Annotated in this window: 82 protein-coding genes and 2 pseudogenes; 38 read left to right on the plus strand and 46 right to left on the minus strand. The window is 72.1% G+C overall.

The genetic code is table 11. The features are described from left to right. Positions 1–2,971 (plus strand): WD40 repeat domain-containing protein (locus tag KIK05_RS39480; protein WP_214416005.1); only part of this gene is annotated, 2,971 nt, incomplete at its 5' end. A gap of 10 nt (positions 2,972–2,981) precedes the next feature. Here KIK05_RS39480 and KIK05_RS39485 read toward each other — a convergent pair. The 3 genes from KIK05_RS39485 to KIK05_RS39495 are packed head-to-tail and all read right to left on the minus strand — an operon-like array spanning position 2,982 to position 8,810. Then, positions 2,982–4,028, minus strand: a complete 1,047-nt coding sequence (locus KIK05_RS39485; RefSeq protein WP_214416006.1) for a glucose 1-dehydrogenase — start codon at positions 4,026–4,028, stop codon at positions 2,982–2,984. Between the two features lie 25 nt (positions 4,029–4,053). After that, positions 4,054–7,038 carry an FAD-binding and (Fe-S)-binding domain-containing protein gene (locus tag KIK05_RS39490; RefSeq protein ID WP_214416007.1) on the minus strand — a complete coding sequence of 995 codons (2,985 nt, stop codon included), beginning with the start codon at positions 7,036–7,038 and terminating at the stop codon, positions 4,054–4,056. A gap of 5 nt (positions 7,039–7,043) precedes the next feature. After that, positions 7,044–8,810 carry a thiamine pyrophosphate-dependent enzyme gene (locus KIK05_RS39495; RefSeq protein ID WP_214416008.1) on the minus strand — a complete coding sequence of 589 codons (1,767 nt, stop codon included), beginning with the start codon at positions 8,808–8,810 and terminating at the stop codon, positions 7,044–7,046. A 134-nt stretch (positions 8,811–8,944) separates the two neighbouring features. Here KIK05_RS39495 and KIK05_RS39500 point away from each other — a divergent pair, with 134 nt between their 5' ends. Then, the gene (locus tag KIK05_RS39500) at positions 8,945–10,039 is read left to right on the plus strand and encodes an enolase C-terminal domain-like protein (protein ID WP_214416009.1); all 1,095 of its coding nucleotides are present in this window, start codon (positions 8,945–8,947) and stop codon (positions 10,037–10,039) included. 24 nt (positions 10,040–10,063) lie between these two features. Here the strand turns inward: KIK05_RS39500 and KIK05_RS39505 are convergent, their stop codons facing one another. From KIK05_RS39505 to KIK05_RS39520, 4 genes are all read right to left on the minus strand, one after another. Continuing rightward, on the minus strand, positions 10,064–11,893 hold the full coding sequence (locus KIK05_RS39505; protein WP_214416010.1) for a hydantoinase B/oxoprolinase family protein: 1,830 nt from the start codon (positions 11,891–11,893) through the stop codon (positions 10,064–10,066). Next, positions 11,890–14,043, minus strand: coding sequence for a hydantoinase/oxoprolinase family protein (locus KIK05_RS39510; protein WP_214416011.1), 2,154 nt, complete (start codon positions 14,041–14,043; stop codon positions 11,890–11,892). Before KIK05_RS39510 ends, KIK05_RS39505 begins: the two co-directional genes overlap by 4 nt. A gap of 229 nt (positions 14,044–14,272) precedes the next feature. Beyond that, positions 14,273–15,085, minus strand: coding sequence for an NAD(+) synthase (gene nadE / locus KIK05_RS39515; RefSeq protein ID WP_214416078.1), 813 nt, complete (start codon positions 15,083–15,085; stop codon positions 14,273–14,275). Positions 15,086–15,570: 485 nt separating this feature from the next. Continuing rightward, the gene (locus KIK05_RS39520) at positions 15,571–16,560 is read right to left on the minus strand and encodes a hypothetical protein (RefSeq protein ID WP_214416012.1); all 990 of its coding nucleotides are present in this window, start codon (positions 16,558–16,560) and stop codon (positions 15,571–15,573) included. Between the two features lie 176 nt (positions 16,561–16,736). On the opposite strand from KIK05_RS39520, the gene KIK05_RS39525 reads away from it, so the two are divergent. Next, positions 16,737–17,402, plus strand: coding sequence for a thymidine kinase (locus KIK05_RS39525; RefSeq protein ID WP_308250311.1), 666 nt, complete (start codon positions 16,737–16,739; stop codon positions 17,400–17,402). 193 nt (positions 17,403–17,595) lie between these two features. Here KIK05_RS39525 and KIK05_RS39530 read toward each other — a convergent pair whose 3' ends face one another. The 3 genes and pseudogenes from KIK05_RS39530 to KIK05_RS39540 all read right to left on the minus strand — a co-directional run. Next, positions 17,596–18,495, minus strand: a complete 900-nt coding sequence (locus tag KIK05_RS39530) for a hypothetical protein (RefSeq protein ID WP_214416013.1) — start codon at positions 18,493–18,495, stop codon at positions 17,596–17,598. Between the two features lie 261 nt (positions 18,496–18,756). Beyond that, complete coding sequence (locus KIK05_RS39535; protein ID WP_214416014.1) at positions 18,757–19,506, minus strand: SRPBCC family protein; 750 nt, start codon at positions 19,504–19,506, stop codon at positions 18,757–18,759. Between the two features lie 272 nt (positions 19,507–19,778). Continuing rightward, positions 19,779–20,084, minus strand: a pseudogene (locus KIK05_RS39540) (GntR family transcriptional regulator); the annotation flags it as partial. A gap of 25 nt (positions 20,085–20,109) precedes the next feature. Here KIK05_RS39540 and KIK05_RS39545 point away from each other — a divergent pair. Both KIK05_RS39545 and KIK05_RS39550 read left to right on the plus strand, forming a co-directional pair. After that, positions 20,110–20,253: a hypothetical protein gene (locus tag KIK05_RS39545; protein WP_214416015.1), complete on the plus strand. Its 144-nt coding sequence runs from the start codon at positions 20,110–20,112 to the stop codon at positions 20,251–20,253. Positions 20,254–20,561: 308 nt separating this feature from the next. Further along, entirely contained in the window at positions 20,562–21,725 is a 1,164-nt protein-coding gene (locus tag KIK05_RS39550; protein ID WP_250564215.1) for a phosphatidylinositol-specific phospholipase C1-like protein, read from the plus strand. 140 nt (positions 21,726–21,865) lie between these two features. Here the strand turns inward: KIK05_RS39550 and KIK05_RS39555 are convergent, their stop codons facing one another. The 11 genes from KIK05_RS39555 to KIK05_RS39605 form a co-directional block, all read right to left on the minus strand. Beyond that, positions 21,866–23,245, minus strand: coding sequence for an L-serine ammonia-lyase (locus KIK05_RS39555; protein ID WP_214416016.1), 1,380 nt, complete (start codon positions 23,243–23,245; stop codon positions 21,866–21,868). Further along, the gene (locus tag KIK05_RS39560) at positions 23,242–23,823 is read right to left on the minus strand and encodes a sarcosine oxidase subunit gamma (protein WP_214416017.1); all 582 of its coding nucleotides are present in this window, start codon (positions 23,821–23,823) and stop codon (positions 23,242–23,244) included. Before KIK05_RS39560 ends, KIK05_RS39555 begins: the two co-directional genes overlap by 4 nt. Further along, a complete protein-coding gene (locus KIK05_RS39565; protein ID WP_214416018.1) occupies positions 23,816–26,665 on the minus strand; it encodes an FAD-dependent oxidoreductase in 2,850 nt (949 codons plus the stop codon). Before KIK05_RS39565 ends, KIK05_RS39560 begins: the two co-directional genes overlap by 8 nt. Next, positions 26,662–26,946, minus strand: a complete 285-nt coding sequence (locus KIK05_RS39570; RefSeq protein ID WP_214416019.1) for a sarcosine oxidase subunit delta — start codon at positions 26,944–26,946, stop codon at positions 26,662–26,664. The genes KIK05_RS39565 and KIK05_RS39570 overlap by 4 nt, the downstream gene beginning before the upstream one ends. Before the next feature lie 13 nt (positions 26,947–26,959). Further along, positions 26,960–28,186, minus strand: a complete 1,227-nt coding sequence (locus tag KIK05_RS39575; RefSeq protein ID WP_214416020.1) for a sarcosine oxidase subunit beta family protein — start codon at positions 28,184–28,186, stop codon at positions 26,960–26,962. Then, positions 28,183–29,478, minus strand: coding sequence for a serine hydroxymethyltransferase (glyA, locus tag KIK05_RS39580; protein ID WP_214416021.1), 1,296 nt, complete (start codon positions 29,476–29,478; stop codon positions 28,183–28,185). Before glyA ends, KIK05_RS39575 begins: the two co-directional genes overlap by 4 nt. Positions 29,479–29,499: 21 nt before the next feature. Continuing rightward, positions 29,500–31,923: a GcvT family protein gene (locus KIK05_RS39585; protein ID WP_214416022.1), complete on the minus strand. Its 2,424-nt coding sequence runs from the start codon at positions 31,921–31,923 to the stop codon at positions 29,500–29,502. 422 nt (positions 31,924–32,345) lie between these two features. Further along, positions 32,346–33,335 (minus strand): ABC transporter substrate-binding protein, encoded by a 990-nt coding sequence (locus KIK05_RS39590; protein WP_308250312.1) that lies wholly within the window; start codon positions 33,333–33,335, stop codon positions 32,346–32,348. Between the two features lie 102 nt (positions 33,336–33,437). Next, positions 33,438–35,444 carry an ABC transporter permease subunit gene (locus KIK05_RS39595; protein WP_214416023.1) on the minus strand — a complete coding sequence of 669 codons (2,007 nt, stop codon included), beginning with the start codon at positions 35,442–35,444 and terminating at the stop codon, positions 33,438–33,440. Further along, on the minus strand, positions 35,441–36,502 hold the full coding sequence (locus tag KIK05_RS39600) for a quaternary amine ABC transporter ATP-binding protein (RefSeq protein ID WP_214416024.1): 1,062 nt from the start codon (positions 36,500–36,502) through the stop codon (positions 35,441–35,443). Before KIK05_RS39600 ends, KIK05_RS39595 begins: the two co-directional genes overlap by 4 nt. Before the next feature lie 72 nt (positions 36,503–36,574). Beyond that, the gene (locus KIK05_RS39605; protein ID WP_308250313.1) at positions 36,575–38,032 is read right to left on the minus strand and encodes an aldehyde dehydrogenase family protein; all 1,458 of its coding nucleotides are present in this window, start codon (positions 38,030–38,032) and stop codon (positions 36,575–36,577) included. 375 nt (positions 38,033–38,407) lie between these two features. On the opposite strand from KIK05_RS39605, the gene purU reads away from it, so the two are divergent. Continuing rightward, positions 38,408–39,265, plus strand: a complete 858-nt coding sequence (gene purU, locus KIK05_RS39610) for a formyltetrahydrofolate deformylase (protein ID WP_214416026.1) — start codon at positions 38,408–38,410, stop codon at positions 39,263–39,265. Between the two features lie 17 nt (positions 39,266–39,282). Here purU and KIK05_RS39615 read toward each other — a convergent pair whose 3' ends face one another. After that, positions 39,283–40,506, minus strand: coding sequence for a M20 family metallopeptidase (locus tag KIK05_RS39615; RefSeq protein WP_214416027.1), 1,224 nt, complete (start codon positions 40,504–40,506; stop codon positions 39,283–39,285). Positions 40,507–40,601: 95 nt separating this feature from the next. Here KIK05_RS39615 and KIK05_RS39620 point away from each other — a divergent pair, with 95 nt between their 5' ends. After that, entirely contained in the window at positions 40,602–41,180 is a 579-nt protein-coding gene (locus KIK05_RS39620; protein ID WP_214416028.1) for a TetR/AcrR family transcriptional regulator, read from the plus strand. A gap of 62 nt (positions 41,181–41,242) precedes the next feature. On the opposite strand, the gene betA is transcribed toward KIK05_RS39620, so the two are convergent. Further along, positions 41,243–42,883 carry a choline dehydrogenase gene (gene betA / locus KIK05_RS39625; RefSeq protein ID WP_214416029.1) on the minus strand — a complete coding sequence of 547 codons (1,641 nt, stop codon included), beginning with the start codon at positions 42,881–42,883 and terminating at the stop codon, positions 41,243–41,245. 129 nt (positions 42,884–43,012) lie between these two features. On the opposite strand from betA, the gene KIK05_RS39630 reads away from it, so the two are divergent. Further along, the gene (locus KIK05_RS39630; protein WP_214416030.1) at positions 43,013–43,804 is read left to right on the plus strand and encodes an IclR family transcriptional regulator; all 792 of its coding nucleotides are present in this window, start codon (positions 43,013–43,015) and stop codon (positions 43,802–43,804) included. Here the strand turns inward: KIK05_RS39630 and KIK05_RS39635 are convergent. The 5 genes from KIK05_RS39635 to KIK05_RS39655 form a co-directional block, all read right to left on the minus strand. Then, complete coding sequence (locus KIK05_RS39635) at positions 43,776–46,064, minus strand: FdhF/YdeP family oxidoreductase (RefSeq protein ID WP_214416031.1); 2,289 nt, start codon at positions 46,062–46,064, stop codon at positions 43,776–43,778. The genes KIK05_RS39630 and KIK05_RS39635 overlap by 29 nt on opposite strands. Before the next feature lie 52 nt (positions 46,065–46,116). Next, positions 46,117–47,247 carry an aromatic ring-hydroxylating oxygenase subunit alpha gene (locus KIK05_RS39640; RefSeq protein WP_308250314.1) on the minus strand — a complete coding sequence of 377 codons (1,131 nt, stop codon included), beginning with the start codon at positions 47,245–47,247 and terminating at the stop codon, positions 46,117–46,119. Positions 47,248–47,352: 105 nt separating this feature from the next. After that, positions 47,353–48,438, minus strand: coding sequence for an S-(hydroxymethyl)mycothiol dehydrogenase (locus KIK05_RS39645; RefSeq protein WP_214416033.1), 1,086 nt, complete (start codon positions 48,436–48,438; stop codon positions 47,353–47,355). 23 nt (positions 48,439–48,461) lie between these two features. Beyond that, on the minus strand, positions 48,462–49,631 hold the full coding sequence (locus KIK05_RS39650; RefSeq protein ID WP_214416034.1) for an NAD(P)/FAD-dependent oxidoreductase: 1,170 nt from the start codon (positions 49,629–49,631) through the stop codon (positions 48,462–48,464). Next, positions 49,628–49,975, minus strand: coding sequence for a bifunctional 3-phenylpropionate/cinnamic acid dioxygenase ferredoxin subunit (locus KIK05_RS39655; RefSeq protein ID WP_214416035.1), 348 nt, complete (start codon positions 49,973–49,975; stop codon positions 49,628–49,630). Before KIK05_RS39655 ends, KIK05_RS39650 begins: the two co-directional genes overlap by 4 nt. Before the next feature lie 367 nt (positions 49,976–50,342). Between KIK05_RS39655 and KIK05_RS39660 the strand changes: the two genes are divergently transcribed. The 4 genes and pseudogenes from KIK05_RS39660 to KIK05_RS49600 all read left to right on the plus strand — a co-directional run bounded on the left by KIK05_RS39660 (position 50,343) and on the right by KIK05_RS49600 (position 57,902). Further along, complete coding sequence (locus KIK05_RS39660; RefSeq protein ID WP_214416036.1) at positions 50,343–53,228, plus strand: AfsR/SARP family transcriptional regulator; 2,886 nt, start codon at positions 50,343–50,345, stop codon at positions 53,226–53,228. A gap of 114 nt (positions 53,229–53,342) precedes the next feature. Beyond that, positions 53,343–54,224 carry a polysaccharide deacetylase family protein gene (locus tag KIK05_RS39665; protein ID WP_250564217.1) on the plus strand — a complete coding sequence of 294 codons (882 nt, stop codon included), beginning with the start codon at positions 53,343–53,345 and terminating at the stop codon, positions 54,222–54,224. 64 nt (positions 54,225–54,288) lie between these two features. Continuing rightward, positions 54,289–55,536, plus strand: a pseudogene (locus KIK05_RS49595) (serine/threonine-protein kinase); the annotation flags it as partial. A gap of 2,054 nt (positions 55,537–57,590) precedes the next feature. Beyond that, on the plus strand, positions 57,591–57,902 hold the full coding sequence (locus KIK05_RS49600; RefSeq protein ID WP_372455651.1) for a WD40 repeat domain-containing protein: 312 nt from the start codon (positions 57,591–57,593) through the stop codon (positions 57,900–57,902). A 91-nt stretch (positions 57,903–57,993) separates the two neighbouring features. Here KIK05_RS49600 and KIK05_RS39675 read toward each other — a convergent pair whose 3' ends face one another. Further along, positions 57,994–58,524, minus strand: a complete 531-nt coding sequence (locus tag KIK05_RS39675) for a TetR/AcrR family transcriptional regulator (protein WP_214416038.1) — start codon at positions 58,522–58,524, stop codon at positions 57,994–57,996. A 96-nt stretch (positions 58,525–58,620) separates the two neighbouring features. On the opposite strand from KIK05_RS39675, the gene KIK05_RS39680 reads away from it, so the two are divergent. After that, the gene (locus KIK05_RS39680) at positions 58,621–59,013 is read left to right on the plus strand and encodes a nuclear transport factor 2 family protein (protein ID WP_214416039.1); all 393 of its coding nucleotides are present in this window, start codon (positions 58,621–58,623) and stop codon (positions 59,011–59,013) included. Positions 59,014–59,084: 71 nt separating this feature from the next. On the opposite strand, the gene KIK05_RS39685 is transcribed toward KIK05_RS39680, so the two are convergent. Next, positions 59,085–61,499 carry an ATP-binding SpoIIE family protein phosphatase gene (locus KIK05_RS39685; protein ID WP_308250315.1) on the minus strand — a complete coding sequence of 805 codons (2,415 nt, stop codon included), beginning with the start codon at positions 61,497–61,499 and terminating at the stop codon, positions 59,085–59,087. A gap of 427 nt (positions 61,500–61,926) precedes the next feature. Here KIK05_RS39685 and KIK05_RS39690 point away from each other — a divergent pair, with 427 nt between their 5' ends. Further along, a complete protein-coding gene (locus tag KIK05_RS39690) occupies positions 61,927–62,901 on the plus strand; it encodes a GlxA family transcriptional regulator (protein ID WP_214416041.1) in 975 nt (324 codons plus the stop codon). Positions 62,902–62,974: 73 nt separating this feature from the next. Further along, a complete protein-coding gene (locus tag KIK05_RS39695; RefSeq protein ID WP_214416042.1) occupies positions 62,975–63,577 on the plus strand; it encodes a cysteine hydrolase family protein in 603 nt (200 codons plus the stop codon). Positions 63,578–63,589: 12 nt separating this feature from the next. On the opposite strand, the gene KIK05_RS39700 is transcribed toward KIK05_RS39695, so the two are convergent. Continuing rightward, complete coding sequence (locus tag KIK05_RS39700; protein WP_214416043.1) at positions 63,590–64,855, minus strand: MFS transporter; 1,266 nt, start codon at positions 64,853–64,855, stop codon at positions 63,590–63,592. Between the two features lie 17 nt (positions 64,856–64,872). Then, positions 64,873–66,225 carry a M20/M25/M40 family metallo-hydrolase gene (locus KIK05_RS39705; protein WP_214416044.1) on the minus strand — a complete coding sequence of 451 codons (1,353 nt, stop codon included), beginning with the start codon at positions 66,223–66,225 and terminating at the stop codon, positions 64,873–64,875. 73 nt (positions 66,226–66,298) lie between these two features. Between KIK05_RS39705 and KIK05_RS39710 the strand changes: the two genes are divergently transcribed. From KIK05_RS39710 to cydB, 3 genes are all read left to right on the plus strand, one after another. After that, positions 66,299–66,850, plus strand: coding sequence for a winged helix-turn-helix domain-containing protein (locus KIK05_RS39710; RefSeq protein WP_214416045.1), 552 nt, complete (start codon positions 66,299–66,301; stop codon positions 66,848–66,850). A 461-nt stretch (positions 66,851–67,311) separates the two neighbouring features. After that, entirely contained in the window at positions 67,312–68,760 is a 1,449-nt protein-coding gene (locus tag KIK05_RS39715) for a cytochrome ubiquinol oxidase subunit I (protein ID WP_214416046.1), read from the plus strand. Between the two features lie 9 nt (positions 68,761–68,769). Next, positions 68,770–69,699: a cytochrome d ubiquinol oxidase subunit II gene (gene cydB, locus KIK05_RS39720; RefSeq protein WP_214416047.1), complete on the plus strand. Its 930-nt coding sequence runs from the start codon at positions 68,770–68,772 to the stop codon at positions 69,697–69,699. A gap of 183 nt (positions 69,700–69,882) precedes the next feature. Here cydB and KIK05_RS39725 read toward each other — a convergent pair whose 3' ends face one another. The 6 genes from KIK05_RS39725 to KIK05_RS39750 form a co-directional block, all read right to left on the minus strand. Further along, entirely contained in the window at positions 69,883–70,296 is a 414-nt protein-coding gene (locus tag KIK05_RS39725; protein ID WP_214416048.1) for a hypothetical protein, read from the minus strand. 244 nt (positions 70,297–70,540) lie between these two features. Continuing rightward, positions 70,541–72,931: an aerobic carbon-monoxide dehydrogenase large subunit gene (gene cutA, locus KIK05_RS39730; protein WP_214416049.1), complete on the minus strand. Its 2,391-nt coding sequence runs from the start codon at positions 72,929–72,931 to the stop codon at positions 70,541–70,543. Further along, positions 72,928–73,449: a (2Fe-2S)-binding protein gene (locus KIK05_RS39735; protein ID WP_214416050.1), complete on the minus strand. Its 522-nt coding sequence runs from the start codon at positions 73,447–73,449 to the stop codon at positions 72,928–72,930. The genes cutA and KIK05_RS39735 overlap by 4 nt, the downstream gene beginning before the upstream one ends. Then, positions 73,442–74,323 (minus strand): FAD binding domain-containing protein, encoded by an 882-nt coding sequence (locus KIK05_RS39740; RefSeq protein ID WP_214416051.1) that lies wholly within the window; start codon positions 74,321–74,323, stop codon positions 73,442–73,444. The genes KIK05_RS39735 and KIK05_RS39740 overlap by 8 nt, the downstream gene beginning before the upstream one ends. Next, on the minus strand, positions 74,320–75,699 hold the full coding sequence (locus tag KIK05_RS39745) for a uracil-xanthine permease family protein (RefSeq protein ID WP_214416052.1): 1,380 nt from the start codon (positions 75,697–75,699) through the stop codon (positions 74,320–74,322). Before KIK05_RS39745 ends, KIK05_RS39740 begins: the two co-directional genes overlap by 4 nt. Positions 75,700–75,968: 269 nt before the next feature. Continuing rightward, complete coding sequence (locus tag KIK05_RS39750) at positions 75,969–76,376, minus strand: hypothetical protein (RefSeq protein ID WP_214416053.1); 408 nt, start codon at positions 76,374–76,376, stop codon at positions 75,969–75,971. A gap of 194 nt (positions 76,377–76,570) precedes the next feature. Between KIK05_RS39750 and KIK05_RS39755 the strand changes: the two genes are divergently transcribed. From KIK05_RS39755 to KIK05_RS39785, 7 genes are read left to right on the plus strand one after another with little or no spacing between them, the layout of a single operon-like run. Further along, positions 76,571–77,047 (plus strand): MauE/DoxX family redox-associated membrane protein, encoded by a 477-nt coding sequence (locus KIK05_RS39755; protein WP_214416054.1) that lies wholly within the window; start codon positions 76,571–76,573, stop codon positions 77,045–77,047. Positions 77,048–77,075: 28 nt separating this feature from the next. Continuing rightward, on the plus strand, positions 77,076–77,582 hold the full coding sequence (locus KIK05_RS39760; RefSeq protein WP_214416055.1) for a hypothetical protein: 507 nt from the start codon (positions 77,076–77,078) through the stop codon (positions 77,580–77,582). Positions 77,583–77,593: 11 nt separating this feature from the next. Further along, the gene (locus KIK05_RS39765) at positions 77,594–77,740 is read left to right on the plus strand and encodes a hypothetical protein (RefSeq protein ID WP_214416056.1); all 147 of its coding nucleotides are present in this window, start codon (positions 77,594–77,596) and stop codon (positions 77,738–77,740) included. An 18-nt stretch (positions 77,741–77,758) separates the two neighbouring features. Then, positions 77,759–78,301: a hypothetical protein gene (locus KIK05_RS39770; protein WP_214416057.1), complete on the plus strand. Its 543-nt coding sequence runs from the start codon at positions 77,759–77,761 to the stop codon at positions 78,299–78,301. A 25-nt stretch (positions 78,302–78,326) separates the two neighbouring features. After that, the gene (locus KIK05_RS39775; protein WP_214416058.1) at positions 78,327–78,845 is read left to right on the plus strand and encodes a DUF5666 domain-containing protein; all 519 of its coding nucleotides are present in this window, start codon (positions 78,327–78,329) and stop codon (positions 78,843–78,845) included. Beyond that, positions 78,845–79,372 (plus strand): TlpA family protein disulfide reductase, encoded by a 528-nt coding sequence (locus KIK05_RS39780; protein ID WP_214416059.1) that lies wholly within the window; start codon positions 78,845–78,847, stop codon positions 79,370–79,372. Before KIK05_RS39775 ends, KIK05_RS39780 begins: the two co-directional genes overlap by 1 nt. Next, positions 79,369–79,701: a hypothetical protein gene (locus KIK05_RS39785; RefSeq protein WP_214416060.1), complete on the plus strand. Its 333-nt coding sequence runs from the start codon at positions 79,369–79,371 to the stop codon at positions 79,699–79,701. Before KIK05_RS39780 ends, KIK05_RS39785 begins: the two co-directional genes overlap by 4 nt. Positions 79,702–79,802: 101 nt before the next feature. Here KIK05_RS39785 and KIK05_RS39790 read toward each other — a convergent pair whose 3' ends face one another. Both KIK05_RS39790 and KIK05_RS39795 read right to left on the minus strand, forming a co-directional pair. Then, positions 79,803–81,062: a glucarate dehydratase family protein gene (locus KIK05_RS39790; protein WP_214416061.1), complete on the minus strand. Its 1,260-nt coding sequence runs from the start codon at positions 81,060–81,062 to the stop codon at positions 79,803–79,805. Further along, positions 81,056–81,961, minus strand: a complete 906-nt coding sequence (locus tag KIK05_RS39795) for a 5-dehydro-4-deoxyglucarate dehydratase (RefSeq protein ID WP_214416062.1) — start codon at positions 81,959–81,961, stop codon at positions 81,056–81,058. The genes KIK05_RS39790 and KIK05_RS39795 overlap by 7 nt, the downstream gene beginning before the upstream one ends. Before the next feature lie 142 nt (positions 81,962–82,103). Between KIK05_RS39795 and KIK05_RS39800 the strand changes: the two genes are divergently transcribed. The 3 genes from KIK05_RS39800 to asnB all read left to right on the plus strand — a co-directional run bounded on the left by KIK05_RS39800 (position 82,104) and on the right by asnB (position 86,931). Next, the gene (locus tag KIK05_RS39800; protein WP_214416063.1) at positions 82,104–82,907 is read left to right on the plus strand and encodes an NAD-dependent epimerase/dehydratase family protein; all 804 of its coding nucleotides are present in this window, start codon (positions 82,104–82,106) and stop codon (positions 82,905–82,907) included. A gap of 265 nt (positions 82,908–83,172) precedes the next feature. Next, positions 83,173–84,819, plus strand: coding sequence for a hypothetical protein (locus KIK05_RS39805; RefSeq protein ID WP_214416064.1), 1,647 nt, complete (start codon positions 83,173–83,175; stop codon positions 84,817–84,819). A gap of 258 nt (positions 84,820–85,077) precedes the next feature. Then, positions 85,078–86,931, plus strand: coding sequence for an asparagine synthase (glutamine-hydrolyzing) (asnB, locus tag KIK05_RS39810; RefSeq protein ID WP_214416065.1), 1,854 nt, complete (start codon positions 85,078–85,080; stop codon positions 86,929–86,931). 63 nt (positions 86,932–86,994) lie between these two features. Here asnB and KIK05_RS39815 read toward each other — a convergent pair whose 3' ends face one another. After that, positions 86,995–87,558 (minus strand): hemerythrin domain-containing protein, encoded by a 564-nt coding sequence (locus KIK05_RS39815; RefSeq protein ID WP_308250316.1) that lies wholly within the window; start codon positions 87,556–87,558, stop codon positions 86,995–86,997. 128 nt (positions 87,559–87,686) lie between these two features. Beyond that, positions 87,687–88,190, minus strand: coding sequence for an ATP-binding protein (locus KIK05_RS39820; protein ID WP_214416066.1), 504 nt, complete (start codon positions 88,188–88,190; stop codon positions 87,687–87,689). 236 nt (positions 88,191–88,426) lie between these two features. On the opposite strand from KIK05_RS39820, the gene KIK05_RS39825 reads away from it, so the two are divergent. Together KIK05_RS39825 and KIK05_RS39830 are read left to right on the plus strand one after the other, a co-directional pair. Beyond that, positions 88,427–89,998, plus strand: a complete 1,572-nt coding sequence (locus tag KIK05_RS39825) for an NsdA family TPR-like regulatory protein (protein WP_214416067.1) — start codon at positions 88,427–88,429, stop codon at positions 89,996–89,998. 298 nt (positions 89,999–90,296) lie between these two features. Then, complete coding sequence (locus KIK05_RS39830; RefSeq protein WP_214416068.1) at positions 90,297–90,872, plus strand: hypothetical protein; 576 nt, start codon at positions 90,297–90,299, stop codon at positions 90,870–90,872. A gap of 142 nt (positions 90,873–91,014) precedes the next feature. Here KIK05_RS39830 and KIK05_RS39835 read toward each other — a convergent pair whose 3' ends face one another. Further along, a complete protein-coding gene (locus tag KIK05_RS39835) occupies positions 91,015–92,556 on the minus strand; it encodes an FAD-dependent monooxygenase (protein WP_214416069.1) in 1,542 nt (513 codons plus the stop codon). An 82-nt stretch (positions 92,557–92,638) separates the two neighbouring features. Between KIK05_RS39835 and KIK05_RS39840 the strand changes: the two genes are divergently transcribed. The 3 genes from KIK05_RS39840 to KIK05_RS39850 all read left to right on the plus strand — a co-directional run bounded on the left by KIK05_RS39840 (position 92,639) and on the right by KIK05_RS39850 (position 94,135). Next, entirely contained in the window at positions 92,639–93,406 is a 768-nt protein-coding gene (locus KIK05_RS39840; protein WP_214416070.1) for a TetR/AcrR family transcriptional regulator, read from the plus strand. 79 nt (positions 93,407–93,485) lie between these two features. Next, positions 93,486–93,839 (plus strand): type II toxin-antitoxin system RelE/ParE family toxin, encoded by a 354-nt coding sequence (locus KIK05_RS39845; RefSeq protein ID WP_214416071.1) that lies wholly within the window; start codon positions 93,486–93,488, stop codon positions 93,837–93,839. Next, the gene (locus KIK05_RS39850; RefSeq protein WP_214416072.1) at positions 93,836–94,135 is read left to right on the plus strand and encodes a helix-turn-helix domain-containing protein; all 300 of its coding nucleotides are present in this window, start codon (positions 93,836–93,838) and stop codon (positions 94,133–94,135) included. Before KIK05_RS39845 ends, KIK05_RS39850 begins: the two co-directional genes overlap by 4 nt. A 119-nt stretch (positions 94,136–94,254) precedes the next feature. On the opposite strand, the gene KIK05_RS39855 is transcribed toward KIK05_RS39850, so the two are convergent. After that, entirely contained in the window at positions 94,255–95,820 is a 1,566-nt protein-coding gene (locus KIK05_RS39855) for a PucR family transcriptional regulator (protein ID WP_214416073.1), read from the minus strand. A 156-nt stretch (positions 95,821–95,976) separates the two neighbouring features. Between KIK05_RS39855 and KIK05_RS39860 the strand changes: the two genes are divergently transcribed. From KIK05_RS39860 to KIK05_RS39875, 4 genes are all read left to right on the plus strand, one after another. Next, the gene (locus tag KIK05_RS39860; RefSeq protein WP_214416074.1) at positions 95,977–96,873 is read left to right on the plus strand and encodes an oxamate carbamoyltransferase subunit AllH family protein; all 897 of its coding nucleotides are present in this window, start codon (positions 95,977–95,979) and stop codon (positions 96,871–96,873) included. Between the two features lie 70 nt (positions 96,874–96,943). Next, positions 96,944–98,326: an AllF/FdrA family protein gene (locus KIK05_RS39865; RefSeq protein WP_250564220.1), complete on the plus strand. Its 1,383-nt coding sequence runs from the start codon at positions 96,944–96,946 to the stop codon at positions 98,324–98,326. Next, entirely contained in the window at positions 98,323–99,705 is a 1,383-nt protein-coding gene (locus tag KIK05_RS39870; protein WP_214416075.1) for a YlbE family protein, read from the plus strand. The genes KIK05_RS39865 and KIK05_RS39870 overlap by 4 nt, the downstream gene beginning before the upstream one ends. Positions 99,706–99,844: 139 nt before the next feature. Further along, positions 99,845–102,373, plus strand: coding sequence for a serine/threonine-protein kinase (locus tag KIK05_RS39875; RefSeq protein ID WP_250564221.1), 2,529 nt, complete (start codon positions 99,845–99,847; stop codon positions 102,371–102,373). A 24-nt stretch (positions 102,374–102,397) separates the two neighbouring features. Here the strand turns inward: KIK05_RS39875 and KIK05_RS39880 are convergent, their stop codons facing one another. Continuing rightward, positions 102,398–103,984 (minus strand): metallophosphoesterase family protein, encoded by a 1,587-nt coding sequence (locus tag KIK05_RS39880; RefSeq protein WP_214416076.1) that lies wholly within the window; start codon positions 103,982–103,984, stop codon positions 102,398–102,400. 39 nt (positions 103,985–104,023) lie between these two features. Beyond that, the gene (locus KIK05_RS39885) at positions 104,024–105,604 is read right to left on the minus strand and encodes an FAD-binding oxidoreductase (protein WP_214416086.1); all 1,581 of its coding nucleotides are present in this window, start codon (positions 105,602–105,604) and stop codon (positions 104,024–104,026) included. 146 nt (positions 105,605–105,750) lie between these two features. On the opposite strand from KIK05_RS39885, the gene KIK05_RS39890 reads away from it, so the two are divergent. After that, positions 105,751–106,226: FAD-dependent oxidoreductase (locus KIK05_RS39890; protein WP_214416077.1), on the plus strand; the 476-nt coding region annotated here is incomplete at its 3' end.

Genomic DNA, 106,226 nt, shown 5'->3' on the forward strand with positions numbered 1-106,226 from the left:
CATCATGCTGTTCGCCGCCACGGGCGAGGATCCGTTCAAGGCCGAGAGCCTGGGCGGGGTGATGCACCGGGTGCTGTCGGTGGACCCCGATCTGAGTCCCCTGCCGGCCTCGCTGCGTCCGCTGGTGGACGCCGCTCTCCAGAAGAACCCGCTGGCCCGCCCGTCGTCCCGGGACCTGCTGCTGGCCCTCATCGCCGGGGGCGGGGCCGCCGACACCCCCGGCCTGCTGGCCGAGGGCAGCCGCGCCGCGGGGGACATCGCGTGGAGCGAGACCCACGACCCGTCGCTCGGGGTGCTGGCCGAGGACGCCTACGGGTTGCTGTCGCAGGCCGAGCGGGAGCTGGTGCCGGCCATCTTCCTGCGTCTGGCCGCCATCGGCCCCGACGGGGAGATCACCACCCGCCGGGTGCCGGAGGAGGAGCTGCCGCCGGAGGCCGACCGGGTCCTGCGGGTGTTCGGCTACGTGCTCTCCCGGCGGGACGGCGAGATCGTCCTGACCCGGCCGGGCCTGATGCGCGCCTGGCCCCGGCTGCGGTCGTGGCTGGCCGACGAGCGGGACGGCCTGGCCGTCCACGCCGCCGTCGGGGAGCAGGCCCGGCAGTGGGCCGGGCACGGGCGCCGCGACGGCGACCTGCTGCAGGGCAGCCGCCTCGACACGGCCATGGACTGGGCCGCCGGCCGCCGGCACCTCCGGCCCGGCCCGCTGGAGAAGGAATTCCTGGACGCCTCGTCCGCGCTGAGCCGGCGCCGCGCCCGCCGGCGGCGCCTGCTCGTCGTCACCCTGAGCGTCCTGCTGGTGATGTCGCTGGTGGGCGGCGGCCTGGCGGTCTACCAGGGCGGGCAGCTGACGCGGCAGCGCGACAGCCTGACATGGCAACGCGACCAGGCCAAGGGCCGGGAGGCGGCCTTCGTCGCGGGCATGCTGCGCACCACCGACCCGGCGGCCGCCATGCTGCTGAGCGTCGCCGCCTGGCGCCTGGACGCCGGCGCGGAGGCCCGCTCCAGCATGACGACCTCCCTCTACCAGCCCGAGACCGACGCCTTCCGTGAGCCACCGGTCAAGGAGCTGGCCGACCGGACGCTGAGCCGTGACGGACGGCTGCTGGCGAGCGTGTCGACCAGCGAGGTCCGGCTGTACGACGTGCCCCGGAAACGGCTGGTGAAGCGCATGCCGACGGGTCTGGACAGGGACGAGCCGATCGACGATCTGTCGTTCAGCCCGAGCGGGCGGCTGCTGGCCGTCAAGACGCCGGGCAAGGTCGTCGTGTGGAACCTCGCCTCCGGCACAGCCCGCAGGCTGGTGCTGAAGTCCCGCGTCGGCTCGTGGCTGCCCGGCTGGTCCGGCAGTCCGTTCGGGCTTCAGGCCATGCGGCTGGCGAGCGGGGTCAGGTTCGGGCAGGACGATTCGAAACTCGGCGTCGACATGCCGGAGGACGAGTCCTTCGTGTGGGACGTCACGACGGGCAGGACCTACGGCCGCGGCACCAGGGGCGGCATGCAGGGGGCGGGGCCGGTCGTCCTCCGCGGCGGGCGGCTGGCGGTCCTCGTCACCGAGAAGAACCGGGTCGACGTGCGGCGGCTCCCCGGCTGGGTCAGGGACCCGCGAGCCGGCGCGGCGTGCCCCAGGACCGTGGAGGTCGCCTTGAGTCCGGCGGACGACACCCTGGCCTGCGGTGGCTCGGAGATCAGGCTCGTCGACCTGAGGACGGGAAGGCGGATCCTGCCCGAGCGCGGCGCCACCTGGCGCTGGACCGACGCGGCGGCCGCCGGGAACACCGGCCTGCGGTTCAGCCCGGACGGCCGATACCTTCTGGGGCTCGCCGGCCGCGTCCTGACGGTGTGGCGGGTCGCCGACCAGCAGGAGATCTTCAGCTACAAGGCCGAAGGCGAGATGTCGGACGCCCGCTTCGACCCCGACGGCCACACTCTGCGCTACCTCCTGGACGACTCGGTCGTCACACTGGACTTCCGCCCCCTGCCGCCTGCCACACGTGCCCCTGGCCAGAGCCTCATCACCGGTCTCAGCCCGGACGGCCGGTGGCTGTCGGTCGCCGGGGAGTCGGCCCCGATCCGCGTCTGGGACGTCCGGCGCCACAGGTTCGCCGCGACGCTCACCGGCACGTCCGACGCCTCCGTCCCGCCGGCCTTCGACCTGACCGGCCGTACCGTCGCCACCGTCAGCGGCCTCGACGCGCGGGTGACGGTCTGGGACGCGGGGACCTGGACGCGACTGTGGCGGTTCGTCCTCCCCGTGGAGGTCAGTGTGGGTGGCATCGCCTTCAGTCCCGACGGCACGACCCTCGCGGCCAGTCTGGTGACGAACTCCGACAAACCCACAGCGGAGCTGCGGCTGTGGGACGCCCGGACGGGACGCGTGACCGGCAAGGCACCGCTGGAGGGCCTCACCGGATGGTTCGGCTTCTCCCCCGACGGCCGCCTGCTGGCCACCTCCACCGGGCAGTTCGTGGATCCGGCGTCCGGCAGGCAGGCGGGAACGGGATTCGGGTCCTTCTCCGGTTCCAACGTGTTCGCCTTCAGCCCGAAGGGGGACCTGCTCGCGGCGAGCGGCGGCGAAGGGCGGATCTCGCTGTGGGACGCGCGGACGCTCTCGCCGCTGCCCCCCGTCCTGCACGGCTCGGCCGGGGACATCGCGGCGATGGCCTTCTCCCCCGGCGGAGACGTGTTCGCCACCGGGGCCGGAACAGGGACGGTGCAGCTGTGGGACACGGCCGCCCGGCGGCGGCTGGGCGGGGCGGTTCAGCTGCCCGGCGAGGGCGTCACCGGCGTGGCCTTCTCCCCGGACGGAGGGACGCTGTACGTCTCCGAGCAGAGCGGGTCGATGTACGAGCTGCCGGTGAGCGCCGAGCGGGTGGCGCGGGCCGTGTGCGACCGGGCCGGGCGGACGTTGACCGGGGACGAGTGGCGGCGGTACCTGCCCGGCATCCCGTACCGCGACGTGTGCGCCTCCTGACCGGGCGGGGTCAGAAGGTGATGGCGACCTTGACGTCGTCCGGCCGGCCGGTGAAGGCGTCGGCGTACCGGTCGAGGGGCACCCGGCGGGAGACCAGGCGGCCGAGCCAGTCGAGGTCGGCCTCGGCCAGGGCCTTGGCGGCGGTGGCGTAGTGGGCGTGGTTGGCGTTGACCGACCCGACGACCACCTCGTTCTCCAGGACCATCTCCCGGTTCAGGGCGCCCGCGTCTATCGTGAGCCGCCGCCCGGCCGGGGAGACGCCCGTGAGGCAGACGATGCCGTAGGGGCGGACGGCGGCGATCACGTCGAACACCACCTGGGTGGCGCCGGTCGCCTCGACCACGACGTCCGGCCCGACCTGCTCGATGATCTGGCGGATGTCGCCGGTGTGGTAGGTGGCGCCGAGGCCGGCGACGAGTCCGGGCTTGGGGCCCTCGGTGACGCGGTCGAGGACGTGGACCTCCAGGCCGGCCTGCACGCCGAGCAGCGCGGCCAGCAGCCCGATCGGCCCGGCGCCGGTGACCAGGGCCGTGCGGGGCTCGAACCAGGCCCGCTCGCCCACCTTCATCACCTGTTCCCACGCCTTGGCCACCACCGACGTGGGCTCCATGAGCATGCCGACCTCGGCGAGCCGCGCGTCCACCTTGACCGCGTACCCGGTCTCGACGGTCCACCGCTCCGAGGCGTACCCGTCCAGTTCCTTGATGCCGCGCTCGGTGTAGCGGCCGTTGCGGCACATGTCGAACTGCCCGTGCGCGCACGCCCCGCACGGGACGGGGTCGGGGCGGCGGACCACGCCCGCGACGAGATCTCCGGGGGAGAACCCGCTGCCGTCCGGGGCCCGCCGCACGCGTCCCAGGGACTCGTGCCCGATCACGAGCCGGTCCCGCCCGGACGGCGCCCAGCCGTACTCACCGGCGGCGATCTCCCGGTCGGTGCCGCAGACGCCGACGGCGAGGGCGTCGACGAGGAGCTCGTCCTCGCCGGGCTCCGGATCGGGCACGTCGGTCACGGCGAGGGAGTCCTCGCGTCCCGGGACGACGGTGAGTGCGCGCATCCGTGGCGGTCCTTCCGTTCCGGGATCAGCGACGCGAGGCGGCGGGCAGCCGCCCGGAGCGCCGGGCACGGCCGCCGGGGTCCTCTTCGCGCTGGGCGGCGGCGAGCACCTCGGCCAGGTGGAGCGGGCGGCGGCCGACGTCCGACTGCTCGACCTGCGTACGGCAGCTGAAGCCGTCGGCGAGGATCAGCGCGTCCGGGCCGGCGGCGCGGACGGCGGGCAGCAGGGAGTGCTCGGCGCAGGCCATCGACACGTCGTGGTGGCCCGCGGTGAAGCCGAAGTCCCCCGCGAGGCCGCAGCACCCGTCGACGGCGTCGAGGCGGACGCCGGCCCGCTTCAGGAGTTCGCGGTCGGTGTCGTAGCCGAGCACGGCGTGGTGGTGGCAGTGCGGCTGGGCGACGGCCGGCCGGTCGATGCGGGGCGGCTCCCAGCCGTCGGTGCCGCTGAGCAGCTCGGCGAGGGTGCGGGTCTGCTCGCGCAGCCGCTCCACGTCCCGGTCGTGGGCGAGCAGGTTGGCGGCGTCGTCGCGGAACACCGCCGTACAGCTCGGTTCCAGGCCGACGACGGGGATGCCGCGGCGCAGCGCCGGGGCGAGGGTGCGTACGGTGCGGCGCAGCACGCGGGCGGCGACGCCGAGCTGGCCGGTGGAGATCCAGGTCAGGCCGCAGCACAGGGTGCCGGGCGGGATGACCACCCGGTAGCCGGCCCTCTCCAGGACCTCGACGGCCGCCTTGCCGATCTCGGGGTCCAGGTTGTTGGTGAAGCTGTCCGGCCACAGCACCACGGGCCCGCGCCCGCCGTCCCCGTGCGGGCCGCGCGCCCGGTACCAGTCGGTGAAGCGCCGTGGGGCGAACCTGGGCAGGCTTCGCGCCGGTTCGACGCCGCCCAGCCGTTTGACCAGCGTGGACAGGCCGGGGGCGTGCGTCAGCGCGTTGACCGTTCGCGGCGCGTACGCGGCCAGGCGCGCCCACAGCGGCAGCCAGCCCATGCTGTAGTGCGCGGCGGGGCGCGGCCGGTGGGCGTAGTGGTGGGAGAGGAACTCGGCCTTGTAGGTGGCCATGTCGACGTTCATCGGGCAGTCATGCTTGCAGCCCTTGCAGGCCAGGCACAGGTCGAGGGCGTCCTTGACGGCCTCCGAGCGCCATCCGTCGCGCACGGCCGAGTCCGCGTGGCCGTTCAGCATCTCGAACAACAGCCGCGCCCGGCCCCGCGTGGAGTGCTCCTCCTCGCCGGTGGCGCGGTAGGAGGGGCACATGACGCCGTGGGTGGGCCGGCGGCACTGGCCGACGCCGACGCAGCGCATCACGGCCCGCTGGAAGCTGCCCTCGTCCTCGGGGTAGCGGAAGTGGGCGGGCGGGTCGGCGGGGGTCCATTCGGGGCCGAGCCGCAGGTTCTCGTCCATCCCATAGGGCTTGACGATTTTGCCGGGGTTCATCCGGCCGTCGGGGTCGAAGACCACCTTGACCTGCTCGAACGCCTCCATCACCTCGGGGCCGAACATCTTCGGCAGCAGCGCCCCCCGCGCCTGCCCGTCGCCGTGCTCCCCCGACAGCGACCCGCCGTAGGAGACGATCATGTCCGCCGCGCGGTCCATGAACTTCAGGTACGTCCGGACGCCGTCGGCCGTGACCAGGTCGAACGGGATGCGGGTGTGGACGCAGCCCTGCCCGAAGTGCCCGTAGAGCGCGGCGGCGCCGTAGCCGAACCCGTCCAGCAGGCGGCGCAGGTCCCGCAGGTAGTCGCCCAGCCGTTCCGGCGGCACCGCCGAGTCCTCCCAGCCCTCCCAGGTCGGCGGCATGCCCGGGACGCGGGCGGTGGCCCCCAGGCCGGACTCGCGCAGCTCCCACAGCTCCTTCTCGACCTTCTGCCTGTCGAAGAAGGCGACGTGCGGCTCGTGCTCGCTGCCGTGCAGTTCGTCCATGAGGCTGTGGGCCCGCTCGTCGGCCTCGTCCTGGGAGTCGCCGCCGAAGGACACCATGAGCCAGCCGCCGCCCTCGGGCAGGTCGGCGACGGCCTCGGGATGCATGTTCTTGCGCCGCTCATAGTCGATCAGCTTGTCGTCCACCCCTTCGAGCTGGAGCGGGTGGTGGGCCGCGATGCGCGTCACGGCGTCGGCGGCGGTGGCGATGTCGTGGTAGCCGAGCAGCACCAGGCACTCGGCCTTGGGCACGGGGACCAGGTGCAGCTCGGCGCGCAGCACGGTGACCAGCGTGCCCTCCGAGCCGACGAGCGCCCTGGCCATGTCGAAGCCGCGTCCGGGCAGGAGCTGGTCGATGTTGTAGCCCGACACGCGCCGCGGGATGTCGGGGAAGCGGCGGCGGATCTCCTCGGCGTGGCCGTCGACGATCGCCCGCAGCTCCCGGTACACACGCGCCCGCTCGCCGCCCTCGGCGAGGATGCGGCCGTACTCCTCCTGGCCGGTGGGCCCGACCCACATGCGGTGGCCGCCGTAGGTGAGGATCTCCAGGCGCGAGACGTTGTCGGCCGTCTTGCCGTACGCCTGCGCGGTGGACCCGCAGGAGTTGTTGCCGATCATCCCGCCGAGCGTGCAGTGGGAGTGGGTGGACGGGCGCGGGCCGAACATCAGCCCGGTGCCGGCGAGCTTCCGGTTGAGCGTGTCCAGGACGATGCCCGGTTCCACCACGCAGGTGCGGGCCTCGGCGTCGACCGACAGCAGCCGGTCGCAGTACTTCGACCAGTCGATGACGACCGCGACGTTGCAGGTCTGCCCGGCCAGGCTGGTGCCGCCGCCCCGGGAGGTGATCGGGGCGCCGTGCTCCCGGCACACCGCCACCGCCTCGACGGCCGCCTCGACGCTGCGCGGGACCACCACGCCGAGCGGCACCTGCCGGTAGTTGGACCCGTCGGTGGAGTAGGCGCCGCGGGTGCCGGGGTCGAACCGGACCTCACCGTCCACCCGCGCGGCCAGATCGCGCTCCAGGTCGCGGACACGGACGTAGTGCCCGTCCGCCCGCAGCGCCGGAGCGGGGAGGAATGCGCGTCGCGCCATGTCCCTCACGACCCCAGCTGCGAGATCTTGTCCTTGAACAGGGTCGTGGCGATCGATGCCTTGTGCGGCTGGCCCTTGAGGAAGGCCTGCGCGAACTTGATGGCCTGCTCACGGGAGACCTTGCCCGGCATCGGCGGCTCGTCGGGGTTGACGTCCACGTCGAGCAGCGCGGGCCCGTCGTACGCGAGCGCCTCCTGTACGGCACCGGCGAGCTCCTTGGGGTCGCTGACCTTGCGGCCGTAGGCGCCGCAGGAGCGCGCCCAGCCGGAGAAGTCGGCGGGCGGGCGGCCGAACCTGACGCCGTGCTCGGGGAAGCCGAGCACCATCTGCTCCCAGAGGATCTGGCCGAGCGAGTTGTTGTTGTTGACCACGACCTTGATCGGCAGGTCGTGCTGGGCGGCGGTGAGGAACTCGGCCATCAGCATCGCGAAGCCGCCGTCGCCGACGAACGCGATGACCTGCCGTCCGGGGAAGGCGTGCTGGATCGCGATCGCGTACGGCAGGCCGGGGGCCATGGTGGCGAGGTTGCCCGACAGGTAGAACCGCCGGTCGCCGCGGATCGTCCAGTGCCGGGCCGCCCAGGTGGCGATGGTGCCGCTGTCGCAGGTCAGGATGGCGTCGTCCGCGGCGGCCCGGTCGATGCAGCCCATGAGGTACTGCGGGGCGATCGGCTCGCGGTCGGGCGACTCCAGGGCCGCCATGTCGGTGCGCCACCGCTCCATGGCCTTGCGGTACTTCTCCAGGTGCTCACGGTCGTCCTTGCGGTGCAGCAGGGGCAGCAGCGCGGCCAGGGCGGCCTTGGCGTCCCCGATCATGGGCACCTGGGTGGGCATGCGCACGCCGGCCCGCGCCGGGTCGGCCTCGATCTGCACCACGCGCGTCTTCCCGGGCTCGGGCAGATGCTTGGTGTAGGGGAAGTTGGTGCCGACCATCAGCAGCGTGTCGCAGTCCTCGACCAGCTCCTCGCCGGGTTTGGTGCCGAGCAGGCCGATACCGCCGACCGAGAACGGCGAGTCGTCCGGGATGACGGCCTTGCCGGGCAGCGTCTTGATCACCGGCGCCCCGAGGACGTCGGCGACGGCCAGCACCTCCTCCCGGGCGTGCAGGGCGCCCGCCCCGGCGAGGATCGCCACGCGGTTCCCGGAGTTGAGCACCTCGGCGGCGGCCTCCAGGTCCTGCTGCCACGGCACGCCCGGCGGGGGCAGGTAGATCGGCGCCGTCGCGGGAGGCCGGGCCGGGGCGACGTGCTGGTAGGGGTCCTGGTCGGCGGGGGCCACCTGCACGTCGTTCGGGAAGGACAGGTGGGCCACGCCGCGCCGGGCATAGGCGGTGCGGATCGCGATGTCCACCACGCCGGGCAGCTGCGTCGGGTTGTCGACCACGAGGTTGTACTCGGCGACGTCGGCGAACAGCTTGTCCAGGTGGACCTCCTGCTGGTAGCCCGTGCCGAGGACGCTGGTCTCCTGCATGCCGGTGATGGCCAGCACCGGGTGGTGGTCGAGCTTGGCGTCGTACAGGCCGTTCAGCAGGTGGATCCCGCCGGGGCCGGAGGTCGCCAGGCACACGCCGATGCGGCCGGTGGCCTTGGCGTGGGCGGTCGCCATGAATGCCGCCGCCTCCTCATGGTGGACCAGCACGAACCGGACCCGGTCCTTGTGCCGGCGTAGGCCCTCCATGATCCCGTTGATCCCGTCACCCGGAAGGCCGAAGACGGTGTCGACACCCCAGTCGGCCAGACGCTCGATCAGCAGTTCGGAGGCGATGTCACTCATACCTCCAGACGTGCCCCCTTGTACGACGTGAAACATCCAACCCGCGTCCATATCGCGTTGATGGCTTCTTGCCTGCGAAGTGGCCCCTGAGCGGGTAGGGGCCTGTCGTCGACGGCTGTATATGGAGGGGCGTCATGGCGGAGATCGAGGCGGTGCGCGCCGCCGCCTACCGGGTGCCGACCGACAGGCCCGAGGGCGACGGCACGTTCGCCTGGGACGCGACGGTCCTGGTAACCGCCGAGGTAGACGCCGGGGGCCCGACCGGCATCGGCTGGACCTACGCCCCCGCCGCCGCGGCCTCCTTCATCACCGAGACCCTCGCCGACGTCGTCACCGGGGCGGACGTCATGGACGTCCCGGCGGTGTGGACGGCGATGGTCCGCCAGGTGCGCAACGCCGGGCGGCCGGGGATCGCCGGGTACGCGATCTCGGCGGTGGACGTCGCCCTGTGGGACCTCAAGGCGCGGCTGCTGGAGACGCCGCTGGTACGCCTGTTCGGCGCCGCCCGCGCGGAGGTCCCCGTCTACGGGTCGGGCGGGTTCACCACCTACGACGACGACACCACCCGCGCCCAGCTGCGGCACTGGGCGCACGAGCAGGGCATCCCGCGCGTGAAGATCAAGATCGGTGAGTCGCGGGGCACGGCCGCCGAACGCGACCTGCACCGCGTCGCCCTGGCCCGCGAGGTGATCGGCGGGGACGCCGAGCTGTACGTCGACGCCAACGGCGCCTACACCGCCAAGCAGGCCGTGCGGCTGGCCAGGCGCATGGAGGAGCACGACGTGCGCTGGTTCGAGGAGCCGGTGTCCTCCGACGACCTGGCGGGGCTGCGGCTGGTCCGCGAGCACGCGGCGGCCGACGTCGCGGCCGGGGAGTACGGCTGCGACCTGACCTACTTCGCCCGGATGTGCCAGGCCGGCGCCGTCGACTGCCTGCAGGCCGACGCCACCCGCTGCGGCGGCTACACCGGCTGGCTGGCCGCGGCGACCGTCGCCGCCGCGTACCACCTGGACGTCTCGGCGCACTGCGCGCCCAACCTGCACCTGCCGGCCGCCGCGGCGGCCCCCAACCTGCGCCACGTCGAGTGGTTCCACGACCACGTCCGCATCGAGGCCGGCCTGTTCGAGGGCGCCGCCGACCCCACAGGCGGCACCGCCCGCCCGTCCACCGACGGCCCCGGCCACGGCATGACCCTGAAGACCACCGCGGACTCCCACCGCGTCGCCTGAACACCACGGCCCGCCACCGGCGGGTCAGAGTTCGTCCACCTCGGCGTGGGGACGGCCGCCGGAGAGCAGCGGGTAGCCGGGGCCGCGGTCGAAGAACGCGGCGGGCCGGGAGGCGCGCAGCCGGTCGCGCAGCTCCGCGGTCGCCTCGGCGTCGACCTCCGGCTCGCCGGCCGGGCCGCGCAGGACGACGCCGTAGTCGTCGCGCGCCCCCTCCGGCGACACCTTGCCGTCCCGCACGTCCGCCGCCACGAGGGCGGGGTCGCGGTCGTAGGGCGAGCCCCAGCCGCCGCCTCCGGTGGTCCGGATGCGAACCACCTCCCCCTCCTTCACGGGGAAGTCGTCGACCAGCCCCTCCATCTCCTGCCCGTCCACGGTGACGAGGAACGGACGCCCGGCCCGGCCGCCGTTCACCCCCCAGCACGACAGGATCGAGCGGTCGGCGATGGACATGAACGACGCGTCGCGCAGCATGCGGATGTGCTTGTCGTACCCGAGCCCGCCCCGGTACAGCCCCGGACCGCCCGAGTCGCGGGCCAGGCCGAGCCGCTCGACCCGGAACGGCCACCTGGACTCGGCGAACTCGACCGGGATGTTGCGCGAGTCGGGGACGACGTGGATGGTGTCCTCGCCGTCGGCGTACCACCGGCCGCCGGAGCCGCCGCCGAGCACCTCGCGCATGAGGTACGGCCGGCCCTCGTGGTCGTCCCCGTACACGCCGGTGTAGCGGATCGTCTCCTGGTCGGCGGGCATGCGGCCGCCGGTGGCCTTGGCGAGCACCCCGGCGAGCACGCCGAGCAGGCGCAGGATCACGAACGTGCGGGCGTTGGTGGGCGCCGGGAAGATCGGCGTCAGCAGCGTGCCCTTCTCGGGGAACCTCATCTCGATCAACGGGACGACGCCCTCGTTGACGTCCAGCTCCGCCATGCGCTCGGGGGTGTCGGCGAGGTTGCGCAGGATCGGCGCCAGCCACTTCTTCAGGAACACCCCGTCGGCGTAGTCGCCGGCGTGGTTGATCGGCCCCTTGGCCTGCGGCGAGGTGCCGGTGAAGTCGATGACCAGTGGCCTCTCCGCAGAGTGGTCGACGGTCAGCGTGATGCGCTGGGTGTGCAGCCGGGGCTCGTCGACGCCGTCGTGCTCGGCGTAGTCCTCCCAGACGTGCACGCCCTCGGGGATCTTGGCGAGCAGTTCGCGGCGGAACGTCTCGGTCGTCTTGCCGATGATCGCGTCGAAGCACGCCTCGACCGCCGCCCTGCCGTACCTGTCGAAAAGCTCCCCGAGGCGCCGGGCGCCCATGAGGCAGGCCGAGCACTCGGCGTCGAGGTCGCCGGCCAGGGAGTCGGGCATGCGTGAGTTGCGGGTCATGATGGTCAGCGCCGCCCGGTTCGGCACGCCCCGGTCCCACAGCTTGATCGGAGGCACCATGAGGCCCTCCTCGAAGGCGCTGCGTGCGTGCGAGGGCATGGAGCCGGGCACCGCTCCGCCGATGTCGTCGTGGTGGCCGAACGCCTGCACGAACGCCACCACCTCGCCCTGGTGGAACACCGGCACGGTGACGCACAGGTCGGGCAGGTGGCCGATGCCGCCCTCGGAGAGGTAGACGTCGTTGTGGAAGAAGACGTCCCCCGGGTTCATCTCGGCGACCGGGAAGTCGCGCACGATCGGCTGCACGAGCGCCGAGTAGGACCGGCCGGTCAGCTTGCGCAGCCGTACGTCATGGATGCCCGCCCGGAAGTCGTGCGCGTCGCGGATCATCGGAGAGCGGGCCGTGCGGGCGATCGCCGTCTCGACCTCCATCTCGACCGAGGCGAGGGTCCCCTCGACGATCTCGACCAGCACCGGGTCAACCGTTGTCACTCGCCCGCTCCGTCCTTCGCCGTCTGCTCCACCTGACCGCTCCCCTCACGGCCGGACGACGTACCCGCGCGCCCGCTCCCCCGGCCGTCGTCCCGCCGGACGACGAGATCGCCGTGGGCGTCCACCTCCGCGGCGAAGCCCGGGTGCAGCGGCAGCGTCGAGCCGTACTCCTCGATCACCGCCGGGCCGGTCACGACGTCGCCGCGCCGCAGGTCGCCGCGCCGGTACACCGGCGCCGTCCACCAGCCGTCCCGCTGGAGGGGCGAGGCCGCGTCCTCCTCGAAGTACACCCGCCGCTCCCCCGCGGCCCCCGCCGGGTCGCCGCCGGCCGGGGGCAGCTCGGGGACGGCCGGGCGGGTGATGGGGCCGATTCCGGAGACCCGGAGGTTCACCCATTCGACGGCGTGCCGCGGGTCGTCCCGGTAGCCGTAGCCGTAGAGCCTGTGGTGGGCCTGGTGGAACCGGTCGAGCACCTCGGCCCGCCACGCCTCGTCCACCGGCCCGGACGGCGCGGGCACCCGCACCTCGTACGCCTGCCCGTAGTAGCGCAGGTCGGCGCTGCGGGCGTAGACGTGCCGCTCGGCGGGGAACCCCTCGCGGCCGAGGGCGCGGGCGGCCTGGGCCTCCAGGTCGCCGAAGATCTCCTCGGCGGCGCCGGTGGACAGCTCGCGGGTGACGTGGGTGCGTACGTAGTCGTTCTTGACGTCCACCGTGAGCAGGCCGAACGCCGAGACGTTGCCCGGGTCCGGCGGCACGACGACCGCCGGGACCGACAGGATGTCGATCAGCCGGCACACCAGCAGCGGCCCGGACCCGCCGAAGGCCACCATCGGGAAGTCGCGCACGTCGAGGCCCCGCTTGACGGTGATCTGGCGGATGGCGTTCGCCTGGTTGAAGGCGCTGATCTCCAGGACGCCCGCGGCGGTGCGCTCCGGCGTCAGGCCGAGCTTGCCCGCCAGCGCCTCGACACCGGCCCGCGCGGCGGCCACGTCCAGGGGGATTTCGCCGCCGAGCAGGTGGGGCGGCACGCGGCCGAGGAACACGTGGGCGTCGGTGACGGTCACCTCGGTGCCACCCCGGCCGTAGCAGATCGGCCCGGGGTCGGCTCCGGCGGACCGCGGGCCGACCTTGAGCGTGCCCTCCGGCGAGATCCAGGCGATGGAGCCGCCGCCGGCGCCGACCGTCACGATGTCGATCATGGGGATCTTGCACGGGTACCGGCCGATGGACCCCTCGGTGGTCAGGGACGGCTCGCCGTCGACCACGACGGCGACGTCGGTGGAGGTGCCGCCGCCGTCGAGCGTGATCACCGACGGGTGGCCCGCCGTCCGCGCGATGAGCGCCGCGCCGAGCGCGCCCGCGGCCGGGCCGGAGAGCACCGTCGTGATCGGCTGGTGCACCACCTCCGCCGCCGACAGCACGCCGCCGTTGCTCTTCATCACCGAGAACGGCATGCCGAGGCGCGAGGAGAGGTTGGCGATGTACCGCCGCATGGTCGGCTTGACCGCCGCGTCGACCAGGGTGGTCACCGACCGCTCGTACTCGCGGTACTCGCGCAGCACGTCGCTCGACAGCGACACCACGGCGTCGGGATGCTCACGCTCCAGCACGGCCAGCATGCGCCGTTCGTGTTCCGGGTTGGCGTAGGAGTGGAGGAAGCAGACGCCGATCGCGGTGACGCCGCGGTCGCGGAACCACCGCGCCACGGCCACGGCCTCCGCCTCGTCGAACGGCCGCACCTCCCGGCCGAGGTGGTCGAGCCGCCCGCCGACCGTCTTCACGCGGTGCACGGGGACGATGCGCGGCGGCTTGACCCAGAAGTAGGAGTTGCCGTAGCCGTCCGGGACGCTCTGCCGGGCGATCTCCAGGATGAACTCGAACCCCTCGGTGGTGACGAACCCCAGGTCGACTGGGCGGTCCTCGAGGAGCTGGTTGGTGGCGACGGTGGTCCCGTGGACGATGCCGGCGACATCGTGCAGGCCGAGCCCCAGCCCGGAGAGGACCTTGCGCACACCGGCCATGAATCCGTCGGCGGGGTTGCCCGGAGTTGAAGGAGTCTTGGTCGTGATGATCTCGCCGGACTGCTCGTCCACCGCGACCACGTCGGTGAACGTGCCCCCGGTGTCGACGCCGATACGGACGCTGCGCATGCCTCTAGTGTTTACTTAACCCGTCCATCCTGCGGAATCAGCAAGAGTCCACAAGGAATCCGGGTTCCATCGGCAGCTAAACCGGACATCCCAGACAACCGTGGCTCTCGGCCGGCCAGGGACCCCGCTGCTGACCGGGACCGGCTCCGTATGGGCTGCCGACCCGGGACCGGCTCCGTGTCGGCTGACCCGGGACCGGCTCCGTGTCGGCTGCTGACCGGGGGCCGGCTCAGGGGGCGATCGGCGGCTGCCGCTTGTGCTCGGTGAGCCGGTAGCGGCGGACGATGGCCGCGAAGGCCGCCTCGTCGACCGGCTTGCCTTCCAGGAGGTCGTCGATGTCGTCGTAGGTGACGCCGAGTGCCTCCTCGTCGGGCCTGCCGGGGTTCAGCGTCTCCAGGTCCGCGGTCGGGATCTTCTCCACAAGCTCGGACGGCGCGCCCAGGGCCTGCGCCAACGCCCGTACACGGCGCTTGGTGAGGCCGGTGAGCGGAACCACGTCGGCCGCGCCGTCGCCGAACTTCGTGAAGAAGCCGGAGACCGCCTCGGCGGCGTGGTCGGTGCCCACGACCAGGCCTTCGTGCCCGCCCGCCACCGCGAACTGGACGATCATGCGCTGCCGGGCCTTGATGTTGCCGTGCACGAAGTCCTGCTGGTGGGCGTCCCGGAAGACCATGCCGCCGGCCAGCAGCGCCTCCAGCGCGGCGTCGCTGGCGGGCTTCACATCGACGGTCAGGACCTGGTCGGGCCGGATGAACTCAAGCGCCAGCCGCGCGTCCTTCTCGTCGGCCTGGGCGCCGTAGGGCAGCCGCATCGCGAAGAACGTCGCCTCCCGCCCGGCGGCACGGACCCGCTCGACGGCGAGCTGGCACAGCCGGCCGGCCGTCGTGGAGTCCACACCGCCGCTGATGCCCAGCACCAGTGAGCGCAGGCCCGTGGAGGTGAGCTGGCCCGCGAGGAACGCCACCCGGCGCTCGATCTCCTGCTGTGCGTCGAAGGACGCGCTCACCTGGAGATCCCGGGCGATCTCCTGCTGCAGGGACATGGACGCCAGGTCGGTCACGGTTGCTCCTCGCTCGGGCCCCTGGGCAGGGCGCCGGGCCGCGGCCACAGGCGCGTATAGGGGACCCCAGCACTCTAGAGGAAGCCTCCAAAACCCTGTCCAACGCCTCCGACCTGGAATCCGGTCGGGGAATACGGAGGCGCTGCGGACGGTCTGACGTTTTCGCCGAGGAGGTGTCCATCACAGGCAAAGACGGGATCTCCTCCTTCGATCCCGAAACCGGCGAGAGCGACCTCCTGGTACCCACCGTCGACGAGCGGGCTTCCCTGAGCACCATCAGGATGCGGCAGAGGTTCCCGTGACCGCTCGAAGCGGAGTAGGCCGCTAAAGCAACCGGCCCCTCTCAGATGAACGCGAACACCCGGACCCCTGCCCGCCGGGAACCCTAGGAAAGCCGATTGCACGAGCCGACGTTCAATGCCCCGCCTCTGTAGAGAACCTCTCCTTCTCTCCGCGGGTGGGTGAACTCAGTCGAAAAGGTCGTCCACCGAGTCCACGGTGACCGCTCGCCTGAGCCATGTCATGAGGAGATCCGGATCGGTGCAGCCGGCGATTCGGGCGCGGGCGGCGGCCGGGATGTGGAGACCTCTGGCGTCCAGGACGGTCAGGACGGCAGTCGCCTCCCCCTTCGCGAGACCCTCTTCCCGCCCTTCTTTCCGTCCCTCTTCCCGCCCCTCTTCCCGCCCCTCTTCTCGGCCCTCTTCCCGCCCCTCTTTCCGCCCCTCTTCTCGGCCCTTCCGGCGTCCCTCTTCTTTCCCCTCCGCGTGCCACCGGTTGACGTACTCGCGGGCGAACTGGCTGCGGTTCTCGTGGACTGCAGCACTCACGATGTCCTCCAGGAGCTTGTGGGCTACTTCTGGTAGCCGGTCGAACACGTAGTCCAAATATAGGCGGGCGCGGTCTTCGTCCAGCGCTTCCAGACCATGTATCAGCGCCTCCAGCACCGGGCCACCCGTCTCGGTGTCGCCGTGCGAGACCGCGGACAGCACGGCGAGTTCGGGGGACGCGCGAGCCTTGAGCGGGTCGGCGACCACGGGGATCTGCTCGGGATGCACCGCGAGCGGGGTTATGGAGCCGCTGGGGCCCAGCGTGATCGTTTGACCGCACCACTTGGCCACGCCCGGATCCGGACAGAGCACCATGAGGGCGGTGTCGCACTTGAGCCGGGCCCGCAGTGCCGCCACGTACACCGGCCAACTCCACTGCTTCTGACGGTCCCGCCGCTGCTGGATCTCCACGACGAGCGCCAGGACCGCCTCGGATGACTGGTTTCGCAGCACCACCACGGAATCGGCGCGGTACTCCACGGGCGCCACCTGGGTGAAGTCGACGGACTCCAGCCGGGCCGAGGCGAAGGGAGGCGGCTGGACGCCGGCCGCGTCGTGCAGTAACTGCACGGCGGTGACCGGGCAGTTACGGATCAGCTCGATAGGCAGTTCGTGATCAAGTTTCGGCACGCGGCATACATTACACTCCGTGGCAGCTTATTTACTCTCTGTTTCAGGAAACCGGCTGAGTGGTAGCGTCCCCGTCCGGCGCCGAGAGGTGGATCGGTGTCCTTGCGGTGGATAGGGGCCAGGCGCCTCAGGTCCCGGACTGCTCGGTTGGCCGGGAATCTGTATGCTGACCGGCCGTGAGTGAAACGTCTGCGCTGTCCGGTACGCCGGTGAGTCCCCGCCGTGACGGCGTGCTGAGGTTCTTCCACGGTCCGATGGACTGCGGGAAGTCGACGCTCGCGTTGCAGATGAACTACAACCACAGCCGCCAGGGCCGGCGGGGGCTGGTGCTCACCAAGCACGACCGCTCGGGCGGGCCGCAGGTCACCAGCCGGATCGGGCTCGGCCTGGAGGCCATCGAGGTCCTCGACGACCTCGACCTGGTCGAGCTGGTGCTGGCGCACGACCGCGTCGACTACCTGATCTGCGACGAGGCGTGCTTCTACACGGTGGACCAGATCGAGCAGCTCGCCGACCTGGTGGACGAGTACGGCGTCGACGTCTACGCCTTCGGCCTGGCCTCCGACTTCCGCTCGCGCATGTTCCCGGCCGCGCAGCGGCTGTTCGAGCTGGCCGACGAGGTGTCGCGGCTGCAGGTCGAGGTGCTGTGCTGGTGCGGGCGGGAGGGCCGGCTGAACGCCCGGGTGGTCGACGGGGTCATGGCGCGCACCGGCCAGCAGGTCGTGATCGCCGACACCGACGGCGCGCAGGTCCACTACCGGGTGCTGTGCCGGCGCCACTACCGCACCGGCGACCTCGGCCACGAGGAGACCGCTCCCCTGGTCACCGCCTCCCCCGCCTGAGCCGGGTACGGGGCGTCCGCCCGCGATGCCTCCCCTCCGGGAGCCGCAGGCATGCCCAAATAGGACGGCCGGCCCCGCGGCACCCGGCCGCCACCGTGCCCCTGCGGGGCTCGCTCCAGGAGGACGGCCGGCCACCCCCACCGCGCCCTTGCAGGAGAGCGACCGGCGCCCGGCCGGGGCCACGAAAAGGCGGTCAGGGGGCGGACGAGATGTCGCGCATGCGGGCGGCCAGGTCGAGGGGGTCGCCGCTGACGAGGGCGGAGGTGGCGCGCCACCAGGCGAACCACTCGCCGCTGCGCCACATCCAGTCGACGTGCTCGACGGCGGCCACCACGTCGGCACGATCGCGCCACCGCTCGCCGACCAATTCGACGCCGGCGCCGTGGCGCAGCGCCCACCGGCGCAGCACCTCGCCGGCGTCGTGGTCGACCGTCACGGTGTACGGGTCGGGGTGCTCGCCGGGCAGGGGGTGGGGGCCGAGTCCCGCGGCCACACCCCAGCTCCACTGCGCCTCGGCGGGCCTGGAGTAGCGGAGCGAGGTGAAGTCGAGGTCGGTGCCGACCCCGCCGGCCCGCTCCACGACCACGGCGTCGACCCGTCCGCCGGAGTCGAACGCCACCACCAGGCGGTCACCGGGAACGGCGTCGCCGGGCAGATCGATGCGGTCCTCGGCCCGCCAGGAGTTCAGGTCAACGGACCCGATCGGTGCGCCCCAGGCGGCGTCGGCCGCGTCGTCGGCGATCCACGCGGCCAGCATCTCGAGCACGGTGAGATCGGTCCAGGGTTCGACGGCGGTGCTGCACGCGAGCACTTCGTCAGGCGCCGGGATCTTGCCGCCACGGCCGGCGGACCACCAGTCCTCGCCGAGCACGGCGGTGCCGACGATCAGGCCGGCGACGGCGGCCAGCTCGCAGGACCGCCGGGTGAGCGGAGCCCCCTGCGCCAGCTCGGCACAGCGGGCCGTGCGGTCGTCACCGAGCACGGCTCTCGCCCCATCGAGCAGCGAGGCGGACGTCGGGTGCTCCTCACCCAGCAGGTCACGGATGAGCCGCCGGGCCTCCGATCGAGCGTCCTCCGCGCGGAACTCTCGCATGCCTTCCACGTTACGCCCGGAGATCCCTTGCCGCGAGGCTCCGCGAAGATCGGCGGGCCCGCACCGGCTCGCCTCCCTGCAGGTGAACGCCGGTCGCCTCTCGCCCTGCGGCTTGCCACGCCTTGACGCAACCTTTCCGGCAACCTTGCCCAAGCCTTTCCGACCGGCGAAGGCGAGGAGCCGACCGGCGGCGGCCGGCGTTTCCGGCGGGCACAGCCGAGGAGCCGACGGACGGCGGCCAGCGTTTGCGACCGGCGACGGTCAGCCTTTCCGGCCGGTGCGGCCGAGGAGCCAGCCGATGACCGCGCTGCCGAGGGCGACACCGGCCCCCATGCCGAAGGCCGTCAGCACCGGCCAGACCCGAGCCTCGGCGCTGCGCTCACCCCGTGGCCGTTCGTACACGGTCTCGCCGACGGGCCGCCCGACCGGCGCCGCGACCGAGGACGATCCGGCCGCCGGGCCCGAGGGCACGACCGCTGCGGCGGGGACGGTCCCGGCGGCCGGGAGGGTGCCGACGGCGGGGACGGTCTCCCCGGTGGGGGCTGTCTCGGCGGCGTGCACGAGCGCGGGCGCGCCGTGCAGGTGCCGGTCGACGGCGCTGAAGAACTCCCCGGCGGTCTTCTTCGCCACCGAACCGAGCATCCGCTGGCCCACCCCGCCGATCATGCCGCCCACGATCGCCTCGGCGTCGTAGTCGACCCGGGTGGAGCCGCCGTCGACCTCGCTCAGCGTGATGCGCACGGTGGCGTCGACGGTGCCGGGCGCTCCGGCGCCGCGCGCGCGGAGGGTGAACCGCTCGGGCTCCTCGGGGTCGGACAGCGCCACCTCGCCCTGGTAGACGCCCTTGATCGAGGCGACACCCGCGGCGACGGTCATGCGGTAGGTGTCGCCGCCGGTGGCCTCGAGCCGCTCGCACCCGGGGATGGTGCGCACGAGGACCGAGGGGTCCTGGAGGGCGGCCCAGACCCTGCCCCGCTCCGCCCCGACCACGGCACTGCCGACGACCTTCATGGACACCTCCGATGTCGAGAGACTAGAGACTCGCGCGCACCACGGATAAGGGCAACTTCTGCCCGTCGGCGGCCCCTCGGCTCGTCAGGTCTGACGGGCCACGGGACGGACCGGACGGCTCCCGGACGGACCGCGCGACTCCGAGACGGACCGCGCGGCTCCCGGACGGACCGGGGAGCCCCGAGACGGACCGGACGGTGCTCGATTGCCTCGCTCCGACCGCGAGGGGCGCCCCTTGGGGCGGCGGCCTTCCTCGTCATCCGGAGTCTTCCTCACCCTCGCTCCTCGTCAGGCCACCGCCACGCCCCTCGGGGATCAGTCTCGCAGGTTGCGCGGACCTGGGCCGGCAGCACCCGGGTGGTGACCTCGCATCCCTGCGCGCGCAGCTCGTCGGCGAAACTGCGCAGGGCCTGCAGGCGGTAGGCGGCCAGCGGCGGGCTGACGAAGGTGCCCCGGCCGGGCTGCTGGACGACCAGCCCCTGGTCGGACAGCGACCGGAGCGCCTGCCGCAGGGTCATCAGGGTCCCGCCGAGCGAGGCGGCGGGCTCGCGCTGCGGCGGGAGGGCCTGGCCGGGCCGGTAGACGCCGCGCCCCGAGCACGCCGTGGAGGCCGCGACCTACGCGGACGGGGTGGCCATCGGCGCCGCCCTCATGCGCCGCGTCCTGTCCGGCGCGGGCCCCGCCGAGGTGGCCGCGGACGTCGCGGCGTTCCGCACCGCACTGGACGCCCACCAGGGGCGGTCCTGACCTTTCCGCCTCCTCATTACGGCAGCCGTGCGCCTGATGGCGGACGGCGGGCCGGCACAGGGGGTACCCGCCGTACGGCGGCGCCGGCTTCGCCGCACCCCCTCCCACCGCCCCGGCGCCGATCGACCACAACACCGAAGCGAGGAGACAGGACGGTCCACCGTAGGCCGAGGCAGGACGGGCGGGGCCGGGGATGGGTGGTTTGTTGGGAATTCATCGGGAGTAGTGGGATTTATCATCTGCTTGATCACGGGATAGGCCACGCTTACGACTTGTCATACGGACATCTCGTGCCCATGGAGGCCCCGTTGCCGTCCCGTCCTGTTCGGATCGTCCTGGGTGTCGCCGCGGTGGTCGCGGCGGCGGCGCTGCTCGCGGTCCCCACGTCCGGCGCCGCCGCGGCAGGGGCCCGCGGGGAGGTCCGGTTGAACCAGATCCAGGTGATCGCGACGCACAACAGCTACCACCGGGAGCTGACCGACGCCGAGAAGGACGTCCAGCGCAGAACCGACGCGAACTGGTGGAACCTCGCCTACTCCCACGCCGCGCTGCCCGTCCAGTTCTCGCGCGAGCGGGTGCGGAGCATCGAGCTGGACATCTTCCCCGATCCCCAGGGCGGCCTCTACACCGCTCCCCTGGTGCGCCGGGACGCCGGCCTCGCCGTCGACCCGGACCCCGACCTCGCCAAGCCGGGCATGAAGGTGCTGCACTGGGCCGACCACGACTACGGCACGTCCTGCTCCACGCTGGTGAAGTGCCTGCGGCAGGTGCGTGAGTGGTCCACGGCCAACCCGGGGCACGTGCCGGTGCCGATCCTGCTGGAGTTCAAGCAGACCGACCCGGCCATGGAGGCCCTCGGCGGGGCGAAGAGCCCCAAGTGGGACACCACGCTGATGGACCGGCTCGACGCCGAGATCCGCTCGGTCTTCCCGAAGAACGCGCTGGTCACCCCGGACGACATCCGCAGGCCGGGCCTCACGCTGGAGCAGTCGGTGCTCAAGTACGGCTGGCCGGCCCTCGCCTCCTCGCGCGGCAAGGTGCTCTTCCTGATGGACAACCAGGCGGCCGACGTCCAGGGGCCCTACACGGACGGGCGTCCGAACCTCGAGGGCCGGGTGCTGTTCACCAACTCGCGCCCCGGCAGGCCGGACGCCGCGTTCGTCGAGCAGAACGAGCCGGGCGGGGCGAACACCGCGCAGATCCAGGACCTGGTGGCGAAGGGGTACTTCGTGCGCACCCGCGCGGACGTGCCGTTCACCGAGGCCAGGTCCGGTGACACCTCCCGGCTCGCGGCCGCGCTGGCGAGCGGCGCGCAGGTGGTCAGCACCGACTTCCCGGCCGTCGGCCTGGCCGCCCGTTACGGCAGCGACTACGTGGCCGAGCTCCCGGACGGGCTCACCGCCCGCTGCGATCCGGTGAACGCCCCGCGCCACTGCGACTCGGACCGCCTGGAGACCCTCCGCGGGCACTGAGCTCCCGGGGGTGCCGACGGGCCGCCGGCACCCCCGGGCGGGGCCGCCGAACCGTACGGGAAGCGGCCGGAGTCGGGCGCGGGACAACGTCACGACCCGCCTCAGCATCCGCTCGGGACGTGCTGGTGCCGCGCGCGCCGTCAGCACTCGATGACGTTGACGGCGAGGCCGCCGCGGGCCGTCTCCTTGTACTTGATCTTCATGTCGGCGCCCGTCTCGCGCATCGTCTTGATCACCTGGTCGAGGGAGACGTGGTGGGCACCGTCGCCGTGCAGGGCCATCCGCGCGGCCGTGATGGCCTTCACCGAGGCGACCGCGTTGCGTTCGATGCACGGGATCTGCACCAGTCCGCCCACCGGGTCGCAGGTCAGGCCCAGGTTGTGCTCCATGCCGATCTCGGCGGCGTTCTCGACCTGTTCGGGTGACCCGCCGAGCACCTCGGCGAGCCCTCCGGCGGCCATCGAGCAGGCGGACCCCACCTCCCCCTGGCAGCCGACCTCGGCCCCGGAGATCGAGGCGTTCTCCTTGAACAGCACCCCGATCGCCCCGGCCGTGAGCAGGAACCGCACCACGCCGTCGTCGTCGGCGCCGGGCACGAAGCGGGTGTAGTAGCTCAGCACGGCCGGGACGATGCCCGCCGCGCCGTTGGTCGGGGCCGTGACCACCCGGCCGCCGACGGCGTTCTCCTCGTTCACCGCCAGCGCGGACAGCGTGACCCACTCCATCGCGCGCAGCGGGTCGGCCGCGTCGGAGGCCGACCGCCGCTCCAGCGCGCGGCGCAGCTCGGCGGCGCGGCGGCGCACCCGGAGCCCGCCGGGCAGCGTGCCGTCCCTGCTGGAGCCGCGCTCCACGCACTCGCGCATCACCCGCCAGATGTCCAGCAGCCGGTCGCGGATCTCCCGCTCCGGACGCCAGGCCTTCTCGTTCTCCAGCATGATCGCGCTGACCGGCAGGCCGGTGGCCCTGGTGTGCGCCAGCAGCCCCGCGCCGGTGCTGAACGGGTACGGCACGGGGGTGGTGTCGGGCACCACCCGGCCGGGGCCGGTCGCCGACTCGTCGACGACGAAGCCCCCGCCCACCGAGTAGTACGTGCGCTCGCGGACGACGCCCCCGGCGGCGTCGCGCGCGGTGAAGACCATGCCGTTGGAGTGGTACGGCAGCCGCTGCCGGCGGTGCATGACCAGGTGCTCGTCCTCGGTGAACCGGATCTCGTGCTTGCCGAGCAGCCGCACGAGGCCGGTCTCGCGGATCTGGCGCAGCAGCGGCTCCACGGCGTCGACGTCGACCGTCTCGGGCGCCTCTCCGGACAGGCCGAGCAGCACGGCCTTGGGGCTGCCGTGCCCGTGCCCGGTGGCGCCGAGCGAGCCGTACAGCTCGGCCCGGACCGTCGTGACCTCCTGGAGGAGGCCGTCGCGCGCGAGGCCCTCGGCGAAGGTCCTGGCCGCGCGCATCGGGCCGACGGTGTGCGAGCTGGACGGGCCGATCCCGACCTTGAACAGGTCGAAGACGCTGACGGTCATGCGCTCCGTCCGGCCGGGTCGTCCTGGAGGTACTCGGTGGCGGCGTCGAGCAGCCAGTCGGCGAGGTAGCCGGCGAACGACGAGCGGACGAAGATCCGGAAGTCCTCGTCCTCCCTGGCGGCGAGCACGACCTGGGCGCGGGCCAGCATGGTCTGGACGCAGCGTCCCGGGCCGAAGACGCGCGGGTGCAGGTCGACGGCGCAGCCGTGGGCGAGCACGTCGCGAGCGCGCGGCCCGGCCAGGCGCACGGTGGTGCGGTGCGCGGAGACGTCGGTGACGGCGGCGTGCCGGGTCCCGGCGGCGGCCCGAAGACGCGCCTCCAGGTACTCGTCGCCGGGCGCCCCGACGACCAGCCACTCGTCCGGGCCCAGCCACAGCAGGTCGGCGCCCTCCCCGCTCGCGCACGTGCCGGGCTCGGTGGGCAGCGGGACGCCGAGCGCGAAGGCGATGTCGGCGGCGGCCGGGCTCTTGGGGTCGACGCGCAGGTTGACCTGCGTGAGGAAGGGGATCTCCTCGACGCGCAGGTTCCGGCTCGACACGGGCGTGAACCGGGCCGGCGGGCTCGATCGGTCAGCCATCGCGGCGCGCTCCCTTGGGGTCGTAGAGGACGTGGTGGGTGACGGTCACCGGGATCAGCTCCTCGCCGACCGGCGCGTACAGCCGCTCGCCGATCCGGTCGCGCCCACCGCTGACCAGCGCGAGCGCGAACGTACGGCCGAGCGCGGCGCTGCGGTAGCCGGAGGTGACGAAGCCGAGCATCGGCACCGGCGGCTCGGGGAGCCGGTCGCACGCCACGATCTGGGTGCCTTCGGGCAGGAGCACGCCGGGGTCCTCGGGGAGCAGCCCCACCAGGTGCCTGCGGTCGGGCCGGACGGTGTCGGCGCGGGCGAGCGACCGCTTGCCGACGAAGTCGGGCTTCTTCTTGGAGATGACCCAGTCCATGCCGAGGTCGGCGGGGGTGACGGTGCCGTCGGTGTCCTGACCGACGATCGGGTACCCCTTCTCGGCGCGCAGCACGTGCATGGTCTCGGTGCCGTACGGGGTGACGGCGCCGGTCCCCATGATCGCCTTCCAGAGGGCGAGGCCGTGCCAGGCGCTGACGTTGATCTCGTAGGCGAGCTCGCCGGAGAAGCTGATCCGGCAGACCCGCGCCGGGATGCCGGCCACCTCGGTGTCACGCCAGGTCATGAAGGGGAAGGCGGCGTTGTCGACGGCCAGGTCCGGGGCGAGCCCGGCGAGCACCTGCCGGGAGCCGGGCCCGGCGAGCGCGACGGTGGCCCACTGCTCGGTGACCGAGGTGCAGTACACCCGCAGGTCCGGCCACTCGGTCTGCAGCCACTCCTCCATCCAGTCGAGGACGGCCGCGGCGTTGCCGGTGGTCGTCGTGACGAGGAAGCGGTCGTCGGCGAGGCGGATCACCGTGCCGTCGTCGAACACCATGCCGTCGGCGCGGCACATCACGCCGTAGCGGATGGATCCGACCTTCAGGGTGCTCATCATGTTCGTGTAGAGCCGGTCGAGGAACTCGGCGGCGTCCGGGCCCTGAACGTCGATCTTGCCGAGGGTGGAGGCGTCCATGGCGCCCACCGCCTCGCGCACGGCCCGGCATTCGCGCAGGACGGCGGCTTCCATGTCCTCCCCGGGCCGCGGGTAGTACCACGGGCGCTTCCACTGGCCGACGTTCTCGAACGGCGCGCCCGCCGCGACGTGCCACTCGTGCAGCGGGGTGACGCGGACGGGGTCGTGCAGCGCCCCCCTGTCGCGCCCGGCGAGGGTGGCGAACGACACCGGCGTGTACGGGGCGCGGAAGGTGGTGGTGCCGAGCCCGCCGACGTCCACGCCGAGCGCGTGGGCGACGACTCCGCTGGTCAGGACGCCGGAGGTCTTGCCCTGGTCGTGGGCGGTCCCCGCGGTGGTGTACCGCTTGACGTGCTCCACCGATCGCAGCCCGGCCCCGGTGGCGCGCAGGACGTCGGCCACGGTGACGTCCCGCTGGAGGTCGACGAAATGGCCGCTGTAGTCACCGGCGGGCACCAGCCAGACGTGCTCGCCGTCCGCGGTGGCGTCGGCGGCCGGCGCGGCGGCGTCCGACGGGGCGGCCTCGGACGGCGCGGTGGTGTCGGCGGCGCGGAAGCCGGTGGCCTCGGGCGGCGCGGCGGCGCGGAAGCCGGTGGCCTCCGCCGCCCGCGCCCCGGCCAGGGCTCCCTCGGTCAGGCAGCCCTCGAGGCCGGAGAGCCCGCGCGCTGCCCCCGCCACCTCCACCGCCTGGCGGACGGCTCCGGGGACGAACGAGCCGAGCCGCTCGTCGTAGCGCAGCTCGCCCCCGGCCTGGCTGAACAGGTGGACGGCCGGGTTCCAGCCGCCCGAGACGAGCAGCAGGTCGGCCTCGATCTCGCGTCCCGATCCGGTCCCGGAGGCGGGCGCGACGGTGACCGAGCGCAGAACCCCTTCCTCGTCGGCGGCCGTGCCCGTGACGACGAACCCCTGGAGGCTCTCCCACTCCGCCGAGGCCCCGCCGCCGGGCCGGGTGTCGGCGACGGCGGCGATCTCGACGCCGGCCGCCGCGAGGTCGCGGGCGGCGGCGTAGGCGCTGTCGCCGGAGGTGAACACCACGGCGCGGCGGCCGGGAAGCACGCCGTACCGGTTGACGTACGCCCGCGCGGCCGAGGCCAGCATGACGCCGGGCCGGTCGTTGCCCGCGAAGGCGATGGGACGCTCGTGCGCCCCGGTGGCGAGGACGACGCGGCGGGCGCGGATCCGCCAGACGCGTTCCCGGCTCGCCGCCCGCTCGCCCCGCCGCTCGACGGCGATCAGGTAGTTGTCGTCGTAGTAGCCGATCACGCTGGTCCGCCGCAGCACCCGCGTCTCGGGCAGCCCCGCCAGCTCGGCGGCGACGGCGGCCACCCAGTCCCGGGCGGGCCGCCCGTCCACGACGCCGCCGGTGTCCGGCAGGCTTCCTCCCGGTTCGGGGCGGTCGTCGGCGAGGATCACGCGGGCGCCGGTCCGGGCGGCGGCCAGGGCGGCGGAGAGCCCGGCGGGCCCGGCGCCCACGACCAGCACGTCGCAGTGGGCGTGCGTGGCGTCGTAGCGGGCCGGGTCCGGGCGGTCGGCCAGCCGTCCCTTGCCCGGCAGCCCGGTGGCCACGAGCCCGTCGTACAACTCGACGGTGGTGGCCTGCAGCATCGGCTCGGGGAAGGGGTGCTCGATCTGGACCAGGGCGTTGGGCTCCTCGGTCCACGCGCCGAAGATCCCGCGCGGGCGGCCGAGCTTGACGCTGGTCGCCACGGTGCGCACGCCGTTGGCCAGCAGCGCGGCCGCGAGCGTGTCGCCCCGGTATCCCTCGTGGTCGAGGCCGTCGAACCGGAATCCGACGATCTCGCCCTCGTGGCCCGCCCTCCGGAAGGCCTGCCGTCCGCTCATGCGATCTCCTTCGAAGGCCTCGGCTCGCCGGGACGGTACGCGGTGCCGATCTCGCCGGTGGCGGTGTCGCGTTCCAGGTTGAACCAGCGGCGGCAGCCGGCCGTGTGGCTCCAGCGCTCGGCGAACCAGCCCTTGGGGTTGTCGCGGAAGAACAGGTAGCGGCCCCACTCCTCGTCGGTCAGGGCGGCGGGGTTCTCGGGGTAGGCGACGTGCGCCTGGCCGCCATAGTGGAACTCTGCCTCGTCGCGCGGCCCGCACCACGGGCATGGGATCAGCAGCATCGGTCGAGCTCCTTCAGTGGGCCACGGCGGCGGCGCCGTGCTCGTCCACGAGCGCGCCGGTGGTGAAACGTTCGAGGGAGAAGGGGGCGTTGAGCGGGTGCGGCTCGCCGGTGGCGATCGTGTGGGCGTAGCACCAGCCGACGCCGGGCGTGGCCTTGAAGCCGCCCGTCCCCCACCCGCAGTTGACGTACAGCCGCTCGACCGGGGTGAGGCCCATGATGGCCGAGGCGTCGGGGGTGACGTCGACGACGCCGCCCCAGGTGCGCAGCACGTGGGCCCGGGCGAACACCGGGAAGAGCTCCAGCGCGGCCGCCATCTGCCGCTCGATGATGTGGAAGGCGCCGCGCTGCCGGTAGGAGTTGGCGGCGTCGACGCCGGCGCCCATGACAAGCTCGCCCTTGTGGGCCTGGCTGACGTAGACGTGCACGGCGTTCGACATCACGACGGTCGGGTGGACGGGCTCCAGCAGCTCCGACACCAGGGCCTGCAGGGTGTGGCTCTGCAGCGGCAGTTCCACCCCCGCCGTCCCCGCCACCACCGAGGAGTGGCCGGCGGCGCACAGCGCGACCGTGCCCGCCGCGATGCGTCCCCTGGTGGTCCGCACGGCGACGGCCCTGCCGCCGGTGACCTCCACGCCCGTGACCTCGCAGTTCTCGATCAGGTGGACGCCCATCGCCGCCGCCGCGCGGGCGAACCCCCAGGCGACGTAGTCGTGCTTGGCGATGCCCGCGCGGGGCTGGTAGGTCGCGCCGAGCACCGGGTAGCGGACGTCCGGCGAGATGTCGACGATCGGGCAGACCTCCTTGACCTCCTCCGGGGTCAGCCACTCGGCGTCCACGCCGTTGAGCCGGTTGGCGTTGACGCGGCGGACACCGTCGCGCACGTCCTGCAGGCTGTGGGCGAGGTTGAGCACGCCGCGCTGGCTGAACAGCAGCGGGTACCCGAGGTCGTCCTCCAGGCCCTCCCAGAGCTTCAGCGCGTGTTCGTAGATGCCCGCGCTCTCGTCCCAGAGGTAGTTGGACCGGATGATCGTGGTGTTGCGGGCCATGTTGCCGCCCGCGAGCCAGCCCCGCTCCAGTACGGCGACGTCGGTGATGCCGTGGTTCTTGGCCAGGTAGTACGCGGTGGCGAGGCCGTGGCCGCCGCCGCCGACGATCACCACGTCGTAGGAGCTCCGGGGCTCGGGGCTGTCCCACAGGTGGTCGGCGTGCTCGGGAAGCTCCTCCCGCCGGCCGGTCATCGGGCCTCCCCGGCGAGGCCGGCGTAGAGCGGGTGCTTGGCGGCGAGGGCCTCGACGCGTCCGCGCAGGTGGGCGAGGTGGGCGTCCTCGCCGCCGCCGGCCAGCGCGCGGGCGATCACGTCGGCGACCTCCTCGAAGTCCGGGGCCTCGAAGCCGCGCGTGGCGAGGGCGGGCGTGCCGATCCGCAGGCCCGAGGTCACCATGGGCGGCCGGGGGTCGAAGGGGACGGCGTTGCGGTTGACGGTGATGCCGACGGCGTGCAGCCGGTCCTCCGCCTCCTGGCCGTTCAGTTCCGACTCGCGCAGGTCGACCAGGACGAGGTGGACGTCGGTGCCGCCGGAGATGACCTTGACGCCCGCCTCGGCGGCGTCCGCGGCGAGCAGGCGGCCGGCGAGGAGACGCGCCCCCTCGAGGGTGCGCCGTTGCCGGTCGCGGAACCACTCCCCCGCCGCGATCTTGAACGCCACGGCCTTGGCGGCGATCACGTGCTCCAGCGGGCCGCCCTGCTGGCCCGGGAACACCGAGGAGTTGATCTTCTTGGCGAGGTCCGCCGTGGAGAGGATCACCCCGCCGCGCGGGCCGCCGAGGGTCTTGTGGGTCGTGGTGGTCACCACGTGCGCGTGGGGCACCGGCGAGGGGTGCAGCCCGGCGGCGACCAGGCCGGCGAAGTGCGCCATGTCGACCAGCAGGTAGGCCCCGACCTCGTCGGCGACGGCCCGGAAGGCGGCGAAGTCGAGGTGGCGGGGGTAGGCCGACCAGCCGGCGATGATCAGCTTGGGCCGGTGCTCGCGGGCGAGCCGCGCCACCTCGTCCATGTCGACCAGGTTGTCGCTCTCGCGCACGTGGTAGGCCACCACGCGGTAGAGCCGGCCGGAGAAGTTGATGCGCATGCCGTGGGTGAGGTGGCCGCCGTGGGCGAGGTCGAGGCCGAGGATGGTGTCGCCCGGCTCCAGCAGCGCCGCCATGGCGGCGGCGTTGGCCTGAGCGCCCGAGTGGGGCTGGACGTTGGCCGCCTCCGCGCCGAACAGGGCCTTCACCCGCTCGATGGCGAGGCTCTCGACGACGTCGACGTGCTCGCAGCCGCCGTAGTACCGCCTGCCGGGGTACCCCTCGGCGTACTTGTTGGTCAGGACCGATCCCTGCGCCCGCATGACCGCCTGTGGCGCGAAGTTCTCCGAGGCGATCATCTCCAGCGTGGAACGCTGCCGGCGCAGCTCGGCGTCGATCGCCGCCGCGACCTCCGGGTCGACCTCGCCCAGGGGCAGGTCCGCCTGTGATTCGGGTGCGCTCATGATGTCTGTCTCCATTCGTCCCTAGCCGCGCAGGCGTTCCATCGCCGGGTCGTAGAGAGGCTCCTCCGCGACGGTCGCGGGGACGCGGCGGTCGAAGTAACCGATGTGGACGACCTGGCCGGGGGTGGACAGCTCGGCCGGCAGCCAGGCGTAGGCGATGCCCTTGCCGATGGTGTAACCATAGGCGGCGCTGGTGACGTAGCCGACACAGCGCCCGCCGTCGTACACCGGCTCCTTGCCCATCACCACGGCCTGCGGGCCGTCGATCGTCAGGCAGGTCAGCCTGCGGCGGACGGCCGCCTTGCGCTCGGCCAGGGCGGCGCGGCCGACGAAGTCGCCCTTGTCCTCCTTGACCGCGAAGGCGAGGCCCGCCTCGTAGGGGTCGTGCTCGAAGGTCATGTCGGTGCCGAAGGAGCGGTAGCCCTTCTCCAGGCGCAGGCTGTTGAACGCGCCGCGCCCGCCCGCCAGGACGCCGTACGGCCGTCCGGCCTCCCACAGGGTGTCCCACAGTTTCAGGCCCATGTCCGCGGTCGTGTAGAGCTCCCAGCCGAGCTCGCCAATGTACGACAGGCGCAGCGCGGTGACCGGCACCGAGCCGATGTGGGCCCGCTTGGCCCGGAAATAGCGGAAGCCCTCGCGGGAGAAGTCGGCGGCGGTCAGCGGGCTGATCACGTCGCGGGCGCGGGGGCCCCACAGGCCGATGCAGCAGGTGCCGGCGGTGATGTCGCGGACGGCGACGGAGCCGTCGGACGGCAGGTGCCGGTGGAACCAGTCGAGATCGAGGTTGCCGTTCGCGCCGACCTGGAAGAGGTCCCCGCCGAGGCGGGCGACGGTGATGTCGCTGCGGATGCCGCCGTCGGTGTCCAGCAGCAGGCAGTAGGTGACCGAGCCGACGGACTTGCCGACGTCGCCGGTGGTCAGGCGCTGCAGGAAGGCCGCCGCTCCCGGGCCGGCGACCTCCAGCCGTTTGAGGGCGGTCATGTCGTACATGGCGACCCCCTCGCGGGAGGCCTGCGCCTCGGCGCCGACGATGGGCGACCAGTAGCGGGCGGCCCAGTCGCCGGGGTACGGGATGTCGCGGCCCTCGGCCAGGGCGGCGTTCGCGCCGTACCACTGCGGGCGCTCCCAGCCGTTCGCCTCCAGGAAGACCGCCTCCAGCTCGCGCTGCCGGGTGTAGAAGGGGCTGGTGCGCAGCGGGCGCAGGTTCTCCGGCGGCTGCAGCGGGTGGATGATGTCGTAGACCTCGACGAAGCTCTGACAGTCGCGGGCCAGCACGTACTCCGGGGCGAGCTGGTGGGGCTCGAACCTGTTGACGTCGCACTCGTGCAGGTCGAACGTCGAGCAGTGGCCGTCGACCAGCCACTCGGCCATCGCCCGCCCCACGCCCGCCGAGTGGGTCACCCAGACCGCCTCGGCCACCCAGAAGCCCTTGACCTGCGGCGACTCGCCCATCAGCGGCATGCCGTCGGCGGTGAAGGAGAACAGGCCGTTGATGCCCTCCTCGAGCGCCGACTCCTTGGTGGAGGGCAGCAGCGACTGGGTCTCGGTCCAGGCGGGCGCGAAGTCGTCCTCGGTGAACCTCAGCACCGACGGCATGACCTCGGCCTCGTCGGGTCTGGCGATGTCCTCGGCGCGGACCGGCATCGGCCGGTGGCCGTAGTAGCCGATGCCGAGCCGGTCGAACTTCTCCCGGTAGTACAGGTCGGCGTCCTGGTGGCGCAGGATCGGGCGGGAGGCCTCCTCGGCGTGCCCGGCGAGGGCGGGGACCGGGGCCGTCCAGGCGAGCTGGTGGGCGAGCGGGGTCAGCGGGAGCGCCATGCCGACCATGCCCGCGACCTTGGGGCCCCAGATGCCGGCGCAGCAGACGACGAGGTCGGCGGGGATCTCGCCCTGGTCGGTGACGACGGCGGCCACCGCGCCGTCGGCGACCCGGACGTCGAGGACCTCGTGCCGTTCGAGGACGCGCACGCCGCGCCCGGCCGCCAGGCGGAGCTGCGCCTCGACGGCGGGCACGGCCTTGGCCAGGCCGTCGGTGGGCACGTACAGGCCGCCGAGGACGCGGTCGGGGTCGAGCAGGGAGTGCTTCTCGACGCACTCGGCGGGGGTGAGCAGCCGGGCCTCGACTCCCCAGGCGGTGATCCAGCCGTGCCGCCGGTGGAGCTCGGTGAGCCTTTCGGGGGTGGTGGCGACCTCCAGGCCGCCGACCTGGAGGAAGCTGTCCAGGGCCACGAACTTCTCGACGGTGTAGCGGGCCATCTCGGTCATGGTCTTGGACGAGTTGGCCTGGAAGACCAGCCCGGGGGCGTGCGAGGACGATCCGCCGGTGGCGGGGACGGAACCCTGGTCGACGACGGTGATGTCGTCCCAGCCCCTGGCCGAGAGCTCGTCGGCGAGGGCGGCCCCGACTACTCCCGCTCCGATGATGACGACGCGTGGGCCTGCCATACACTCCTCCGCCGTTGCGTAATTTGAAACGTAGTGCGCTTCTCGCAACAGATTGTCTCCTGGGAATCCCGCTGTCAAGAAGCCCCAACTGCGAATTTGCCTCCCATACACACACGTATCGGGCGCGGCAGGAACGCCCTACGACGTCCCACCGCGCCCGATGCCCCGACGGGGCCCCAGCCCCTCCGCCCCGGTCCACCACCCCACCGCACAACGGCGCCGCCTTCGCCGTAGATCGTCCCCACCGCCCCGGCGCCGAGAGGAGCCCAGGAGGCCCCGCCCCGGGTCGAACCCGGACCGGCCCCGCCCTCCTCACTCGCCCGGTGCCTTCGAACGGCGCCGGAACGGTGGGGGCGGGCTACGGCGGAGCCGGCGCCGGGGTGCGGCGGTAGCCTCGGCGGCCCGGCCGAGGCCGCCGATGATCACTTGCTCGCGAGCCAGGCCTTGACCTTGTCGGGGTTGGCCTCCACCCACTTCTTGGCGGCCTCGTCGGGGGTCATCTTGTCCTCGGCGATGTACTTGGCCACGAGGTTCTGGTCGTCGTTGGTCCAGGTGAAGTTCTTGACCAGCCGGTAGGCCGGGCTGCCGGAGTCGGCGAACCTCTTGCTCACGATCTTGTTCAGCGCGTACGGCGGGTAGTCGCAGGCCACCTTGGCGGCGTCGGCGTCGCAGCCCTCGGTCCAGGCCGGCAGGTTCACCTTGACGAGCTTCACCTCCGACAGGAACCACTGCGGCTCGTAGAAGTAGCCGATCATGGGCTTCTTCTGCGCCTCGGCCTGGCGGAACCCGGTGATCAGCGCCGCCTCGCTGCCGGCGTAGACGACCTTGTAGTCCAGCTTCAGGTTCTTCACCAGGGCGGCGTCGTTGGTCACGAACGAGGGATCGCCGTCGAGCAACTGGCCCTTGCCGCCGGACTCGGAGGTCTTGAACAGGCCGGCGTACTTGTTGAGGTTCTTCCAGTCGGTGATGTCGGGGTACTTCTGGGCCATCCACGGCGGCACGTACCAGCCGATGACGCCCTTGTTGCCCGTGGGGCCGGCGTCCTCGGCGACCTTCTGGTCGTCGATGTACTTCTTCTTCAGGTCCGGGTGGCCCCAGTTCTCCACGACCGCGTCGACCTCGCCGGTCGCGAAGCCCTGCCAGGCCACCTCCTCCTTGAGGTCCTTCTTCTTCACCGTGCAGCCGAGCTGCTTCTGGGCGACGTAGGCGATCACGGCCGCGTTGGCCTCGTATCCCACCCAGGGGTTGATGGCGAGGTTGAACGTGCCGCACGACTTGCCGCCCGCGGCGCCGCCCTGACCGGACGTCGACGGGCTCTCCCCCACCTTCGCGCCACCGCACGCGGAGACGAGGAGGCCGGCGGTGGAGGCGAGCGCGACCACCCGCATCCCCGCGAATCTCGTAAATCTCACCAGGGTCCTCCTGAGTCCAAGCCGCCGAGGGGGCGGCCGTTCACCCGCCGCCGCTCGGACCGGCGGCGGGAACCATGTGTCTCCCCCGTGCCGTACGCCCGGTCAGTGCCTTCCGTGCGCCGAGACCTCGGCCCGGCGGGCCGCGGTCATGGTGACGCGGTTGAGCATGATGCCGAGAACGACGATCGCCAGGCCCGCCGCGAGCCCCTTGCCGCGCAGGTCGAGCTGCGAGAACCCGGCCACCACGTCGTATCCGAGCGCGCCCGCGCCGACCAGGCCGCCCACGACGACCATGGCGAGCACGTAGCACACGCCCTGGCTCGCGGCCAGCGCCACCGAGCTGCGCGCCATCGGCAGCTGCACCTTCGAGATCAGCTGCCAGGTGCTCGAACCGGCCGCCGTGGCCGCCTCCACCGCGCCCGCCGCGACGCCCCGCATGCCGTCGGCGACGAGCTTGACGGTGACCGGCGCGGCGTACACGACGGCGGCGACGATCGCCGTGAACCGGCTCGCCCCGAACAGGCCGAGGATCGGGACCAGGTACACGAAGGCGGGCATGGTCTGCCCGGCGTCGAGCACCGGTCGTATCACCCGGTCGGCCCGGTCACTGCGTCCCATCCAGACTCCCACGGCCACGCCGAGGATCATCACCAGGATGGTCGCGACCAGCGTCGAGGCCAGCGTGACCATGCTGTCCTGCCACACGCCGAGCCCGACGAGCACGCCGACGCACACGGCGCACACCAGCGCCACCCGGACGTTCGACAGGATCGCGGCGAACGCCACGACCACGAGGCCGACCAGCCACCAGGGGGACCCGGCGAGCAGCGTCTCGAACGGGTTGAGCAGGGCGTGGGTGGTGAAGTTCTTGAAGGCGTTGGTGTAGGTGTACAGGCTGTCCTGCGTCCACTGGCTCGCGGCGTCGGCGGCCCGGCGCACGTACGCGCCGAGGTCGGCGTCGCCGGAGAACTCCGCGGCCCACACGTAGACGTAGGAGAGGTAGGTGAGCACCGCGGCGACCGCGAGCGTGCCGGCGACCTGGACCCGCCGCCACATCGGGCCGCGGGCGGCGCGGCCGGGACGGCGACCGTCCTCCACGCGGCGTCCGGCCGCCGTGGTGACCCGGTCGAGCACGATCGCCATGATCACGATGGCGAGGCCCGCGTTGAAGGCCGTGCCGACGTCGAGGGTCTCCAGCGCCTTCAGGACGGTCTTGCCCAGCCCGGGCGCGTCGATGAGGGCGGCGATGGTGGCCATCGACAGCGCCGCCATGATCGTCTGGTTGACCCCGACGATGATGGTGCGCTTGGCCATCGGCAGCCGCACCTTGCCGAGCAGCTGCCACCCGGTGGCTCCCAGCGAGGTGCTGGCCTCCAGCGTCGGGGACGGCACCTCCCTGATCGCGTGCGAGGTGATGCGGATCGCGGGCGGGATCGAGTAGACCATCGTCGCCACGGTCGCGCTCGCCGGCCCGATGAGGAAGAAGAGCGTGAGGGGCGCGAGGTACACGAACGTCGGCATCGTCTGCATGAAGTCGAGCACCGGGCTGACGAGCCGGTCGAAGCGGTCGCTCAGCCCCGCCCAGATCCCGAGCGGGATGCCGACCAGCAGCGACAGCGCGACGGCGGCCAGCGTCAGCGCCAGCGTGTCCATGCTCTCCTGCCACAGGCCGAGCAGCCCGAAGGACACGAAACCGGCGGCGGTCAGCAGCGCCACCCTGGCGTTGCCGTACAGCCAGGCCACGGCGGTGGCGATGGAGACCACACCGAGCCAGCCGACCACGGGCACCGGCCTGCCGAAGGAAGGCTGGCTGATCAGCGCCTGGATGAAGGTGACGAACTCGTCGATGAAGAGCCGGAAGTAGTTGATGAAGTACAGGAAGAAGGGGTTCTCGTTGCGGGAGTCGTCGATGGCGTCGGTGACCGCGTTGATCTTCACGTGCAGCGGGGTCAGGTCGGCGCCGGCCAGCGGGAGGGTGTCGCGGCCCCGCAGGAACAGCCAGATCACCAGCCACGCGACGACGACCGCGGCGAGCAGGTGGGGACGGCGCAGGGCGGGTCGCCGCCGCAGGCTCGCGGCGGCCGAGGTGAACGACGTCAGCGCCGTCACCGCTCGTGCCCTTCGCCGGGCCCGGCGATGACCGCCAGGATCTCCTCGCTGGTCACCACGCCGAGCAGCTCACCGCCGGAGACGATCTTGACCGGGCGGGTGGCCCGCAGGACGGTCTGCACGGCGTCGCGGACCACCATGTCCGGCCCGAGCTCGGGCCCGTCCAGCGGCTCGTCGGGCCGGGGCGGGCGCATGATCCACCGGGTGGTCAGCACGTGGGAGCGAGGGACGTCCTGGACGAAGTCCCGCACGTAGTCGTCGGCGGGGGCGCCGACGACCTCGTCCGGCGCGCCCATCTGGACCAGCTCGCCGTCGCGCATGATGAGGATGCGGTCGCCGAGCTTGAGCGCCTCGCTGAGATCGTGGGTGATGAAGATCATCGTCTTGCCGACCTCGTGGTGCAGCCGGATGACCTCGTTCTGCATGTCTCGCCGGATCAGCGGGTCCAGGGCCGAGAACGGCTCGTCGAAGAACAGCACCTCCGGGTCGACGGCGAGCGCGCGGGCCAGGCCGACGCGCTGCTGCATGCCGCCCGACAGCTGGTCGGGGTAGGACCCCTCGCATCCCGACAGGCCGACCAGCTCGACCATCTCGCGGGCCCTGCGGTAGCGCTCGTCCTTCTTCATGCCGCGGATCTCGAGGCCGTAGGCGACGTTGTCCAGCACGCAGCGGTGCGGCAGCAGCCCGAAGTGCTGGAAGACCATGCCGAACCGGCGGCGGCGCAGCTCGCGCAGCTGTTTGTCGCCCACCTGGCGGATGTCCTCGCCGTCCAGCAGCACCTGCCCGGCCGTCGGCTCGATCAGGCGGGTCAGGCAGCGGACCAGGGTGGACTTGCCCGAGCCGGACAGGCCCATGACGACGAACACCTCGTTGGGCCGCACGCTGAACGACACGTCGCGCACGCCCGCCACGCAGCCCGTCCTCTCCCTCAGCTCGGTCCGGGAGAGCCGCTCCAACGGAGTGCCGACGATCTTCTCGGAGCGGGGGCCGAAGATCTTCCACAGACCGCGCACGTTCAGGACGGCCCGGTCGTCGCCCGGCGTGGGGGTGCCGGTCATTGTCTGTTGGATCGGCGACGTCATGGTCATGACCACCTCACGGTCCTGGTGGGGGATCGGGTATTCCTCCGGCTAGCCGCGGAACCACCGTTGGGGACGGGGCCGGACGTTCTGCCACACGTGTTTGATCTCGCGGTACTCGCCGAGACCGGCCTGCCCCAGCTCGCGGCCGACGCCGGACTGTTTGAAGCCGCCCCACTCCGCCTGCGGGACGTAAGGGTGGTAGTCGTTGATCCACACGGTGCCGTGGCGCAGCCGCCGGGCGACCCGCTGGGCCTTGCCCGCGTCCTGCGTCCACACGGCCCCGGCCAGCCCGTAGTCGGTGTCGTTGGCCAGACGCACCGCCTCGTCCTCACCGTCGAAGCGCTCGACGGTGAGCACCGGGCCGAACGACTCCTCCCGCACCACCTTCATGTCCCGGGAGCACTCGTCCAGCACCGTGGGCGGGTAAAAGTTGCCGGGGCCGGGGAGCCGCCGCCCGCCGCAGCGCAGCACCGCGCCCTCCGCGACGCCGGCGGCGACGTAGGCCTCGACCTTGGCGAGGTGCTCGGCGGAGATCAGTGGTCCCGTCTCGGCCTCGGGGTCGAAGGGGCCGCCGAGCCGGATGCGCCCGGCGCGCCGTACGACCTCCTCCACGAAGGCGTCGTGCAGGGAGTCCTCGACCAGCAGCCGGGCGCCCGCGGAGCAGACCTGGCCGGAGTGGAGGAAGACGGCGGTGAGCGCGAAGTCGACGGCGGTCTCGAAGTCGGCGTCGGCGAAGACGATGTTGGGGTTCTTGCCGCCCAGTTCCAGGGCGACCTTCTTCACCGTGCGCGCGGCCGCCGCCATGATCAGCCGCCCGGTTGCCGACCCGCCGGTGAACGACACCAGGTCGACGCCGGGGTGCTCGGCGAGCGGCGCGCCGGCCTCGGCCCCCGCGCCGAGCACGAGGTTGGCGACGCCGGCGGGGAGCCCCGCCTCCTCCAGCACGCGCATGAGCATGATGGCGGTCGACGGCGTGAGCTCGCTCGGCTTCAGGACGAAGGTGTTGCCCGCGACGAGCGCCGGGGCGACCTTCCAGGCCGCCTGGAGCAGCGGGTAGTTCCACGGAGTGATCAGGCCGCACACCCCGACCGGCTCGTACACCACGCGACTGACGGCGTCGTCGCGGCCGGTGTCGACGACGCGGCCGACGTCCGTCCCGGCGATGCCGCCGAAGTAGCGGAAGCAGGCGACGACGTCGTCGACGTCGTACTCGCTCTCGACCAGGCGCTTGCCGGTGTCGAGCGACTCGGCGCGGGCGAAGTCCTTCTTCTCGCGCTCCAGCAGGTCGGCGACGCGCAGCAGCAGCGCGCCGCGCTCCCGTTCCGGAGTGGTGGGCCAGGGGCCTTCGTCGAACGCCCGCCGGGCCTCGGCGATCGCGATCTCCGTGTCCGCGCGGCCGCCTTCGTCCACCGTCGCCACCGGGGTCCCGTCCGCGGGCGAGCGGATCTCGCGGGTTCCGCCCGCGACGGGATCACGCCAACAGCCACCGAGATAAAGATCTGCCACCAGCAGGCCGCCCTTCGCACCATCGCGAGATGCGTTGCGTGATACGCACCACAATGCTCGATAGGGAACAGAATCGACCCCTCGCGTTCACCCAGTCAAGGCCTTCGCGACATCAAGGGCAGATCGTTCAGAGGTCGATACCCTCGCGACGACCTGCGCCGTCGTGCGCGGAACACCCTGTACGCCGGGCCGCCCGGCCCGTCCGCGAGTCGCGGGAGTTAACGGAAGGTACCTCACAAAACGCCGAAAAGTAACCGCCTACCGAGATCCGGGACAGAGCTTTGAAGGGCCTTGACCGACGTCGGCACGGGACGGCATTCTGATGCGCATAGGTAAACACGTTGCACCATACGCAACGCGAGCGCTGGAGCCTCCATGTCCCACCGCGAGTTCCTCCTGACGCTGGCCTGCCAGGATCAGCCCGGCATCGTGCACGCGGTCAGCGGCTTCCTCGTCCAGCAGGCGGGCAACATCCTCGAGAGCCAGCAGTTCGACGACCGGCTCCAGGGCCGCTTCTTCATGCGTGTGCACTACGACGTCACCGGCCCGGACGCGAGCGTCGACGAGATGCGGGAGGCGTTCGAGCCGGTCGCGCGGGAGTTCCGGATGGCGTGGCGGCTGGAGGACCCGGCGACGCCCACCCGCACCCTGATCATGGTGTCGAAGTTCGGGCACTGCCTGAACGACCTGCTGTTCAGGTGGCGCGTGGGCGCGCTGAACATCGAGGTGCCGGCCATCGTCTCCAACCACGCCGACTTCGCCGGGCTCGCCGAGACGTACGGCATCCCGTTCCACCACGTGCCGGTCACCCCCGGCACCAAGGCCGAGGCGGAGGCGCGCGTCCTCGAACTGGCCGAGGAGCACCGGATCGACCTGGTGGTGCTCGCCCGCTACATGCAGGTGCTGTCGGACGACATGTGCAAACGGCTGGAGGGGCGGGCGATCAACATCCACCACTCGTTCCTGCCGGGGTTCAAGGGCGCGCGGCCCTACCACCAGGCGCACGAGCGCGGGGTCAAGCTGATCGGCGCCACCGCGCACTACGTCACGGCCGACCTCGACGAGGGGCCGATCATCGAGCAGGACGTCGCCCGCGCCGACCACTCCCTGCGGCCCGACGACCTGGCCGCCCTCGGGCGCGACGTCGAGGCGCAGGTGCTGGCCCGCGCGGTGAAGTGGCACAGCGAGCGCCGCGTCCAGCTCAACGGCAACCGCACCGTCGTGTTCCGCTGATCAGGGCGCGGCCGGCGTCAGACACCTCCCGTGGAGGAAGCAGGCCTCTGGAAGAAGTGGGTGACGGTGTCACGGAGGATGGCGGCCTGCCGGCGTACCGCGGACAGGCGGACGTAGTCGTCCCCGAGGAGGTCGCCCTCTTCCGGTACGCCGAACATCACGGTGGGGATCCCCCGGGAGGCCGGGCCGCCCGCGTCGAAGCTGCCGCCGTAGACGGTGTAGCGGGGTTCGCCCAGGTGCGTGCGAATCGAGGTGGCCAAGGCGTCGAGAACGTCCCGGCGCTCGGGTGGAAGGTAGGCCGGGAGCATCGTGACGCCCGGCCGGACGCGGACCCGGCAGCCGGGTCCCACCCCGTCGAGGGCCGCTCGGATCTCGTCGGCGGCCGCGGCCGGGTCGCTGCCGGGCAGCAGCCGCCGGTCCACCGTGATCCGCGCCGCGGCCGGGAGGGTGTGCGGCGCGAGCGGCTCGTACCGCACCTGGTACGGGACGACCTGCTCGTGCCCCAGTTCCGGGTGCGAGCGGGTCCGCACCACGGCGTCGAGTTCCCCGAGTCGCCGGACGATGTCGGCGGCCGTCTCGATGACCCGCCCGTCGGCCGGCGGGGACGAGGAGTGGGCCGACGTCCCCTGGATGTCGATGAGCACGTCGACGCGGCCCCGGTTGCCGACCGACACCTCGAATCCGGTGGGAAAGAGCTGGATGAGAAGGTCCGGCGTGCACGGGAGGCCGTCGAGGATCGCCTCCGAGCAGTCGTGGCTGCTGCGTCCCTCGTTGTTGACGCAGAGCAGCAGCGTCCCGCCCAGTCGCACCTGTTCGGTGAGGACCCACCGGGCGAGGTCCAGGAGACACGCCTGGTGGGTCTTGTTCTGGGTGACCCCCTGGCCGAACAGGCAGGGCTCGTCGACACCGAGCTCGACGGGCGTGCGGATGCGTCCCGACCAGGGTTCGGTCATCAGGTTGTGGTGCTGCGTCGGGGTGTAGGCCATGAGCGCCAGGCAGGGCCCGGCGCCGTCGCCGAGCCGGACCGCGAACTGGTTGCGGGGCAGGTCGATGATGTCGGCGGCCCCGAGATTCCGGAACATCGGCCGCAGGCACTCCTGAACGTAGTGCCGGAGCGTCGGGTGGTCCGGTTCGATCAGGGTGTCCGCGCCGAGCGGCACCGCGGACGGTACGCGGGCGAGCGTCACCAGATCGGCCACCAGCGGGTCGGCCGGGGCGGGGACGGGGGGAAGGAAGGGCATGTGCGGGCTCCTTGGTCGTCGGGGGCGGCCGGCGGGCGGTTTCGCTACGACAGGTATCGATACCTACAGTAGCGTAACCGGCTATCGTGTGGGGCATGACCCCAGCGCCCACATCCGCCCGACCTCCCGGCCGCCCGCGCACCGGCGTCAACGCCGTGGTCTTCGCCGCGACGCTGAGCACGGTCCACGAACTCGGCTACGCGCGTGCCACCGTCGACCGCATCGCCGCCGCGGCCGGCGTCGCCAAGACGACGATCTACCGTCGCTGGCCGTCCAAGGGCGCGCTGATCGTGGACTGCCTCCTCGACGCGTTCGGCCCGGTGCCGCTGGAGGGCACCGGCAGAGCCGAGCTGATCTCCTCGGCCATCCGCTGGATCGCGGCGAAGATCGGCGAGCCCGGCGTGGGCGACGCCTTCGCCGGCGTGTTCAGTGACGCCGTCAGCGACCCGGCCCTGCGCCAGGTCCTGTCCGCGCGGCTGCAGGACCCCTACCGGCTCGCGCTCCAGGACGCGCTCGGTGAGCCGGAGAACCGGATCCTGTTCCTCATCGACGTCGTCGTCGGCACCCTGCTCCACCGGATGGGCATGACCGGCGAGCCGATGGCCGACGCCGACGTCACCGCCCTGACCGAGATGGTCCTGCCGCACTTCGCCGGCGACGCCGGCACGGCCTAGGCCTGCCTCCTGGCCGGCGGCCGGCAGCGACGGCGGCCCCGGGTGACCGCCCGGGGCTCGGCTCAGTGGCTGGGGCTCTTGTGGTGGCGGTAGAACTCGGTGTGCTCCGCCGGGAGCGGGGTGTTGCCGAGGATGAGGTCGGCCGCCTTCTCCGCGACCATCATCACCGGGGCGTAGATGTTGCCGTTGGTGACGTACGGCATGACCGAGGCGTCCACCACGCGCAGCCCCTCCAAGCCGTGGACGCGCATGGACAGCGGATCCACCACCGACAGCGGGTCCACGCCCATCTTGTTGGTGCAGGAGGGGTGCAGAGCCGTCTCGCCGTCCCTGGCCACCCAGTCGAGGATCTCCTCGTCGGTCTCCACCGACGGCCCCGGCGACAGCTCCCCCGCGTTGAAGGGCTCCAGTGCGGGCTGGTTGAGGATGTCACGGGCGACGCGGACCGCCTCCACCCACTCGCGGCGGTCCTGGTCGGTCGACAGGTAGTTGAACCGCAGCGCCGGGTGGACCCGCGGGTCGGCGCTCTTGATCTTCACGCTCCCGCGTGCGTCGGAGTACATCGGCCCGATGTGCACCTGGTAACCGTGCCCGCCCGCCGGGGAGGAGCCGTCGTAGCGCACGGCGATCGGCAGGAAGTGGAACATCAGGTTGGGGTAGTCGACGTCCTCGTTGCTCCGGGTGAATCCGCCGGCCTCGAAGTGGTTGGTCGCGCCGGGCCCCTTGCGGGCGAACAGCCACTGCGCGCCGATCCACGGCCGGTTGACCCACTTCATCGCCGGCTGCATCGTCACCGGCTGCTTGCAGGCGTACTGGATGTAGACCTCCAGGTGGTCCTGGAGGTTCTCCCCGACGCCCGGCAGGTCGTGCACGGGCCGGACGCCGAGGGCGGACAGCTCGCCGGCGTTCCCGACGCCGGAGATCTGGAGCAGCTGCGGCGAGTTGATCGCGCCGCCGCACAGGATCACCTCGCCCGCGCGGACGGTGTGGCCGTTGTACTCCACCCCGACGGCGCGCCCGCCCTCGAAGAGGATCCTGGTGACGAAGGCCCGCGTCCTGATCTCCAGGTTGGGCCGGTGCTTGACCGGGTGGAGGTAGGCGCGGGCGGCCGACAGCCGCCGCCCCTTGTGGATGTTGCGGTCGAAGCGGGCGAACCCCTCCTGGCGGTACCCGTTGACGTCGTCGGTCAGCGGGTAGCCGGCCTGCCGCACGGCGTCGAAGAAGGCCGTGAACAGCGGGCCGGCCGCCGGGCCGCGTTCGAGGACCAGGGGGCCGTCCTTGCCCCGCATGACGTCGTCCGGCTCGGCGGCCAGGCAGTTCTCCATGCGCTTGAAGTACGGCAGGCAGTGCGCGAAGTCCCACGTCTCCATGCCGGGGTCGGCGCCCCAGCGCTCGTAGTCCATCGGGTTGCCGCGCTGGAAGATCATCCCGTTGATGCTGCTGGAGCCCCCGAGCACCTTGCCGCGCGCGTGGTAGATGCGGCGACCGTGCATGTGCGGCTCGGGCTCCGACTCGTACTTCCAGTCGTAGAACCGGCTGCCGATCGGGAAGGGAAGCGCGGCCGGCATGTGGATGAAGACGTCCCAGGGGAAGTCCGAGCGGCCGGCCTCCAGAACCAGCACCCGGTTGGAGGGGTCGGCGGACAGCCGGTTCGCCAGTGCGCTCCCGGCCGATCCGCCCCCGACAATGACGAAGTCGTACATGGCTGCCTCGACTCGCAAGCAGGGGGTAACAGGTCTCAACTGTATCGAATGGCGCAAAGAGTTGCACTATTCGCAACCAAGATTTGTCGCACGTTGGCACGTGTTTCTAATAGCGCTTACAGTCCCGCTATGGAGAACGACTCTGTCGACGCCCGCCCCGAAGGCAACGGCGGCGTGCAGTCGGTCGACCGCGCCATCAGCATCCTGGACATCCTCTCCCAGCGTGGCGAGGCGGGAGTGAGCGAGATCGCGGCCCAGATCGGGGTGCACAAGTCCACCGTCTTCCGGCTGCTGGCGGCCCTGGAGGGACGGGGCCTGGTGGAGCAGGCCGAGGACCGCGGCAAGTACCGCCTCGGCTTCGGCATCGTCCGCCTCGCCGGCGGGGTGACCGCGCGCCTCGACCTCACCCAGCAGGGCCGGCCGGTCTGCCGCCGGCTGGCCGAGGAGATCGGCGAGACCGTCAACATCGCCGTCGTCCGCTCGCACTTCGCCGTCAACCTCGACCAGGTGCGCGGCCCGTCCGCCGTCACGACGTACAACTGGGTGGGCCAGCTCACCCCGCTGCACGCCACCTCCAGCGGCAAGGTGCTGCTCGCCCACCTCGACGAGCGGCACCGCCGGGAGCTGATCGCCGCCGCCGGCCTGCCGAGCTTCACCCCCAACACCATCACCTCGATGGAGACGCTGGAGGAACAGCTGCGCACGGCGCGGGAGACGGGGTATGCCATCACCCTGGAGGAGTACGAGATCGGGCTGAACGCCATGGCGGCCCCCGTCCGCGCCTACGACGGCGAGGTGGTGGCCGCCGTCAGCGCCTCCGGCCCGGCCTACCGCTTCAGCGAGCTGCGCATGCGCGAACTCGCCCCCCGCCTGCTGGCCGGGGCGAACGACATCAGCCGCCGTCTGGGGTACGCCGGCTGAGCCGCACCACGACGCTCTTGGACGTCGGGGTGCCGGAGGTCTCGGCCACCGAGTCGAGCGGCACCAGCACGTTCGTCTCCGGGAAGTACGCCGCGCAGCAGCCCCGCGCGGTCGGGAAGGCGATGACGCGGAACCCCTCCGCCCTGCGCTCACCGTCGGGCCACTCCCCCACCAGGTCGACGATCTCGCCGTCGGCGAAGCCCCGCTCGGCGAGGTCGTCGGGGTTGACGAAGACCACCCGCCTTCCGTTCCGCACACCCCGGTAACGGTCGTCGAGCCCGTAGATCGTGGTGTTGAACTGGTCGTGGCTGCGGACGGTCTGCAGCAGCAGACGCCCCTCGGGGACGCGCAGCACCTCAAGGGCGTTCACGGTGAAGTTGGCCCTGCCCGTCGCGGTGGGGAAGCGCCGCTCGTCGCGCGGGGCGTTCGGCAGCGCGAAGCCCCCCGGCCTGCGGGCGCGGGCGTTGAAGTCGGCGAACCCCGGCACCACGCGCTCGATGCGGTCACGGATCGCGTCGTAGTCGTCCTCGAACTCCTCCCACGGGATGCCGTCGTCCGGGCCGAACAGCTCGCGCGCCAGACGGCACACGATCGCGACCTCCGGCAGCAGGTGGAGCGAGGCGGGCCGCATCCGGCCCCGCGAGGCGTGCACCATGCCCATGGAGTCCTCGACCGTGACGAACCGGTCGCGGTCCTGCTCCGTACGGCCGAGCGTGGGCAAGATCAGCGCCTCCTCGCCGCACACGGCGTGGGACCGGTTGAGCTTGGTGGAGACCTGCACGGTCAGCCGCGCCCGGCGCATCGCCGCCTCGGTGACGGCCGTGTCCGGGGTGGCGGCGATGAAGTTGCCGCCCATCGCGAAGAACACCTTGGCCTCGCCGTCGCGCAGCCTCCGGATGGCCTCCACGGTGTCGGTCCCGTGATGGCGGGGCGGCTCGAAGCCGAACTCCTCGCCGAGGGCGTCGAGGAAGGCCGGAGCCGGCTTCTCGTAGATGCCCATCGTGCGGTCGCCCTGGACGTTGGAGTGCCCCCGCACCGGGCACACCCCGGCCCCCGGCCGGCCGACGTTGCCGCGCAGCAGCAGGAAGTTGACGACCTCCCGGATCGTGGCGACGGAGTTCTTGTGCTGGGTGAGGCCCATCGCCCAGCAGACGATCACCGACTTCGCCGCGAGCACGTCGCGGACGGCCGCCTCCACCTCCGCGCGCGGCAGGCCGGTGGCCTCGTCGACGTCGGCCCAGTCCAGTGAGCGGACGTGCTTCTCCCACTCGTCGAAGCCGTGGGTGTGCTCCTCGACGAACCCCCGGTCGAGCACGGTGCCGGGCGCGGTGTCCTCGGCCTCCAGCAGCAGCCGGTTCATGGCCTGGAACAGCGCGAGGTCGCCGTTGAGACGGATCTGCAGGAAGCGGTCGGCCAGGGTGGTGCCCCGCCCGACCAGCCCCGAAGCCCGCTGGGGGTTCTTGAAGCGCAGCAGCCCCGCCTCGGGCAGGGGGTTCACGGCGACGACGCGGGCGCCGTTCCGCTTGGCCCGCTCCAGGGCCGACAGCATGCGCGGGTGGTTGGTGCCGGGGTTCTGCCCCACCACGAAGATCAGGTCGGCCCGGTGGAGGTCGTCCAGCGACACCGTGCCCTTGCCGATGCCGAGCGTCTGGTTCAGCGCCGAACCGCTCGACTCGTGGCACATGTTGGAGCAGTCGGGCAGGTTGTTGGTGCCGAAACGGCGCACCAGCAACTGGTAGACGAACGCCGCCTCGTTGGAGGTGCGGCCGGAGGTGTAGAACACGGCCTCGTCGGGGCTCGCGAGCCCGCGCAGGTGGCCGGCGATGATCGAGAAGGCGTCCTTCCAGGTCACCGGCTCGTAGCGGTCGGAGCCCGCCGCCTTGTGCATCGGCTCGGTGAGCCTGCCCTGCTGGCCCAGCCAGTAGTCGCTGCGCCGGGCCAGCTCGTCCACGGTGTGCTCGGCGAAGAACCCGGGCGTCACGCGCCGGACGGTGGCCTCCTCGGCCACCGCCTTGGCGCCGTTCTCGCAGAACTCCGCCGGGCTGCGGTGATCACCCTCGGGCCAGGCGCAGCCCGGGCAGTCGAAGCCGTCCTTCTGGTTGACGCGCGCCAGGGTCAGGAACGTGCGCCGCACGCCCATCTGGGCGTACGACGTCATCAGGGAGTGGGCGACCCCGGGCACACCCGCCGCCCACACCTTGGGCGGCCCCACCTCCAGGCCGTCGTCGCCGGTGTCCCGCCGAGGAGCCTTCCTGGCCACCCTGCCTCCCTGTTGATTTTGCTCGCTCCGCTCGCGGGGCGAGTGCGCGCCGCTAGGCGGACGCGGTCTTCAGTTTGCCGAGCACCCAGTCGTGGAACGCCCCGATGTGGTGCTCGCTCGGCACCAGGACGCCGCCCTCGGCGTACGCCCTGGAGCTCATCGCGGGCTGGCACCTCTCGCAGGCGTCGAAGTCCTGCTCGTTGACCCGGTGGAACAGCTCGACCGAGCGGCCGAGATCCTTGCCGGAGTCGACGACGTCCCTCAAGAACAGCCAGTCGCACTCCACGATCGTACGATCGGCCGCCAGAGGGAACATCCGGTGGATGATGACATGGTCGGGCACCAGGTTCACGAACACCTGCGGCTTGATCGTGATGGCGTAGTAGCGGCGGTCCTGGTCGTCGCTCACCGTCGGGATGCGGTCGACCCCCTCCGAGCCGTCGACGGTGAAGCCCTGGATCTCCTCGCCGAACTCCGCGCCGTGCCCCACGTAGTACTGCGCGGCGTAGCCGTCGGCGAACTCCGGCAGCACCTCGGTCAGCTCCGGGTGGATCGTGGCGCAGTGGTAGCACTCCATGAAGTTCTCGACGATCAGCTTCCAGTTGGCCTTCACGTCGTAGACGATGCGGCGGCCCACCGAGAGATTCTCCACGTCGTAGTGCTCGATCGACTCCAGGTCGCCGAGCCGGGTGCGCACCTCGCCGAGCACGTCGTCCTCGAACGACGGCGGCTCGTCGGCCAGGCACACCCACACGTAGCCGAGCCACTCGCGCACGTGCACCTTGACCAGCCCGTACTGCACGCGGTCGATGTCGGGCATCTTGGTCAGGTTGGGCGCGGCGATCAGCTTGCCCTCCAGGTCGTAGGTCCAGGCGTGGTAGGGGCACTGGAAGGCCCGCTTGACCTCGCCGGACTCCTCGGTGCACAGCCGGGCGCCCCGGTGGCGGCACACGTTGAGGAAGGCGCGGATGGAATTGTCGCGGGCGCGGCTGACGATCACGCTCTCGCGTCCCACGGTCACGGTCTTGAACGCCCCGGGCTTGGCCAGGTCGGACGCCCGGGCCACGCAGAACCACATCGACTCGAAGATGTGCGCCTGCTCCAGCGCGAAGATGCTCTCGTCGGTGTAGTAGTGGCCGGGAAGGGTGGAAATGACGCTCGGGGGCAGGCTTCTCGTACTCACGGGACCTCCTTCATTCACTGCGGGCCGGGGCCGCCTGACGGCGGGTCCGGTCGTCTGTCCGGGGCGCCTCGGCCGTATCCGAGGTCACGATGTGTCCGGCGCGCCTCACAGGACGACCACCGAACGCAGCACCTCACCGCGGTGCATCTTCTCGAAGGCCTTCTCGACCTCGTCCAACCCGATTGTCTCGCTGACGAAAGCGTCGAGGTCGAACCGCCCCTGCAGATAGAGGGACACGAGCATCGGGAAGTCGCGGCTGGGCAGGCAGTCGCCGTACCAGCTCGACCTGAGCGCGCCGCCGCGGCCGAAGACGTCCAGCAGCGGCAGCTTCAGGGTCATCTCCGGGGTGGGGACGCCGACGAGCACGGCCGTGCCGGCGAGGTCGCGGGCGTAGAAGGCCTGCTCGAACGTCTCGGGCCTGCCCACCGCGTCCACCACGACGTCGGCGCCGAACCCGCCGGTGAGTTCACGGATCGCCTCGACGGGGTCGCCGCGGCGGGCGTCGACGGTGTGGGTGGCCCCGAAGCGGCGGGCGCCCTCCAGCTTCCGCTCGTCCACGTCCACCGCGATGATCTTGATGGCTCCGGCCAGGTTCGCGCCCGCGATCGCCGCGTTGCCGACGCCGCCGCAGCCGATCACGGCGACGGTGTCCCCGCGGCTCACCCCTCCGGTGTTGACGGCCGCGCCGAAGCCGGCCATCACCCCGCAGCCGAGCAGCCCGGCCGCGGCGGGCGAGGCCGCGGGGTCGACCTTGGTGCACTGCCCGGCGGCCACCAGGGTCTTCTCGGCGAAGGCGCCGATGCCGAGCGCGGGTGACAGCTCGGTGCCGTCGGCCAGCGTCATCTTCTGCCTGGCGTTGTGGGTGGCGAAGCAGTACTGCGGACGGCCGCGCAGGCAGGCGCGGCAGGAGCCGCACACCGCGCGCCAGTTGAGGACGACGAAGTCGCCCGGGGCGACGTCGGTCACCCCCTCGCCGACGGCCTCGACGACGCCGGCCGCCTCGTGCCCGAGCAGGAAGGGGAAGTCGCCGGAGATGCCGCCCTCCCGGTAGTGCAGGTCGGTGTGGCAGACCCCGCAGGCCTGCACGCGCACCAGGGCCTCGCCGGGCCCGGGGTCGGGGACGATGATCGTCTCCACGCCGACCGGCTCGCCCTTGCCCTTCGCGACGACTCCACGCACTTCGTGCGCCATGTGATCCTTCTCCTCCGGGACGACTACGCGGTGGTGACGACGTCGAGGCGACGGCGCCAGCGGGTGAACTGCCGGACCTGGTTCACGCCGAGCACGGCGACCGCCTGCCCCTCCCGCCGGTAGACGGCGAGGAAGCTCCGGGAGGCCAGGTCGCCCTCCTCCACGGTGACGGTGCAGTCAGGGCCGGCGTGGCCGGCGAACTGGATCTTCACGTCGTACTGGTCCGACCAGAAGTACGGCGCCCTGGCGGGAGGCGGGGCGGCCGTCCCGCCGGACAGCAGCGTGGCCGCGGCCGTGGCGGCGCGCTGGAGCGCGGGCGTCCAGTGCTCGACGCGGTGGTGCCGCCCGAGGGCCGGCTCGAACCAGGTGCAGCAGTCGCCGACGGCGACCACGCCGGGCAGGGCCGTGGCGCCCGCGGCGTCGCAGAGCACCCCGCCCGGGCCGATCTCGACGCCCGATCCCTCCAGCCACGCGGTGGTGGGCCGGGCGCCGATGCCGGCGAGCACGACGTCGGCGGGCAGCCTCCGGCCGTCCTCCAGCAGCACGCCGTCGACGCGGCCGTTCCCGGTGAGGGCCCGCACGCCGGTGCCGCACAGCAGCCGGACCCCGTGGTCACCGTGCAGGGACGCGATCACCGCGCCCATCTCGGCCCCGAGCGCCAGGGCGAGCGGGGCGGGGGCGGCCTCGACGACCGTGACCTCCAGGCCGAGCCCGCGGGCGGTGGAGGCGACCTCCGCGCCGACGAAGCCCGCGCCGATCACCACCAGGCGGCGTCCCCCGGTCAGCTCGGCGCGGAGGGCCCGGGCGTCGTCCAGGGTGCGCAGGGTGTGGACGCCGGCGAGGCCGTCGGTGCCGGGCAGCGAGCGGGCGGCGGCGCCGGTGGCGACGACGATCCCGTCGGCCCGTACCGAGGTGCCGTCGTCCAGCAGCACGCGGCGGTCGCGCGGGTCGAGCCCGATCGCGGTGACCCCGAGGCGCCACTCGGCCGCGAGGTCCTCCCCTTCGGCCTCCAGCGCCAGGTCGGCCTCGCCGATCCGGCCGGCGAGGAAGTCCTTGGAGAGCGGCGGCCGGTCGTAGGGCCGGTGCCGCTCGGCTCCGATGATCGTCAGCGGGCCGTCGTACCCCTGGGCGCGCAGCGCACGCGCGGCGGACAGGCCCGCCAGCGACGCGCCGACGACGGCGACCGACCTCACTCCGTCCCCGCAGGGGCGCCGGGCGGCAGGTTGGGCGCGTCCTGCGACGGGATCACGTAAACGGTGCCGTCCTCGACGACCACCTGGTGGGTGCGGACGGGCAGCTTGGCGGGCGGCGCGTCCACCTTCCCGGTGCGCAGGTCGAAGCGGGAGGCGTGCAGCGGGCATTCCACCTCGCACCCCTCGAGCCACCCGTCGGCGAGCGAGGCGTCCTGGTGGGTGCAGGTGTCGTCGATGGCATAGATCTCGCCGTCGTCGGTGTGGAAGACGGCGATGGGCGGTTCGGCGTCGAGCCGGAAGGCCTCGCCCCGGGGAAGGGCTGCGAGGGGGCACGCAGGGATCATCGCGACATACCCCAGTTTCGTAGGACGGAACGAGCATCGCTATACGCAACAGCGTGCGCTTCGCACAGCCACCCTGTCAAGGGTCGACATTGGGCCATAAACCCCCACATGTGGGGCTACCTCAGCATCGGCGATCCGGCCGGGCCGCAATCCATCCCGTAACGGCTGCGAACTGGAACAACACCACGAAATCGCTCGCGATGTGCTCCCCGGACGACGGAATCGTTCGTGGCGCCACCGGCCACCCGCCACATCGCAAGTCGGTTTCAATTCGTGAGCACACTTCGCCTTTCCGTAAAATCCGGCTATAACTAGCCAAATGTTCCGCAGCGTGCGGAGGACAGAGGCGCAGGGAACGGGATCATCTGTGAGTGCTGGAACGGTACAACTCGACTTCTCTGTTCTGGGCCCGCTCTCGGTGACCCGTGACGGGCAGGCACTCGATCTCGGCGGAGCGCGCGTCAAGGCGCTGGTCGCGACGCTGCTGATAGCCCAGGGCAAGGTCGTCACGGTCGACCGCATCGTCGAGGCGGTCTGGGGCGACGAGGCCCCCGGCAGCGTCATGTCGAGCCTCTATTCGTACATCACCAAGCTCCGCAAAGTGCTCGAACCACACCGTCCCGCCCGGGCGTCCACCGGCATCCTCGACCGTCAGGGCCCCGGATACGTGCTGCGCGTGCGGCCCGAGTCGGTGGACGCCGAGCGGTTCGCCGCCCTCGCCGAACGCGGCTCCCGCCTGCTGGAGGAGGACCCCGCCGCGGCCGCCGCCGACCTGTCGGCCGCGCTCGGCCTGTGGCGCGGCCCCGCGTACGTCGACCTCGGCGACACCGACGTCGCCACGGCCGAGATCGCCCGGCTGGAGAACGCCCGCCTCGCCGCCCGCCAGGACCACGCCGCGGCCCGGCTCGGCCTGGGCGAGGCGGTCGCCGCGGTCGGCCAGCTCGAGTCGCTGGTCCGCGAGCACCCGCTCGCCGAACGTTCCTGGGAGCTGCTGGCCCTCGCCCTGTACCGCGCCGGCCGCCAGGGCGACGCGCTCGCCGCCCTGCGCACCGCGCGGGAACGGCTCATCGACGAGCTCGGCGTCGACCCCGGCCCGTCTCTCCGCGCGATGGAGAGCGCCGTACTCCAGCAGGACCCCGCGCTGGAATGGAAACCCCGTCAGGAGAGCGCCAAGCTCACCGAGGCTCCCGCCCAGCCGGAACCGTCCCGTCCCCAGCTCCCGACCCCGCTGACCCCGCTCATCGGCCGCGACGCCGCCATCGGCACCGTCAAGCAGCTCCTCGCCGCGCACCGGCTGGTGACCATCACCGGGCCCGGCGGCAGCGGCAAGACCCGCACGGCGCTGGAGGTCGCCCGGGACCACCTGGGCCAGGCCGGCAGCGAGGGCCCCTGGCTCGCCCTGCTCGCCGACATCACCGACGAGGCCCTCCTGTCGACCGCCATCGGCACGGCCATCGGCACCTCTCTCGCCAAGGACGCCGGCGAGCTCGCCACGTCGATCGGCGAGCGTCGCATGCTGCTCGTCCTCGACAACTGCGAGCACCTGGTGGACGCCGTGGCGGGACTGGCCGAGACCCTGCTGTCGCGCTGCCCCGGACTGCGGCTGCTGGCCACCAGCAGGGAGCCGCTGGCGATCGCCGGCGAGGCCACCTGGGACCTGCCTCCGCTGGACCCCGAGGGTGACGCCGTCGAACTGTTCGTGGAACGCTCCCGCGCCCTGCGGCCCGACTGGCGTCCCAACCACGGCGAGCGCGAGCTGATCTCCCGCATCTGCGCCGAGCTCGACGGCCTGCCCCTGGCGATCGAACTGGCCGCCGCCCAGACCCGCGTGCTGTCGCTGGAGCAGATCGACGAAGGGCTGCACGACCGCTTCACCCTCCTCTCCGGCGGCTCCCGCACCGCTCCGGCCCGCCACCGCAGCCTCGAGGCGGCCATCGAGTCGAGCGCACGCCTGCTCACCCCGGCCGAAAGGCGGCTTCTCGGCTGCTTCAGCCTCTTCGAGGGAGGGTTCGACCTGGAGGCGGCCGAGCGCGTGTCCGACCGCTCCCCCGTGCTGCTCGGGCTGACCGGGCTCGTCTCCAAGTCCCTGATCACCGTCGACGGCGCCCGCACGCCGCGCCGCTACCGCATGCTGGAGACGATCCGGCAGTACGCCCTGCGCGCGCTGTCCGCCGAGGAGCGTTCCCTCTGGGAGCAGCGCCACCTCGGCTGGGCGGTCGAGCTGGCCGAGACCGCGGGCCGGCGGCTGCGGACGTTCGACGGCGAGCTGTGGATGCGCAGGCTGCGCCACGAGCAGGCGAACATGCGCGCCGCGCTCACCCGGGCCCTGGCCACCGGCGACGGGGAGGCGGCGCTGCGGATCTCCACCGCCCTGTCGTGGTACTGGTACCGCGCCGCCCACGTCCACGAGGGCATCGGGTGGCTCGGCAAGGCCCTCGACGCGGTCCCCGCCGAGCACCCGGGACGGGGCCAGGCGCTGATCGGCCGGGCCCTGCTGCGTTACCTGGCCGGGGACCCGATCGGCGGCAACGACGACGTCGAGATCGCGCTGACGCAGGCCGAGGCCTCCGGCGACATCGAGGTCATGGCCCGGGCCCTGCCCTACCGCGCGTACTTCCTCCAGCTCAGCGGCAACCCGGGGCAGGCCAAACTCGCGATGGCCGAGGGATGGAACCACGTGCAGGCCGCGGGGCTGCCGTGGATCGAGGCCGAGCTGATGATGGTCCGCGGGCAGGTCACCCGGGTCGCCGGGGATCCCGCCCTGGCCGCCGGCCAGCTCCTGCAGGCCGCCGACATCGCCAAGGCGTGCGGGCACGACTGGGCGTACTGCTCCTCGGTGTGGATCGGCGTGAAGGTCGCCATGGACCTCGGCGAGGTCGAGCGGGCCATCCAGCAGGCGGCGCGCCTGGTGGTGTACCTCGGCCGCACCGAGGACGTGACCTCCTGGCTCGCGGGCGCGCACGTGCTGGCGGGCGCCCTCGGCATGGCCGGCCGGGCGATAGAGGGCGGCGTCCTGCTCGGCGCGGTCAACGCCATCGGATCCCGGGTGGGGTACTCCCCCCAGCTGATGGACCCCCTGGACGGCCCGCGCAACGTCGCGGCCGTGCGCGCGATGCTGTCCCCGGAGGAGTACGACGAGGCGACCTCGATGGGGGCGAGCCTCAGCAAGGAGGACGTCACGGCCATGGCCCGCCGCCTCCTCGCCGAACAGTCCGACACCGACCACCTCACCGTCCCCGCCGACCACCTCTGACCCCACCCCCGCCGCTCCGCCCCGGTCACCGTGGGTGGCGACCCTTTGTAATGTTTTGCGTGGGATCCGTGGTTTGTTCGGCAACGGATCATTCCTTTGGCAAGATTGCTGACCATGATCTGGGGGCGGAAGGTCTTCGCGGGGGCGTTCGGGGTGGCGCTGGTGGCGATGAGCGCGGCATGCGGCCCCACCACGCCGCCCAAGACTTCGGGAGGCAAGCCCTCCACATCTGGTGACGGTTCCCACCACACGTCCCCGGGCCGGACGCGACCGCGCTCCCACGGGAACCCGGGTGAGCCCGTGGCCGCGATGCCCCAGCCGGGGGAGGTCACGCCAATCCGTAAGCCCGCGAACGGGATGCCGCCCGTCATCTCCTCCATCGCGACCAAGCGGAAGGTCGTCTTCCTCACCATCGACGACGGCTGGGAGCAGGACCCCGGCTTCGTCCAGCTGGTCAAGGACCGGGCCGTCCCGATCATGGTGTTCGCCATGCGGGACGCGGTCGAGGCCAGGGGCGTGCCCGACCCCACCGCGGCCGGCGGCAAGTACGTCGGGGCGGGCAAGTGGTCGTACTTCCAGGGCCTGCGTGACCTCGGGGTGCCCATCGAGGCCCACACACTCACCCACCCGAACCTGTGGCACCTGGGGCCGGCGGCGCAGAAGGCCGAGATCTGCGGATCGGCCAAGGTGATCACCAAGGAGATCGGGCGTCGTCCGACGCTGTTCCGCCCGCCGTTCGGCAACTACAACCCCGCCACCCTGCAGGCGGTGAAGGACTGCGACCTGTCGGCCGTCCTGCTGTGGACGGCGACCGTGCAGCCCGGCGGGAAGATCGCCTACCAGACGCCCGACAAGAAGCTGCACCCCGGCGACATCCTGCTCCTGCACTTCCGCCCCCACCTGGCCAGGGACTTCCGCATCCTCCTGGACAAGATCAAGCGCCGGGGCTTCGCCCTGGGCGACCTCCCCGCCTACCTCAAGGCCTCCGGCGTCTGAAGGGGCGAACCTCCGGCCGCCCGCCGGCATCTAACAGGTGTTCCGAGAGAGGCGGGATCTGCGTATGGCGCTGGCGGCGGCGTTGCTGCCGGAGGACCCGGAGCGGCTGGGCGAGTACTGGCTGGCCGGTCGGCTGGGAGCGGGCGGGCAGGGGGTGGTGTACGAGGCGTACGACCCCGGAGGCCGCCGGGTCGCGATCAAGGTGCTGCACGGGGAGGCGGCGCGTGACCAGGAACTGCGCGGCCGGTTCGGGCGGGAGGCGACGGCGGCGCGGCGGGTCGCGTCGTTCTGCACGGCAGGGGTGATCGACGCCCGGCTGGACGGCGACCAGCCGTACATCGTGAGCGAGTACGTGGAGGGGCCGAGCCTGCGCCGCGCCGTCCGGCAGGAGGGCCGCCGGTTCGGCGGGGACGATCTGCACAGGCTGGCGACGGGGGTGGCGACCGCGCTGGCCGCGATCCACGACGCCGGGGTGATCCACCGTGACCTGAAGCCGGACAACGTGCTGCTCGGCCCGGACGGGCCACGGGTGATCGACTTCGGCGTGGCGCGGACGCTGGAGATGTCCCTGACCGCCAGCGGCCTGGTGGCCGGCACGCCCACCTACATGGCGCCGGAGGTGTTCACCGGGCAGCGCGCCGGCACGGCCGCCGACGTCTTCGCCTGGGGCGGCATCGTGCTGTTCGCCGCCACCGGCGTCGACCCGTTCGAGGCGGAGAGCCTGGGCGGGGTCATGCACCGCGTCCTGTCCTCCGACCCCGACCTGACCGTGCTGCCCGGGTCACTGCGCCCGCTGGTGGGCGCGGCACTGCGCAAGGACCCGGCGACGCGTCCCGAGGCACGTGAGCTGCTCATGGCCCTGGTCAGCGGGCTCCGCGGCTTCCAGGGCGACCTGCTGGCCCTGGGCAGCGCCGAGGCCGGGCTGATGGGCCGGGACGGCGACCGCGAGCCGGGCCTCGGGGTGTTCGCCGAGGAGGTGTACGGCCGGCTCGACCCGGCCGCGCAGGCCGTCGTGCCGGACCTGCTGCTGCGGATGGTCGCGGTCGACGAGCACGGCGACGAGAGCACCCGCCGGGTGAACCGCGAGGAGCTGCTGGAGGGCCGCCCGCCGGAGGAGGGAAACGCCGTCGAACGCGCGCTCGCGGCCTTCGCGCAGGCCGGCCTGCTGGCCGGGGCGGACGGCGTGATCACGCTGGCCCGTCCGGCCCTGCTGCGGGCCTGGCCCCGCCTGCGCGCCTGGGCCGACGAGGAGCACGGCGGGCTGCGCGCCCACGTCGAGCTCGCCGCCGCCGCGCGCCGCTGGCGCAGGGACGGCCGCAAGGACGCCGACCTGCCGCAGGGCGCCCGGCTCGACGCCGCCCTCGGCTGGGCCGCCGCGGGCCGCCGGCACATCGCCCTGAACGCCCTCGAACGCGAGTACCTGGACGCGGGATCGGCCCTGGTCAGGCGACGCGCCAACCGGCGCAGGCTGTTCACGCTGGTCCTGGCGGTGCTGCTCGTCCTCGCCGTCGCCGGCGGCGGCCTGTCGGTGTACCAGAACGGGCGGATCGCCGAGCAGCGCGACCAGGCGACCGGACGGCAGGTGTCCTCCCTCGCCGGCACGCTGCGCACGACCGACCCGGGCACGGCGATGCTGCTGACCGTCGCCGGCTGGCGCCTCGCCCCCGGCGCCGACACCCGCTCCGCCCTGACGGCGTCCCTCTACCAGCCCGAGACCACCGCGTTCCATGACACCCAGGCCTCGGGCGTGAGCCGCCGGGCGCTCAGCCGCGACGGCCGCCTGCTGGCCGGCGTCAGCACCGACGGCGTGCGCCTGTACGACCTGCGCAGCGGCAGGAGGACCGGCGGCTGGGGCCACCTCGGCGTCGGCGCCGACGAGCTCGTGCAGAGCGTGTCGCTGAGCCCGACCGGCCGCTACCTCGCGGTGGCGTTCAGCACGAAGGTCGTCGTGTGGGACACCCGCACGGGGACGCGCAGGCGCGAGTACGACCCGTTCGCGAACGATCCCGCCAAGCCCGCCGACCGCCCGTCGGTCCTGCCGCAGACCCTGGAGTTCGGCGACGACGACGCGACCCTCGTGATGCACCAGGGCCAGGGCCTGTGGCTGTGGAACATCGACAGCGGCCGCACCTACGGGCGGGACGAGTGGGGGCTCGGACCCGGGAGCGTCGCCTCCTCCGGGCGGCTCGCGGCGACGATGTCGGCGGGCGAATCGGGGATCCACGTCTGGCGGCTTCCCGGCGGAACCGAGGACACCCGTTTCCGCAGGTCCTGTTCCGGCCAGCTCGTCGCCCTGGCCTTCAGCCCGGACGGCCGCACGCTCGCCTGCGTGGGCGAGGAGACGATCACCTTCGTCGACATGGCGACGGCCCGGCGCCGCGGGGGGAAATGGGAGACCGGTATGTCCTCCGGCCTGGATCTGCAGACCATGGCCGAGGTGCGGTACAGCCCGGACGGACGGCTGCTGGCGTCGTACGCCGACACCCGGATCCGGGTCTGGCGGGTCGCCGACCACCACCTGCTGCTGGACTACAAGCTCGACGGGCGGGTGTCGGACGTCCGCTTCGACACCGACGGGCGGTCGCTGAGATATCTGAGCGACCAGTCGGTCATCACCCTGGACCTCGGCCTGCGCCTCACCGGCGGCGGGCTTCCCACGAAGGCGACCGCGGCGACACTGAGCCCCGACGGGCGCCTGCTGGCCGTCCGGGCCGGCGAGGGAGGGCCGGTGCGCCTGTGGGACGTCCACCGGCGCGCGTTCCTCGGCGGTCCCCTGCCGGGGTCGGGTCTCGCCCCCGACGCCACCCCCGACCAGCCGCCGCTGTTCAGCCGCGACGGACGCCTTCTGCTCACCGGCGACGGCATGTGGGTCTACAAGCTGTGGGACCTCGCCTCCCGCAAGGTGATCCGCACCGTTTCCCTGAACCGCAAGTGGAAGGCGGAGGCGGCGGCGCTGAGCCCCGACGGCGGCACCCTCGCGGCCGTGACGACCCGGTTCGTGATCGAACGGGGAAGCGACGAGAACCAGATCCAGATGCGGCTGTGGGACCTTCGGAGCGGCAAGGTGCGCAGGTCGGTGCGCCTGACCGCGGTCCCCAGCGGGTTCGTCTTCTCTCCGGACGGGCGCTACTTCGCCCCCCTCAGCAGCTACCTCGCCCGGTTCTTCGACACGGCCTCCGGGGCGCCGTCCGGCGCCAATTTCGCCGTGTCCCCCGAGGACGACATGTCGACCGAGGCTGTGGCGTTCGCACCGGACGGCCGGCTGATGGCGGTGAGCGACGACCTCGGCAGGATCATGCTCTGGAGCACCCGCGGCCCGACGCTCCGCCCGCCGGTCCTGACGGCGCTCAGGAGTCGATCGGCGCCATGTCCTTCTCCCCCGACGGGCGCCTGCTCGCCACCGCTGGAGACGGAGGGACCGTCCAGCTCTGGGACGTCGCCGCCGGACGCCGTCTCGGTCCCGCGATCAACCTGTACGGGAGCGCGATCCTGAGCCTGGCCTTCACCCCCGACGGCTCGACGTTGTACGCGGCCGACGAGGCCGGGGGCGTGCACGAGTACCCGGTGGCCCCGGAACGGATCGCGGCCCAGGTGTGCGCGCGCGTGGGCCACACCCTGTCGGAGCAGGACTGGCGGACGTACCTCCCCGAGGTCCCCTACCGGGACGTGTGCCGTTAGCGATCAGCCGCGGCGCCACGGTGGAGCAGGGGCAGGGAACAGGACCGCTCCGGCTGCGGCCATCGGCAGCCCGCCGTTCGCCGTCGGGGCTTCAGGGGCGTAGGCATTCGAGAATCACGGCGCCGACGTCGGGCCGGGCGCTGTGGCGCACCGCGGCGACGGCGCCGGCGACGACGGCTTGGACGGCGACCGCGTCGAGGTCCCCGCGCACCGCACCGGCCTGCTGGGCGCGGCACAGCAGCGCGTCGAACGCGGCCCGGAGCCCGGCGGCGGCCTGCGCGGTCTCTTCGCTGGTCGTCGCGCCGGACTCGGTGAGCACCTGGGTGAGCTCCTGCTTCGGTCCCGCGGTTTCGATCATGTGACGCAGGAAGCCGAACAGCGCGGCGCCAGGCTCCTGGGCCGTGAGGGCTTCGGCGGCGGTGTCGTGGAGTCGCTTGAGGTGGTCGGCGACGACGGCGTCGAGGAGAGCCTCCTTGGTGGGGAAGTGACGGTGCACGGTGCCCGCTCCGACGCCGGCCCGGCGGGCGATCTCGTCGAGCGAGACCCCGGTGCCATCGACGGTGAAGGCCTCACCAGCGACGTCGAGGATTCGTTGCCGGTTACGGCGGGCGTCGGCGCGCACTGCTGGGATCCTCTCGACAAACGGGGCGAGCGCCCCGTATATTCCTAACCGGGGCGAGCGCCCCGCTTATCGTATCAAGACACCAAGGAGATGCCGATGCCGGCCACCTCACCCCGCACGGTCGTCGAACACCTGCTGTCGCTCACCGCCACCGGCCCGACAGAGAAGATGGCCGATCTGTTCGCCGAGGACGCCCTGTTCGAAATGCCGTTCCTGCCGCCGGGCGTCCCCACGCACGAGGTCGGGCGCGAGACGTTCCGCGCGCACCTCGCCTCCGCAGTGGACGTCGAGGAGTTCACCGGCATCGACCAGGTCACCATCCATGAGACGGCGGACCCCGAGGTCATCATCACCGAGTACCGGTTGCACGGGCGGGTGATCGCCACCGGCGCCCGGTTCGTCACCGGCATCGTCATGATCGCCAGGGTCCGGGACGGCCTGATCGTCTGGTCCCGCTCCTACTCACAGGAGAAGCCGCTCGCCGCCTGACCCCGGCCCCCCGTCCCTGTCCACGCTGAACGGCCGCCGCTCGCTCGGTCGAGGGGGTGAGGCGTGCCGGGTCAGGTGCCCGTACCGCTGTCTCCAGGCAGCGCTTGGACGGCCCAGATGGTCTTCCCGGTGGCCGTGTGGCGCGTGCCCCAGCGTTGGGTGAGCTGGGCGACCAGGAGCAGACCGCGCCCGCCTTCGTCGTAGACGCGGGCGCGGCGAAGATGGGGCGCGGTGCTGCTGGCGTCGGACACCTCGCAGATCAGGTCGCGGTCGTGGATCAGCCGGAGTTGGATGGGTGGGTCACCGTAGCGGATCGCGTTGGTGACCAGTTCGCTGACCACCAGTTCCGTGGTGAAGATCGCTTCATCGAGACCCCAGAGAGCCAGCTGCCTGGAGGCGTTCCTGCGCGCTTCGGCGACGATGGGCGCGCTGGGAGGCAGATTCCAGGTGGCGACCTGGGACGCGTCCAGGGCGCGGGTGCGGGCGATCAGCAGAGCGACGTCGTCCGGAGGATGGGAGGGGAGCAGCGCCTCGAGCACGTTGTCGCACATGGCGTCCAGCGACTGATCGGGCCTGGCGAGGGTCTTGCGCAGCACATCGAGGCCCTCGTCGATGTCTCGGTAACGCCCTTTGACGAGGCCGTCGGTGTAGAGCACGAGCAAGCTGCCCGCCTGCAGTTCCAACTCGGTGCATTCGAAGTCGAGTCCGCCCATGCCGAGCGGCGGCTCGGCTGAAAGGTCGACGAATTCGACCGTGCCGCCAGGACTCACCACGGCGGGCGGTGGATGCCCGGCCCGGGAGAGGCGGCAACGGCGCGCCACGGGATCATAGACGGCGTAGAGACACGTGGCTCCTATCTCTCCTGGGGCCTCGGTCGCGCTGTCGCGCTGCTCGGCGCCGTCCGCTTCGGCGGCCAGGTGGGTGACGAGGTCGTCCAGGTGGATGAGCAGTTCGTCGGGTGGCAGATCGACGTCGGCCAGGGTTCGGACCGCGGTGCGCAGGCGGCCCATGGTGGCGGAGGCCTGGACACCGTGGCCGACGACGTCGCCGACGACCAGGGCGACGCGGGCTCCTGAGAGGGGGATGACGTCGAACCAGTCGCCGCCCACGCCGGGCCGGGCTCCCGCGGGCAGGTAGCGGGAAGCGACCTCGAGTGCGGCCTGCTGGGGCAGTCGTCGTGGCAGCAGGCAGCGCTGCAAGGTGAGGGCCGTGTCGCGCTCGCGGGTGTAACGGTAGGCATTGTCGATACAGATCGCCGCCCTTGCCGTGATCTCCTCGGCCAGCAACAGGTCATCCTGATCGAACGGTTCCATGAGCCGATGGCGCGCGAAGACGGCCACCCCCAGCGTGGTGCCGCGGGCTCGTAGCGGCACCACCATCGAGTGGGGGGCCCAGTCGCCAGGCGTGTCGTACAAGATGGGCCGTCCTGAACGCAGACAGCCGGCCTGCGGGGAGTCGTCGGCGTATGTAGCGATCTGTCCTGGCTTAAGAGTGGCTGCGGGGCCGTCGTCGATGACCGACCGGGCGACATGGCGCAGCGTGATGGGACCGGGCGGTGAACCGGTGGGCGGCTCGGCGCCTTGGTCCAGTGAGGTGAGCAGAGCGATGTCGGCGGCGTCCGCGAGTTTGGGGACGGCCACGTCCGCCATTTCCTGGGCGGTGCGCGCGACCTCGAGTGTGCCGCCGATCCGGGCGCCCGCCTCGTTGAGCATCAGCAAACGCTGCCGGGCCCAATACTGTTCGGTCATGTCGTGCGCCGCCAGGCACACGGCCTCGACCTGATCGCCTTGGTTCCTGAGTGGGGCGAGGCGAACCGCCCAGGCCTGCTTGCGGCTCCTCCCGGGGGTGCGGAAAAAGTTCTCCCTTTGTAGTGGTTCGCCGTTCTCCAGCACCCGGCGGATGCACTCTTCGGTTTCCTCGAGATGGGCGCCGAGCACGATCTCCGACACCCGCAGCCCGCGCATCTCGTCTTCTGTGAGGTTGAACGCGCTCTGCATGTCCCGGTTCGCCCGCCGCAGACGTAGATCGCTGCCGTAGATCGCCATGGCGCACGGGCCCTGGCCGAACGCCCACTCCATCAGGACTTCGTCTTGGGGCGGCCGCGGCCCGGCCGTGACAGGTGACACGACGAACCACTCGCCGCCACCGGTGTCCGCCGTCCGGTGATGCGCCAGTAGCCCCACCTTCACCCGGTGACCGTCCCGATGTAGCAGTGTGACGCTTCCGTTCCACCGCGGCAGTTCCGCGAAGGACGACTGAACCGTCCCGGCGGCGACGTCCTCGGCGAGGAGGACGGCCGCGGACCGTCCCACGATGTCAGCGGGGTGATAGCCGAGCAACCTCTGGGCCTCCGCGCTCCAACCGGTCACGACGCCATGATCATCGATCACGGCGGTCGCCGTGTACGCTGCGAGGGGATCATCCGACCAGGACGATGCGGGGCGCGGATCCGGCCGGTCACCCCCGGGAGTGCTGGCTTCCTTCATCGTTCCTCACCTCACGCTCCCCGGTCGCGGCCATCCGGCAGGAGCTCACATGGATGACTCGCCGATCGCATGCCCCGGTCCGCCTGCGCCGGTTCGCCGTTCGCTCACGACCTCGTCGCGTCCCGCCCCGATCAGCCCGTGGCCCGGCGCGCCTTCGTCCCAGCCGGGAGCGGACGGCCCGTGCACCGCCCCTTGGCCCATCGGGGATCTGGGAACGGTGGGCCTCATGGAGCGCTCAATCGGCGTGATTGGTCCGTATTGGTGTGAGTTTACATATCCGCAGGTCAACGGGAGGATGGCAGTCCTCGGCGCCCACGTGACCGTCAAGTAACCGTCGGCGCTCCTACGGCCATTGCCGCGCCTGGTGTCCGGATGTGACAGAAGCTCGTCGTGGCGGTCATGGAGTCGCGTTGGCGACAATAGGCGCATGCCCGCTTCGCACCGTGTCGTCATCGCCGTGTTCCCCGATGTCGATCTCCTCGATGTCACCGGGCCGGCAGAGGTGTTCGCGCTGGCGAACCGGGAGATGTCCGGCCGGACGCCCTACCAGGTGCTGCTGGCCGGGCCGGACGGTGGCCAGGTGCGCACCAGCGCGGGGGTACGGCTCGCCACGGACCTGACCTTCGACCAGGTCGGCGACCGGGTGGACACCCTCGTGGTGCCGGGCGCGGTGGACGGCGACGGCGCCCCCGTGATCGATCCGGACCTGGTCGGCTGGATCGCCGGCACCGCGCGGCACGCCGGGCGGGTCGCCTCGGTGTGCGTCGGGGCGCACCTGCTGGCCGCCGCGGGCCTGCTGTCGGGACGGACGGCGACCACGCACTGGGCCACCGCCGACCGGCTGGCCGCCGACCACCCCGACGTCACCGTGGACCCCGACCCGATCTACGTCCGGTCGGGGACGGTGTGGACGGGCGCGGGCATCAGCGCGTGCATGGATCTCGCGCTCGCCCTGGTCGCCGAGGACCACGGGGAACGACTCGCCCTGGCGGTCGCCCGGCAGCTGGTGATGTACCTCAAGCGGCAGGGCGGGCAGAGCCAGTTCAGCGTCCCGCTGTGGCAGGCCCCGGCCGAGCGCCGTGACATCGACGAGCTGCGGTCGTGGATCACCACGAACGTGACCGCTGACCTGTCGGCGGCGGCGCTGGCCGAGCGGATGTGCCTCAGCGAACGGCACTTCACCCGGGTCTTCGGCAAGGAGACCGGCACCACCCCGGCGGCCTACGTCGAGGCGGCGCGGGTGGAGGCGGCGCGGCGGTTGCTGGAGGGCACCGACGAGCCGCTCGACCGGGTCGCCGCCGCGTGCGGCCTGGGCTCGGTGGAGACGCTGCACCGAGTGTTCAGACGGCGGCTCGGCACCACCCCGGCCGCCTACCGGCGACGGTTCCGCACCGCCGCCTGACCCCTTCCTGTCCCCCGGCCGGGTCCGGCCGGTGGAGCAGCATGCCCGATTTCCGATTTCCGAGGAGAACGAGATGACCGTGTCGATTACTCTGCGCGAGGTGATCGGCCTGGACGGCGCGCTGCCGGCGCTGTCGGCCAGCACCCTGATCATGATCGACTTTCAGAACACCTACCGCACCGGCGTCATGGCGCTGCCGGACGCCGACCGCGCCCTCGACGCCGGCGCCCGCCTGCTTGAGCGTGCTCGGGCCGCCGGGATCCCCGTGGTGCACGTCGTCAACGACGGCGGGGAGGGCAGCCCGTACGACATCCACGCCGAGATCGGTCGGATCGACTCCCGCGTCGCACCCCGGGACGGCGAGCCGGTCGTGGTGAAGCACTTCCCGAACTCCTTCCACGAGACCGACCTGCTGGAGGTGCTGCGGCGGCTGGACGCAGGGCCGGACCTGGTGCTGGCGGGTTTCATGACCCACATGTGCGTCCAGTTCACCGCCCAGGGCGCGTTCAACCTCGGCTACCGGCCCACGGTGGTGGCGGAGGCGTGCGCGACCCGGCCGCTGCCGGGCCCGGACGGCGCGGCGACCCCGGCCGACACCCTGCACGCCGCCGCCCTGACCACGATCGGCGACCTGTTCGGCCCGGTCGCGGCCCGCGTGGCCGACCTGCCCGCCTGAGGGCGGCAGCCCTCACGTCTTCTCGTACTCTCTCGTCGGATCGGTCTCGCTTGCCGTGTGGACATAACGGCTACTGGCCAGCACGGCGACGAGCGAGAGCGCGGCGAGTGCGACGAGCCAGAACGCCGGTGCGAGGGGCGTGCCGAGGGTCGCGAGCAGCCAGGTGACGGCGACCGGTGTGAGGCCGCCGAAGAGGATGGCACCCACGTTGTAACTGATGGACAGGCCGGTTCCCCGGGCCGTGGTCGGGAAGAGTTCGGCCATGCGGGCGGCGAGGGGCCCGGTGTACCAGGGTTTGATCAGCCCCATCAGCGTCATGACGATGGCCATCGTGGCGAAACTCGGCGCGGCCTGGAAGAGCAGGAACAGCGGGATCCCGGAGACGGCGATGCCCGCCGCCGCGATGGTGAGCATCTTGGTGCGGCCGATGAGGTCGGAGACGTGGCCGGCGAGCGGCGCGATCACCACCATGATGCCGCCGGTGATGATGACCGTGGTGAAGCTGGTCGACGAAGGCAGGCCGTATTGCCGGATGGCGTACGTCGGCATGTAGGTGATCAGATAGGAGTAGGCGGTGGACACCGCGAGGATCCCGATGCAGAGCGCCATCCTGGCCTTGTGCGAGCGCAGTGTCCGTGCCACGGGCTGCTTCGGCCGCTCGGTGTGGCGCGCCCGGCTGAACTCCGGTGTCTCGCCGAGGTTCTTGCGGATGTAATAGCCGACGGGGCCGAGCAGCAGCCCGAACGCGAAGGGAATCCGCCAGCCCCACGCCTCGAACTGCGCGTCGGTCAGGGTGCCGCTGGTGATCGCGAGCAGCAGGGTGGCCAGAACCGTGGCGAAGGACTGGCTGGCGCCCTGCCAGCTGGCCATGAAGCCGCGCCGGTTGGCGTTCTGCTCGACGAGATAGCCCGTGGCGCTGCCGAACTCTCCGCCTGCGGAGAAGCCTTGGAGCAGCATCGCCAGCACCATGCCGATCGGCGCGGCGATACCGATCGTGCTGTAGCCGGGCAGGAAGGTGATGATCAGCGTGGCGAGCACCATGATGCGGATGGAGGCCATCAGCGCGGGCATCCGGCCGGCGCGGTCGGCGTAGGCGCCGAGCACGAGCGCGCCGACCGGGCGGACGACATAGGCGAGCGCGACGGTGCCGAACGCCAGGAGCAGTGAGCTCGTCTGCTCCTGGCTGGGAAAGAACTGTTTCGCGATGGTGCCGGCGGCAAGGGTGTAGGCGGTGAAGCTGAGCCATTCCAGCGCGTTGCCGGCCGATGCCGCGGCCACGGGCCGCCACATGCCGCTCACATCGCACCGCCGATGCTGCGCAGGACCGCGGCCGCGGTCACGATGCCGTCATGGAACCGGGTGAGTTCGAAGTTCTCGTTCGGGGCGTGGTTGCGCTCGTCGACGTTGGCCAGCGGAATGCCGTAGCAGGGCACTCCGAGCCCGTCGGTGATGCCCGCGATGGGCAGGCTGCCTCCCATCGCGGGTGCGAACAGCGCCGGCTTGTCCGCCGTGGCGCTCACCCCGTCGAGCACCGCCTGAGCATAGGGCGCGTCCGGCAGGGTACGCGAAGGCTCCATCATGGCCTTGAAGACGACCTCGGCGCGCGGGAGCCGGGCGGCCACGTGCCTGCGCACCGCGTCGGCGACCGCGGCGGCCCGCTGGCCGCAGGCGAGCCGGATGTCGCAGCGGGCGATCGCGACCGACGGGATCACCGGCCGGTGATCCTGATCGTCCAGGCAGGTGAGCGAGTTGATGGTGAAGGTGGGCAGCGCCAGCCGCTCGTTGACCCCGGCGTCGCCGCACGCGTCCATGCGGTCGAGCCCGACCCCGGCGAGTAGCTCCTGCGGGGCCACGGGCAGCGCGTCGAGTGCCGCGCGCTCGGCCGTGGTCAGCTCGGTGGTGCCGGCGTCGTAGCCCTCGACGAGGACGCGCCCATCGGGTGCCCGCATCGTCGACAGCAGCCACACCAGCTCCCAGGCCGGGTTGGCCGCGACGTTGCCCCAGTTCCCCGAGTGCAACGCGGTGTCCGCGCCCTGGACCGTGATCTCGAAACTCACCACACCGCGCACGCCGAGCAACACCGTCGGCTCGTAGCTGTCGTGAACCGGCCCGTCGCTCCACAGCGCGACGTCCGCGTCGAGGTCCGCGCGCATCCCGGCGAGCGTGGCGGCGAGATGGGGGCTGCCGATCTCCTCCTCACCGTCGAGCAGCACCGTCACCGAGCAGGGCAGCCCCTTCTCGCTCGCGCGCAGCGCGCGCACGGCGAGCAGCTGCGCGAAGTGCTGCCCCTTGTTGTCGCCTGTGCCGCGCCCGTACATCCGGCCGTCGCGGATCGCGGCCTCGAACGGCGGGCTGTCCCACTGTTCGAGCGGGCCGGCGGGCTGCACGTCGTAGTGCCCGTAGATCACCACGTGCGGGCCGCCCTCGGGACCCGGCGCGTGGCCGGCCACCAGCGGCCACCCGCCCGTCTCGACGAGCCGCGGCGCGAGGCCGCTCGCGGCCAGGAGTCCCTTGGCGTGCTCGGCGGCCTCCGGCATGCCCTCCCCGGTGGCACTGACGCTCGGCGCCCGGATCCAGTCGGCCAGCTCCTGTTCGTGCCGCGCCCGGTTGCGCGCCACGTATTCCTTGATGTCCTCGACCGATTCCATGCGACCGCCCCTTGCAATTGCTTCCACAAAGTGAAATCGATCTCAATTTTGGACATCGGTTATACTGCTGTCAATGGCTGACTCCACGCCGTCGACGGCTGAACCGGAACCGCGCAGGCAGGCGACCCCACAAGACCTGCGCGCCCTGACACACCCGCTGAGCTGGCGCATTCTGCGCCTCTGCCTCGAGAGGTCCCAGACCAACCAGCAACTCGCACAGCGGCTCGGCGTCGCGCCGGCCACCCTGCTACGGCGCGTGCGAGCCCTGACGGACGCCGGCTTCCTCGTCGTCGAGCCACCCCGTCAGGGCGAGAACGGAGCATGGGAACGTCCCTACCGTGCCACCGGCGCGACCTGGCGGCTCGACCTCGGCACGGAGGCGGACCAGCTGGCCGGGCAGATCGACCTGGCCATCGTCGACGCCCACCGCGCCGAACTCGTCGAGAACGGTTCGCCCCCCAGCCGGCACACCCGGCGGGCGATCCTCCACCTCGACGCCGAGGCCCGCGCGGAACTCGACCAGCGGATCGACGCCCTCCTCGACGAATTCGAGAGCCGATCCACCCCGGACGGTACGCCGATCGCCATCCTGTGGAACGCGGTCGAAAAGGGAACCACGCCCTAAAGCGGACGCGCCGGGCCTTCCGCGGCAGGGTCGCCTCCTACCCCGGTCACCACGGCTCCGCCGGGCGGCGTACCCGGGAATCACCCGCTGGGATGACGACCCGGGGGGTGGCCGCGGGGCACCATGGATCATGCCGCCGGGGAGTGCCCGGCGGCGCGAAGCCGGTGACGGACGATGTCCAGCCGGAACACCGGGTGGGCCCCGAGCGACGCGGCTGCCGCTGCGCCGAGCGAGGGGCTCCCGGTTTCGCAGGGGAAGACGCCGCGAGTAAGGGGAACGCCGCCGGCGCGCCTGGGGAGGGGCGCCGGCGGCGGTGTCGCGTGCCCGAAAGGGCCGGTAGGAAGCGGTGTGACGAAGATCGCAGCGATCCGGCGCCTTCCCCGGGCCCGTAGCTCTACAAGTCGTAGTACTACTAGGAATAGAACTACAGCCTGTAGAGCTCCCGACCCGATGAGGGGAACATGGACGCTTTGGATCTGGCGCGGTGGCAGTTCGGGGTCACCACCGTGTACCACTTTCTCTTCGTACCCCTGACGATCGGGCTGGGCGTGTTCGTGGCCGGCCTGCAGACCGCCTGGCACCGTACGGGCAAGGAGCACTACCTGCGGCTGACGAAGTTCTTCGGGAAGCTGTTCCTGATCAACTTCGCGATGGGCGTGGTCACCGGCATCGTGCAGGAGTTCCAGTTCGGGATGAACTGGAGTGAGTACTCCACCTTCGTCGGCGACGTGTTCGGCGCCCCCCTCGCCATGGAGGCGCTGCTCGCGTTCTTCCTGGAGTCGACCTTCCTCGGCCTGTGGATCTTCGGCTGGGAGCGGCTCCCCAAGCGGATCCACCTGGCCTGCATCTGGGCCGCCGCCATCGGGTCGAACCTGTCGGCCTACTTCATCCTCGCCGCCAACGCCTGGATGAAGCACCCGGTCGGCTACGAGGTGGTCGACGGCCGGGCCCGCATGACCGACATCTGGGCCGTCCTCACCAACTCCACCGCGCTCGCCCAGGTCCCCCACGTGATCTCCGGAGCCTTCGTCGTCGCCGGAGGGTTCGTGATCGCGGTCAGCGCGTACCGCATCATCGTCGAGCGGCGCCACACCGCCGAGGGGGACGCGACCGTCCCCTTCACCCGCGACACCCGGCGGGGCGCGCGGCGGTTCCGCACCGACCCCGCCATGTGGCGGGCGAGCCTGCGGGCGGCCCTGGTCATGACGGCCATCGCCGGCGCGGTCGTCGCGGGCACCGGAGACCAGTCCGGCCGGCTCCTGCACGAGCAGCAGCCCATGAAGCTCGCCGCCGCCGAAGGGCTGCGCCACGACGAGAAGGGCGCGCCGTTCTCCCCGCTCCCGGGCGTGGAGGTGCCGAAGATGCTCAGCCTGCTCGCCGCGCACGACCCGAACGCCGAGGTCCAGGGCATGGACGACATCCAGCGCCGGTACGCCCGGCAGTTCGGCCCCGGCGACTACATGCCGAACGTCCCGGTCGTGTACGCCTCGTTCCGCGTGATGATCGTCTTCGGGCTGACCACGGTGGGGCTGTCACTGCTCGGGCTGTGGCTGACCCGGCGCCGCCGCGCGACGCCCACATGGTTCGCCAGGGCGGCCGTGCTCGCGCTCCCGCTGCCGACGCTCGCGATCGTCGCCGGATGGCTGCTCAGCGAGATCGGACGCCAGCCCTGGACCGTCCAGGGCGAGCTGCTCACCGCGGCCAGCGTCTCGCCCGGGGTCTCGGTGCGCGACGTCGCCATCTCCCTGGCCGTCTTCACCGTCCTGTACGGGGCGCTGGCGGTCGCCGAGGCCAGGCTGCTGGTCCGTCACGTCAAGGCCGGCCCCGAACCGGTCGCGCCCGTCGCCGGCGACGCCAGGCCCGGCGCCGACGCCGAGCCGCCCCAGCTCACCCCCACCCTGATGTACTAGGAGAACGCCATGGAGCTCACGACCTTCTGGTTCCTGGTGATCGCTTTCCTGTGGACCGGCTACTTCGTCCTCGAAGGGTTCGACTTCGGTGTCGGCGCGCTGATCCCCGTGCTGTCCCGCGACGAGGACGAGCGCAGGCAGATGATCGCCACCATCGGTCCTGTGTGGGACGGGAACGAGGTGTGGCTGATCACCGCCGTCGGCGCCATGTTCGCGGCCTTCCCCGCGTGGTACTCCGGCCTGCTCAGCAGCCTGTACCTTCCCCTCGTCATGGTGCTGGCCGCGCTGATCGTGCGGGGCGTGGGGCTGGAGTGGCGCGGCAAGGTGCAGGGCAGGGAGCGGGCGCTGTGCGACGCCGGCATCGTGACCGGCAGCGTGCTGACGGCGTTCCTGTGGGGCGGGATCTTCGGCAACCTGCTGTTCGGCACGGCCCTGGCGACCGTGCTGGGCGGGGTGTTCTCGCTGGCGGTGGCCGTCCTGCACGGCGCGGTGTTCGTCGCGCTCAAGACGGCCGGACGTCTCCGCGTGCGGGCCCGCCGCGCCGCGCTCGCCGTCGCGGCGGTCGCGCTGCCCGTCGCCATCGCCGTGCTCCCCGCGCTGCCGACGGCGGGTGACGGCGGGGTGGGCTGGGCGTCCCACCCGGCGCTGTGGGCGGTGTCACTGGCCGCCATGATCGCCCTGACGGCCGGGGTGGCGCTGATCTGGCGCCGCCGCGAGGGGTGGGCGTTCGCCGCGACCGCCGCCGCGATCGTGCTGGTCACCGGCGCGCTGTTCGGGACGCTGTCGCAGGCGCCGCTGCCGGGCCTCACCCTCGCCGAGGCCGCCTCCGGCCCGTACACCCTGCGGGTGCTGACCTGGATCGGCCTGGTGGCCCTGCCGTTCGTGCTGGCCTACCAGGGCTGGACGTACTGGGTCTTCCGCAAGAGGGTCACCGTCTGAGGGGTGGACGAGGTGGGCCGTCGTACGGCGGCGCCGATTCCGCCGTACGACATCCCGCCGACGCGGCGCCGGATCCGAATACCCCCGACTGCGCGGGGAAAGGGACGGCCGCGCGGAGGTTCGAGTGGGGGAGGAACACGGGTGGGCGCGGACCGGGAGGTCCGCGCCCACGGTGTCAATTCGTCAGCAGCTCGGAGCGACGGCGTCGATCTTGCCGCCGAAGTCGTTGTCGTAGACCCTCCGGTAGTCGCCCTTGCGGACCACGCGCGTCTCCTTCCTGTTCTCCGGCACGTTGATCCAGTTGATGAAGCAGCCGTCGGCGTCGGCCTGGAAGGAGCCGACGTTGTCGTGCAGGGCCGGCGGGACGTCGACGTAGCCGTTCCCCGGGTTCCAGCACCACGAGGCGCCCTTGTAGTCGCGCCGGGAGTACAGGCAGATGTCACCGGCCCCCGCCTTGCCGGCCTGGACGACCGCGGGCCCCCGGACGTGCGCGGCCGCCGCCGGCGCCGCGAGGGCGGGGGCGGTGAGCACCACCATGGCGAGTCCGGCCACGCCCGTCGCCGCCCCGATCCGCCTGCCGCATGTCGTTGCCTTCATCACGGTTCCTCCTTCGTCGGCCTTGCCGGAGACCCCCGTACCGGACGATCACCGGCCGCGTTCAGTCACGGAATGTAGCAGTGCGAACACAGACAGCGACCTGTCGTGAACGGCAGAGGAGCCGGCCCGGAAGGGCGGAAAACACTGTCTTTCGCGGGCATGGACACCGGCGAGCCCCTGGCCTGCGGAAACCTCAGCACTTCAGCGGCGGCGGCGTGGCAGGGGCGGCGAGCCGGCGCGGCCGTCACCGCCCGGCGAGGGACCTCAGCTCGTACAGCTCCGACGGCGAGATGGGCATGCGGTCGATCGCCAGCCCCTCGGCGTCCTCGATCGCCGAGGCGATGACGGCCGACACCGGGATCACCCCGGCCTCCCCCGCGCCCTTGACGCCGAGAGGGTTCAGCGGCGACGGCGTCTCCAGGTGAGCGGTCTCGATGCGCGGCACCTCGGTGGCGTACGGCATCAGGAAGTCCATGAACGACGCGTTGAGCAGCTGGCCATGACCGTCGTACACCATGCGCTCGTACAGCGCGCCGCCGACGCCCTGCGCCACTCCCCCGTGGATCTGCCCCTCCACGATCATGGGGTTGATGAGCTTGCCGCAGTCGTGCACGACGGCGTACCGCAGGATCCGGATCTCGGCGGTGTCGGGATCGGTCTCCACGATGGCGGCGTGCATGCCGGAGGCGAACGTCGAACGCACCGGGGAATAGTAGTCGCGTCCCTCCAGGCCCGGCTCCTCGCCCTCGTCGACCGGCGGGCGCTCCATCGAGGTCGCCCCGCTGAACTGCGTGGCCCGCTTGGCCTCCTCGTCGAAGGCGTACCGCAGGGGATTGGACAGCACGGCCACCGTCGCCAGCGGGATGGACGCGCCGGGGTTGCCCGCCACCCGCACCACGCCGTCCTCGATCTCCAGGTCGCGCGGGTCGGCCTCCAGCGCGTCGGCGGCGATGCGCAGCGCCTTCTCGCGCACCTTCCGGCAGGCCAGGGCGATCGCGTTGCCGCTCATCACCGCCGCCCGCGAGGCGAAGGTGCCGACGGCGTACCCGAAGCGCCGCGTGTCGCCGGTCACCACCGACACCCTGTCGAGCGGCACGCCCAGCTCGGTCGCGGCGATCTGCGCGAACACCGTCTCGTGCCCCTGGCCCTGCGAGGTCAGCCCGGTCGAGACGTGCACCCGCCCGTCGGAGGTGACCTGCACGTGGCCGCCCTCGTACGGCCCGACGCCCGTGCCCTCGACGTAGCAGCCGAGGCCGATCCCGAGGCGCCGTCCCGAAGCCGCGGCCTCGGCCTTCAGCCGCGGGAAATCGTCCCAGCCGATCAGCTCCTTGAGCATCCGCAGCGACTCGGGGTAGTTCCCGCTGTCGTAGATCAGCGGGCGGCCGTCCTGGAAGAGGAGCCCCTGGTCGTAGGGGAACTCGCCGGGCTGGATGAAGTTCGCCGCGCGCACCGCCGTGCGGTCGAGCCCCAGATGGGCGGCGATCTTGTCCATGGTGCGTTCCATGCAGAACACCGCCTGCGGCCGTCCCGCCCCTCGGTACGGCGTGACCTGCACGGTGTTGGTGTAGATCGAGGAGAACTCCACCCGGTAGGCGCCGATGCGGTACGGGCCGAGCAGCTGGGTGGCCGTGATGATCGGCACGATGATGCCGTACGGGGTGTAGGCGCCGTGGTCGTGCAGGATCGTCACGTCGAGGCCGAGCACCCGCCCCTCGTCGTCGAAACCGACCCGCACGTGCTGCACCTGGGCGCGCTCGTGGGCGGAGGAGATGAAGTGCTCGCGGCGGTCCTCGGTCCACTTGACCTCGCGGCCGAGCAGCATCGCCGCCCACGGGACGAGCACCTCCTCCGGCCACGGGTGCACGATCTTCACGCCGAACCCGCCGCCGACGTCCGGGGCGATCACCTCCACCGAGGGCAGCGGCAGGCCCAGCTTGGCCGCGATCGCCATGCGCACGCTGGTGGAGGTCTGCGTGGAGGTGTAGACCCGCAGCGACCGGTCGTCGGCGTCCCAGCGGGCGTACACGCCGCGCCCCTCCAGCGGCATGGACGCGCTGCGCTCGATGTCGAGCCGGAACGACAGCCGGTGCGGCGCCGCATCGATCGCCTCGCGGGCCCCGGCCCCGCCGCGGGACGGCACCTCCTGCACCAGGTGGGCGCCGACGTTCCCCGGGACGTCCTCGTGGACGAGCTGGGCGCCGTGCGCGGCCTCCTCGATGCCGACGACCGGCTTGAGGAACTCGTAGTCGACCTCGATGAGGGCGGCGGCGTCCTCGGCGAGGTAGCGGTCGCGGGCCACCACCATGACCACGGGCTCGCCGACGTGCCGCACGATGTCCCTGGCCAGGGGGTAGGCCGTACGGCCGTGGGTGAGCGCCGGGTGCGGGATGAGCAGCGGCAGCGGGTCGCGCACCCGCTCCGGGAGGTCCTCCCAGGTGTAGATCGCGACCAGGCCGTCGACGTCGAGCGCGGCCGAGACGTCGATGTCGCGGACGCGGGCGTGGGCGTGCGGCGAGCGGACGAACGCGGCGGCGAGCGCGCCCCGCCCGAGGTCGTCGAGGTAGCGGCCCTGCCCGGTGACCAGCCGCCCGTCCTCCCTGCGCCTAACCGGCTCGCCGAACAGCTTGGTGGTCACGCCTGCTCCTCCATCAGCTCGGCCGCCCGGTGGACGGCCTTGACGATGTTCTGGTAGCCGGTGCAACGGCACAGGTTGCCGGAGATGCCCTCGACGACCTCGTCCTCGGTGGGGGCCGGGTTGTCGCGGAGCAGGGCGGTGACCGTGCACAGGAAGCCGGGGGTGCAGAAGCCGCACTGCAGGGCGTGGCATTCGGAGAACGCCCGCTGCACCGGCGACGGCGACCCGCCGGGGCCGGCCAGCCCTTCGACGGTGGTGATCTCGTGGCCGTCCACCGAGACGGCGAAGGTGAGGCACGAGCGGATCGGCTCGCCGTCCAGCAGCACGGTGCAGCAGCCGCACACGCCGTGCTCGCAGCCGACGTGGGTGCCGGTCAGCCCGAGGTCGTGGCGCAGGCAGTCGGACAGCAGCCGGCGCCCGGGCACGTCCACCTCGCGCACGACGCCGTTCACGGTCAGGCAGATCGCGTGCAGCGCCTCACCGCCCGGCCCCGGGACTCCCCGCGCGGTCTCACTCATCGGTCCCCTCCTTCGCGGCCTCGGCGGCGGCGCGCAGCGCGCGTTCGGCCAGCACCCCGGTGAGGTGCCGCCGGTAGGCGGCCGAGGCGTGGATGTCGCCCTCGGGGTCGACCCGGTCCTGTACGGCCGCCGCCACCGCCGCCCAGTCGACGGACGCGGCGGGCCTGCGGTCGCACACCCGCGACACGTCGAGGAGCAGCGGGACCGGGCCCACGCTCACGCACGCCACGCGCGCCGAGACGATGCGCAGGTCGTCGTCAACGGTGACCAGGGCGGCGGCGCCCGCCAGCGCGTAGTCGCCGTGCCGGCGCGCGACCTCGCGGAACGCCGTGCCGGTGCGCGGCGCGAGCGCCGGGAAGAACGCCGAGACGGCGAGCTCGCCCGGCTGGACGGCCGACTCCAGCGGGCCGGTGAAGAACTCCGCCGCCGGGACGTCGCGCTCGCGGCCCCCGTCGCGGGCCAGGCGCACCGAGCCGCCGAGCACGGTCAGCACCGCGGGCAGCTCGGCGGAGGGGTCGGCGTGGACGAGGCTGCCGACGACCGTTCCGCGGTTGCGGATCACGGGGTGGGCCACGAGCTTCAGCGCCTCGGGCAGCAGCGGCTGGGCGCGGGCGACCACGGGGTCGCGTTCGACGGCCGCGTGCCGGGCCAGCGCGCCGACCCGCACGCCGCCGTCCTCCACGCCGATGGTGGCGAGCCCGGCGACCCGGTTGATGTCGACCAGGTGGGACGGCGCGGCCAGCCGCATGTTGAGCAGCGGGATCAGGCTCTGGCCGCCCGCCAGCACCTTGCCGTGCGGCCCCGCCTCGGCGAGGACCCGCAGGGTCTCGCCGAGGTCGCGGGGCGCGTGGTAGTCGAACGCCGGAGGCTTCACCTGGTGCTGTCGCTTCCCTCCGCCAGAGCAGGAGCGGGACCGCCGTCCCCGGTGGTGGCCTGTGTCCGGGCGGAGATCGCGCGGAGCAGGTGGTAGCCGCCGAGGACGACGACGGTGCCGAGCGCGATGCCGGCCAGCGAGAAGTTCTTGGTGATCTGCTGGGACACCGGCCCGATCGCCAGGATGATGCCCGCTCCGATCGGCACCATGTTCACCGGGTCGGAGAAGTCGACGCGGTTCTCGATCCAGATCTTGGCGCCGAGCAGGCCGATCATGCCGTACAGGATGACGGTGATGCCGCCGAGCACGCCGCCCGGCGTGGCCGCGACCAGCGCGCCGAACTTCGGGCACAGGCCGAGCAGGATCGCCACGACGGCGGCGATGTAGTACGCGGCGGTGGAGTAGACGCGGGTGGCGGCCATGACGCCGATGTTCTCGGCGTAGGTGGTGGTGGGCGAGCCGCCGACGGCGGTCGCGACGACCGTGCCGACGCCGTCGCCGATGATCGCCCGGCCCATGTACGGGTCGACGTCGGTGCCGGTCATCTCGCCGACCGCCTTGACGTGCCCGATGTTCTCGGCGATGAGCGCGATCACGGCGGGCAGGACGAGCACGACGGCCGAAACCGCGAAGTGCGGCGCGTGCATCGTGGGGAAGCCGATCCAGGGGGCGTCCGCGACGCTCGCGAAGCTGATCCGGGGGTGGGTGTCGATCTTGCCGGTGGCGGCGTTGAGAGCGGTGATGTCGCCGAAGACCTTGTCGGCGACCCAGGAGAGCACATAGCCGGCGACCAGGCCGATCAGGATGCCGATGCGGCCGGTGAAGCCCCTGAACAGCACGATCACCACGAAGGCGATCACCATGGTGATCAGGGCCATCCACTGGTCCTGCGGCCAGTAGACGTCGGCCGCGACGTAGGCCAGGCCGAACCCGATGAGCATGACCACCGCGCCGGTCACCACCGGCGGGAAGATCCGGTTGATGGCGGAGACGCCGAGGTAGTGGATCAGGACGCCGCACAGGGCGAGCACGACGCCGGCCACCAGGATCGCGCCCGTGACGGTGCCGTTGTCGCCGCCGCCCGCGCGGATGGCGGCGACCGCCCCGACGAACGACGCCGAGGTGCCGAGGTAACTCGGGATCCTCCCCTGGACGATCAGCAGGAACAGGATCGTGGCGACACCCGACATCATGATCGCCAGGTTGGCGTTCAGCCCCATCAGCAGCGGGAACACGAACGTCGCGCCGAACATGGCGATGACGTGCTGCGCGCCGAACCCGATCATGCGGGGCCAGCTCAGCCGTTCGCCGGGTCTGACCACCTCTCCGGGGGCGAGCCCCCGCCCGTCACCGTGCAACTTCCATCCGAAGGCCATGAGAGCCCCTTCACTGACCGGGCCGGGCGGTCGGTGGCCACCCCGCAGGCGGACCTCCGCGGCGCGTCTTGCCGTCTTTCCGTCTCGACGTTCACCCTCCGGGAGGAGCCCGCCGCTCACTGTGAGCGCCGTGAAGGCCATCTCCCGTTGCGGGCACATTAGACCTGTGAACGTCGGTCCACATGGTAAGGACTTGCCAAACGTGCCCGGTTCACCGGCAGTGTTCTTGCGCACCGTCCCCGGCCGCGGACGGTGAGCGGCCCGGTGTCCTACAGCGTGAAGGCGAAGCAGCCGGAGGAACGGCCGATGGTCACGGTGATGCGGACGTGCCCGTCGGGCGGGAGCAGGATCGAGCCGGGGTAGATGGTGTCGCGGGAGGGCGTGCCGTCGTCGTTGAGAGGGGTGGAGACGGCGGCGCGGTCGCGGACGTAGTAGGCGGTGGTCCCCGACTCGGTGTGCTCCACCTTGATCAGCGCGTCGGCCGCCTCCTGGTGGGTGACGGGGGCGACCCACAGCTTGGCGACGCCACCGTGCTGTCCTCGGAGCACGGTCCCGAAGGGCCCGGCGCGCACGGCGCCCGCCGTGGCTCCCCGCTCCCCCGCCTGGTCGGCGTCGACGCACGGGACACCGCCGCCGGGGGTCGCCGGCGGCGAGACGGGCGTCGTCCACCCCACCACGCTCGGCCGGGAAGCGGCAGCGGCGGCCGGTTTCGGAGTCGACTGCCCCGCTGAACAGGCACTTTGACTAGCGGTAAGGACGAACACCGCCGGCAGCAGAAGAACTCGTAATCTCACCATTGATCAAAGTATGACCCCCACCTATGATCACGTCCATGGAACCAGCCGATTTAGTCGGTGCAGGATGCGGCCTTTTGGCCGCCCTTTTCGTCGCCAGTGGTGTCCCCAAGATCAGAAAGCCGTTCGGGCTCGCGCTCGCGCTCGTCCGCTTCGGCATCACCCGCCGGGTGCGGCCCGGCCTGGGACGGCTCCTCGGGGCCGTCGAGGTCGCCGTCGGCATCGCCGTCGCGCTCAGCCCGAACCTGCTCCCACCTGCGGGAGCGGCCGTACTCCTCCTGATCGCCTTCACCGCGGTGGTCGCCCGGTCGGTCGCGGCGGGGCAGAGCGTGGAGTGCGCCTGCTTCGGCACCGGCGAGACCACCTCGTGGGCCACGGTGGTCCGGAACGTCGTCCTGATCGGCGTCGCGCTGTACGTGGCTTTGACGCCGGCCGCCCCTACTATCGACCAGCGAATTTCCGGCCTGCTCATCGGCACATTGATTACCTGCGGATATTTGCTGATATCCACGATGGCCACGCTCAAGCCGTTCAGCGTCCGGCTTGACAAGTGAGTGAGGCGGCATGGGTTACACCGGTTTGATGGTCGTTTGCGCGGTCTGGTTGATTCTCGTCGGCCTCGGCCTGCTGGTCGTACGGCGCGAGCTGGCGATCCTCCAGGACCGGGTCGCCAACAGCGGCGCCGCGCCCGCCGACGGGCTCGCCGTCGGCGCGGTCGCCCCGCGGTTCCCCGGCATGCGCGAGGACGACGTCGTCCTGTTCTTCTTCGGCGACTGCGAGCCCTGCCACGAGGTGGCGGAGGAGGTCGCGCGGTCGGCCGACCCGAGCCGGTTCGCCTGCGTCGTCAGCGACGGCACCCTGGAAGGCTCGTCCACCGGATTCGGGGAGCTGCTGCCCGCACAGGCCCGAGTCCTCACCGGTGACGAGGCCACTTCCGTGCGAGAACGGTACAAGGTGCGCTCCGGCCCGTTCGGTGTCGCGGTGTCCGGCGGCCTGGTGGTGGCCAAGGGCGTCCTGCGCTACGCCGACGACCTGGAGCACCTGCGGCGGGCCGCCTACGGCGAGGCCCGCGCCTCCGTCGGCGCCTGAGGGGCGCGACGATGACGAGAACATGGCTGAGGCCCGCCCTGGCGGTACCGCTAGCCGGGCTCGGGGCCCTCGCCGGCCTGCTGGCCGGGGTGGCGCCCTGGGCGCTGCTGGTCATGGCGGCGCTGATCGTGGGAATCGCGCAGCAGACCCTCCCTTGAGGCCCGAACGTGATCATCATGATCACGCGCGCCCGCGTGTCCGGGTGCTTCGGTTCCTCGGCGGTGGCCGCCGCCGTCCTCCTGTTCTCCGCCGCCGGCGCGGCGGCCCTCACCGGGGCCGTCCTCGGTCTGCTCGGCTCGGCCCTGGAGCCCGGCATGCGGGCGCTGCTCGCGCTGGCCGCGGTGTCGGCCGTCGCGGTCGGAGCCGCCGTCCGCCCGGTCCCCTGGCAGCTGGACCGCGAGACGGACACCCGCTGGCTCGGGTACAACGACTGGCGCACCGCCGCGTACAACGGGTTCGCGCTCGGGCTGGGATTCACCACGCGGATCGGCTTCTGGCTGTTCTACCTGGTGCCGCTGACCGCCTTCGCCGTGGCCGACCCGCTGCTCGGGGCGCTGGGCTACGTGGTCTTCGCCGTGAGCCGTGTCGGGCTGTCCGCCCTGCTCACCTCCATGGACGTCTACGTCACCGGCGGGATCACCCGAGCCCGCATGTTCGCCGACCCGCTGGCCGTCGCCGCGCTCGGCGCCCTGTACCCCGTCCTGATGCCGCTGTTGTAACCACCCCCCAAAAGAGAGGAAAGCCATGAAGGAGGAAACGACCAGACGCGGGCTGTTCGCCGGAATGCTCGGCGACAGAGCCGGAACCTCGCCGTTACCGCCGTCCGACGCCCCGATCGCGGTCCTGGTCGACGGGTCCGGCCGGGACGTGACGGTCCGCCGGTACGGTCAGTCGGCGGGTTTCGCCTCGGCCGCGCCGGTCGCCGCCCAGGCCGAGGAACTGCCCTACGGCTGGACGCTCCGCCCCGGTGACCTCGTCGTCATCGACGAGTCCACCGCGGGTCAGCCCGTCGCCGTCGCGCTGCACCGCAACGTCCACGGGACCGTGGCCGAGGTCACCGCCGACCGCATCACGGTCAACGGCCAGGTCTGCCGGCTCGACCCGCGGACGATCCACTACGAGGGCATGTCGCCGGAGCCGTCGGCCAAGCCCCTCGCCCAGCCTCTGAAGGCCGGCGACACCGTCGTCCTGGAGTGCTTCGACAACCGCGTGGACGGCACCCTGACCGTCCACTTCATGCGGCGGACCAGGCGGGCGGCCTGATGGAGCGCGTCATCGCCGTCGTGCTGGTGGTGGCGTGCGTCGCCCTCACGGTGGCCTTCCTGGCCTGCCTGAGGGGAATCGCGGAGCTGCGTCTGCGCCTCACCGGGCGCGGCATCGACCCGAGCGCCCAGCTGGTGCTCGGGAGGAAGCTCCCCGAAAGTCTCATCCGGCTGATCCCGGACGTGACGCGGGACACGCTGGTGATCTTCATGTCCAGCACCTGCTCGACCTGTCACGGCCTCGCGTCCGACCTGGACAAGTTCGCGGGCCGTCAGGTGGTGGCGATGATCGCCGGCGACTCCACCGCGGAGCTGCGCGCGATGCTCCCGGCGCACGTCGACGCCTACGACGGTGAGCAGGCCAAGGCGGTCGACGCGGACCTGCCCATGGCCTTGTGGCCCACCGTGATCCTTCAGCGGGACGGCTTCATGGTCGCCACCGCGACGGGCAGCGACGCCGACAGCGCCGCCGACCTCGAGGTGCTGTGGGAACAGAGACTGGACGTACCAGAGGGGACGAGAGCATGATCGTCGAGCACGTGAAGAAGACCCGGCTGACGAGGAACCGCTTCCTCGCCGTCGCCGGGGCGACCCTCGTCGGGGTCGCGACCAGCGCCTGGTTCCCGGGACGGGCGGAGGCGGCACCGGACGGCTGCTACGGCGCGCCGGGCTGCAGCTGCTGCTCGGCCACCACGTGCTGCTCGAGCGGCTGCACGAGCGCCTACACCTGCGGTGGCAAGCACTGCTGGACGTCCTGCGCCTACCTGGGCAGCACGCTGTACCGCTTCGACTGCTGTGACTACTACAAGGGCGGCAATCTCTGCATCTGCCGGGTCAACAACCGCGCCTGCAGCTGACACAGGGCGGGTGCGGTGGGTCTCCCCCGCACCCGCTCGGCCCGAAACCCCTCACCCTCCGGGCCTGTGGCCGGCCCGGAGGGCTCAGGCGTGGACGGCGTTCACCAGCGCGGCCCGCGGGCCGAGAAGGACGGGTCCACGGTCTTCATGTAGGCCGTGTCGTCGCGCGACCGGATCCCGCACGTCTCGTAGTGCTCGTTCATGACGGCCAGCGCGTCGCGGTCGAGCTCGACACCCAGCCCTGGGCCGGTGGGCACGGGGACGGCCCCGTCGACGAAGCGCAGCGCGCCCGGCGCGACCACGTCCTGACCGGCCTGCCAGGGGGTGTGGGTGTCGCAGGCGTGGGTGACCGCGGGGAGGGCCGCAGCGAGGTGGGTCATCGCGGCGAGGCTGACGCCGAGGTGGGAGTTGGAGTGCATCGACAGTCCGATGCCGAAGGTCGAGCACAGCGTCGCCACGTGCGACGAGCGCAGCAGCCCGCCCCAGTAGTGGTGGTCGAGCAGGAGCACGCCGATCGCTTCCTGCCGTACGGCCGGGGGAAGGTGCTCGGGGGTGACCACGCACATGTTCGTGGCGAGGGGCATGGGAACGCGGCGGGCCACGCTCGCCATCCCTTCGATGCCGGGCGTCGGGTCCTCCAGGTACTCCAGGACGCCTTCCAGCGCCCGGCCCACCTTCACCGAGGTCTCCACGCTCCAGGCGGCGTTGGGGTCCAGCCGCAGCGGATGGCCGGGGAAGGCCTCCCGCAGCGCCAGGGTCGCCTCGATCTCCTCCTCCGGCGGGCGGACGCCGCCCTTGAGCTTGATGGAGCGGAAGCCGTACTCGCCGACCAGCAGGCGGGCCTGCTCGACCAGCCCGGCGGCGTCCGGCGCGGCGCCGAAGGAGTCGGGTTCCGCGCCCGGGTGACCGGCCCACTTGTAGAACAGGTAGGCGCTGTACGGCACGGCGTCCCGGACCTTGCCGCCGAGGAGGTCGGCGACGGGACGCCCCGCCGCCTTGCCCTTGATGTCCAGGCACGCCACCTCGAACGGGGAGAACACCCGGTCCACCGTCTTCTCCAGGGTGGTGGCCCCGGTCAGCCCGTGGTGGTCGGTGACGACGTCCGCGCCGACGGACGCGGCCACAGCCGCGTAGACGGCGTTGTGGTGGTACACGTCGAGGCCGATGAGCAGGCGGGCGGCCTCGCGCACCATCGAAAGGTGCGGCAGGTCGCCGTAGGTCTCGCCGAGCCCGGTAAGGCCCTCGTCGGTCACCACCTCGACGATCGTGCGCAGCGCCCAGGGCTCGTGCACGCCGGCGGCGTTGAGCAGCGGCGGGTCCCGGAAGGCGACCGGCGTGACGCGCACCTCGCGGATCAGCATCCGGCGATCTCCAATCCCTTGCCGATGAGCCGTTCGAGCCGGGCCACGTGCTCGGGGGCCGCGTCGACCAGCGGCGGGCGGACCGGGCCCGCGTCGAGGCCGCGGAGGGTGACGCCGGCCTTGACCAGGGCGACGGCGTAGCCCGGCACGAGGTCGCGCAGCTCGACGAGGGGGCGGTAGAACCCGGCCAGCAGGCGCTGGACCATCTCGCCGTCCCCGGCGGTGACCGCCTTGTGGAAGGCGAGCGCGACCTCGGGCACGAAACAGAAGACGGCCGAGGAGTAGAGGTTCACGCCGATGCCCCGGTAGGCGGGGACCGTCATCTCGGCGGTGGGCAGCCCGTTGAAGAAGGTGAACTCGCGGTGGCCGGCCTGCCGTACGGCGAGGACGATCCGCTGGAGCAGGTCGAGGTCCCCGAGCCCGTCCTTGAACCCCATGACGTTCGGCATCGCGGCGAGCTCGACGGCCGCCTCGGGGGTGAACCGGGCGTTGCCCCGCTGGTAGACGATCGCCGGCAGCTCCGTCGCCGCGCTCACCTGCTCGACGTACTTCACCAGGCCCCGGACGGGGGCGTTGACCAGGTACGGCGGGAGCAGGAGCAGGCCGCCGGCCCCGGCACGGGCGGCCGCCTCGGCGCACGATCGGGCGAACGGCAACGATCCGCCCGCCCCGGACAGGACCGGGACGCGCCCGGCGGTCGCCTCCACGGCGATCCGCACCACCCGCTCGTACTCGTCGAGGCCGAGGGCGTTGAACTCCCCCGTGCCGCACGCGGCGAAGACCCCGCCCGCGCCGGCGGCGACGCCCCGCTCGACGTGTTCGCGCAGGGCCTCCTCGTCCAGACCGCCGTCGGGGGTGAACGGGGTGACCGGGAAGAACAGAACTCCGTCAAGATGCATCTATTCACTCAACCAGTTCATGTATGTGGACGATAGTCAGCCTTGTGAACGAATTTCCGCAACTGTAAGAATCGGCCCCGGTGGTGTCAAGGTTCTCGCGACATGCCTGAAGCACCATGGACACATCCGAGACGGGAGAGACATGCGAATTCTCATCACCGGCGCGGCGGGCGGCGTCGGCGGCCTTCTCCGGCCCCGGCTGGCCCGGGAAGGACGGGTCCTGCGCCTGCTCGACATCGTCCCTCTCACCCCTGGGCCGGGCGAGGAGACGATGACCGCCGACATCACCGACCCGGAGGCGATGGCCAAGGCCGTGGACGGCGTCGACGCCGTGGTGCATCTGGGCGGCCACAGCCTGGAGCGGCCCTGGGCGGACATCCTCCAGGTCAACGTCAACGGCACCTACGTGGTGCTGGAGGCCGCCCGCAGGGCCGGGGTCCGGCACGTCGTCCTGGCCGGCAGCAACCACGCCGCCGGCTTCCACCCCGCGGGGGCCGAGGCGCCCGACTACCTGTTCCCGCGGCCCGACACCTTCTACGGCGTCGGCAAGGTCGCGCTGGAGGCGCTCGGGTCGCTCTACCACGACCGGTACGGCATGGACGTGACGTGCCTGCGCATCGGCTCGTGCTTCGAGCGGCCCAGGGACGTGCGCATGCTCGCCACCTGGCTGTCCCCCGGCGACTGCGCCCGCCTGGTCGAGGCGGCGCTGGCCGCGGAGGGGTTCCACGTCGTCTGGGGCGTCTCCGCCAACACCCGCCGCTGGTGGTCGCTGGAGGAGGGCCGCGCCATCGGCTACGAGCCCGAGGACGACGCCGAGGTCCACGCGCCGGAGCTCATCGCCGAGCACGGCGAGCCCGACCCCGGCGACCTGGCCCACTCGCGGCTGGGCGGCTCGTTCTGCCGTCCCGAGCTCGACGTCGACAACCTCACCTCACGGGAGCGGTGACCAGGGCCGGCACCGCGCGGGGAGGCGCACCGGCAGGTTCCGGCGCCACGGTGGAGCGATCCATCCCGTCGGGTCGGGCTGCCACTGATCCGGCACCTCTCTGCCAGTTATTTCCGTTGGATCATCCATGTATTGCAAACGTGTGTCAGCTCCTGTCACGATGCCTGCAAGCGGTCCGATGTTAGGTCGGCGATGACATGTGCCGCTTCGCGTCGTCCAGTGGCTTCCGCACGCGTGCGGTCGCCGTGACCGAAGGAGAGTTCACATGACCGTCTCCCGCCGGAGGTTCATGACCTCCGTAGCCGCCGGGTCCGCCCTCGCCGCGGTGTCGTCGTCGCAGCTGATGTCGGCGATGACCAGCGCGGCCGGCGCCGCGAGCCCCGTCGGGGACGTGGTCGGGAAGATCACCGTGGGCTACCAGGGCTGGTTCGCCTGCAAGGGCGACGGGGCCCCCATCAACGGCTGGTGGCACTACGGCGCCGACATGGCGCAGCCGCCCTCCCCCGGCAACACCACCATCGTGGCCTGGCCCGACATGCGGGAGTTCACCCGCGGGTACCCGACGGCGTACGCCAATCTGGGTAACGGGCAGCCGGCCACGCTGTTCTCCTCCTACGACCAGCAGGTCGTCGACACGCATTTCCGCTGGATGCGGGAGAACGACATCGACACCGCCGCCCTGCAGCGCTTCGACCCCAACGGCGGAGAGGGCCCGACGCGCGACGCGATGGCGGCCAAGGTGCGCAGCGCCGCCGAGGCGAACGGCCGCAAGTTCTACATCATGTACGACGTCTCCGGCTGGACGAACTTCCACCCGGAGATCAAGACCGACTGGACGTCCAAGATGTCCGCCCTGATGGCGTCGCCGATGTACGCCCGGCAGAACGGCAAGCCGGTCGTCGGCGTCTGGGGCTTCGGGTTCAACGAGTCCAAGCACCCCTCGGACCCGGCGGCCTGCCTCGACGTCGTCAACTGGTTCAAGGCGCAGGGCTGCTACGTGATGGGCGGGGTGCCGACGTACTGGCGGCAGGGCATCAACGACTGCCGGCCCGGCTTCATCGACGTCTTCAACGCCCTGAACATGCTCTCGCCCTGGATGGTGGGGCGCATCGGCAACGTGGCCGACACCGACCGGTTCCACACCGACATCAACGTCCCCGACCAGGCGTACTGCGACTCCCACGGCATCGACTACCAGCCCTGCGTGCTGCCCGGCGACGTCAAGAGCCGCCAGCGCGCGCACGGCGACTTCATGTGGCGCCAGTTCTACAACATGGTCCGCCTGGGCGCCCAGGGCATCTACATCTCCATGTTCGACGAGTTCAACGAGGGCAACCAGATCGCCAAGACGGCCGAGACCATGGCCACCGTCCCGACCGACTCGGGGATGCTCGCGCTGGATGAGGACGGCACGGCGTGCTCCTCCGACTACTACCTCCGGCTCACCGGCGACGGCGGCCGGATGCTCAAGGGGCGGATCGCGCTGACGGCCACCCGGCCGACCCCGCCGATGCCGGGCACCGGCGGAGGCGTCGCCCTGCGCTCCCGCGCCAACGGCCGCTACGTGACCGCCGCCACCGGCTCGGCGCTGATCGCGAACGGGACGTCCGCCGGCGCCGGGCAACGGTTCGAGCGCGTCGACCTCGGCAACGGCGACGTGGCGCTGAAGGCGAACGTCAACGGCATGTACGTGTGCGCGGAGTCGGCGGGATCCCAGCCGCTGATCGCCAACCGCACCGCCGTCGGCCCGTGGGAGACCTTCCAGCTGATCACCAACCCTGACGGGTCGGTCAGCCTGAAGGCGCAGGCCAACGGCCGGTACGTGTGCGCCGAGTCGGCGGGATCCCAGCCGCTCATCGCCAACCGCACGGCGATCGGCCAGTGGGAGCAGTTCGACCTGGTCACCGGTTGAGCGGCGCCCTCACTCAGGCGGCGGGCACCCGCCGTCGTCTCGGAGCAGCGGGTACGAGCCCGGGCCGGCGAGCATCGAAGGCGTGACCCGGTGCCGACCGGCCCGGATCGGTCGCAGGTTCGGGGTCCTCACTACTCGGTGAGCCTTTTGTGAGTTGGGCGAACTCAGAGACGGATTTAGGTTGCCCTAGGCAACCATCGGCGTAATGTGATCGAGGAAATGTCCGACGAGCCGTGATCAAGGAAGGGGAGACCGCGCATGTGCGGGATCACCGGGTGGATCTCCTACGATCGGGAGCTGAGCGCCGAACGGGCCACGCTGGAGGCCATGACGCAGACCATGGCGTGCCGCGGGCCGGACGCCGCCGGGGTCTGGATCGACGGGCACTGCGGCCTCGGCCATCGCCGCCTCGCCGTCATCGACATCGAGGGCGGCAAGCAGCCGATGGAGGTCGAGAGGGACGGGCGCACCGTGCTCGTCACCACCTACAGCGGCGAGATCTACAACTACCGCGAGCTGCGCGCCGAGCTGGCCGCCCTCGGACACGTCTTCCGCACCAGCAGCGACACCGAGGTCGCCCTCCACGCCTACCTCGAGTGGGGCGAGGACTTCACCCAGAAGCTCAACGGCATGTACGCCTTCGCGTTATGGGACCCCGACGAGGAGCAGTTGCTGCTGGTCAGGGACCGCATGGGCATCAAGCCGCTCTACTACCACCCCACCCCCGATGGGGTGATCTTCGGCTCCGAGCCCAAGGCCATCCTCGCCCACCCCGGTGTACGCCCCGTGGTCGACGCCGAAGGGCTGGCGGAGCTGGTCTCCTTCACCAAGACGCCGGGCCACGCCGTCTACCGGGGGATGTACGAGCTGCGGCCGGGCCACCTGCTGCGGCTGCGCCGGGAAGGGCTGACGGTCAGGCCCTACTGGCGGCTGGAGGCCCGGGAGCACACCGACGACCTGGACACCACCATCCGTACGGTGCGCGAACTGCTGGACGACATCGTCGCGCGGCAGCTCATCGCCGACGTCCCGCTGTGCACCCTGCTCTCCGGCGGCCTGGACTCCTCGGTGATCACGGCGCTGGCCGCCGGCGGGCTGGCCGCGGAGGGGAAGGGCCCGGTGCGGTCCTTCGCCGTCGACTTCGTCGGCCACACCGAGAACTTCCGGCCCGACGACCTGCGCGGCACGCCCGACGGCCCGTACGCCCACGCGCTCGCCGAACACGTGCGTTCCGACCACACCGACATCGTGCTCGACACCGTCGCGCTGATGGACCAGGCCAACCGCCGGGCCGTGCTCACCGCCCGCGACCTGCCGTTCGGCCTCGGCGAGGGCGACACCTCGCTCTACCTGCTGTTCAAGGCCATCCGGGAGCAGTCGACGGTCGCGCTGTCGGGCGAGTCGGCGGACGAGGTGTTCGGCGGTTACCGCTGGTTCCACGACGAGCAGGTGGTGAAGACGGAGACCTTCCCCTGGCACGCCGCGATCCTCGCGATGGGATCGTTCAGCGGCCCGGACTCCGGCGCGCGCGAGTCGCTGTTCGACCAAGGGCTGCTCGAGAAGCTGGACCTGGACGGCTACCGGGACGCCCGCTACCGCGAGGCGCTCGCCGAGGTCCCCTACCTCGACGGCCAGACCGGGCACGAGCGGCGGATGCGGGAGATCTGCTACCTCCACCTGACCCGGTTCGTCCAGTACCTCCTCGACCGCAAGGACCGGATGAGCATGGCGGTCGGCCTGGAGGTGCGGGTGCCGTTCTGCGACCACCGGCTGGTGGAGTACGTCTTCAACACCCCGTGGGCGATGAAGACCTTCGACGGCCGGGAGAAGTCGCTGCTGCGCGCCGCCACCCGCGACGTGCTGCCGGAGTCGGTCGCCCAGCGGGTCAAGAGCCCGTACCCGAGCACGCAGGACCCGCGCTACGTGGAGGCCCTGCGCGCCGAGGTCAGGCAACTGCTGGCTGCCGGGGACGCGCCGGTGTGGCCCCTGGTCGACCCGGACGCCGTCAGGCGGGCCGCCGAGTCCGGCGGCGGCGAGTACCGGATGCAGATCGAACTGCTCCTCTCGATCAACTCCTGGCTCCGCCAGTACAACCCCGAACTGGCCCTCTGACACCGGGCGCGGGCGGCGTTCCGGTACGACGTCCGCCCGCCCCCCGGCCGCCTGCGCGACGCCTCAGTCCTTGTTCGAGTGCCGCCAGTCCCGGACGGCGTCACGGATCTTGTCGAACACGGCCACCGGCGGCCCGACCAGCATGTTCGCGACGGCCGACTCACCGGCCCCCGGGTGCGGCCGGGTCGGCGAGATCGCCTCGGCCGCTCTGACGGCGCCCGCCATCCGGCGGAGCTTCTCCGGCGACAGCTCCTGGCGCAGCCGCGGGAACTCCTCCTGCTCCTCGTGGGTGGCGTGTTCGAGGACCGCCTTCGCCAGCGTGGCGCACCTGGCGTCGAACTCCGGGTGGTCCACGCCGAGGTCGTACAGCTCGGAGAGAGCGTGCTTGGCCTCGTCCTCCTCGTGCAGGCGGGCCTCGACGACCCGCTCGCCCCCGTTCGACCGCGCCGCGGGGTGGACGACCTGCTCCTCCGCGCTCTCGTGGACCGCCAGCAGCCGGACCAGGTCGTCGAACAGCTCGCGCTTCCGGTCGCCCCGCGCGGTGGTGAGGTCCGCGAACATGGCCTTGATCTGCTCGTGCTGTGCCAGCAACAGGTCGATGACGTCCTTCTCGTGCGTCGTGGTCACTGTCGTCACCCTTTCGACTCGGAGATCTGGCCGCCTGCCCCGCGACGGGCCCGCTACACCCGAAGGGCGGAGTTCGGCCACCCAGCAGGAGGACAAAGGTGGCGTGGCGGAAGTTCCGGCACGGGCCACTACGGGGCGGCCGTCAAGTAGGCCCAGACGCCGTGCCCGTCCTCGGGAGTGCCCTGCGCGCCGAGCCGGTCGGCGACGGCGGCGACGATCGCGAGACCTCGTCCGTTCTCCTCGTACGAGAGCCCCTGCCCGCCGCCGTCCCCGAGCCGTGGGACACCTTCTCCCCCCTGGTCGTACACCGTGATCAGCACGCTCGTGCCGGCCGAGGTCGTGAAGAAGCTCACCTCCACCGTGAAGTGACCGCCCGAGGTCCCGCTGCGGGTGTGGCGGACGGCGTTGCCTACCAGCTCACCGGCGACCAGCTCGGCGTCGTCGGCGAAAGAGGTGCCGTCGAGCAGGAAGCGGACGAACCTCCTGGCTTCCGACGCCCGGTCCGGCGTACCGGGGAAGACACGCCGCCAGAGGAGCATCTCGGCACCCGGCCGCACGGCCCCGGCGGCCGGTGCGAACGTCAGGGGACCGGCGGCGAGACGGACCTCGCCGTCCCAGGAGTGAAAAGGCATGGACACAGGCCAGAACGATGGCCGAGGGGCGGAGGGTGACGGATCCCGCCTTCACGCCGGGAGACCGCCCACGTTCACCACTTCGATGACGTGCCGGAACGCTCCGGACGGCACGATCACCGACTGCCGGTCCCCCGGACCGGCATCCCAATCCGATGTCATTCTCCGTAGTCGACAAGGTACGCTGCGTGTCAGTTTTTTGACCCGCGTGTTACCTCTTCTGAGGGCGAGGTGCGATGTCCGGCGAGGGGATCCACGTTCTGCTCGAATGCCGTCGGCGCAGCGAGATCCTGCGCGCGAAGGGCTACTCGTACGATCAGATCGCCGAGGTTTTCGCGATCTACCACGACGTGAGCCCGCTGCGCCTGTACCGCTACGCCTACGGCCGCACCGCCGCCGAGGCCGTGGCGCTGTACAACGACCTCGACCCGGCGGGCACGGCCGCGCTGCGAGAGTCGCGTCTGTACGACTTCGAGCACTGGCCGCAGCGCGGGATGCGCCCCACCGCGCGAACCATCGCGCTCTTCGCGAAGGTGTACCGGACCGCCGCGCGCCGGCTGGTGAGCGACGAGGTGTACGCCTCCTACAGTCTGCGCGACCGCGATCTCATCGACCGGACGGATCACCGGCAACGTCCGTCTCAACGGGCTTCTCGTGTCCCGGCCCCCTTCCCCGGGCATGTCACCATGGGTTCTGAAGCGGCACGCCCTGCGGTCGCCGTCCTCGCCCCCAAGGACTGCGCCGCTCTGCTGCGTGCCCTCGCAGCCGAGGAGGCCGATGTGAAGCGTCGCGATCTGCTCTTCGAACTGGCCCTGGCACTCGGCGGCGCGCCCGCCCTGGTCCTGCTGCGGCATTTGTCCCCGCCCGAGAAGGACCGCCTGCTGACGGCCGTACGAGCCTCCAGCCGGGTGGACGGCGGTGCGGTCGAAGTGATCGAGAAGCTGACCGCCCGATGCCGCCGTCTGGACGACGAGTTCGGCCCCGACACCGTGCTGCCGATCGTCGAAGGTCAGCGCGGCCTCGTCGCCGACCTCCTGCACCGCGAAACCCTGCTCCCCGCCCTGCGCGACCGCCTCACCCACGCCTACGCCGAACTCAGCCAACTCGCCGGCTGGCTCCACCACGACTTGATGGACCACGCGGGGGCGCGCCTGCGCTACCAAGAAGGCCTCGCCGCCGCCCACGAGGTCCGCGACCCGACGCTCATCTCCTACCTGCACACGTGCCTGGCCAACATGTCTCGATATCAAGGGCGTACAGGTGAGGCCCTCGACCACATCTATGCGGCGGAGGGCTGGGCACGCAAAAGCCCCAGCGCACTGCTACGGTCGCTGCACGCTGTAGACCTCGCGCGGATCCTCGCGGTGCACGGCAGCACGCGGGACAGTGCGGACGCGCTCGCACAGTCGCGCCATCTGGCCGAGCGGCCGAGAACCGAGGCGGACCCTTCCTACCTCTACTGGTGGACCGCCAAGGGGGTGGAAAGGCACACGGCGGCCTGCATGCTCGCCTGGGGGCGGCCCGATGACGCCATTCGAACGGCGGAGCGGGCACTGGCAGGGGACATGCGGAAGTCGGCTCGCGGCAGGACTCTCCTGGAATACGCCGAGGCCCTCATCCAGAAACGCGAGATCCCGGCGGCGACCGACAAAATACGCGTAGCCGCCCAGATCACCGTCGGGCACAGTTCCGGCCGCCTCGCCGACTCCGTCCGTCAGGCCCGCAGCCGCCTCCAGCCCTGGTCCGGCAACAAGCACGTCCGCCACCTCGACGAGGAACTCCGCGCCCTCGGCATCGCGACGATCTGAAAGCGGCGAACGCGGATCGTGCGAGATCATCCGTCCTGGTGCCGGGAGTAGTCCGCGCGGCGGATTCCCGTTCGCCCGGCAGGGGGACGACCGGGTGCGGCCTTCGCGGACACCATCTGATCAGCATCCCCTGCGGCCGCCGTCGCCGGCGGGCGTACGCGATGCGCGGGGGCGGGATCAGCGCGCGACCGGTCGAGTATTCCGGACCTTCGCATCGCGGGGAGGCACGAGCCGTGGAAACCCACGTGCTCTCCACCCTGACCGACGAAGTCGGAAACGAAAGCCGAAGGACACGCACATGCGCAAGAAGGCGTTAACCACCGGGATCGTCACGGCCGCCCTGGCGGCCCTCGCCACCGCCCCCGCCGTGGCCATGGCTCCCGCCGCCATGGCGGCGACGGTCAAGATCCAGCTCGCCACCACCTCGACCGTCAAGGAGGCGTCCGGGGCCCGGTTCACCTGTCCGGGCGACCAGGTGCTGACCGGCCGGTCGCACAGCGGCGACGAGAACGGCTACACGACGTACTACTGCAGCAAGATCCTCATCGACGACGTACCGGTCCAGGTCACGACCGGAAGCTGGAGCCCCAGCCAGCGGGAAAGCGCCTCGCTCTACGAAACCGCCGCCGACCAGGCCCTCGTCGGCAGGTGGCATTCGGGGGACGAGAACGGCTCCACCCAGTACCTCCCCGGCTCGCTCTCGTGGCAGGGCCGCCCGGTGCATCTGATCACCCGTCTGTGGACCTCGACCATGAAGGAGAGCAGCCACAGCTCGCGGGCGGGCTCCTTCCAGGTGATGACCGGCAGGTGGCACTCCGGGGACGAGAACGGCTCCACCCAGTACCAGTACGCCTACGTCACGATCGACGGCTGAGGCCTTCCGCCTCTCACTCCCGGGTCATCGCCCGCCGCAGGTAGGGCGCGGACCGGGAAGCACGTGCTCCACGCCTTCCGGCCCATCGGCCGGAAGGCGTCCTTCGTTCCCGCCCGGCCGCACATCGGCGGCCACCCTTTCCTCAGAGCAGCGCCCGGCGCGGTGCGCCGTGGAGTTCGGTCCAGTACTCGGCCACCCGCTCGGCACCGCCGGCCTCGGTCACCAGTCCGACGTACCCGTCGGGGCGGATCAGGACGAAGGTGCCGTCCGCCACGTCGTACCCCGCCCGCACGTGCCCGTCGCCGTCCACCACCGCACGCTCGCCGGCCGGGTCCCCCGGCCTGACCACGGTGTGGGCGCGCAGGGCGGGACCGAACCGGTCGCCGAGCGCCGCGACGGCGCCCCCGTGCGCCGCGCCGAAGGCGAGGAGCGTCCAGTGGGGGCCGCGGAACAGATCGAACAGCCGTACCGCCCGCCCGTCGGCCGTGGTGGCGGGCGCGTCGGGCGCGCGGTCGCCCGCCGTCACCGTGCCGGGTTCGGCGCGGTCGTCACGGGAGAGCGACCCGCCCCGGTAGTTCAGCGTCAGTCCGTACAGCTCGGCGCCGCGCACGTGCGCGTCGTCGTCGCCGCGCCGGTGCTTCTCCAGCAGCTTCGTGCTGAGATCCAGCGCGAGGCGCGCGGCCGCCATCCGCTCGGGTTCGTAGCTGTCCAGGAGGCGGGCAGGCGCTCCGGCCAGCGTGGCGGCGAGTTTCCAGCCGAGGTTGTAGCCGTCCTGGATGCCGGTGTTCATGCCCTGGCCGCCCGTCGGCGGATGGACGTGCCCGGCGTCACCGGCCAGGAGGACGCGACCGTCCCGGAAGCGTTCGGCCAGCCGCGTGTTGGCCCGCCAGACGGTGTGCCAGGTCACCTCGCGCACGAGGATGTCCTGTCTGCCGGACGCCTCGGTGACCTGTCGCTGCAGGTGGTCGCGGATCGGCTCGTCCGGGTCCTCCGGCGGCCGGGCGACCACCACGAACAGTTCGGTCCCGGCCAGCGGCATGATCGAGACTCCGCTGTCGCCGACGGGCCAGATCCGGCCGTGGTCACGGCCGACCCCGTCCACCCGCGCGTCCGCGAACAGCATGGTGGTGTTCTCGTCGGTCTCGCCGGGGAAGGCGATGCCGAGCCGCTTACGCACCGTGCTGCGCCCGCCGTCCGCGCCCACCAGGTATCGGGCGCGGACGGTCTCGGTCCTCCCGCCCGCGACCAGGGTCGCGGTCACGCCGTCGGGATCCTGGGTGAAGCCGGTCAGCTCAGTCGACGGTTCGACCCGCACGCCGAGCCGGGCGAGCCGTTCGCGGAGGATCTCCTCGGTGCGGAACTGGGGCACGAACCAGGGGTTCGGATACGGCACGGACGGGGTCGGCTCGGTGGGCTCGGTCATCCGTCCCTCCCAGACGACCTTGTCGCCCTGGTAGGCGCGCATCAGGATCCCGAGGTCGCCGGCGGCCAGGATCGCGTCGATCACCCCCAGGTCGGCGAGGACCTCCATCGTCCTCGGCTGGATGCCGTCGGCGCGCGACCCGCCGAAGAAGCGGTCCGCGCGGTCGACGACGCGTAAGCCGACGCCGCGCACCGCGAGTTCGCAGGCCACGGTCAACCCGGTCGGACCGGCACCGATGATCAACACTTCGACGTCCGTCATGACGCCCTCCCCAAAAGCTTGCTGGTACGACGTACGATTCTTTGGTACGGCGTACCAACAACGCTAACGGTACAGTGTACGAATGGCAAGTGCTGAGGACTCGCCGCTGATCTGGGCCCGGCCGGAGCCCGGCACCCGCCGGCCGAAGTTCACCCGAGACCAGATCGCGTCGACCGCCCTGAGGATCGCGGACGCCGAGGGATTCGCCGCCGTGTCGATGCGCCGGATCGCCGCCGAACTGGGCGCCGGCACCATGACGCTCTACTACTACGTCCGCACGAAGGACGAGCTGGTCGCGCTGATGGACGACGCGATCATGGCCGAGGTGCTGATCCCGGCCGAGGAGTTCCCGGCGAACTGGTACGACGCGCTCACCGAAATCGCGCTGCGCACCTGGGACGCGCTCGTACGCCACCCCTGGGCACTGCACTCCCTGCAGGGCGCGCAGGCCGGCCCCAACGCCATGCGGCACTTCGAGCAGTCACTGGCCGCGCTCGCCGGCACCGGCCTGGACGCGCCCGGCAAGTTCGCCCTGATCTCCATGGTGGACGACTTCGTGCACGGCAACGCGCTGCGCTCGGCCGAGATGCGTTCCACACGCGAGAGCGCCCAGGACGGGCCGGCCGGCGAGGACGACGAGGCCTTCGAGGCGGCCGTCCGCTTCGCGCGGGCCCAGATGGCGACCGGAGAGCTCCCGCACACCCAGGCGCTGTTCGGCGACGAGGATCCACGCACCGCGTTCCCCCGCCTCGTGGGCGACCTGCCCGAACGCGACCGCTTCCGCCAAGGCCTGTCGATCCTCCTGGACGGCGCCGCGACCAGGATGAACCTCACCCCACCCGCACACTGACCGCGCACCGAGTGCCCAGCCCAGATCACTTTTCGCAATCGCCTGATGACGTTCAGCACTCACGTATAGCATCAATGCTATGAGCTGGGGTACCGTAGAGCTTGAACCAGAGGTGAGGGAGTGGCTCGAAGGTCTGCCTTCGGCGCTGTTCGCGAGAGTGGTCTTCTATGTTGACTTGCTGGCGGCAGAAGGCCCACTGCTGGGCGAGCCGTACACGCGACAACTCGATGGCAAGCTACGCGAGCTGCGCTTTTATCTGGACGACAAGGCCACTCGCGTGACCCATTGGATCGCACCCGAACGGCGGATCGTACTTCTGACAGTGTTCAGGAAGACACGGCCTCGGGAGGAGCGCGAGATCGAACGTGCCAGGCGGGCGTTGCGCCGTTGCATTCAGCAGGCCCACACGCCCGATGAGGAGGAAGCGGTATGACGGGGCAGTCGGATTGGCGTGAACTCAGAGAGCGCCGGATGGCGGAGCCGGGTGCGGCCGAGGCCTACGAAGCCGCACGTATCGCCTACGAACTGGGCAAGACCGTGCGCCAGATGCGCGAGGCACGCGCTTGGAGTCAGAGCGACCTGGCACGCGAGGCCGGCATGACCCAGTCGGCGGTGGCCCGGTTCGAGGCGGGCGGAACGATTCCGACACTGCCTGTGCTCGAGCGACTGGCGCGCGCGCTGGACGCGGAAGTCGAGGTCCGCCTGACCCCGCGAGCATCGGCGGCATAAGCCTTCTGCTCGCGTGCCCCTTCGAGGTCACACGGGAATCATCGGCCTCGCCGTGGTTGCCGACGCTGCCGCTTTGGGAAGCGTAGAGAAGACACAGCCCGAGCGGAGCGAGGTCCTTTTCAGATGCCGCGCATGCGCAGCACGTGGAGGGCGAGGGTCAGGTTGAGGCGGAGGTGGGCGTCCTCGGTGAAGTTGCCCAGCATGCGTTCGAGCTTGCCGATGCGGTAGCGCAGCGTGTTGTAGTGGAAGTGCAGGCGGCGGGCGGTCTCGGCGACGTTGAGGTTGGTCTCCAGGAGCACCTGGAGGGTGCGCCGCAGGTCGGCGTTCTCGGCGTCGTCGTCGGCGGCGAGCGGCCCGAGCGTCTCCCGGACGAAGGCGTGCAGCTCGGCCGTGTCGTTGACCAGCGACAGCAGCCGGTAGACGCCGAGCTGGTCGAAGTGGGCGACGGCGCCGCAGCCGTGCAGCTGGCGGCCGACGCGGGCGGCCTTCAGGGCCTGCCCGTACGCGTCCGGCAGGAAGTCGGCGCCCTGGGCGACCCTGCTCATGCCGGTGGAGAAGGTCGCCGGGCGGCAGTCGGCGAAGGCGGCGACGGCGTCCTTGGCCAGGCGCGCCATGTCGGCCTCCGACCCGACGACGGCGACGACCTCGTGGGAGAAGCCCGCGACGGCGCCGCGCGGGTCGTGGCGGCGCAGGGCGGCGGTCCAGGCGGACAGCAGCCGGTCGGGCGGCACGTCGCACTCGGGATCGATCTCGGCGACGATCACCCCGACGGGCCGTTCGAGGTCCCAGCCGAAGGCGCGGGCGCGCGCGGCGACCCTCGGCCCGCCCCGGCCGGTGAGCAGGTCGCGCAGGAAGTCGGCGCGGTACTTGCTCTCGACGGCGGCCACCGCCTCCTGACGGGTCACCACCAGGGCGGCGACGGTGGCGGCACGTTCCAGAATGCCGATGTCGCCGTCCCTCATGGCGGTGGCGGGGCTGTGGGCGACGATGCGCCCGTGGTGGTGGCCGCCCGCGACCACGGGGACGACGGTGTAGTCGCCGCCGGAGATGGGCGGGGCGGCGCGCAGCGCGACGACGTCGCCGGCGGCCGACAGGACGTTCCCGGTGGAGTCGACCACGGCCACGTCGACGTCGAGGAGACCGGCCACCTCGGCCACGACCTCGCGCAGCCCTCCCCCGGCGAGCACGATCTGCACCAGCGCCCGGTGGGCCTCCTCGGCCCTGGCCAGCATGGCGGCCTGCCGGTTGAGGATGTCGGTGAGCACCTGGTTGAGGATGTCGTCGAACCCGACGTCGTTGGGGAGCAGGATGAGGGGGAAGCCGAGGCGGTCGGCCTGTTCCACCATCTCGGCGGGCAGCTCGTCGACGTAGCGGCCGAGCTTGATGCCGAGCGCCGCGAGGCCCCGCTCGTCGAGGTCGCGCACGAGCGTGCCGAGCGACTGCGGGGTGTTCCGGAGCGGGTAGCCGGTGGTGAGCAGCAGCTCGTGGGGCTTCACCCAGGCCAGGATGTCGGGCACTTCCATGACGTTGAGCCGCTGGACGATACGGTCGAGACCGCCGCGGCCGCCGATCAGGCGGGCCCCGGCCAGGGTGGAGACGCCGAGCACCTCGCCCACCGAGACGCCGTGAATGATGGTGCCCGTGGAGGCCAAACGCATCGCCGGGGGTGCTGGGTCCGCTGTCATGCTGAAGCTCCAGGGTGAAACGCCGTTTCGGTGATTCTGACGGAACACCATGTCTGTCAACAAGAGCCAACACTTTGCGGAAGTGTTGGCAGCTTTCTCCGTACGGTGGGTGGGGGGACCGTTCTACGTTCTCCCCGAGACTCGCGGGGAGGCCGGTTGACTCTGGGGACACGCACACCGACTCGACAACGCTCGCTGACGCGCGCGGAGGTGTTCGGCGCGGCCAGCACCGCGCTGCGCCCGGCGCTGGAGGCGCCCCGGCGGCCGGCGCGGGTGCTGGCGGCGTTCCCGCTGGCCATATACGTCGAGATCCGCGGCGACGTCGAGCCTTCCGTCGTGGCGCTGGTCACGGGCGAGGCGACCCGCCCGCCGAACGCGATCGTCCTCAACGGGACGCTGCCCCGCGCGGAGGCCGGCGACGAGGCGGCCGTCGGCGACGGGAGCGTGGAGGTCGGGAACGCCACGTTGCGGGTCCGCCGCTGGTGGGACCCCTCCCCCGCCCTCGGCGACGTCCCGCTCTCCCGGCTCGCGCGGGTCGTGCCGGAGCTGGAGGAGATCCGCCGGTCGTCGTCCCGCCGGCCGGGCCTGGGCTCCGGCGGCGCCGGGGCGCTGCTCGCCGAGGGGTGCGCCGAAGGCTCGCTGGCGACGGCGATCACGGCCGCCGAACAGCTCATGGGCCTCGGCCCCGGGCTCACGCCGAGCGGCGACGACATGCTGGCCGGCCTGCTGGTGGCGCTGCGGCTGCTCGGCGCGGCCACCGGCGTGAGCAGGGCCGTGTGGCTCGCCGACTGGCTGGCGGCGACGGTGGCGTTCGACGCGCCCGCCCGCACGACGCCGATCTCTTCGACCCTGCTGCAGTGCGCCGCCCGCGGGCAGGGGTGTTCCGACGCGCTGGCCGTGCTGCGCGCCATCGCCGGTGAGCGCCCGCTCGCCCCGGCGGCCCACCGGCTGCTCCGTCTCGGCCACACCTCCGGCGCCGACCTGGCCTGGGGCCTTTCGGCGGGTACGTCGGCGGTGCTCTCGCTGGGCGGGAAGGCCGCCGCGGCGCCATGAGCGGAACGCCGTTTCCCATGCCGCCGACGGGCGGTCGAGCGCGGACCGTGCGAAGGGCGGTGAGCGGACGTTGACCACGAGCACCGATCTGGTGGAGGTGCGCACCGGGCTCTACCACGACTCCGTGAGCCTGATGCGGATCAGCCAGGCACTGACCTCCCGCCCCGGCGTCGCCGTCGCGGTGGTGGCCATGGCGACCGGGCTGAACCTGGGCCTGGCCCGCGAGGCCGGTTTCGACGTGCCGGACGCCGGGCCGTCCGACCTGCTCGTCGCCATCCGCGCCGAGTCGGAGATCGCCCTGAAGGACGCCGCCGAGGAGCTCGACCGGCAGTTCGCCGCGCTGGGCAGGGCCGCCGCGGCGGGCGGCGAGGGCGCCGAGGCGCCGCCGCGCACCACGCGGGCCGCCGCCCGGCGGTGGGAGGCTACTCTCGCCCTGGTGTCGGTCCCCGGCGAGCACGCCTTCGCCGAGGCGCTGGACGCCGTCGAGGCCGGACTCTCGGTCATGGTCTTCAGTGACAACATGCCGGTCGAGCAGGAGGTCCTGCTCAAGGAGCGCGCGGCCGAGCGCGGCGTGCTGGTGATGGGCCCCGACTGCGGCACCGCCGTGGTGGCCGGGGCCGGCCTGGGGTTCGCCAACGTGCTGCGGCCGGGCCCGGTGGGTGTGGTCGCGGCCTCCGGCACCGGCGCGCAGCAGGTGACCTGCCTGCTCGACCACGCGGGCGTGGGCGTGAGCCATGTGCTGGGGGTGGGCGGCAGGGACCTGTCCGCCGAGGTCGGCGGCCGGTCCACGCTGGCGGCGCTCGGCGCGCTGGACGCCGATCCGGCCACCGAGCTGATCGTCCTGATCTCCAAGCCGCCCGCGCCGGAGGTGGCCGAGGCCGTGCGCCGGGCCGTCGGGGGGCTGGCCACGCCGGTGGTCACGGCCCTGCTGGGGCCGGGCGAGGACGACCTGACGGCCGCCGCCGAGAAGGCGCTGCGCGCGCTCGGCCGGCCGGTGCCCTCATGGCCCTGCTGGGTCGTGCCCCAGCGGGCGTCCTCGGCGGAACTGCACGGGCTGTACTCCGGCGGCACGCTGTGCGCCGAGGCGCGCCTCGTCGCCGGCGAGGGCACGTTCACCGACTTCGGCGGCGACGAGTACACCCGGGGCCGCGCCCACCCCATGATCGACCCCACCGTACGGCTGGAGGCGCTCGCCCGCGCCTCGGGCGTCGTGCTGCTCGACGTGGTGCTCGGTCACGCCGCCGACCCCGATCCGGCCGCGCGGCTCGCCCCCGCCATCCACGAGGCCCGCGAGCGGGGCACGGCGGTGGTGGCCGCCCTGGTCGGCACCGGGTCCGACCCGCAGGGCCTGCGCCGGCAGGCGGACGCCCTGGTCGCGGCCGGGGCGTCGGTGTTCATCTCCAACGCGGCCGCCGCCCGGCACGCCGCGAGCCTGATCGGGAGTGCGCCTTGAGGCTTTCCCTGCTCGACGGCGAGCCGCGCGTGATCACCGTGGGTGCGGCCGTGCTCGCCGAGTCCCTCGACCAGCAGGCCGTGCCGAGGCTCGGGGTCGACTGGCGGCCGCCGCTCCCGGGCACGGCCGAGGCCCTGGCCAGGGTGCTGGCCGACCCGCGGCGGGAGCGGGCCAACGAGGTCGCCGTGGGGCGCATGCTGTCGGCGCGCCCGCAACTGGTCGGCGTACGGCCGGCGCGCGAGGTGCTCGACCTGCCGCCGGGCACGTTCTTCCACGCCGGGCCGCCCATCGAGTGGGAGCGCGCCTCGGGCCCGCTGCGGGGCGCGCTGATCGGCGCCGCCGTCTTCGAGGGCCTGGCCGCCGACGCCGAGGAGGCCGGACGGCTGCTCGCCTCGGGCCGGGTGCGGCTCGACTCCTGCCACCACCACCGCACCGTGGGCCCGATGGCCGGCGTGGTCAGCCCGTCGATGTGGATGCTGGAGATCCTGGACGGCGAGCACGGCGGCACGGCGTACTGCTCGCTGAACGAGGGCCTGGGCAAGGTGCTGCGGTACGGCGCCTACGGGCCGGAGGTGATCGACCGGCTGCGCTGGATGGGCGAGGTGCTCGGGCCCGTGCTCGCGGCGGCCCTGGCCGTCAGCGGCCCGATCGACCTGCGGGCGCTGATCGCCCAGGCGCTGCAGATGGGCGACGAGCTGCACAACCGCAACCGGGCGGCGACCTCGCTGCTGGTGCGCGAGCTCGCCCCCGCGATCGTGGAGGCCGCTCCGGCGCAGGCGGCCGCCGTCCTCCGGTTCATCAACGGCAATGACCATTTCTTCCTGAACGCCGGAATGGCGGCGGGGAAGGCCGGCGCCGACGCCGCGCGGGACGTTCCCGGTTCCTCTCTCGTCGTAGCCATGGCGCGAAACGGCACCGATTTCGGAATCCAGGTGTCGGGGCTCGGCGACAGGTGGTTCACCGGGCCGGCCGGGGTGCCAGACGGGCTGTACCTGGGCACGTACGGCCCGGACGACGCCAATCCTGACATCGGCGATTCGACCATCACCGAGACCTCGGGCCTCGGGGGGTTCGCCATGGCCGCCGCGCCGGCGATCGTCCGCTTCGTGGGCGGCGACGTGTCGGACGCGGTGGCGGCGACCAGGTCGATGTACGAGATCACGCTGGCCGAGCATCCGGCGTACCAGATCCCCGGGCTCGGCTTCCGCGGCACGCCCACGGGCATCGACGTCGCGCTGGTCGCGCGGACGGGGCGGCTTCCGGTCGTCAACACCGGCATCGCGGGGCGCGTCGCCGGAACCGGGCAGGTCGGCGCGGGTCTGGTCAGCCCGCCGGCCGAGGCGTTCACCGCGGCTCTGGCCGCGCTCGCCGGAGTGTAACGGAAGACCGAATTCCCTTTGACCCTTGTTTGACCCTAATATCAGTGGCCAGCATCACAGTCCAACATGACGCACTTGATCTTTACATGATCCATAAATGGGGATATGACGCGGACGAGCGTGAATTGGGGACCGCGGTATGACGACCGATCGCGCGCTCGGGGGGGCGCCCCACATGGCCGAGGGTAAGAGCATTCCGCTGGGCGGCGCGGGGGTGGCGCCGGAAGGTCAGGGACGGCTCGTCGGCAGACGATACCGGCTGCTCTCGCCCGTCGGGCGGGGCGGCATGGGCATGGTCTGGCATGCCCACGACGTGCTGCTCGACCGCGACGTCGCGGTCAAGGAGCTGATCCTGCCGTTCGGCCTCGACCACGCCGGCAAGCAGGTCGCCCACCGGCGCATGCTGCGCGAGGCCAGGTCCGCCGCCCGGCTCAGCCACCCCGGCATCGTGACCGTCCACGACGTCGTCGAAGAGGACGGCCGTCCCTGGATCGTCATGGAGCTCGTCCGCGCCTGGTCCCTGGAGCAGGCCGTGCGGCAGAGCGGGCCGCTGCCCGTCGTCCAGGCCGCCGAGATCGGCGTCCGCGTGCTCGACGCGCTGCGTCACGCCCACGCCGCCGGCGTCCTGCACCGCGACGTCAAGCCCGGGAACGTGCTGCTCACCGCCGACCGCGTGGTGCTCACCGACTTCGGCATCGCCGCCATCGAGGGCGACGTCAGCATCACCCAGACCGGGCTGATGATGGGCTCTCCCGCCTACATCCCGCCGGAGCGGCTCCAGGGGCGTCCCATCACCCACGCCGCCGACCTGTGGTCGTTCGGCGCGACCCTGTACGCCGCCGTGGAGGGCCGGCCGCCGTACGAGGGGGCCGACGCGGTGGCCGTCCTCGGCGCCGTGCTCACCCAGGACCCCACCCGCCCGCAGCGGGCCGGGGCGCTGCTGCCGGTCATCGAGGGGCTGCTGCGCAAGAACCCCGCCGATCGCATGTCGGCCGCGCAGGCCGCCGACCTGCTCGAACGCGTGCTGCGCACCCACGGGGTCGGCCTGCCCGCCCGCGACAGGCAGCCGGGCACGCCGCTGCCGGCCCGCGGGGAGGCCACGCCGGTGGGCATGCTCCCCCCGCTCGACCCGATCACCGGGCCGGTGCCCTCGCGCATCATCGAGACCCCCTCGGGGCCGGTGCGCGTGCCGATCAACCCCAACGCCGACGGTGGCTCGTCCGGCCCGTACGGCGGCTTCACCGGGCCCGTCGGCGGGCCGTACGGCAGCACCACGGGTCCCGCGGGCGCCTTCGGGAACCCCCTGGGCATCGCGGCGGGCCCCTACGGCACCTCCACCGGACCGGCGTTCGGCGGGTACGGCGACGCGGCGGGCGGCTCGTACGGAAGCCCGCCGGGAAGCGGCTCGCGAGACACCGCGCGGGACGACGCGGGCGGCACGACGCCGGCGCCGCCCTTCCCCGCTCCCGTGGGGTACGACGCGCTGGACGACGACCCCTCGGAGCCGCGGCGCGGTGGGTACGACGGGCTCCACGGCCCCACTGGGCCGCGGGCCGTGCCGCGCGACGTCCTGAACGACGACGCGCTCCGGGGGCCTTCGGGACCGCGGGCCGTGCCGCGTGACGTCCTCGACGACGACCCGGGCGGCCGGCCCCCCGCGCACGGCACCCTGAACGGCGCCTCCGGACCCCAGCCGGCGAGCCCCTACACCGGCACGCGCGGACCGGCGGGCCCGGGGCCGGTCGACCCGTTCGCCATGCCGGGCGGCCCCGGCGCCACCGGTCCGTCCCACGACTCGCTCGTGGCCGGGACGCCCGGCTCCCGGGTGTGGCCGGAGTCGAACGTGGCCGAGGAACTCGCCCAGAACCTCTCCGCCGCCGATCCCTTCACCGGCCCGCGGCCCGCGGAGAGGTCGCCCTCCGGGGAAGGCTCGCAGCCGGGCCGGAGCCCGTGGGACGGGGACGGCCCGTCGTCCCCCGCCCACCGCCCGCCCCCCGGCGGGCCGGCGGACGACGACGCCCGCGACGGCCGTTCGCCCGTCCTGCTGGTGCTGGCCGGGGTCGGCGTCGTCGGCGTGGTCGCGGCCCTGCTGTTCTTCCTGTGGCCCAGCGACCCGCGGGAGACCGTCGCCACGCCCCCGCTGACCACCGCCGGCGCCGTGCCGTCCTCCCAGCAGCCCTCCTTGAAGATGGCCCCGGAGGAGCCGTCCACCTCGGCCGAGGTCCCCGACGGCTTCCGCAGGCGCACCGGGGCGGGCGTGACGGTCGCGGTGCCCGGAGACTGGACGGCGACGGCGTCCGGCGGCGCGGTCACCTACCTCGGCCCGAAGAACTCAGGGCGCCGCATCCAGATCAAGAAGGTGCCCGGCACCGGCGACGACGGCCTCGCCGCGCTCACCAAGGCCAAGGACGCGGCGACGCTGACCGACTACGCCCAGACCCGCCTGGAGTCGTCCAGGTTCGGCAGCGGGAAGTACAGGTCGAGCGTCTGGGAGTACACCTACACCTCCCTGAACAACGTGACCATGCACGCCATCACCTACCACGTGTCGGTCGACGCGACGACGGCGTACGAGATCACCTTCACGGCCCCCGACGCCGAATGGGACCAGACCGCCACCCGCCGCACCATGTCCGTCCTCTGGCGCACCTTCACCCCCGCTCCCTGATCGGGCGAGCCCGGGCTCCCGGGCTCAGCGCTCAGGGGCGGGCCGGGTGAGGGAGATGGCGACCTCGTCCTCCACCGGCGGGTGGATCTCCTGGGGGCGGCAGCCGGTGGCGGCGTGGCAGCTGATGGTCAGGGTGCCCTGGGCGACCGTCAGGTGCAGGAAGCTCTTGAAGAACGGCGGGGTGTCCCAGTCGGACAGTTCCGAGAAGTAGCGGTGGAAGGTGCGGCCGACGGGCAGGCGGAACGGCATGGTCCGGCCGCCGAGGATCCTGGCCGCCCACTTCATCCGTGACGTGATCTCCACCGGCTTCCCGGAGCCACGGCCTCCGTCCCCGGCCGTACCCGTGCCCTCGGCGTCCGTGGTCGTGCCCACCGGGCGTGGAGGTTTGTTGCCGATCTGGTCGGACATCAGCACCAGGCCCTCGTCCGGGGTGAGGTAGAGCCAGGGCATGTGGAGCCGGTTGCAGTAGAGCTTGCTGTAGAACGACAGCGAGTCACCCCGCAGCGGGTAACACTTGAAGTCGTCCTCCGCCACGCCCCCCACGTCGACCCGCGGGATCGTGTGGGTGGCGTGCATGAACGCGCCTCCGCCGCCGGAGACGATGTACTGGATGATCCGGTCGCCGACCTTGACCGGGTACCGCTGGTAGTTGTGCGTGTCCCCGCCGATGGCCGCGACGTAGTCGAAGGCCGGGTCACGGACGATCTCGTCCACCGTGCCGCCGCCCTCGATCGGGCAGGGGTGGTACTCGTTGCGGTCGTAGATCGGCTTGCCGGTGATCAGGATCTTCGGCCGGGGGTCGGCCGAGACCCGGCGCAGCCACACGCCCTGGTCGCGGTCGATCGTCCCGCGGATGCCGGTGTCGATGCCGACCAGCAGCAGCCCCGGCAGGTCGATCACCCAGTACGGCGCGGCCTGGACGACCTGCTGCCCCGGCCGGGACCGCATCGCCCGGCCCTCGGCCAGCAGGGTCTCGTCGATCGGGTCCGGTTTCCTCCACAGCAGGCCGCGCAGGCCGGCCGGGGTGAGGGAGAACCCCTGGTCGCGCACCTTCAACGCCGGCGTGTCGCAGAAGACGCGCATGAACCCGCCGAGCCCGTCGTACCAGTCGTGGTTCCCCGGGACGGCGTAGATCGGGGCCGGATAGTCCTTGTAGGGACGGTAGAACTTGTCGCGGTACTCGTTGCCCGAGCCGGTCGGGTAGATGACGTCGCTGGCGATGACCGCGAAGGCCGTGTCGCGGCCGACCTCGAGCAGGCCGGGCACGACGGCGTACTGCGAGGCGTCCCCCTCCCCCGTGTCGCCGATGACGATGAAGCTGTACTCCTCGTCCACCTGCGGCTTCATGCGGAAGTCGGGGTCGGCGCCCTGCGCCAGCCGCGCGGCCACCCAGCGCCGCCGCACCTCGTTGGACGGGTCGCCGAACAGCTGCGCGAGGACCTCGTTGCGGGAGCGCCACAGGACCGCGGGCCTCAGCCAGGAGAAGCTGGCGTCGCTGGGGCGTAGCTTCTGGAAGACGCCGATCTCCTGGCAGTCCCAGCCGGCGCCCTTCTCGGACACCCGGGACGAAGCCCGCTTCCCATGCTCCGCAGCCCGCGCCACATCGACCATGCCCCTATCTTCTCCACGATCTTGCCGGATCGCAGCGCTTCAGGGGAGCAGAATGCCCGGATTGAGGATGCCGGCCGGGTCCAGCCGCTCCTTCACCGCGCGCAGGATCTCCACGCCCAGCTCGCCGATCTCGGCGGCGTAGGCCGCCCGATGGTCGCCGCCCACGCCGTGGTGGTGGGAGATCGTCCCGCCCGCGAGCCCGATGGCCTCGTTCACCGCCCGCTTGGCGGTCTCCCACTGGCCGATCGGGTCGTCGCTCTGGGCGGTCACGACGGTGAAGTACAACGACGCCCCGGTCCCGTACACGTGCGACACGTGGCACATCACCAGCGGCGAGGCGCCGGGCGTGCCGAGGGCCGCGCCGAGCACCAGGCGGACGGCGTCGTAAAGCCGGGGCAGGCCCGACCAGAAGCAGGCCGTCTCGACGGTCTCCACGGTGGCCCCGGCGGCGAGGAGCGCGTCGCGCAGGTAGGGCGCGCTGAAGCGGCCGCGCGCCCACGCCTCGCCCCGCTCGGGGCCGAGGTAGACCCCGCCGAGCCCGGACAGCGTCTCGGCGGTGCGCTCACGCCGGTACGCCACGTCGTCGCCGTCACCCTCGTACCCCACGACGGCCAGGCAGCCGGCCTCGCCCTGGAACCCGCCGATCTCCCCCGGCTCGGCCAGGCCGACCATGGTCTCGGCCTCGTCGGACAGCCGCAGCACCGTGGGCATCGGCCCCTCCTGCGCCACCCGGCGCAGGGCGGCCGTGCCGGCCGTGAACGAGGCGAACCGCCAGCCCTCGTACACCTTCTCGGCCGGCGCCCGCCGCACCCGCAGCCGCAGCGAGGTGATGACCCCGAAGGCGCCCTCCGAGCCGAGGACGAGCTGGCGCAGGTCGGGGCCGGCGGCCGACTTGGGGGCGCGTCCGAGCTCCAGCGTGCCGCGCGGCGTGGCCACGGTCACGCCCACGACCATGTCGTCGAACCGGCCGTACCCCGCCGAGGCCTGCCCGCTGGAGCGCGCCGCCGCGAAGCCGCCGAGGGTTGCGTACTCGTACGACTGGGGGAAGTGCCCGAGGGTCAGCCCGTGCCCGGCGAGGAGCTGCTCGGCCTGCGGGGCGCGCAGCCCGGGTTCGAGGTCGGCGACCATGGACTCCTCGTCCACCGAGATCAGCCGGTTGAGCCGGGCGAGGTCGAGGGCGACCACCCCGGCGAACCCGCGCCGGGACGGGGCGAGCCCGCCGACGACCGAGGTGCCGCCCCCGAACGGGACGACCGCGACGCGGTGCTCGGCGCACAGTCGCAGCACGTCGAGCACCTCTTGGTGGGTGCCGGGCAGCAGCACGGCGTCCGGGGCGTCGGCGCCGTCGCCCTCGCGCATGCGCAGCAGGTCGAGGGTCGACTTGCCGCGGGTGTGACGGATGCGCGCGTCGTCGTCGAACCGGACGTGGTCGGCGCCGACGGCCCTGCGCAGCTCGGCGAGGATCAGCGGCGACAGGGCGACGGGGCCCAGCCTGACCTCGCCGAAGCTCGCGGCCGGGCGGGCGGGCTCGCGTACGCCGAGCAGCTCGCGCAGCAGCTTGCGCACGGGCTGGGGCAGGTCGGCCGCCTTGGCCGGGTCGCCCCAGCCGGACCAGAGCATGGATTCGGCCGCGGTGTCGGGGGTTTCCACGTCCTACACTTTGTCACGCCCGGCTGTGGTGTCCCCGCCGACCGGCTCACTGGAGGTCCCCGCCCCGTGAAATCCTCCCCGCGCGCCCCGCGGCCCGTCCCCGCCGGCGGTCCGGTATGAGCCTCTCCCCCGGCCCGGCGCCGGGGTCCTCCCTGAACGCCGCCCGCCGCGCCCGCGATCTGGAGCGGGTCCGGGGGAAGCTGGTGGACCTGCTGGTGGTGGGGCTGGGCGCCACCGGGGCGGGCGTGGCGCTGGACGCCGCCTCACGGGGCCTGACGGTCGCCGCGATCGACGCCCACGACATCGCGTTCGGCACCTCGCGGTGGAGCTCCAAGATGATCCACGGCGGCCTGCGGTATCTGGCGAAGGGCCAGGTCGGGGTGGCGATGGAGAGCGCGGCCGAGCGCGGGGTGCTGCTGCGGCGCACGGCTCCGCACCTGGTGCGCGCCCAGCCGTACCTGCTGCCGCTCACCTCCGAGGTGCCGGACGCCCTCGCCGCGACGATCATGGCCGGGTACCGGCTCGGCGACGCGCTGCGGGCCGCGGCGGGGACGCCCCGCGCCGCCCTGCCCGGCCCTTCGCGCGTGCCCGC

It is taken from the genome of Sphaerisporangium fuscum (assembly GCF_018531465.1).
In the GTDB taxonomy this organism is placed as follows: Bacteria; Actinomycetota; Actinomycetes; order Streptosporangiales; family Streptosporangiaceae; genus Sphaerisporangium; species Sphaerisporangium fuscum.

Excerpts from the sequence above, each read along its gene's own strand:
- KIK05_RS39485 (WP_214416006.1), bottom strand. The coding sequence starts at position 4,028 with ATGCGCGCACTCACCGTCGTCCCGGGACGCGAGGACTCCCTCGCCGTG.
- KIK05_RS39490 (WP_214416007.1), bottom strand. The coding sequence starts at position 7,038 with ATGGCGCGACGCGCATTCCTCCCCGCTCCGGCGCTGCGGGCGGACGGG.
- KIK05_RS39495 (WP_214416008.1), bottom strand. The coding sequence starts at position 8,810 with ATGAGTGACATCGCCTCCGAACTGCTGATCGAGCGTCTGGCCGACTGG.
- KIK05_RS39500 (WP_214416009.1), top strand. The coding sequence starts at position 8,945 with ATGGCGGAGATCGAGGCGGTGCGCGCCGCCGCCTACCGGGTGCCGACC.
- KIK05_RS39510 (WP_214416011.1), bottom strand. The coding sequence starts at position 14,043 with ATGCGCAGCGTCCGTATCGGCGTCGACACCGGGGGCACGTTCACCGAC.
- nadE (WP_214416078.1), bottom strand. The coding sequence starts at position 15,085 with ATGTCCCTGCAGCAGGAGATCGCCCGGGATCTCCAGGTGAGCGCGTCC.
- KIK05_RS39530 (WP_214416013.1), bottom strand. The coding sequence starts at position 18,495 with ATGCGAGAGTTCCGCGCGGAGGACGCTCGATCGGAGGCCCGGCGGCTC.
- KIK05_RS39535 (WP_214416014.1), bottom strand. The coding sequence starts at position 19,506 with ATGAAGGTCGTCGGCAGTGCCGTGGTCGGGGCGGAGCGGGGCAGGGTC.
- KIK05_RS39555 (WP_214416016.1), bottom strand. The coding sequence starts at position 23,245 with ATGACCGTCAGCGTCTTCGACCTGTTCAAGGTCGGGATCGGCCCGTCC.
- KIK05_RS39560 (WP_214416017.1), bottom strand. The coding sequence starts at position 23,823 with ATGGCTGACCGATCGAGCCCGCCGGCCCGGTTCACGCCCGTGTCGAGC.
- KIK05_RS39565 (WP_214416018.1), bottom strand. The coding sequence starts at position 26,665 with ATGAGCGGACGGCAGGCCTTCCGGAGGGCGGGCCACGAGGGCGAGATC.
- KIK05_RS39570 (WP_214416019.1), bottom strand. The coding sequence starts at position 26,946 with ATGCTGCTGATCCCATGCCCGTGGTGCGGGCCGCGCGACGAGGCAGAG.
- KIK05_RS39575 (WP_214416020.1), bottom strand. The coding sequence starts at position 28,186 with ATGACCGGCCGGCGGGAGGAGCTTCCCGAGCACGCCGACCACCTGTGG.
- glyA (WP_214416021.1), bottom strand. The coding sequence starts at position 29,478 with ATGAGCGCACCCGAATCACAGGCGGACCTGCCCCTGGGCGAGGTCGAC.
- KIK05_RS39585 (WP_214416022.1), bottom strand. The coding sequence starts at position 31,923 with ATGGCAGGCCCACGCGTCGTCATCATCGGAGCGGGAGTAGTCGGGGCC.
- KIK05_RS39600 (WP_214416024.1), bottom strand. The coding sequence starts at position 36,502 with ATGACCGGCACCCCCACGCCGGGCGACGACCGGGCCGTCCTGAACGTG.
- purU (WP_214416026.1), top strand. The coding sequence starts at position 38,408 with ATGTCCCACCGCGAGTTCCTCCTGACGCTGGCCTGCCAGGATCAGCCC.
- KIK05_RS39615 (WP_214416027.1), bottom strand. The coding sequence starts at position 40,506 with ATGCCCTTCCTTCCCCCCGTCCCCGCCCCGGCCGACCCGCTGGTGGCC.
- KIK05_RS39620 (WP_214416028.1), top strand. The coding sequence starts at position 40,602 with ATGACCCCAGCGCCCACATCCGCCCGACCTCCCGGCCGCCCGCGCACC.
- betA (WP_214416029.1), bottom strand. The coding sequence starts at position 42,883 with ATGTACGACTTCGTCATTGTCGGGGGCGGATCGGCCGGGAGCGCACTG.
- KIK05_RS39630 (WP_214416030.1), top strand. The coding sequence starts at position 43,013 with ATGGAGAACGACTCTGTCGACGCCCGCCCCGAAGGCAACGGCGGCGTG.
- KIK05_RS39645 (WP_214416033.1), bottom strand. The coding sequence starts at position 48,438 with ATGGCGCACGAAGTGCGTGGAGTCGTCGCGAAGGGCAAGGGCGAGCCG.
- KIK05_RS39655 (WP_214416035.1), bottom strand. The coding sequence starts at position 49,975 with ATGATCCCTGCGTGCCCCCTCGCAGCCCTTCCCCGGGGCGAGGCCTTC.
- KIK05_RS39665 (WP_250564217.1), top strand. The coding sequence starts at position 53,343 with ATGATCTGGGGGCGGAAGGTCTTCGCGGGGGCGTTCGGGGTGGCGCTG.
- KIK05_RS49600 (WP_372455651.1), top strand. The coding sequence starts at position 57,591 with ATGTCCTTCTCCCCCGACGGGCGCCTGCTCGCCACCGCTGGAGACGGA.
- KIK05_RS39680 (WP_214416039.1), top strand. The coding sequence starts at position 58,621 with ATGCCGGCCACCTCACCCCGCACGGTCGTCGAACACCTGCTGTCGCTC.
- KIK05_RS39685 (WP_308250315.1), bottom strand. The coding sequence starts at position 61,499 with ATGAAGGAAGCCAGCACTCCCGGGGGTGACCGGCCGGATCCGCGCCCC.
- KIK05_RS39690 (WP_214416041.1), top strand. The coding sequence starts at position 61,927 with ATGCCCGCTTCGCACCGTGTCGTCATCGCCGTGTTCCCCGATGTCGAT.
- KIK05_RS39695 (WP_214416042.1), top strand. The coding sequence starts at position 62,975 with ATGACCGTGTCGATTACTCTGCGCGAGGTGATCGGCCTGGACGGCGCG.
- KIK05_RS39705 (WP_214416044.1), bottom strand. The coding sequence starts at position 66,225 with ATGGAATCGGTCGAGGACATCAAGGAATACGTGGCGCGCAACCGGGCG.
- KIK05_RS39710 (WP_214416045.1), top strand. The coding sequence starts at position 66,299 with ATGGCTGACTCCACGCCGTCGACGGCTGAACCGGAACCGCGCAGGCAG.
- KIK05_RS39715 (WP_214416046.1), top strand. The coding sequence starts at position 67,312 with ATGGACGCTTTGGATCTGGCGCGGTGGCAGTTCGGGGTCACCACCGTG.
- cydB (WP_214416047.1), top strand. The coding sequence starts at position 68,770 with ATGGAGCTCACGACCTTCTGGTTCCTGGTGATCGCTTTCCTGTGGACC.
- KIK05_RS39725 (WP_214416048.1), bottom strand. The coding sequence starts at position 70,296 with ATGAAGGCAACGACATGCGGCAGGCGGATCGGGGCGGCGACGGGCGTG.
- KIK05_RS39735 (WP_214416050.1), bottom strand. The coding sequence starts at position 73,449 with ATGAGTGAGACCGCGCGGGGAGTCCCGGGGCCGGGCGGTGAGGCGCTG.
- KIK05_RS39745 (WP_214416052.1), bottom strand. The coding sequence starts at position 75,699 with ATGGCCTTCGGATGGAAGTTGCACGGTGACGGGCGGGGGCTCGCCCCC.
- KIK05_RS39760 (WP_214416055.1), top strand. The coding sequence starts at position 77,076 with ATGGTCGTTTGCGCGGTCTGGTTGATTCTCGTCGGCCTCGGCCTGCTG.
- KIK05_RS39765 (WP_214416056.1), top strand. The coding sequence starts at position 77,594 with ATGACGAGAACATGGCTGAGGCCCGCCCTGGCGGTACCGCTAGCCGGG.
- KIK05_RS39770 (WP_214416057.1), top strand. The coding sequence starts at position 77,759 with ATGATCACGCGCGCCCGCGTGTCCGGGTGCTTCGGTTCCTCGGCGGTG.
- KIK05_RS39775 (WP_214416058.1), top strand. The coding sequence starts at position 78,327 with ATGAAGGAGGAAACGACCAGACGCGGGCTGTTCGCCGGAATGCTCGGC.
- KIK05_RS39780 (WP_214416059.1), top strand. The coding sequence starts at position 78,845 with ATGGAGCGCGTCATCGCCGTCGTGCTGGTGGTGGCGTGCGTCGCCCTC.
- KIK05_RS39785 (WP_214416060.1), top strand. The coding sequence starts at position 79,369 with ATGATCGTCGAGCACGTGAAGAAGACCCGGCTGACGAGGAACCGCTTC.
- KIK05_RS39790 (WP_214416061.1), bottom strand. The coding sequence starts at position 81,062 with ATGCTGATCCGCGAGGTGCGCGTCACGCCGGTCGCCTTCCGGGACCCG.
- KIK05_RS39795 (WP_214416062.1), bottom strand. The coding sequence starts at position 81,961 with ATGCATCTTGACGGAGTTCTGTTCTTCCCGGTCACCCCGTTCACCCCC.
- KIK05_RS39800 (WP_214416063.1), top strand. The coding sequence starts at position 82,104 with ATGCGAATTCTCATCACCGGCGCGGCGGGCGGCGTCGGCGGCCTTCTC.
- KIK05_RS39805 (WP_214416064.1), top strand. The coding sequence starts at position 83,173 with ATGACCGTCTCCCGCCGGAGGTTCATGACCTCCGTAGCCGCCGGGTCC.
- asnB (WP_214416065.1), top strand. The coding sequence starts at position 85,078 with ATGTGCGGGATCACCGGGTGGATCTCCTACGATCGGGAGCTGAGCGCC.
- KIK05_RS39820 (WP_214416066.1), bottom strand. The coding sequence starts at position 88,190 with ATGCCTTTTCACTCCTGGGACGGCGAGGTCCGTCTCGCCGCCGGTCCC.
- KIK05_RS39825 (WP_214416067.1), top strand. The coding sequence starts at position 88,427 with ATGTCCGGCGAGGGGATCCACGTTCTGCTCGAATGCCGTCGGCGCAGC.
- KIK05_RS39830 (WP_214416068.1), top strand. The coding sequence starts at position 90,297 with ATGCGCAAGAAGGCGTTAACCACCGGGATCGTCACGGCCGCCCTGGCG.
- KIK05_RS39835 (WP_214416069.1), bottom strand. The coding sequence starts at position 92,556 with ATGACGGACGTCGAAGTGTTGATCATCGGTGCCGGTCCGACCGGGTTG.
- KIK05_RS39840 (WP_214416070.1), top strand. The coding sequence starts at position 92,639 with ATGGCAAGTGCTGAGGACTCGCCGCTGATCTGGGCCCGGCCGGAGCCC.
- KIK05_RS39845 (WP_214416071.1), top strand. The coding sequence starts at position 93,486 with ATGAGCTGGGGTACCGTAGAGCTTGAACCAGAGGTGAGGGAGTGGCTC.
- KIK05_RS39850 (WP_214416072.1), top strand. The coding sequence starts at position 93,836 with ATGACGGGGCAGTCGGATTGGCGTGAACTCAGAGAGCGCCGGATGGCG.
- KIK05_RS39855 (WP_214416073.1), bottom strand. The coding sequence starts at position 95,820 with ATGACAGCGGACCCAGCACCCCCGGCGATGCGTTTGGCCTCCACGGGC.
- KIK05_RS39875 (WP_250564221.1), top strand. The coding sequence starts at position 99,845 with ATGACGACCGATCGCGCGCTCGGGGGGGCGCCCCACATGGCCGAGGGT.
- KIK05_RS39880 (WP_214416076.1), bottom strand. The coding sequence starts at position 103,984 with ATGGTCGATGTGGCGCGGGCTGCGGAGCATGGGAAGCGGGCTTCGTCC.
- KIK05_RS39885 (WP_214416086.1), bottom strand. The coding sequence starts at position 105,604 with ATGCTCTGGTCCGGCTGGGGCGACCCGGCCAAGGCGGCCGACCTGCCC.